This is a genomic window from Bacillus sp. RCC_6_1, assembly GCF_041360755.1.
GTDB lineage: Bacteria > Bacillota > Bacilli > Bacillales > Bacillaceae_G > Bacillus_A > Bacillus_A cereus.
Window position 1 is genome coordinate 290,652 of record NZ_JBFUPV010000002.1, and the last position, 115,343, is coordinate 405,994.

Sequence of the window (115,343 nt, forward strand, 5' to 3'; positions counted from 1 at the left end):
AGTTAGAATGAGTTATATAATATTGTATATATATTTTAGGTGAAGTGAGTAGAGAAAAATAAAGAGTATAGTGTAAAGGAGTGAATGTATTGCGTTGTCCATCCTGTTCTCATAATGGTACAAGAGTGTTAGATTCGCGTCCGGTAGACGAGGGGCGCTCTATTCGAAGAAGGAGAGAGTGTGAAAGCTGCTTAAGTCGCTTTACGACCTTTGAAAGGGTAGAAGAGTCACCTCTTATCGTTGTAAAAAAAGAAGGCACACGAGAAGAGTTTAATAAAGAAAAGATTTTACGTGGTTTAATTAAAGCGTGTGAAAAAAGACCAGTATCTTTAAGACAATTAGAAGAAGTAACACAAAGCGTGGAACGTGAACTGCGTAATTTAGGTATATCAGAAGTGAAAAGTGATATGATTGGTGAAATTGTCATGGAAGAACTTCGCGATATTGATGATGTTGCTTACGTACGTTTTGCTTCTGTATATCGTCAATTTAAAGATTTAAATGTATTTATTGAAGAATTAAAAGATATACTGCAAAAAGAAAGAGAGTAGAAGTTGTATTTTATTCTCTTTACATACCGTAAGTAATAGGATAAGAGAGCTAGAAGCGCAAGCTAATAGCTCTTTTTCACTAAGAATTTATATAATGAAGATAGAACGAATGAAGTAGAGGATAGATTGGATGAGAGAAAGGAAAAGCAAGAATGGAAAAACAGTCATGGATGGAGCTATTGCCGATTGATCGTTATAAAGTAAGTGCGAAAGGGCTACTGCACAATTACGACCGAAAAGTGTTAACGATGTTGTATCAGCCGTTAATAGGTAGTAGAGCTTTTAGCTTATACATGACACTATGGGGAGAGCTAGAGCAAGATCGTGTATTTGGAAAAGAGAATACGCATCATTCCCTTATGGTGACTATGCAAATGCAACTTCCTGAAATATATGAGGAACGAGTAAAGTTAGAGGCAATTGGGCTATTGAAGGTATATATTAAGAAAGAAAAAGATATTCGAATGTTCATATATGAGTTGCAACCACCTTTATCTCCGAAGCAGTTTTTTGATGATATTGTTTTAAGTATCTTTTTATACAATCGATTGAGCCGGACAAAATATAATCAAGTAAAGCAATATTTCTTAGAAGAAGAATTTGATTTTGCTTCTTATGAAAATGTTACGCGTTCTTTCAATGATGTGTTTGGTTCGTTTAATCCAGGACAGCTTGAGCATGCGCAAGAAGACCTTCGTATTCCAAAAACGACAACTATGCCAAGTAACGAGAAGGGAGACGCTCCGAAAGTTTGGAATGATTTCTTTGATTTCTCTTTATTTGTAGATGGATTGTCCGCTCTTGTTCCTAAAAAGGCGATTACAGATCAAGTGAGAGACTGCGTTATAACACTTGCTTACGTGTATGGTGTAGATGTGTTATCGATGCAAAATATCGTTCTTGGTGCAGTGACAGAGATGCAAACAATTGATACGGAAAGGCTTAGAAAAGGAGCGCGCGATTGGTATCAATTTGAAAATGGTCAAGCATTACCGGTATTAAGTGAAAGAGTACAGCCTCATGCTGCACGTACGATGAAAGAGAAAGAGCCTTCATCGCAAGAGGAGATGTTAATAAAGCAGCTAGAGGAAATCTCGCCAAAACAACTATTGAAAGAGATTTCTGGTGGTGCAGAGGCAACGAAAGCGGACTTGCAGATCGTTGAAGATGTCATGATTAATCAAAAATTGACACCAGGAGTTGTGAATGTACTTATTTATTACGTTATGCTACGCTCAGATATGAAACTTGCGAAAACGTATGTCGAGAAGATTGCTGGGCATTGGGCACGTAAAAAGGTCGGTACAGTAGCGGACGCGATGGCGTTAGCGAAAGAAGAGAACCGGCAATATCAAGAGTGGGCTGAGACGAAGAAAAAAGGCCGTACGGCGAAGAAAACGGTGCGGAAAGAAATGGTGCCAGATTGGCTTAAGGAAGAAGAGCCGAAAGAACAAGAGAAAGAAACAGAGAAGAAAGATACAAGTGTAGAAAAAGATGCAAGTACGCTAGAAGATGAAAGAAAACGACTAGAAGAAGTGTTAAAAAAATATAAGCGTGATTAATAGAAGAGAATGAACGCTCTTTGAGGTGAGAAAATGGAGCATATTCAAAATTCATTTGCAAAATTAATGGAAAATGAAAACTTTAAAAATAGATATGAAGTACTAAAGGCAGAAGTAATGGCGCATCCGCGTGTGAAAGAATTTATAGACGAACATAAGGGTGAAGTAACGACTTCTATGATTGAGCGCAGTCTTGTGAAGTTATATGAATATATTGGACAAAGTGTAGGTTGCGTGGATTGTCCGGATTTAGGTTCATGTAAAAATATGCTACAAGGTTATGAGCCAAAGCTTGTTATTCAAGGGAAGATGATTGATATTCAATACGATCGCTGCGTTAGAAAAGTAGCGCATGACGAGAGAAAGAAATATGAAAAACTCGTTCAAAGTGTATATATGCCAACGGATATTTTGCAGGCAACTATGGAAAACTTAGACCCTTCTGATTTAAATGCACGTATCGATGCAATTGGTGCAGCGAATGAATTTTTAAGTACATATGAACCAGGTAAAAAAGCACAAGGTTTATATTTGTACGGTAAATTTGGTGTAGGAAAAACGTACCTTTTAGGAGCAATAGCGAACGAGCTTGCTCGAAAGAAAATAAGTTCGATGCTCGTATACTTCCCGGAATTTTTACGTGAAATTAAAAGTTCAATTCAAGATAATTCGATTGGTGAAAAGATTGATGCGGTTAAACGCGTACAAGTTTTAATGTTAGACGATATCGGGGCAGAAGCGATGTCAAGCTTTGTGCGTGACGATGTGCTTGGTGCAATCTTGCAATTCCGTATGTTAGAAAACTTACCGACGTTCTTTACGTCTAATTTTGATTTTAAACAACTGGAACACCATTTAACGTATACGCAGCGTGGTGAGGCTGAAGAAATGAAAGCAGCACGTATTATGGAAAGAATTAAATATTTAGCGAAACCAATTCCAATTGGTGGGAAAAACCGTCGTCATAAGTAAAAGAGTAAGCTTCTCAGCTTGCTCTTTTTTTGTATTATAGTGATATTTTCTTTTCGAATATGAGATCGAAATATTCAGGTTGTCCAGAACTGCCAAACGTAGGGGCAACAATCTGTACGAACCTCCAGCCATCTCTAGCATGTTCTTGAATAATTTCTTGGTAGTCTTCAGCTGGTTTTGAGCGAGTGAACCCCCAATGTAATTCGACTTTTACGAATTTATATTCAAACATTCAGATACCCCCTTTTATTGATAAGTAAAGTATACAATAAAAATTCATAGTAGCTTGTATCATTTTTTTCTCCCTCCCTTAATATATATAAAATTAGCAAGCCATATTGAGTGGATTTTCTAACGATAGGAAATGTGATTCTACTAAGAGTGAAATTCACGCGGGACGGACTCTTATAGGATTTGTAACGTATAGATACAGTCCTTTAGAGCGGGGATAAAAGGGGGGACAAAAGTGATTGAAATTTGCTTCGAAGAAAAAAATGATGCTATGCACGTATATAGACAATTGCTGAAAAGAGCGGAAGTGTTATATAAGGAAACGAGTGTGTATTTACAGGAACAAAAAGTGGTGATTCACATACCAGTACGTGAATCGAATTATATTGAAAAAATCTTATTGCCAGTAATGGTGTATTTCATTGTGAATGTGAAACAAAATGAGTGGATTTATACGATTTTAAAAGAAAAGTTTTTTTATGAAGAACAAGAAGAGTGTCATCAAATATTGCACATGGCACATGAGATTTTAAAGGGAAGAAGAAAAGGTGTAGCTCAGGATTTAACGCGTAACGCATTTGAGTCATATATTAAGTCTTCTTTAAATAATTGGCTTTGTGATCCGCTCTCATTCTCGTTTTCATCATATATCCGTTTTCGTCTTCGTACATATAGGGAAATGGTGGCTAAACTTGCGGAAGTGGCAATTGATGAATATAAGATGGAGCAAGAATACCAAATGTTCATTGAGACGCTTCGGCAACAAGTAAGTAGCCGTAAATCACGTTTGTCTTGCGTGCATCTTATTTTTGATGAAAGCTTTATCTTTTATGATGATAAAGGTAGACGTTTAAAACAGGAGAAGTTGGTCCAATATATAGATGAGGAATTATTAAAGCAAAATGATGTATATATTGATACGAAAGTAATTGCGCCGCTTCTTTCTATTTCGCCTAAAAAGATTTATTTATATACGAAAGAACAAGACCATAATATGATTATTACTTTGCGAAATGTGTTCCAAGAACGGGTCCAATTACATGGATTACATGATTTTGAGCGCAATGTGAAAAATTTAAAAAATAAAGGTAACGCCCTTGATTTTCTAAGTTTTTGAGCATATAATTACCTACATAAATGAAATATATTGAAATGTCATGATGAGGACATGAGTAGTTTTCTACGATTTTCAGAGAGGGAAGCCTTAGGGTGTGAGCTTCCTAGTACGGGATTATTACTTACCACCTCTAAACTTTAGCAGTGAACGGTTTTTCTAGTAATTGCTAACGGACAACACCGTTATGTTGAACTTGAGCAATTAACAATTATGTTAATTGGAACAAGGGTGGAACCACGAATTCAACACTCGTCCCTTTTTACGGGATGAGTGTTTTTTATTTTGAGAAAAAGAGGAGTGACCAGTGATGGCAGATGTAGTTAAAATTACTTTCCCTGATGGAGCTGTGAAGGAGTTTCCAAAAGGCGTAACAACTGAAGAAATCGCAGCTTCTATTAGCCCAGGCTTAAAGAAAAAAGCTGTAGCTGGAAAATTAAACGATGAGATGATCGATCTTGTTACACCAATCGAAGAAGATGGTGCAGTTTCTATCATTACATTAGATTCTGAAGATGGCCTATATATTTTACGCCATTCAACAGCCCACCTTTTAGCACAAGCGTTAAAACGTTTATATAAAGATGTTAAGGTTGAGCTTGGCATTGGTCCAGTAATTGAAAATGGCTTCTACTACGATATTGATATGGAAGAAGCAATTACAGTTGAAGACTTCAAGAAAATCGAAAAAGAAATGCAAAAAATCGTGAACGAGAACTTAGAAATCGTTCGTCATGAAGTACCACGTGCAGAAGCAATTCGTCGCTTTGAAGAAATCGGCGATGAGTTAAAATTAGATTTAATTAACGATCTTCCAGAAGATGCAGTTATTTCAATCTATGAGCAAGGCGAATTCTTCGACCTTTGTCGTGGTGTTCACCTTCCATCTACAGGGAAAATTAAAGTGTTTAAATTATTAAGCGTTGCAGGTGCTTACTGGCGCGGCGATAGCAATAATAAAATGCTACAACGTATTTACGGTACTGCATTCGTTAAGAAAGCAGAATTAGATGAGCACTTACGTATGCTTGAAGAAGCGAAAGAGCGCGATCACCGTAAATTAGGTAAAGAATTAAAACTATTTACTAATAGCCAAAAAGTAGGACAAGGTTTACCACTTTGGTTACCAAAAGGTGCAACAATCCGCCGCATTATCGAGCGTTACATCGTTGATAAAGAAGCAAGCTTAGGCTATGATCACGTATATACTCCAGTACTAGGGAGCAGAGAGCTTTATGAAACTTCTGGTCACTGGAACCACTACCGTGATGGCATGTTCCCATCAATGGAAATGGATAACGAAGAATTAGTTCTTCGTCCAATGAACTGTCCTCATCATATGATGGTTTATAAAAATGATATTCACAGCTACCGTGAATTACCAATCCGTATTGCAGAACTTGGAACAATGCACCGTTATGAAATGTCAGGTGCGTTATCTGGATTACAACGTGTACGCGGAATGACTTTAAACGATGCGCACATTTTCGTTCGTCCAGATCAAATTAAAGAAGAGTTAAAACGTGTTGTAAACTTAACTCTAGAAGTGTACAAAGATTTCGGTTTAGAGAACTACTCATTCCGTCTATCTTACCGCGACCCAGCAGATACTAAAAAGTATTATGCGGATGATGAGATGTGGGAAAAAGCACAAGGTATGTTAAAAGAAGCTATGGATGAAATGGGTCTTGATTACTATGAAGCTGAAGGTGAAGCGGCATTCTACGGTCCAAAACTTGATGTTCAAGTTCGTACTGCTCTTGGAAAAGACGAAACACTTTCAACTGTACAATTAGACTTCTTACTTCCAGAACGCTTTGAATTATCATACGTTGGTGAAGACGGTAAACAACATCGTCCAGTTGTAATTCACCGTGGTGTTGTATCAACTATGGAACGTTTTGTTGCCTTCTTAATTGAAGAATACAAAGGTGCATTCCCAACATGGTTAGCTCCAGTTCAAGTACAAGTAATTCCAGTTTCTCCGCAAGTACATTTAGACTATGCGAAGAAAGTACAAGACGAATTGCGTCGTGCTGGTATCCGTGTTGAATTAGACACTCGTGAAGAGAAGATCGGTTACAAAATCCGTGAAGCACAAATGCAAAAAATTCCGTACATGCTTGTAGTAGGTGACAATGAAGTAACTGAAAACGGCGTAAACGTACGTAAATATGGTGAACAAAAATCAGAAACAATCGCATTAGATGCTTTTGTTGACATGATTAAAGTAGAAGGAAAACGATAAGAAAAAGCCGCGGTATACCGCGGCTTTTTTATGTAATATACTCGAGAGAAATTAGAAAAAATAACCATGTAACACTTATCATAAAAAAGTATTGCAAGTATGTTAGTTGTTTGTTACAATATTTCTTGTTGTTAGTAAAACACATCGCGTCTTCTTGACAGACGTCATGTCCTATGATAAACTCATCAAGGATAATAGAATATTGTTTTGTGGAACAAGTAGAAGCACCCGCTTCTCACCTGATGGACGCATTCGCAGTTAACAGGTAAATGTATTTCTTACTTAAGATTTTACAAGTGTGGGTGTCGTATGCCCGCACTTTTTTTGTTCGGGTTCTATGACTACAAAATATGTTCTGAGAAAACCTTGGAGGTGGCTTACTATTAGCAAGGATATGATGATTAACGAGCAAATTCGTGCACGTGAAGTACGTTTAGTTGGCGCAAATGGCGATCAACTTGGAATCAAGTCTCGTAATGACGCTTTAGACTTAGCTGCAAATCTTAATCTTGATTTAGTATTAGTTGCTCCAAATGCGAAACCGCCAGTATGCCGCATTATGGACTACGGTAAATTCCGCTTTGAGCAACAGAAGAAAGAAAAAGAGCAGCGCAAAAATCAAAAAGTAATTAGCATGAAAGAAGTTCGTTTAAGTCCAACAATTGATGAACACGACTTTAACACAAAACTTCGTAATGCTATCAAGTTTTTAGAGAAAGGCGACAAGGTTAAAGCGTCAATTCGCTTTAAAGGACGTGCCATTACTCATAAAGAAATCGGTCAACGTGTTTTAGATCGCTTCTCAGAAGCTTGTGCTGAAGTTAGTACAGTTGAATCTAAGCCTAAAATGGAAGGACGCAGTATGTTCTTAGTTTTAGCACCGAAAAACGATAAGTAATAGATAGAGGAGGAAATACCTATGCCTAAACAAAAAACTCATCGCGGCGCTGCAAAGCGTTTCAAAAAGACTGGATCAGGTAAACTGAAACGTTCTCACGCTTACACAAGCCATTTATTCGCTAACAAATCTACAAAAGCTAAACGTAAACTACGTAAAGCTGGTGTAGTAAGCGCTGGTGACTTCAAACGCATTCGTCAAATGCTTGACAACTTAAAATAAGTTCGGCTGATATATAGAACAATTAGGAGGTAATATTATGCCAAGAGTAAAAGGTGGTACAGTTACTCGTCAACGTCGTAAAAAAGTAATTAAATTAGCAAAAGGTTACTACGGTTCAAAAAATACATTATTCAAGGTTGCTAACCAACAGGTTATGAAATCTCTAATGTATGCATTCCGTGACCGCCGTCAAAAGAAACGTGACTTCCGTAAATTATGGATTACACGTATCAACGCAGCAGCTCGTATGAATGGTCTTTCTTACAGCCGCTTAATGCACGGTCTTAAAAATGCTGGCATCGAAGTTAACCGCAAGATGCTTGCTGACTTAGCTGTTCATGACGAAAAAGCTTTCGCTGAATTAGCAACAGTTGCAAAAAACAACATTAACTAATTAATTAGTTGAAACCTTAGAAGAATTTTCTTCTAAGGTTTTTTATTTGTATTCAAATAGAAGTTAGAAGTGAAAGAAATTCTAAAGATTAACGACTATGTCGTTATCAATATGACAAAATCAATATAAAAGTTATAGCAGTATAGAAGAATATACATATGAAGTCAGGAGAATACTCCTGGCTTTTTTTAATTCTGCTCTTTTGGAAAGAAGAGTATCTTTCCTAGCCGAAACGACACTGCTATAATGGAAAGATGATATGGAACTTTCATCAGATGAACAATTTAAGAGCGATGACTGAAACGTATTTGTAAATTAAGGACAAGCTATTTTATAAAGAGGTAGATAGCTGACTTATTCATAAGAACTGAAACATAATAATGAACTTTGAGATGAAACAACATTGTTGCGTAAAATGCGATGTTGGAGGAGGACAATAGAATGGACTTACTACAACTATTTAAATTACAAAAAGAATTAGATGACCGTATTGCAAAAGAACATGACTTACAACCGAAAAAATTGTTAAAAGAAAAAATGTTAGCTCTTCTTGTAGAAATTGGAGAACTTGCAAATGAAACACGTTGTTTTAAATATTGGAGCAACAAACCAGCTTCGGAGCGTGAAGTGATATTAGAAGAGTACGTAGATGGTTTGCATTTTATTTTATCAATCGGAATTGATTTAGGTATTGATAAAAACTTCCTATTCTATAAATGTGCACAAACGAATAAAACACAAGTGGAAATTTTCTTAGACACATATGCGAAAGTAATTCGTTTTACAGATCAACCATCTATTACAAACTATATTGAATTATTTACGAGCTATCTTCGACTTGGACAAGCACTTGAATTTGAGCAAGAAGAGATTGAAAAAGCATATTTAGATAAAAATGAAGTAAATCATCAGCGTCAAACACAAGGATACTAATTTAATTTTTGAATATTTCAATTTAATTATTGTATAATGAATTGACTGAAGAAAAAGGAGGGTGTTGGCAATGACAAAATTAGACGCGACATTGACAATGCTAAAAGAATTAACGGATGCACGTGGTATTGCTGGTAATGAACGTGAACCACGTGAAGTAATGAAGAAATATATCGAGCCGTTTGCGGACGAACTTTCTACTGATAACTTAGGGAGTTTAGTTGCAAAAAAAGTAGGGGAAGAAAACGGCCCGAAAATTATGGTTGCAGGTCATTTGGATGAAGTTGGATTTATGATTACACAAATCGATGACAAAGGTTTCCTTCGCTTCCAAACGGTTGGTGGCTGGTGGTCACAAGTTATGCTTGCGCAACGCGTGACGATTGTAACGCGTAAAGGAGATGTAACAGGTGTAATTGGTTCAAAACCACCGCACATTTTACCTCCAGAAGCTCGTAAAAAGCCAGTTGAAATTAAAGACATGTTCATCGATATCGGTGCTTCTAGCCAAGAAGAAGCAATGGAGTGGGGCGTACGACCAGGAGATCAAGTTGTACCTTACTTTGAATTCCAAGTGATGAAGAATGAAAAAATGTTACTTGCAAAAGCATGGGATAACCGAATCGGTTGTGCAATTGCAATTGACGTATTAAAACAATTAAAAGATGAAAAGCATCCAAATGTTGTATACGGCGTTGGAACTGTACAAGAAGAAGTTGGTCTTCGTGGCGCAAAAACATCTGCGAATTATATTAAACCAGATATCGCGTTCGCAGTAGATGTTGGTATCGCTGGAGATACACCGGGTGTAACGTCAAAAGAAGCGCAAAGTAAAATGGGCGATGGACCACAAATCATTTTATATGATGCTTCTGTTATTGGACATACAGGTTTACGTGATTTCGTAGTTGATGTTGCTGATGAATTACAAATCCCGTATCAATATGATTCAGTAGCGGGCGGAGGAACGGATGCGGGTGCGATTCACATTGCTGTAAATGGTATTCCTTCTATGGCAATTACAATTGCAACGCGCTATATCCATTCTCATGCGGCAATGTTACACCGTGATGATTATGAAAATGCAGTAAAGTTAATTGTAGAAGTTATTAAACGTCTTGATAAAGAGGCTGTACATAACATTACATTTAATTAATAGAAAAAGCGAAGGAGATTCTCCTTCGCTTTTTTATGTTTAAAAAGGCCGTTCTAATCCTGCTGCAGTATGAGCGCCTAAAATAATTAAACGAGTTAATTGCATCGCCATAAAATGCGGAGTATATATCATTCCTCTTTTTAACCATGACATAATCATTCCGATGTGAGCCCCTGTCACATAACTAATCAAAATATCACGAGGAACCATAAGATCTTCATCATCTGGTTGTGAAATAGACAAGCTTAATGTTAAATGCACTTGTATTGTTTTCATCATTTTATAAGAGTAGTTTCCGGCAGCTTTATCCCCAAGCATAACGTTATAAAAGTTTACATTTTCTGCGATATGTTCGAATAAAGCCAAAAATGTAGGGTGAGGTGAATCAAATGTAAGTTGAAAATCTTCTTTATTTCTATTTTTCGGTTTAATTACTTCTGCTAGCTTCTCTAACATTTCTTCAATACTTTTGTCTAATAGGTCATATTTATCATGGTAATGGCTATAAAATGTAGCGCGATTTACAGGAGCGCGTTCTGCGATATGTTGCACAGTTACATTTTCAAAGCCTTTTTCGCCTACTAAAGCGACAAAAGCATCCTGAATGAGTTGTCTCGTTCGCTTTACACGTGGATCATTTGTATTTTTAATAGACATTTTTCTTCTCCTCGTTTAATTTTCTATACTTAAACAACATATTGGTATTATATTGTTGTTTAAGCAACATTTCATACGTAAATTGTCGGTTGTAGATTCAAAATAATTATTTATAATTATAAACGATAGTCCTTCAGAAATCAGCACCGCTCGCAGGTAGATAAATTTCGATTTACGCTGCAGATGGTGTGATTTTTTTGTTAAAAGGTTAATATAATTAACAATTAAACAATCTAAACAATAAGGACATAAATAGTTTAGAAAAAAATTATATGCGATATAAGGAGAGGAATGCAATGAATCAGTTTCGAAGAATGGTAATTATCAACATTATCACATTAATTGTACTAGTTGGCGGCGGTATTGGCGGTTATTACTATTACAACCAAACGGAAAATTACTTAAAAACAGACAATGCAAAGATTGATGGGAAGGTAATTCCGGTTGCTTCACCAGTAGCAGGTAAACTAACTGACTGGAAAGCTGAAGTAGGAAAAAATTATAATGAGAACGATAAACTAGGTACTGTTACTGTAGCGGCAGCTAATGGAGAACAAACAGTAGATGTAACAATTCCACAAAATGCAACGGTTGTACAATCAAACGCAACAACAAATGCTTTCGTTGGAGCTGGTAGCCCGATTGCTTACGCATTCGATATGAACAATTTATGGGTAACAGCAAACATTGAAGAAACAGATGTTGATGATGTTCAAAAAGGTCAAGATGTAGATGTGTATGTAGATGCATACCCAGATACAACGTTAACAGGAAAAGTAGAACAAGTTGGCTTAACAACAGCGAATACATTCTCTATGTTGCCATCAAGCAACGCAACAGCGAACTATACGAAAGTAACACAAGTAGTACCAGTTAAAATTTCTTTAGATCATAGCAAATCAGTAAATATTGTTCCTGGCATGAATGTGACAGTTCGTATTCATAAGTAAGGGGGAGATGAGATGTCCTCAATTGTAATTGCAGGATATGCACTATTTTGTATAATCGTCTTCTTCCTTGTAAATCGTCTTTTACGAAAGAAAAAAACGAAAATGGGAGAAGAACAAGTCCCAGCCGTAAGTAAAATAGAAATAAGTAAAGTTGAAACAGAAGAGAAAGAAATTGAACGAAAGCAAGAATCGGAAATTTCTAATGTAGTTGAGTTAGAAACAGGAAAGCAAGAAGAAGTAAAACAAGAAAAAGAAGTGCAGAAAAAACAAATTTCTACGCCTGTAGAGAATGTGAACGTAAAAGCAGTTGTAGCTGTATTAATTCTCGGCATGTTCGTTTCTATTTTAAACCAAACAATTATTAACGTTGCATTACCTCCGTTAATGAATGAATTTAACGTATCAACTTCAACAGCACAATGGTTAATTACAGGCTTCATGCTTGTAAATGGTATTTTAGTACCGATTAGTGCCTTTTTAGTTTCACGATTTACGTATCGTAAATTATTCGTAGCAGCAATGTTATTCTTCACGGTAGGATCTATCATTTGTGCTACTTCCGGAAACTTTACGATGATGATGACGGGCCGCGTAATTCAAGCAGTTGGTGCGGGTATTTTAATGCCGGTTGGTATGAATATCTTTATGACATTGTTCCCGCCTCATAAGCGCGGAGCAGCGATGGGGTTACTAGGTGTAGCGATGATTTTAGCTCCAGCTATCGGACCGACTGTAACAGGTTGGGTAATTGAAAATTACAGCTGGAACTTAATGTTCTATGCGATGTTTATTATCGGTTTAATTATTACGTTCCTATCTTTAAAATTCTTTACACTAGCTCAGCCAGTGTCTAAAACAAAATTAGATGTATTTGGTGTTGTTAGTTCAAGTATTGGGCTAGGAAGCTTGCTGTACGGATTTAGTGAGGCTGGAAATAATAGTTGGACTAGTGCAGAAGTTGTTATTTCACTTATCATTGGTGTAATTGGTTTAGCGTTATTTATTTGGAGAGAGTTAACAACGGACAATAAAATGCTTGATTTACAAGTATTTAAATATCCAGTATTTACTTTCACTTTAGTAATTAACGCAATCGTTACGATGGCATTATTCGGAGGTATGTTATTGCTTCCAGTATATCTGCAAAATATTCGTGGCTTTACGCCAATTGAATCTGGTTTACTACTTCTTCCAGGATCATTAATTATGGGGATCATGGGACCAGTAGCGGGTAAATTATTCGATAAATATGGCATTCGTCCATTAGCGATAATTGGATTGGCAATTACGACGTATGCGACATATGAATTTACAAAATTATCGATGGATACACCGTATAGCGTTATTATGACGGATTATATTATACGTTCAATTGGTATGTCATTCATTATGATGCCAATTATGACGGCTGGTATGAACGCGCTGCCGATGAAATTAATTTCTCACGGTACAGCAACGCAAAATACGTCAAGACAAGTAGCGGGTTCAATCGGAACAGCGATTTTAATTACACTTATGACGCAACAAACGACTGCTCACGTAGCAGATTACGGCAACATGTTAACAACATCAAACCCAATTTTAGTTGATAAAATACATGGCATGGGGCAAAGTTTAGCGGCCTTAGCTGGATCAGCTCAAGCAGGAGACGCGATGAGCACACAACTATTATATGGACAAATTTCAAAGCTATCTGCAATTAACGGTATTAACGATGCCTTCTTAATCGCAACGATACTAGCAGGTATCGCTTGGGTGTTATCGTTCTTCTTACCATCAGGCAATAAACCAAATAGAAAAGCAGGGAATTAATTTCCCTGCTTTTTTTGTCTTTTTAAAGAGTAAGATATAAAAGGTAATAACCACTTACAGAGCATAATCCTGTTATAAATAAAATCGTCCCCATAGAACGAATACTCGATATGTGTCTTCCGTTTACTATAGCTAATAGTCCAGCTAAAGAGAAGAGACCCCAATATAAAGTTCCTGAAATTGGAATCATCCCCTCTAAGTCTATTCCATAACCTATACAAATGATAGGAACAACGATAAGAGATATGCTAATTAAACCAGCTATAATAGTAAATGATTTACGACATTTCATACCAGCAATAATTAAAAAAATGCCGACGATGAATTCGCATAACATTAAAGTAAAAGCTAAAATCATCCAAATTAATATTCCGAACATTTCTGTATTACCTCCGATTTGTGGGTTTCGAAAAAAGTTATATAGAATCAATCACCTACAGACATGAGTACCCAGAAGATAACCCCTAATATTCCAATGGTAAAAATAATGAACCCCATATTACGTATACTTTTAATTTTTGCTTGGAATCCACTTATCCCTGCTAATAATCCAGTTAAAGAAAATAGGGTCCAGTAAAGAGCAGTTGGAATGGGGAAGATTGTATCCATATTAATTCCTATACTTAAAAAAACAAAAGGTAGTGTGACAAAGGATAGGCTAAGTAGCCCCATTAAACCAACGAGTAATTTCCGATATTTAATTCCTGTTACTATTAAAAAAATACCACCAGCAATCCCGCATAGTAAGAGAAGTGGCGTGAAAAGCATCCAAATAACACTAAACATATGTAAACTCCTTTATATGAATTAAGTTATATTTTACTACATGAAGTTTATTTTGGATAATATTAATAAATATGTATAAATTGATGGAAATGAGAAGTGATCATACGAATTAATAAAAGAGGTATCGTGAGGGTACCTCTTTCTAATTCAAGAATGCCAACATATTATTCATAATATGAAATAACATAGCTGGAATAATGGATTTTGTTTTTTTACATAAAATAGCCATTAATAATCCCATGAAGAAAGTAATGACCATTACGCCAAGTGAGTATGTATGAGCGATACCGAAGAAGAAGCTTGTTATAATCGCTGCAATCCAAAATGGAAAGCGTTCTGAGAAAAAGCGAAGTATAAAGCCACGGAAAATAAGCTCTTCAAAAATTGGTGTGAGTATTGCAAAGCCCAGAAGTAATAATATTTGATACTGCTTAAAGACATCTAAGTTTAGTGCGGAAGATTGCTGCTTTGTTGCGTCTTGGAACACATAATTTAACAAGATGTAATTGAGTAAAATGTTTATAGCGAAGAAAAGAAGTAAGTATACGTATGTACGCCATTCTCTCAGTGCTTTAAAGTTAAATGATTGTAGTAGTAATTTTTTTGCGGGTTCGAATTTAAAAATGAAGAATAACAACACGGCTAGCTGTAATACAATACTTGCAGTATTTACGATAGATTCATACAGGGCAATTTGTTTTTTATCTGTAAGACCGGCTGTATAAATTGTTAAGGGCATTGCGAGGAACACAGTAATAAGTCCGGTTCCGAAAAAAGCGAATACAACGGAGCTAATAAATTGTCCCCATGACATAGAGTATTTCTGTTCATTAGAAAGTTGTGTAGCGGGTTGCATATGTAGAATCACCTCTTTATATTTGTATATTTAATTATAAGGCGTTTTGTTTTCAGGCGTAATATTTAAATATTACATATAAAGGTGTATTTTCTATAAAATAATAAAAGAGGTATCACCCTGTAGTGATGCCTCTTTCTCATTGATAACTATGTTCTGTCTTGTTATTCAATTTTGCTTGCTCTATTTGCAATTCACGCTCTACCAATCGATCTAATTGCTGAATTGCTTTAAGTGCTTTTTCATAAGAAATTGTTCGATAATGATGCGCTCCGCCCGGTTCTTCATCTGCTTCGTCTGCCCATTTAATAATATTTTGAAGAGATGTTCTTTCAATTTCTTGTTCCACTAAGAAAGAATCTGTATGAAGAAGAATTGCAATAGAAATTTCTTTTGCTAGTTTTGGATGTTCTCCTAATCTAATAAGTAATTTATGTGCTCTTTCAGCACCTTTAATTGCATGGATATCATTCTTTTTATATAAGTCATAATCCCATTCGCCGCCTGTGTACCACGTATGATGTCCGATATCATGAAGGAAGCCAGCTTTTGTGGCAGCATCGACTGAGGCGTGATGCTTTTTGGCTAGGTGAAACGCATGGTAAGCGACAGCAATCGCGTGGACCATTCCAGAACGGTTTACGTATTTTTGTGTAATGTGGTGTTTAAAAATTTGTTCAAGCGTAATACGGTGCATAAAACATTCACTCCTTTTATCTTATGGTGTATATGAAGAAAAATCGATCGGTTTAAATGTATTTTGAACATTGTACTCCATCATAGTTCGTTAGTAAAGTAGAAATGTTTAGGAGAAGAAAAAATTTTCCCGAAAAAAAATCACCTTAGCTTATGCAAAGGTGATTTTCAAATTGCTTATTTTTTTAATCCTTGCTCTAGTGTTTCTAACATTTCGTGCTTTTCATTTTCATCAGCGTTTTTCCAAATGACTTCAAATAAAACGCCAAGACCTGGAAGCATTTTTTCTTCACCGCTTTGAATTGCATCGACGATTGTTTCTTGTAATTGATCTTGTGAATTTCCAGATACATTCGCTAATACAGCACCGCGTAAATTAAAACTCATTGCTTTCACCTCTTCTTCAGAATTGAAACTGACGTTAGTTTTTGTTCTTTTTTATGTAAATATGTATGAAAAATAGGCTATAATGATAAGACAAGAAGAGAGGGAAATACATATTATGAAAAACATTGATTCAGTACAAAATCCGCGTGTAAAGCAGTGGAAAAAGCTGCAAACGAAAAAAGAACGCGATAAAAAAGGTTTATTTTTTGTAGAAGGATTCCACTTAGTCGAGGAAGCTTTGAAGGCAGGAATTGTAACAGAACTTATCGTTTCAGATCAGACAGACCTTCCGAAAGATTGGACAGTTAATGATGTGGAAATGTATATCGTACCTGAGGTGATTGTCAAAATACTTCGTGAAACAGAAACGACACAAGGTGTATTTGCTGTTTGTGAGAAGCATGAGAAAGAAGTAGCTCTTACTGATGGGAAATTCCTTTTATTAGATGGCCTGCAAGACCCAGGTAATTTAGGAACAATTATTCGTACAGCTGATGCAGCTGGTATTCACGCTGTTGTGCTTGGAGAAGGTTGTGTTGATGTTTACAATAGTAAAGTACTCCGCTCTACACAAGGCTCTATTTTCCACTTACCAATTGTAAAAGGGAACTTAGAAGAATGGGTAGACAAGTTAAAAGAAAACAACGTTCCTGTATATGGAACAGCTCTTGAAAATGGAGTTCCGTATGGTGAAGTAACGCCGGCTGGCAGTTTTGCATTAATTGTAGGAAATGAAGGAAATGGCGTACGCCAAGAAATTCTTGCAAAAACGGATCAAAACTTGTATATTCCGATTTACGGCGGGGCAGAATCATTAAATGTTGCGGTTGCAGCAGGGATTTTAACGTATTATTTGCAAAGCCCGGTTGCGAACAAATAAAAAACTTCTTATAATAAGTTGAAGTACATTATATTAAAAGTTAAATAACGAAAAACGTTGATAGAGAAGAGTAACTTACAAAATCGCCATATAGGGAGAGAGTGCCGTAGACTGAAAGCATTCTTATGGTAGACGGAAGTGAATTCACCTCTGGAGTTGACGCCAGGACCATGTATATGTAAAGGCGTTCCGGTCAGAATTGATCGTTATAACTAATGAGTGGGCAGACTTGTTCTGTCAATTTAGGGTGGTACCGCGAATTTACCTCGTCCCTTTTTGGGAGCGAGGTTTTTTTATTTTTAAAATTAGGAGGGTTCCAAAATGGAAGCACGTTTAAAAGAGCTAAAGCAAAAAGCGTTAGAGCTTATTGAAGAAGCGAAAGAGCTAAAGGGCTTAAACGACGTACGCGTAGCGTATTTAGGAAAAAAAGGCCCAATTACAGAAGTATTACGCGGCATGGGAAAATTGTCAGCAGAAGAGCGTCCACGTATGGGAGCATTAGTAAATGAAGTGCGTGAAGCGATTCAAACGCGTTTAGATGACAAAATTAGTAACTTAGAAAAAGCAGTAATCGAAGCGAAATTAGCTACTGAAACAATCGATGTTACACTGCCAGGTCGTCCTGTTGAAACAGGTTGTCACCATCCGTTAACAGCTGTTGTTGAGCAAATTGAAGATGTATTCATCGGTATGGGTTATGAAGTAGCTGAAGGAACAGAAGTAGAAAAAGACTACTACAACTTCGAAGCACTAAACTTACCGAAAGATCACCCAGCGCGTGATATGCAAGATACATTCTACATTACAGAAGAAACGTTACTACGTACACATACATCTTCTGTGCAAGCACGTACGATGGAAAATAATAAAGAAAAAGGCCCAATCAAAATTATTTGTCCTGGTAAAGTGTATCGCCGTGATGACGACGATGCGACGCATTCACATCAGTTCATGCAAATTGAAGGTCTTGTAATTGATAAAAACATTCGTATGAGTGACTTAAAAGGTACACTGCAAGTATTTGTGAAAAAGATGTTCGGTGAAGATCGTGAAATCCGTCTTCGTCCAAGTTTCTTCCCATTCACAGAGCCATCTGTAGAGATGGATATTTCTTGTATGATGTGTCATGGCAAAGGTTGCGGCACTTGTAAAGGAACTGGCTGGATTGAAATTCTAGGCGCAGGTATGGTTCACCCGAACGTACTTGAAATGGCTGGTTATGATTCAAAAGAATATCAAGGTTTCGCATTCGGTATGGGCGCAGAGCGTATCGCAATGTTGAAATACGGAGTAGATGACATTCGTCATTTCTATACAAATGATGTACGTTTCTTACAACAATTCAAACGAGCGTAAGGGAAGGAGAGGATAAATATGTTCGTATCATATCGTTGGTTACAAGAGTATGTAGATATTAAAGATGTAACAGCACAAGAACTAGCAGACAAAATCACGAAAAGTGGTATTGAAGTAGAAGGCGTTGAAGTATTAAATAAAGGTGTAAAAGGTGTTGTAGTTGGTCACGTATTAGAATGTGAAAAACACCCAGAAGCTGATAAATTAAGCAAATGCTTAATCGATATCGGTGAAGAAGAGCCAGTTCAAATTATTTGTGGAGCTGCTAACATTGCAAAAGGTTTAAAAGTACCAGTTGCAAAAGTTGGTGCTGTACTTCCTGGTAACTTCAAAATTAAAAAAGCAAAACTACGTGGTGAAGCTTCTCACGGTATGGTTTGTGCTCTTCAAGAGCTTGGCATTGATGGAAAGTTAGTTTCAAAAGAATATGCAGATGGTATCTTCATCTTCCCAAGTGACGCTGAAGTTGGTGCAGATGCACTTGAAATTTTAAACTTACACGATGAAGTACTTGAGCTTGGTTTAACACCAAACCGTGCAGATTGCCTAAACATGTTAGGTGTTGCATATGAAGTAGCTGCTATTTATGGCCGCGAAGTAAAACTTCCAGCTATCGACTTACAAGAAACAGCAGAAAAAACTTCTGATTATATTTCTGTAAGTGTAGAAGCGAAAGAAGAAAACCCGTTATACATTGCAAAAATGGTTAAAAACGTAAAGATTGGTCCATCACCAATGTGGATGCAAACTCGTCTTATGGCAGCTGGCATTCGTCCAATTAGCAACGTAGTTGATATTACAAACTACATTTTAATGGAATACGGTCAACCGTTACATGCATTCGATTACGATAAATTAGGTTCAAAAGAAATCGTTGTTCGTCTTGCAAAAGAAGGCGAAAAAATTGAAACGTTAGATGATCAAGAGCGTACATTACAAAGCCACCATCTTGTAATTACAAACGGCACGAAAGCTTTAGCTGTTGCTGGTGTAATGGGCGGGGCGGATTCTGAAGTTACAAATGAGACAGTAAACGTTCTAATTGAGTCTGCATACTTTGCAGGTCAAACAGTACGTCGTACATCAAAAGACTTAGGTCTTCGTAGTGAATCAAGTGCACGTTTCGAAAAAGGAATCGATCCAACACGTACATTTGAAGCAATTCAACACGCAGCTGCTTTAATGGCGAAATATGCTGGCGGTGAAGCACTTGAAGGTGTAGTAGAAGCTGACAACTTACAAGTACAAGAGCGTACAGTATCTGTTACTGCTGAAAAAGTAAACCGTGTATTAGGTACAAATATTTCTGCGAGTGAAATGGGTACAATGTTCACAAACTTGAAATTCCCATTTACAGAAGTAGAAGGAACATTCCATGTAAATGTACCAGCACGTCGTCCTGATATTACAATTTCAGAAGACTTAGTAGAAGAAGTGGGCCGTCTATACGGTTATGACCACATTCCAGTTACATTACCTTCTGGAACGATGACTCGTGGTAAATTAACATCAGCACAAACGAAACGTCGTAAAGTACGCCGCTTCTTAGAGGGTGCTGGTTTATATGAAGCAATTACGTATTCATTAACAAGCGCTGACAAAGCGAAACAATATATGGTTGAGCCAAACGAAAAGGCGCCTGTAGGTCTTGCACTTCCAATGAGTGAAGAACGTAGCCAACTTCGTTTAAGCTTAGTACCGCAATTACTAGAAGCAGTTTCATACAATGTCGCTCGTAAAAACGACAGCGTTGCTTTATACGAAGTAGGTTCTATCTTCTTACCGACAGAAGAAGGAGAACTTCCGAAAGAAGAACAACATCTTGCAGGTGTTATGACAGGTCTTGCTCTTCACCATGCATGGCAAGGTGAGAAGAAAGTAGTAGACTTCTTCGTTGTGAAAGGTGTACTAGAAGGACTATTCGACGTGCTTGGCGTTTCAAATCAAATCACATATGCACCAGCAAAACGTGAAGGTATGCACCCAGGCCGTACAGCTGACATCGTATTAGATGGCGAAGTAATTGGTTTCATCGGTCAATTGCACCCAGAAGCAGAAAAACAATTAGATGTGAAAAATACATTCGTATTTGAATTATCTCTTGTAAAAGTATTCGGTGCAGACGCTGAGGAAACTTACTACTCAGCAATTCCACGTTTCCCATCTATGACACGTGACATGGCTGTTGTAGTAACAAAAGAAACAAAAGCTGGTGAAATGAAGCAAGTCATTGCTGAAGCTGGCGGAGAACTTCTGAAAGACGTAACACTATTCGACTTATACGAAGGTGAAAAAATGGAAGAAGGCAAGAAATCACTTGCATTCTCTATGACTTACTTCGATGCAGAACGTACATTAACAGACGAAGAAGTAACAGAAGCACATAACCGTGTACTAACAACGGTAGAAGAGAAATTCGGTGCGGAGTTACGTAAGTAATTAGAAAATTGCCGGATTCATTCCGGCAATTTTTTTATTGGATTGGTTGTCGGACACTGTCGGTAAGTCGATATATTACAAAAATCGCTCATATATTTTCCGACACCTTGCATCTTTCTCTCGAATGTAGTACATTAATTTTAGTTTAACAAAATGAAAGACGATGATAAGGAAAAGTAGTATATACTATAATCCAAAGCGAGTCAGGGACGGTGAGAGCCTGATGAGGCGGTATATGTGAAGAACACCTTGGAGTTGCTAACCGAAATTGAATTTTGTATTCAAGAGTAGACTTAGACGGGAATCCGGCCTGTTACAAACCGGGAAGTATGTATTACATACGAGTTAAAGTTGGTCTTTATGACAAATTGGGTGGTACCGCGAAGTTTAACCTTTCGTCCCTTTATGGATGAAAGGTTTTTTTGTATTTAAATATATGAGCAAAGGAGAATTTCACTATGGAAAACACATTAGTAAAAAGTCTGTATAGAGATACAGAAAAGTATGCAGATCAAACAGTACAAGTATCAGGGTGGATTCGTAACTTACGTGATTCAAAAGCATTTGGTTTCATCGAATTAAACGACGGTAGCTTCTTCAAAAGCGTTCAAATCGTTTTCGATACAGAATTAGAGAACTTCAAAGAAATTGCAAAACTTCCACTTAGCTCTTCAGTTAAAGTAGAAGGTAAAGTAATTGCAACGCCGGGAGCGAAGCAACCATTTGAAATTAAAGCAGAAAAAATTGATATCGAGGGCTTATCAGATTCTGATTACCCACTTCAAAAGAAGCGTCATACGTTTGAATACTTACGTACAATCGCTCACTTACGTCCAAGAACAAATGCATTCTCTGCAACGTTCCGCGTACGTTCTATCGCAGCATTTGCGATTCACCAATTCTTCCAAGAGCGTGGATTCGTACATGTCCACACACCAATCATCACTGGTAGTGATACAGAAGGTGCTGGCGAAATGTTCCGCGTAACAACGCAAGATTTAAATAACCTACCAAAAGGTGAAGACGGAAAAGTTGATGAGTCAAAAGACTTCTTCGGTAAAGAAACAAACTTAACAGTAAGTGGACAGCTGAACGCTGAAGCTTATGCATTAGCATTCCGTGATGTATACACATTCGGACCTACATTCCGTGCAGAAAACTCAAACACAACTCGTCACGCTGCTGAGTTCTGGATGGTTGAGCCTGAGATTGCATTCGCTGAACTAGGTGACGTAATGAACCTTACAGAAGATATGCTGAAATATGCAATGAAATACGTATTAGAGCATGCACCAGAAGAAATGGAATTCTTCAACAGCTTCGTTGATAAAACAGTTCTAGAGCGCATGAACAACGTAATCAACTCTGACTTCGGTCGCATCACATATACAGAAGCAATTAAAGTGCTTCAAGAATCAGGTGCTGACTTCAAATACCCAGTAGAATGGGGAATCGACTTACAAACAGAGCACGAAAGATACTTATCAGAAGAAATCTTCAAACGCCCTGTATTCGTAACGGACTATCCGAAAGACATTAAAGCATTCTACATGCGTTTAAATGAAGACGGTAAAACAGTAGCTGCTACGGACCTTCTAGTTCCTGGCATCGGCGAATTAATCGGCGGAAGCCAACGTGAAGAAAGAATGGACGTTTTAGTAGACAGAATTAAAGAATTAAGTATGAACGAAGAGGACTACTGGTGGTACTTAGAACTTAGAAAATACGGCGGTACAAAACACGCTGGATTCGGTCTAGGTTTCGAGCGCTTCCTAATGTACATCACTGGTATGGCTAACATCCGTGACGTAATTCCATTCCCAAGAACTCCAGGTTCTTCTGAATTCTAAAATATGAAAAAAGGCGAGAGGATTTCCTCTCGCTTTTTATTTTACATATTGTATAGTTTATTCCCTCGTAGCAAAAAGTAACGCGAAGGGGTGAATATAAATGAGTAAAAAAGTGAAAAAAGATCATTCAAGATCGGGCCTAGGTTCTCCAGAAGTTGAAGGACAAGGAACGACGACACATGAAACAGGTTCTCATAAAGTATCTTCATCAAATAAGAAGCAGAAACGAAGCTAACATAACAAAGGAGAGTCTTAAGGGCTCTCCTTTGTTATGTGTTACATCTTATTATCGTTAATTTCTTTTGTAATCTTATTTATGTCTTTGTCTAATCGATCTAAATAGAAAAACCACAGTAAACTTATGAACACGTAATAGATGGCCATCACGCCAAGATTATCATATATATTTTCGAATGTGGATTTAGTAGTGAAAAAAGCTCCCCAAATGATAGAAATAGTGAGGTAAGAAAGTGGGCCTACGAGGTGTACGAAAGCATATAGTACCTTTTTAACTTTTACAGCGTTCATATGAAAAACCTCCTTTTTCTAATCATACATTCAAGTTCTTCACAGAAGTGTTGTAGTTTTGCTGGATTATGTATTAACAAGCGTGCATCGTGTTTCCCGATAAATCTTCGAATCCGAAAGTTTAATAAGAAAGATCGACCATAACGCTCTATTAAATCGTTGAACGCTGGTTGTTCACTTAGTAGCTGAATGTTTTCTCTAATTTCGAACTGTCTTTCGTGTGGATCGCCTAGTAAAATATTTAGAATCATTTGTAGAAGTAGCAATGTAGATCTCCTCCTATGTTAGAATAATCTGTATATTATAATTATAACAAAACTATAAGGACAATAGTAGGATGAAACAAAAAACAGGAGTTTGTAGGCTCCTGTTTTTGTCGATACTATTTTAATAAGCGAAGCGCCTTCTCCGTATTAGCGAAATGCAGTTTCACAAACTCGGGTAATCGTTCTTTACCAAGCTTTTGAATTAATTTAGCAGCAGCGATATCAACTTGTTTACCAGCACCTTTCGGAAGTGGCATACCAGCTTTTTTACTTAGTTCGTCAAACTGTTTTACGAATGAGTAGCGAGCTAAAATAGAAGCAGCGGCTACTGCTAAATGGACGCTTTCACCTTTCGTAGCGAAATAAACATTTTCACGCTGTACCTGTTTTTGTTTTGCTAAATATTTGTAGTATGTATCAGGTTGTGTGAATTGGTCGATTAAGACGCCTTCAGGTTTTGTAGGTGCCATTTTAGCTAATAAGTTTGTAATAGCTTTATTATGTAGTAAAGCTTTTAGCTTACCTTGGTTGTTTCCTTTATCAAATAGCTCGTTATATTTTTCGTTATGAAGGACAAGAGAGCTATAAGGAACAACGTGTAGAAGTTGTTTCGCAATGGCAGTAATTTGATCGTCATTTAAGTTTTTAGAGTCTTTTACACCAAGTTCTTTTAGTAGTGGAATTTGCTTCGCATCCACATATACAGCAACGACTGTCATTGGTCCGAAGAAATCACCAGTACCAACTTCATCAGACCCTACAATAGACATTGTACTGATGGAAGCAGGCGGCGCATAACGGTGTGAATCGACAGATTTTTTTACAGCTGTTTTTGGTGTTTGAGAGACAGTTTGCCAACGAGAAGCTTCTGCTTCAGCGCGGCCTCCTTGGAACATTACTTTTCCAGATTTATACGCTGTAATCGTGCAAGATGGCACCTTTGCCATGAAGATTCCGCCTTGTGGAATTTTCGGGCTAAGTGAATGTTTATATTGTTGTTTCATGTCTTCAATTACTGTAGAATTTGTTTGAATTACGATAGAATTTGACATAATGGTCGCCCCTTTTTTTATATTGTTATTTTTATCATATCGGATTGTTCTTTCTGTTTCCATATTATGAAGGTTCATGGTATGATAAACTTTAGGATTCTGTACGTGATTGGAGGCCGGTGAGTTGTCACAACAAAAGGGAAAGAAAAGTCGAATTAATGTAGAAATCTATGGTCAGCAATATTCAGTTGTTGGCGATGAAAGTACAAGTCATATCCGCATGGTAGCAGCGATTGTGGATGATAAAATGCGCGAACTCAATGCCAAGAATCCTTCGCTTGACACGAGTAGACTAGCGGTATTGACGGCGGTAAACGTCATACACGATTACATAAAATTAAAAGAAGAACATGAGAAATTGAAAGAAAGTATGACAAAAAAAGGAATGGAATAACATGATTGATATTATTATCATTTTACTGCTTGTTATGGGATTTTTCCTCGGCTTACGCAGAGGGTTTATTCTGCAACTTGTAAAGTTAACAAGCTTTATTATCGCATACCTTGTTGCATACTGGTACTGTAAAGATTTAGCGCCAGCACTTGCGAAATTTATTCCGTATCCATTTGATAAAAACGTATCTGTTCCAGAATGGATTGATGCAAATAATATTGAGACAGTATTTTATCAAGCGCTTGCGTTTATCATATTGTTTATTATTACAAAAATAGCACTTTCATTACTTGGTAATTTGTTAAATATGTTTGCAGAAATACCGGTTTTAAAGCAAGTAAATGCGTTTGCGGGGGCAATCCTCGGATTTTTAGAAGTATATATTGTTTTGTTTGTCTTAATTATCATTGGAAACATTCTTCCGATTGAACAAGTACAAACACCATTACAAAAATCATCAATTAGCAAAATAATTGTAGACGATACACCGATTCTATCTGAAAAGGTGAAGGAACTATGGCAGACAGGTAGCAGAGTATAACTTCTCTTTTTTCGGAAAGAGAAGTTTTTTTCTATGAAAGAAAGGCGGGGTAATGATGAAAGTAAATAAAAAACAAGTTATCAAATTATTAGAGACAATCGGGCTTTTTATGGAACTAAAGGGTGCGAATCCATTTAAAATATCTGCATTTCGTAAAGCGGCAGCAGCATTAGAAAGTGACGATCGTAGTCTTTCTGAGATTGAAGATTTCACAAAGATTCCGGGCATCGGAAAAGGAACAGCAGCCGTTATTCAAGAATATATAGAATCGGGAACATCTGAAGTATTACAAGAACTTGAAAAAGAAGTACCGAGTAGCTTATTGCCGTTATTAAAACTACCAGGTCTTGGTGGTAAAAAGGTGGCTAAGTTATATAAAGAGCTAGGCGTTATTGATATGGAGACGTTAAAAGCTGCTTGTGAGGAAAATAAAGTACAAGCTTTAGCTGGTTTCGGTAAGAAGACAGAAGAGAAAATATTAGAAGCAATCGATCAAGTAGGCTCTCGTCCAGAGCGTTTACCAATTGCGATGGTATTGCCTATTGCCGGGGAAATAGAGGAGAAATTGTCGAATATTGCTGAAGTAATTCGTTTCTCTCGCGCTGGTAGTTTGCGCCGTGTTCGTGAAACAGTGAAAGATTTAGATTTTATCATTGCAACGACAGAACCAGCAGCGGTACGTGAGCATTTACTACAATTCGATAATATGATTGAGGTAATCGCAAGTGGGGATACGAAAGTTTCTGTTCGTCTTCAATATGAATATGATATTTCAATCGATTTCCGCTTAGTAAAACCAGAAGAGTTTATTACAACACTTCACCATTTCACAGGATCAAAAGACCATAACGTAAAAATGCGTCAAATCGCAAAAGATAAAGGCGAGAAAATTAGTGAGTACGGTGTAGAGAACTTAGAAACAGGTGAAGTGAAAACATTTGAGACTGAAGAAGACTTCTTTGCTCATTTCGGTCTACCATTTATTCCGCCAGAAGTGCGTGAAGATGGAAAAGAAATTGAATTAATTAAAGAGTATCCGAACTTAATTCAGTTTTCCGATATACAAGGTGATTTACATATGCATACAACTTGGAGTGACGGTGCTTTTTCTATTGAAGAAATGGTACAAGCGTGCCGTGCTCGTGGATATAAGTTTATGGCGATTACTGATCACTCGCAATACTTAAAAGTAGCGAATGGTTTAACGAAAGAGCGTCTTCGTGAGCAAGCGAAAGAAATTGAACGTATGAATGAAAAGTATCCAGACATTACAATTTTACGCGGAATTGAAATGGACATTTTACCAGATGCCTCGCTTGATTTTGATGATGAAGTATTAGAAGAATTAGACTATGTCATTGGAGCGATTCACTCTAGCTTCTCACAAGACCGTGAAACGATCATGAAGCGTCTGCGTACTGCACTTGAGAATAAACATGTCACAATGATTGCTCATCCGACAGGACGTCTTCTCGGGCGCCGTGAGGGTTATGATGTAGATACAGATTTATTAATTGAACTCGCAAAAGAGACAAATACAGTTTTAGAATTAAATGCGAATCCGAACCGTCTAGATTTAAGCGCGAAATTATTAAAACAAGCACAAGATGCTGGTGTAAAAGTAGCGATTAATACAGATGCTCATACACTTGAAATGTTAGAAGATATGGAAACAGGTGTAGCAGCAGCACGTAAAGGTTGGATTCAAAAAGATAACGTGATTAACACATGGGATATTGAACGTTTATTAGACTATATTAAACGTAATAAGTAACGCAAGGGGGACCTGCAACATGTTAGAAAGAACGTTGCGTGTATTAGAATACAATAAAGTAAAAGAACAATTACTTGAACATACAGCCTCTTCACTTGGCCGTGACAAAGTGAAGCATTTAGTGCCGAGCACTGATTTTGAAGAAATTGTAGAAATGCAAGATACAACGGATGAAGCAGCGAAAGTTATTCGTTTAAAAGGTAGTGCACCATTAGGTGGTATTACGGATATTCGCTCAAATGTGAAGCGTGCAAAAATTGGGAGTATGTTAAGTCCAAATGAATTACTTGATATTGCGAATACGATGTATGGTAGTCGTAATATGAAACGTTTCATTGAAGATATGGCTGATAACGGTGTCGAGCTTCCGATTTTAGAAACTCACGTCGCTCAAATTGTATCTTTATATGATTTAGAAAAGAAAATTACAAATTGTATCGGTGACGGCGGTGAAGTAGTCGATAGCGCAAGTGATAAACTGCGTGGTATTCGTACTCAAATTCGTACTGCGGAAAGCCGTATTCGTGAAAAATTAGAAAATATGACGCGCTCTTCAAATGCGCAAAAGATGCTGTCTGACTCGATTGTAACGATTCGTAACGAACGTTACGTAATCCCAGTAAAACAAGAATACCGCGGCGTATATGGTGGTATTGTTCACGATCAATCAGCTTCTGGACAAACGTTATTTATTGAACCGCAAGTCATTGTAGAATTAAATAACGCACTGCAAGAAGCTCGTGTGAAAGAGAAACAAGAAGTCGAACGCATCTTATTGATGTTAACAGAAGAAGTGGCAGTAGAAGCCGATATCGTTTTATCAAACGTAGAAGTAGTTGCGAATCTTGATTTCATTTTTGCGAAAGCTTTTTATGCAAAGCGAATTAAAGCAACGAAACCAATCGTAAATAACGAGCGTTATATGGATTTAAGACAAGCTCGCCATCCGCTAATCGATCCAGAAATTATTGTGCCAAATAACATTATGTTAGGTAAAGATTTCACGACAATTGTTATTACAGGACCGAATACAGGTGGTAAAACAGTTACGCTGAAAACAGTTGGTATTTGTGTTTTAATGGCGCAATCTGGTCTTCACATTCCAGTAATGGATGAGTCAGAGATTTGTGTGTTTAAAAATATATTTGCTGATATCGGTGATGAGCAATCGATTGAACAAAGTTTAAGTACGTTCTCCTCACATATGGTGAACATCGTTGATATTTTAGAAAAAGCTGATTTTGAAAGCTTAGTTTTATTCGATGAATTAGGTGCTGGAACAGACCCACAAGAAGGGGCTGCACTAGCAATTTCGATTTTAGATGAAGTATGTAATCGCGGTGCTCGCGTTGTTGCAACGACGCATTATCCAGAATTAAAAGCATACGGATATAACCGTGAGCAAGTTATTAATGCGAGTGTTGAGTTTGATGTAAATACATTAAGTCCAACTTATAAATTATTAATCGGTGTACCAGGACGTAGTAATGCCTTTGAAATTTCGAAACGTCTTGGATTATCTGATCGCGTTATTGACCAAGCACGCAACCACATTAGTACAGATACGAATAAAATTGAAAATATGATTGCGAAGTTAGAAGAAAGCCAGAAGAACGCAGAGCGTGACTGGAACGAAGCAGAAGCACTTCGCAAACAATCTGAAAAACTTCATCGTGAATTACAACGTCAAATCATTGAATTTAACGAAGATCGCGATGAACGATTATTAAAAGCGCAAAAAGAAGGGGAAGAAAAAGTCGAAGCTGCAAAGAAAGAAGCAGAAGGCATTATTCAAGAACTTCGTCAATTGCGTAAAGCACAGCTTGCAAACGTGAAAGATCACGAGTTAATTGAAGCGAAGAGCCGTCTAGAAGGCGCAGCACCAGAGCTTGTTAAGAAACAAAAAGTAAACGTGAAAAACACTGCGCCGAAGCAACAGTTACGTGCAGGTGATGAAGTAAAAGTATTAACGTTCGGTCAAAAAGGTCAATTACTTGAAAAAGTAAGCGATACTGAGTGGAGCGTACAAATCGGTATTCTGAAGATGAAAGTAAAAGAATCTAACATGGAATACATTAACACACCGAAGCAAACAGAGAAAAAAGCAGTTGCAACGGTAAAAGGTAGAGACTATCACGTTTCATTAGAACTTGACCTTCGTGGTGAACGATTTGAAAATGCAATGGCGCGCGTTGAGAAATACTTAGACGATGCCCAGCTTGCAAGCTATCCTCGCGTATCAATTATTCACGGTAAGGGGACAGGAGCACTTCGCCAAGGTGTACAAGATTACTTGAAGAAGCATCGCGGTGTAAAAACCTTCCGTTACGGCGACATGGGCGAGGGAGGCCTAGGCGTAACAGTTGTCGAATTAAAATAGAAAACAACGAAACAAAGGGGAAACCATTATATGTTTATGGACAAACTTGCAAAAGTATTGTTAGCTTGTTGCGGAATATTTTTGGTGATTGGGGTTATTTATTTAGTTGTTTTTGCGAAGTGAAAAAGCGTCAATCGTGGCAGAATTATATTGCCATAGATTGACGCTTTTAATATATGTGAAAAGGAATAGAACATGAAAATCAACCAATACATAAGCGAAGCAAAATCATGCTCCAGACGTGAAACAGATCGCCTCATTAAAGCTGGACGCGTGGCTATTAATGGTGAAATATGTACGCACGGTGAACTTGTGAGCGATGGTGATGTTGTAACGATTGATGGGCAAGTTATTGTAAAAGAAGAGAAAGAAAAGGTGTACATAGCCTTTCATAAACCAGTCGGAATTACTTGTACAGCAGCTGATCATATTGAAGATAATATTATTGATTATATCAATTATCCAGAGCGAATCTTTCCAGTTGGACGATTAGATAAAGCATCGGAAGGACTTATCTTATTAACGAATGACGGCGGCATTGCGAATCGAATTTTACATGGTAATCATGAGCACGAGAAGGAATATGTTGTCACAGTCGATAAACCTTTTACGGACTGGTTTATTAATGAGATGTCCAGCGGTGTAAAGATTAAAGATGGAATGACGAAGCCGTGCAAAGTGACAAGAGTCGATCAATCAACATTTCGTATCGTTTTAACGCAAGGAATGAACAGGCAAATTCGTAGAATGAGTCGTGCTTTCGGATTTACTGTAATAAAGCTAAAGCGAGTACGCATTATGAATATAGAGCTAAATGAGCTTGAAGTTGGAAAGTGGCGGAGCGTTACAGCTGAAGAGTTAGAAATTTTAATAGGGCAGTTATAGGGAGGAAAAATTTTCTCCCTATATTTTTTTGTCAGAAAAAATAAAACTATTGATTTTTTAAAAAATAGCCCATATAATAAAAAACAACAAGTTTCGACAAGATATTTTATAAAAGTAATGATGAGGACATGAGTTGTATTTTACGATTCTCAGAGAGGGAAGCCTTAGGCTGTGAGCTTCCTAATACGAAAAGACAAGCTTACCACCTCTAAACTTCAAGAGTGAACTGCATACATGATGCATTGTAATTCTTGGCGGATAAAACCGTTATCAATTTACACGAGCTATAAAATGAGCTTATTTCGTTATGAATTCATTTTATTAGAATAAGGGTGGAACCACGATTTCAACACTCGTCCCTTTGTTAGGGACGGGTGTTTTTTGCGTTCTTTTACGGGGAAGTATGCTTGAAAGAGGATATGTGACGGATTTTAATTCAGAATATTTTGTTAATTTATTATTTTAGGAGGTTAGTAGAAATGAAATCATCTTTAAAGTTTTCGGAGATGTTTGCAATAAGTTTAATGTTATTTGCACTGTTTTTTGGTGCAGGTAATATGATTTTTCCACCAGCGTTAGGGCAAGGTGCTGGAACGGACGTATGGATCGCGCTGTTTGGTTTTATCGTAACAGGCGTTGGACTACCTTTATTAGGAGTAATTGTTATAGCTTTAAAGGGAGATATTAATGAGCTAGCAGGACGTGTACATCCTATATTCGCACTTGTTTTTATCACTGCAATTTATTTATGTTTAGGCGTATTCGTAAGTGTGCCGCGTACAGGAACAGTAGCTTATGAGATGAGTGTTGCACCGTTTTTACCAAGTGAGATAGCTGGTCAGTCATATCCACTTGTTATCTTTACACTTATTTTCTTTGCAGTCACTTTCTATTTAGCTTTAAATCCTTCGAAATTAGTGGGTCGTATTGGTAAGGTGCTAACTCCAATATTATTAGCTGTTATTGCAATTATCGTAGGTAAAGCACTTATTACACCAATTGGAGAATTTGGTGCACCGACAGAAGCGTATAGTGCTCCTCTCTTTAAAGGATTTATTGATGGATATTTAACTTTAGATGGACTTGCAGCACTGGTATTCGGAAATGTTGTAATTCATGCGTTAAAAGAAAAAGGAATTACAAATAAAAACAGTATTGCAAAAGTAACAATCTTTGCAGGATTTATTGCAGCGCTTGGTCTACTACTTGTGTATTTAGCACTTGCTTATCTTGGAGCTTCTAGTGTGTCACTTGGAATGGGCGCAAACGGAGGAATTATTTTAACAAATGTCGTGAATCATTTATTTGGTAGCTACGGAACTTTATTACTAGGGATCGCAATTACAGCAGCATGTTTAACAACTTCTGTAGGTATTGTTGCAGCTTGTGGTGATTACTTCTCTTCCTTATTACCAAAGCTTTCTTATCAAAAAGTCGTTTTCATTTTCTGTGTATTAGCATTTATGGTAGCAAACCTTGGGTTAACTCAGTTAAATGCATTAGCGTTACCAATCTTAATCGCAATTTATCCAATTGGAATCGTACTTATCGTATTATCACTTGTTGAAAACTATGTTCGTCTTCCATTAGCGATGTATGTGGGCGGGATTGTAGGAGCATTTGCAATAAGTTTCTTTGATGGATTACACAATGCAAACCTTCAAATTGCAGCGCTAGCACCTATTTTAGATAAGATTCCATTATATAGTGTAGGAATTGGTTGGTTAGTTCCAGGCATAATCGGTATAGGATTTGGTTATATAGTTTCTAAGTTTCAAAAGCAGGAAATTGCTGTAGAAAAATAGAGAAAAGAGGCTTTCTATAATAGAAAGTCTCTTTTTTTGTAAAAAAAGCCGCATATAGAGAAATTTAGATATTAAAAATTTTATACGTAATATAGTTGACAAAAAATTTATGAGTAGGCTAAGATTGACTTAGTTGTGGAAATATTGGAAGGGAAGTGAGGGAAAAGGGGTTTCTATAACTATAGTGTTGTTATGGGAAGAGGTGAAAGAAGAGGAGAAGAGATAGTTTATTTTTTTGATTTGCATTGAGAATGATAATCAATAAATACGTTGTATCATTTTTTCTCAGTTTCTATGCCTTCGTATAAGGAATAGGGTGAGATATTATTTTTAATATTAAATGAGAATGATAATCAATAATACTTATGTTACATAAAAGAATGCTAATTAAATAATAGGTAGAAGAGATTATTTTTTTTCTTATAAATTGAGAATAATTATCATTTTCAAAAAGTGAAATGAAAGATAACCAAGGAGGAAACAAGAAAAATGAAAAAGGTTTCTGTATTACCCGCTTTTATTATAACGTTCGTATGTATGTTAGCTTTTCTTGTAATGCCATACGGGAATGCATCAGCAAAACTAGCTGATGGTACTTACGATATTAATTACGTAATTCAAAAAGCGGAAAATGATTCAGCTTCAATGGCAAATGACTATTTTGAAAAGCCAGCAAAATTAATAGTGAAAAACGGTGAGATGAGAGTACAAGTTCCGATGAATCATAGTGCTTGGATTACAGAATTTAAAGCACCAGAGAACGGGAATTTTGTTGATGCGAAAGTTGTTAGTAAAGATGAATCGGCAGATAAAAGAACAGTAGAGTTTAAAGTAGATGATTTATCCAAACCGGCAGCTGTAAAAATTCATGTTGTTGTACCAAATGCAAACTATGACCACCACTACACAATTCGTTTTGCATTTGATGCAAATGTAAAAGCTGTAGGTGGCGATAACGGCGTAGCTGCTACAACAAAAAATAATGATCAAGCGAAAACAGATACACAAGTAAAAGAAGAGAAAACAAAAGTAGAGAGTAAGGAAACAGCTAAAGAAGTGAACAAAGAAACAAAAAATGAAAATGGAAAAGCTGAAAAAACAGATAACCCAAAAACAGGCGATGAAGCACGTATTGGATTATTTGTAGCGTTAATTCTTATTTCAGGTGCTTTCTTAATTCGTAAAGTGAAGTTGAGTAAATAAATCTTTTGAAGGGTGATGAATATATGTTTAAACAATTTAAAATGATTATTGCCGTATTTGCTGTTTTATTTACGTTTATCGCAACACTAGGTTTACAAGATGCAAAGGCTGCTACAAAACTAGCTGATGGAAAATATAATATTGCTTTTACTGTATGGAAAGGCGATAAAGATGAATCGTCTAGAATGAATAGTTATTTTGAAAGCCCAGCAACATTAACAGTTAAAAATGGAAAACAATATGTTTCATTTAAAGTGAAAGATAGTGCTTCTATTAAAAGTTTCCAAGTAGAAAAAGATGGTCAATTTGTAGAAACAAACGTGTTAAGTGAAAACAAAAAAGATAATACTAGAGTAGTAGAATTTGAAGTTGCTGACTTGTCAAAAAAACTAAATGGAAAGGTGAAAATTAATATTCCAATTATTAATTATAATGCTTCATATGATATTCGCTTTGTATTTGATGGGAGCAGTATTAAATAATTTTCAAAAGGGAGAGTCGTTCCATTGAACAGGTATACAAAAATTATTGTTGCTATGTTTTTAATGATATTTACATTCGTATCAACATTACAACCACTTGCAGTTCAAGCAGCTACCAAGTTGGCTGACGGTGAATATTCAATTGGGTTCAAAGTTTTAAAAGATACATCAGATGAAGAATCGATGATGAATCAATATTCAGTAAGCCCAGGGACTTTAAAAGTGAAGGATGGGAAAAAGAAAGTATCCTTTACATTAACGAATAGTTCATGGATTACGAAGTTTGAAACAGAAAAAGCAGGTAAGCTAGTTGCGACAAATGTAATTAGTGAAGATAAAGAAAAAGATACAAGAGTAGTAGAATTTGATGTAGAAGATGTAGAGAAGGTATTAAATGCAAAAGTAAAAGTAGATATTGATTTTTTAAATTATCATCATGAGTACGACGTTCGTATTGCATTTGATCAAAATAGTATTACACCAATTCATGTGGAACAACCAAATGAAAAAGAGGACCCAGCTAATAAGCCAGATCCAAATGAAAAACCGGATCCAAGTCAGAAGCCCGACCAAAAGCCTGACCCAGATCAACAACCAAATTCTAACACAATTACAGATGGTGCGTACAGCATTCCATTTAAAGTGTTAAAAGATCAAACAGATGAAGAATCTAAGATGAATACTTACATGGTAAATCCAGGAGTATTAAAAGTAGAAAACGGTAAGAAAAAAGCAATTGTAACATTAAAAAGTAGCTCATTAATTAAAAATTTTCAAACGGAAAAAGATGGCACATTTGTTGATGCAAAAGTAGTAAGTGAGGATACGGAAAAAGATACAAGAGTAGTAGAGTTTGAAGTAAACGATTTATCTAAAAAACTAAATACAAAAGTATTTATCGAAATGGCATCAAGAAATTATAAGCAAACGCATGATGTACAACTTTTATTTGAACAAGATAAACTTGAACAAATTAAAAATGAAGAGAAACAACCAGAAGTAGAAAAACCAGAAGCAGAAAAACCAGAAGTAGAAAAACCAGAAGCAGAAAAACCAGAAGTAGAAAAACCAGAAGCAGAAAAACCAGAAGCAGAAAAACCGGAAGTAGAAAAACCGGAAGTAGAAAAACCAGAAGCAGAAAAACCGGAAGTAGAAAAACCAGAAGTAGAAAAACCAGATGAAAATAAAAAACCAGATGCTGAAACAATTAAAGATGGTGAATACAGCATCAATTTCAAAGCATTAAAAGATCAAACAGACGAAATTTCAATGATGAACACATATACAAAAAGTCCAGGTGTGCTAAAAGTAAAAGATGGTAAGAAGTATGTATCATTTACGTTAACGAACAGTTCTTGGATTACAAAATTTGAATTTGAGAAAAATGGTTCGTTTGTTGATGCACATGTAATAAGTGAAGATAAAAAAGCTGATACACGCGTAGTGGAAGTAGAAGTACCAGATTTATCAAAAAAGTTAAATGCAAAAGTAAAAGTAGATATCGATTCAATGAATTATCACCATTTTTACGATATTCAATTTGCATTTGATAAAGGTAGCATTAAGCCGTTAGATAGCCAAGGCGGAAACAACAACCAAGGCGGAAACAACAACCAAGGCGGAAACGACAACCAAGGCGGAAACGACAACCAAGGCGGAAACGACAACCAAGGCGGAAACGACAACCAAGGCGGAAACGACAACCAAGGTGGAAACAACAACCAAGATGAAAATAATAAACCGAGAGTAATAGTTGATCCGGAAAATTTAGTAGATGGCCAATATGATATTACATTTAAAGTATTAAAAGATAAAACAGATGAGATTTCAAAGATGAATGACTATGTTGTAAATCCAGCGAAATTAATCGTAAAAGATGGTAAAAAATATATTGAGATGACGCTGAAAAATAGTGCTTGGATTACGAAATTCCAAGCGGAAAACAATGAACTATTCGCTGATGCGAAAGTAGTAAGCGAAGATAAAAATGCAAATACGCGAGTAGTACAGTTTGAAGTAGAAGATCTATTTAAAAAATTAAACGCAAAAGTAAAGGTAGACATCGATGAGATGAACTACCATCATTTCTACGATGTACAAATTCAATTTGATACAAATAATATCGGCGCGTTAGGAACTATTAAAGAGGAACCGAAAAATGAACCGAAAAATCCAGTGACTACACCGAAAGTAGATAATGTAAAAACAGTAGGTACTCCTGATTTTAACCGAAATGCAGATGGTCAGAAGAAAAAAGAAGATACAAAAAATGATTCAAAAAAAGAGAAAAACTCAAAAACTGCAGATACAGCACAACTTGGTTTATACATGGTGTTACTGCTAGGTTCACTTGCTTTACTAGTTCGTAAATATAGAGCAGGTAGATTGTAATTTTTGGAGTCTTGATGCATGTTCGCGTGCATCAAGACTTGTTTCATATTGTATGGAAAGGAGTGGTGATTGAGAGTGAAGAAAATTGCAAGTGTACTAATGGCTATCATTTTGTTAATGGGTATAGCCGGGTGCTCATCACCAAAAAAAGAATCAGCAAAGCAGGTAAAGAGTGAAAGTAAAGAGCACGTTGTTGCAACAACAGTGGCTGTTACTGAAATTATGGATGCGTTAGAAGTAGATTTAGTCGGCGTTCCAACAAGTTCTAAAACTTTACCGAAGCGATATAAAGGTTTACCTGAAGTTGGGAATCCAATGAGTCCAGATATGGAAAAGGTAAAGTCATTAAAGCCTTCAGAAGTGTTATCTGTGACAACACTTGAATATGAATTAAAGCCAGTTTTTGATGGTGTGGGTATGAAAGCAAACTTTTTAGATTTAACGAGTTTGAAAAATATGCAAAGTTCTATTAGCGATTTAGGTAAGAAATATGGGCGTGAAAAACAGGCCGAAGCAGTAGTAACTAAATTAGATAAAAAGGTTGCTAGCATTCAAAAAGAAGTAAAAGGAAAGAAAGAACCGACAGTGCTTATTTTATTAGGTGTGCCGGGAAGTTATTTAGTAGCAACAGAGCATTCTTATATTGGAGATTTAGTGAAACAACTAGGTGGTAAAAATATTGTGCAAGGTGAACAAGTAGAATATTTAGCTTCTAATACAGAGTATTTAAAGAAAGCTGATCCAGATATTATTTTACGAGCAGCTCATGGTATGCCTGATGAAGTTGTAAAAATGTTTGATAAAGAATTTAAAACAAATGATATTTGGAAACACTTTGCTGCGGTTAAAAATAACCGTGTTTACGATTTAGAAGAGCGTTTATTTGGAACGACAGGTAATTTAGCAGCAATTGAAGCATTAGATGAATTGAAAAAAATGATGTATCCGTGATGCATTTTAATATAAAGGAAGAGTAGAATGAATAAAAAAACTTGGAGTTTCCTCATTGTTACTGCATTGCTTATTGTTATGACATCATTGTCAGCGATGAAAGGTAGTTTAGAAGTAGGTATTGTTGAACTTGTACAAGGGATATTTACAGGTGGAAATGAAGATGTTGAAGTCATTAAAGATTTACGTTTTCCGCGTATTATTATTGCGTTGTTCACTGGAGCGGCTCTCGCTGTTTCAGGTGTGCTTTTTCAAGCTGTTATGAAAAATCCACTCGCTGATGCTGGGGTAATCGGTATATCTTCAGGAGCAAGTTTTATGACACTCGTTATTATTACGTTGTTCCCGCAATTCTTTTTCTGGACACCCGTATTCGCCTTTTTAGGTGGTGCGCTTGCATGTTATCTCGTTTATTCGTTTTCATGGAAATCAGGATTAAGCCCGCTTCGCATTATTTTAATTGGTATTGCCATTAATGCAATGTTTACTGGATTAAATGAATCATTCGTTACGATTTGTGGATATTTTATTAAGAGTATTAAGCAAACGACGACTTCTAACATAACAATGAAGACGTGGGGCGATGTAGAAATAATGGTGACTTATGGAACGATTGGTCTTATTCTTGCTCTGTTCGTAGGAGCTTGGTGTAACTTATTATCGCTACAAGATAAGACTGCGAAAAACTTAGGCTTGCACGTGACGAGAGTTCGTCTTATTATTTCTGCCATTGCAGTACTCTTAGCGGCAGTATCAACAGCGATTGCAGGTGTTATTGCTTTTGTAGGATTACTAGTTCCGCATATTTCAAGACAATTAGTCGGTTCAGACCATAAAGTATTAATTCCATTTTCTGCTCTTGCAGGGGCGTTATTAATTTTGACGGCAGATACGATTGGAAGGTTAATTGTGCCACCTAACGAAATTCCAGCAGCAACAATTATGGCGGTTATTGGTGGTCCATTCTTAATATTCTTGCTTGGAAAGAGTGATAAAGTTCATGGAAATTAAAAATGTAACCTTTTCATACGATAACGTAACAAATCGATTAAAGTATGTTAGTAGTGAAATAGAAATTGGGAAAATTACAACAATCATTGGACCGAATGGATGTGGGAAATCAACATTACTTAGTGTCATGTCTAGAAACCACGCTCCTAGCAGTGGAGAAGTAATACTTGATGGGAAAGCGATTAGTGAATATAAACCGAAAGAGTTTGCTAGAAAACTAGCGGTTGTCCATCAACAAAATGAGGCTCCAGCAGATATTACAGTGGAAAAGCTAATAAGCTTCGGGCGTATGCCATATAAAAATATATTCTCTCCGCAAACAGATGAAGATAGAGAAGCGATTGAGCGTGCGCTAGTATGTACGAATTTACAAAGTAAGCGTGATAAGCCAATTTATGCTTTATCTGGTGGAGAGAGGCAGCGAGTTTGGATCGCAATGACATTAGCTCAAAATACACCAATGCTCTTCTTAGATGAGCCGACCACATATTTAGATATTTACTATCAGCTAGAAATATTAGAGTTAGTGAAAGAGTTAAATGAAGTGCATGGACTAACGATTGTAATGGTATTACATGATATTAATCAAGCCATTCGTTATAGCGACCATATTATCGTTATGAAAGATGGAGAAATCATTACGAAAGGTAATCCTAATGATGTAATAACAGAAGAAATGATTAAAGCAATATATGGTGTAGATGTCATTGTAAAGCAGGATGAAGATACCGGATTGTACATGGTACCTATGGGAATCTAAAGGCTGAGCATAATCCGTTTTGAGGTGATAATTTGAATAGTAAGAAAGGACGGAAAAAGAATTCTTTTTTTCAACGCATACTTACAATTGTGTTTTTAGGAATCTTTTTCTATTCAATGTATGAGTTGGGCGGGATTTTCATGGATTATTATGAAAATCGTAAAGTAATGGCTGAGGCACAACATATTTATAAAAGAAGTCCAATGGAAGAAAAATCAGAAGATGGAGAGGTACGTAAACAGTTTCAGGATCTCCAGAAAATTAATCCAGAGATAGTCGGATGGATTACGATGGATGATACACAAATTAATTATCCAATCGTTCAAGCAAAAGATAATGATTACTATTTATTTCGTAATTATAAAGGTGAAGATATGAGAGCGGGAAGCATTTTTATGGACCATCGTAATGATGTGAAATCTCAAAATCGAAATACGATTTTATATGGCCATCGTATGAAAGACGGTTCTATGTTTGGTAGTTTAAAAAAGATGTTGGATGAAGACTTTTTTATGTCTCATCGTAAATTATATTACGATACATTATTTGAAGGATACGACGTGGAAGTTTTTTCAGTATACACGACAACAACGGACTTTTATTACATTGAAACGGATTTTGAAAATGATGCAGCATATACATCGTTCTTAAAGGAGATTCAAGGAAAATCACTGTACAAAACGGATACGGAATTGACGGCTAATGATGAAATCGTAACACTTTCTACTTGTGACTATGCGCTTGATCCAGAGGCTGGAAGGCTAGTTGTACACGCAAAATTAATAAAAAGAAATTAAAGAAAAAAGTATAGAATATGAGAAGTGATAGATAACGCTTCTCATATTCTATACTTTAAAAAAGGACTGTTTTTACTGTGCTGCAGCCATTGGCATACGTACAACTTGTACATCATAGTAAGCAATTTTATTATCAAGAATATATTCTGGCATTCCGCCTTGGTGTGAGTGAGCATCTTTAAATGCAGCGCTCTTTGTCCAACCTTGGAAATCTTCTTTTGCATTCCAGCGAGTGCTAATTGTTACTTCATCATAATCAACTGTATTTTGCGTTAAAAGAACTTCTAGACCTAAAAAGCCTGGCATCGTTTCAACTTTACCTACTTTATTAAAACGCTCAATTAATTTATGTCCATTTCCCTTTGTAATTTTAGCTGTATTTGTAACGATAATCATGTTTATTCCTCCTATAAATATAGCCTTTATTTTCGAGAACTCATATACATTAAATGATAATGAAAATCATTATCATTGTCAATGCTAAATGTGAAATATAAAAGTTTTTTATATTATATTGGACAGTAAGATTTCCAGTTCAAAATGTAGTAAATATGTGGCAGTTAAGCGAGAGAATGAGCGAGTTGTACTAGCAAAGCAATAATATGGTATAGTGAAACGAGGCTGTTTTTTCAGTCTCGTTTTTTAAATGCTTCCTGTAGAGAAAGCATGCAAATGGAAAGGAAGTTATTATATGCGATCAGAAGTAACTGTAAAAATAAAACCGAAATTTATAAAAGAAATTAAAAGTGGATATCCGCTTATTTTAAAAGATGCGATTCAAAATTTAAATGATGTTCGTGAAGAAGGAACAATCATTAAAGTAGTAGATGAGAAGAACCAATTTATCGGAAAAGGCTATTATGGAAAACAAAATAAAGGGTACGGCTGGATTTTAACGAGAAAAGAGAGTGAACAAATTAATCAATCTTTCTTTGAAAGTAAAATCAAATCTGCCTTACATAAACGAAAGCAATTTTACAAATCAAGTGATACGACAGCATTCCGTGTGGTGAATGGTGAAGGTGATGGTCTTGGAGGACTAATTATCGATTATTATGATGGCTATTATGTAGTAAGTTGGTATAGTGAAGGGATTTATACTTTCAGAGATGAGATTATAGCCGCTCTTCAAAAAGTAGCAAACTTTAAAGGTATTTATGAGAAAAAGCGTTTTGATACGAAAGGGAAATATATTGAGGGGGATGATTTCGTAGCAGGAGAGCGCGGCGAGTTCCCACTTATCGTAAAAGAGAACGGTGTAAACTTTGCGGTTTATTTAAATGATGGGGCAATGGTTGGGGTATTTTTAGATCAACGTAACGTTCGAAAACAAATTCGTGATAAATATGCAAAAGGAAGAACAGTGTTAAATATGTTCTCTTATACAGGTGCTTTCTCTGTATTTGCAGCTCTTGGCGGAGCGAGTAAAACGACGAGTGTTGACCTTGCAAATCGTAGTTTAAGTAAAACGATTGAGCAGTTTAGTGTAAATGAAGTTGATTATGAAGCGCAAGATATTATTGTAGAAGATGTATTTCTTTACTTCAAATATGCAGCGAAGAAAAAAATGAAATTTGATATGGTCGTACTTGATCCTCCAAGCTTTGCACGCTCAAAAAAATATACATTTAGTGCAGCAAAAGATTATAAAAATTTATTAAAAGAAACAATTGCTATTACAGAAAATAACGGTATTATCGTTGCTTCTACAAACTGTAGCGCATTCGATATGAAAAAGTTTAAAGGCTTTATCGATACAGCCTTTAAAGAAATGAATGGCAAATATAAAATATTAGAAGAACATTCTTTACCAGAAGATTTCCGTACCATTGATCAATTTAAAGAAGGAGACTACTTAAAAGTAGTTTTCATCGAGAAAATTAAAGGTTAATAAAGAAAAGGAGCTCGAGTTTACTTGAGCTCCTTTTCTTATTGAACGATATTTTGTACTCTACCGACTTGCCCGTCCTGCAATCGCACTTTAATGCCATGCGGATGGGAAGGGGAGTTTGTTAAAATATCTTTTACAATTCCACGTGTTAATTTGCCTGTTCGTTGATCTTGTTTTAATACAATATCAACTTCAAGACCGGGGGCGATATTAGAACGTTTTTGTCCGTTCATTTATACACCTGTACGTCTACGTTGGTTGTTTGTTTTTTTTGTTTGTTGGTTTTGTAATTTTTTTGTTTCTTGGCTTTGATTTTTTGCATTTTGACCATTTCCATTTCCTTGCTTTTTCTTAGCAAGTTGTTCACGCATTAAATCAGCTAAGCTTACTTTTTTGTTTTCTGACATGATAAGTCTCCTTTATATAAAGTTAATTATGAACAATCGTAGTGAATTTCATCATATCATTGTTAAGGAAGGAAGGGAAGTTGGTTTGAAAATTCATATAATTGTTTCCAGTCTGTAGTAGTTACGATACAATTGGATTGTTAACGTTTGTAAAAAGGGGATAGACATATGTCACATCATATTTTATTAGTTGAAGATGATATCTCAATTCAAGAGATGGTGGAAAAGTATTTAATAAAGGAAGGCTTTCAAGTTACGATTGCGTCTGATGGAGAAGAAGGCGTGAACACATATTTAAAAGGTTCATTTGATTTGATTATCCTTGACATTATGATGCCAAAGCTAGATGGCTTAGAGGTTGTACGAATCATTCGAGAAAAAAGTGCAGTTCCGATTTTAATGATGTCGGCAAAAGATACAGATGTTGATAAAGCTGTTGGATTAGGACTTGGAGCAGATGATTACATTTGTAAGCCGTTTTCTATGATTGAATTGGCTGCACGTGTAAAAGCAGGTATTCGGAGGTCTACGAAATACTCGGCTACAGAAACAATAGAAAAAATGATTCAAATTGGTGATTTAACAATTGATCCAATTAATTTTACTGTAGAAAAAAACGGGAAGCCTCTCAAACTTACTTTAAAAGAATTTGAGATTTTAAAGCTATTCGTAAAGAACCAAAATCGTGTATTTACGAAAGCGCAAATATATACGTTAGTTTGGAATGAAGAGTATTACGGTGACGATAACGTTATTAATGTTCATATGAGAAGATTGCGTGAGAAAATCGAAAGTGATCCATCTAATCCAGAATATATTAAAACGCTATGGGGCATCGGCTATAAGCTGGAAGTGATGTAATATGATCAATTTGTTAATAGGTATTATTTTTATATTGTTATGTGTTATTTATATGCAATATAAAATGAGAAAAAATAGTAGTAAAAATTTACGATACACATATGAAAAGTTAGAAAGTATTGTAAATGAAAAAACAGGTGAGACGTTACTCGTTATGACAGATGATCTAGAATTGCAAAAATTATTAGTGGCGATTAATCAATTATTAGATGCAAAACAGAAAACGAATGCAGATCATGCAAAAGTAGAAATTTCGATGAGAAAAATGCTTTCAAATATTTCGCATGACTTGAAAACACCACTAACAGTTATTCTTGGATATACAGAAATGTTAAATAAGGATAAAACGATAAATAAAGAAGAACAACAAATATTACTTGAGAAAGTGCATACGAAAACACTAGAAGTGATGGAATTAATTCATAAGTTTTTTGATTTAGCGAAATTAGAATCTGGTGACAAAGCAATTGAAATGACAAAAATAAATATGAATGAAGTTTGCCGCGAGAAGATTTTATCATTTTATGATTTAGTGACGTCGAAAGGTTTTCAAGTTCATATTGATATACCAGAAAGAAATATATATGCACTTGGAAATGTAGAAGTATTAGGTAGGGTATTGAATAATTTAATATCAAATGCAATTACATATGGAGACGATGGAAAGGCACTCGGTATGACGTTAAGAGATGATGACACGGGCGTGTATATAGATGTATGGGATAAAGGAAAAGGGATTGATGAATCTCATATTGATAAAGTGTTTGAGCGTATGTACACACTTGAAGATTCAAGAAATAGATTGTACCAAGGAAGCGGTCTAGGATTAACGATTACGAAACGGCTTGTGGAAGCGATGGACGGAAAAATTCATCTTTCTAGTAAACCGTATGAAAAAACAATTTTTACAATTGCATTAACAAAGATACAGTTTTAGCTTGTAGAGCAGTAGATTCTACAAGCTTTTTTTCAGCGTAAGGAATTTGTAAGAAACGGGTAAGAAAAAAGAGATTTCCGTTGTCTATTATAGAAATATAGAGTATTGCGAAAGGGGAAAGTAACATGACATATATATTAAAAATAAACCAGTTAACGAAAGTGTTTAAAGGGAAAGAAGTTATTTCCGGTGTTAACATGCATGTGAAAAAAGGAGAAATTTACGGTTTTTTAGGACCAAACGGTGCTGGTAAAACAACGATTATGAAAATGATTACAAATTTAATAAAACCGACGAGTGGTGATATTGAAATCTTCGGTGAGAAATTAACAGATACATCTTATGAAGTATTAAAAAGAATGGGGACAATTATTGAATACCCAATCTTTTATGATAAATTAACGGCGAAAGAAAACTTAGACCTACATTGTGAATACATGGGCTACTACGATAAAAATGCAATTGACCATGCTTTACATTTAGTGAAACTACAAGGGGTAGATAATAAAAAAGTAAAAGATTTTTCATTAGGAATGAAACAACGACTCGGTATTGCAAGAGCAATCGTGACAAAGCCAGAATTGCTCATTTTAGATGAACCAATTAACGGTTTAGATCCAATTGGTATTAAAGAGTTACGAGACTTATTTAAAATGCTCTGCAAAGAATATGGCATTACATTATTAGTTTCTAGTCATATTTTAGGTGAAATGGAACTAATGGCCGATACAATTGGTGTGATTCAAAATGGAAAACTAATAAAAGAAGTTTCAATGAAGAGTATTAACGGAAAACAAACAGAGTACATTGAAATCACTGTTCCTGATGTGAAACGTGCAGCTTATATTTTAGAAGATAAACTTGGTATAAAAAACTACAAAATAATGAGTGGAACCATGATTCGTGTGTATGATACGTTAGCGTCTCAGCAGGCCATTTCAAAAGCACTTATTATGAACGATGTGGAAATTGAAAGTATTAATAAGAAACATAGTTCCTTAGAAGAATATTTCTTAAATGTAATGGATGGAGAGGGTATTCATGCTTAATGGGTTGTGGCTGAACCTGGTAAGTGGATTGATCGTAATGTTCATAAGTGGGATTTTATATTATAGAAAACCGGAGCGGAAATGGTTATTAATTCTACTAGTGATAGGAATGTTAAGCTTTGTTACTGCTGGAATTAGAATGTTAGCAGCGTAGAGACAGTTATATAAAGAATGGAGGCGTGGTTTATATGTTTAAATTAATGAAGCTCGAATGGAAGAAACATAAATTATCTAGTTACTTTAAAAGTGTAGCAATTTGTATTATAGCAATTTTTGCTGTAGTAAGCCTTATGGCATTGGGAATGAAAGCCGAGGAAGATGTGCTCTTCTCTGATTTCACACAGAACATGGCTTTAGTAAATATTTTTATTAGGATAACATTTATTATTTTTAGTTCGGTCATTTTATCACGTTTAGTAATTGATGAGTATAAGAACAAAACGATACAACTATCATTTATGTATCCGCTGCAAAGGAAAATGCTAATGAGTGCGAAATTAACAATTGTTTTTTGTTTTTGTTTTGTGAGCACGATTATCGCGACTTTTATTATTAGTTTGCTCGTATATTTTGTGAGCCCAATAATGGGACTGATTGAAACACCTGCTACGATAGGTGAAATAATAGCTATCGTTCCAGGTACTATTATAAGTGCATTTATGATATCTGGTATAAGTTTAATTCCTTTATTTTTTGGAATGAGAAAGAAATCGACACCGACAACGATTACTTCGGCAGTAATAATTGGTATGCTGATTAGTGGTAACTTTGGTCCTGGAAACGGTCAAGTAAGTATGTTTGATTTTATAGCTATCCCAATCGTGCTCTGTTTATTAGGAATTTTCATTAGTTATCTATCGTTTCGTAAAATCGACAAGATCGATGTGGCGTGAAGCAAGCTTAAAACAAAAACGAACTGGGGTATGAATGGTGAAAAAAATAATAGTAATTGCAATATTAGTAATTACAATTGCTAGTGCGGTTTTTGGTTTTAAGGTATTTCAGGGGAAAGATTTTAAGAAAGAAAAGTCTTTTGATATAAATAATATAAAAGAAATAGAAGTAGACAATGAAAATTGGAATATTGAATTTAAAAGTACAGACGCTAATAAAATAGTAATTTCCGCTCAAGGTGAACAAGTAGATAAAGAGATAGATCCCGTCAAAATAGAAAATGACGAAAATAAAATTGTGATTAAGCAAAAACAAAAGGTGAACAAATTTTTTAATGGTTTTACGTTTAGGAAGAAAAATAGTATATGTATAGCTATTCCGAAGAAAGAAATAGATAAAATTGTAGTAAATAATAATTCGGGTGATGTGAAAATAAGCGATATAGTAGTAAAAAGTATTGTGACAAAGGGCAAATCTGGAGATGAAATGATTACAGGATTATCGGCAGAGAAGGGTGAATTCACATCCGAAAGTGGAGATTTAATGTTAAAAGGTAGTTCATTACAAGAAGTAAATATAACTTCCACTACTGGTGATAATTATGTGAAAAATGTAAAAAACGAAAACATGAACATCACTTCAACATCTGGGGAAGTATTACTAAAAGATATGACAGAAGGAAAATCATTATTTATAGAAACAAAATCAGGGGATATTGGCGTACGGTATAAAGGTGTCCCGGCATCATTGAAGCTTACGGCTAAAAGTAATTCGGCTGACGTAATAGTGGATTTAAAAGGACTTAAGAAAGATAAAAATACAGAAAAAATAAAAGTAGGAACGATTGGTGATGCAAAAAATGAAGCGAAGATTTTAAGTGAAACAGGAGTCATTTATATTGATTAAATCTTAGGAGGAAGGAGGACACTATCATGCTACATTTAATGAAGCTAGAATTGAAAAAGTTTAAGCTTGGTTGGTACGTGAAGAGAGCAATTATTGCAAATATTGTTATACTGGCATTAATGATCTTTGTGAGCATCATCGCTCAAGTAGAAGGTGATGCAGAAATAAGGAATCCAGAGACGATATTGTTAATGGCTAGCACAATAGTAAGAGCAACGTTTATTGTTTTTGGTAGTGTATTAATCGCAAGGCTAATAATTGGTGAATATAAAAATAAAACAATACTACTTATGTTTTCTTATCCTATTAATCGGAAGAAAATGATGGCTAGTAAGTTGGCTATTGCAGCAATAGTAACATTTATAACAGTTATTGTATCTAACATTTTAGTAGTAGGAGTTTTCTTTGGTATAGATAGCTATTTTTCAATTCTTCCTAATTCATTTACAGTAGATCAATTGATGCAAGAAGGAATAAAACTAGTTCCTTTAGCCATTGCAACTGCGGGGATGAGTTTAATCCCATTATATTTCGGAATGCGTAAACGTTCCGTGCCAACTACAATTGTTTCATCTCTTATCGTTGTCACAATTGCAATGAATGGCAACCCAGAGTTTTCTACAGCAACTTTTCTTCCCCTTCAACTAGCACTCGCAGCAATTGGAGTTGTGATTGCGTATTACGGAATAAAAAATATAGAGAAGGAAGATATAACTGTATGATAAGAATATGTGAAAAAGAGTTGGCTTTACACCAACTCTTTTTTGTATATGTATGTTTCGTTACTACTCTGTAAATTTAGAGTGTGTGCTTAAATACTCTTGCACTCCTGGAGAAATGTTAAAGTTATTAGGACTTTTATATTCGATAGTAAACTCTCCGTCTCCACTTGTTTCAAAGGCGATTGCATAGCTATTCATTTTAGCATCGTAAGAAGTGTTTTTGACTTCTGCATCTAGATTAAAATATTTTGTAATATATTCTTTTGATTCCGTAATTGCTGCTTGTTTTCCCCAAGGGGTACCATAATAGGTGAAATAAAGAGATACACTAATAACTCCAATAATAGAAGTTAATAAAATAGTGCCCATAGCTATTTTTTTATTCTTTGTATTCAATTTGGTTACTCCTCTTCATAGTATGTATTCATTTTAACCTATCTTTTCCATAAAACAACTATTAAGAAAAAATAGTTTCACATGAAACAAGTTACAGAAAAAGACAAGATATGTAAACATCTTGTCTTTTTTGTCGTTACATTTTAGGAGCTTCCATTCCAGCCGCAGCCCATTCTTCTTTTGCGGGGCCATATACGCCGGGAACTGTTAAGCCAGCTTGTCGCATTAAAACCGTCATTTGTCCGCGGTGGTGATTTTGATGATTAATGAGTGTCATTAAAAATATAGAATTCGGCATAGGGCGACCAAAGAAGTCATTAATAGTAGCTAAGTCTTTATCAGTCCATTTACTTTGAAGTGTTTCAACAAAAGCCGCGTTTACTTTACGGTATTCATCTGCAATTGTTTTTGCAGAAGTTGGAACAGGATAATCTTTCGTTTCTCCTTCAAACTTTAGCCCTGTGCCAGATAGTATCACAGGAACTGCCGTCACGATGTGCCAAGCAATTCTTCCTAACGTCCAGTGCCCAGGTGCAATTTCCTGTGATAAAGATGCATCGGTTAATGAATCAAGCATTTTCTGAGTAGACTCAGCCTCGTATGTCCATGATTGTAAAAAGCCTTCAATTGTTTGGTACATAGTTATCCCTCCTATTTTTGTTCATAGATTAAATTCGTGAGAGATAATATAATCCCTGTTCCACAAGAAATAATTAATTAAGCATTGCTACAATATGAAAACAATATTAGACCGTAAAGGTGGAAGCGAGTTTCTGCATATAAAGTATAAAAATGATAAGGAATACGTATTATTGGGAAATGCTGATGATTACAGAGAGTTATTTCAAATAGTAGGTAGGTTGAAAATAGCAAATGGAATAGAATTGAGATTACAAGATAAGAAATTAAAGAGAAAGTTAACTTTAAAACGAAGTGTATTCAATGTAATCATGTATTCACTTGTTATATATATTATGTACAAAGCCTATATTAATTTTCTGCCATAATAGGAAAAGACGGCTTCACATATATGAAGTCGTCTTTTAATTAACTTTCTTCCCACTTTTCCTCATCAACCATAAGAAATAAGGTGTTCCAAGTATAGCAACTTTTTTCGCCGGTTTATCTAATTTTGTTTCCCCTTCAGTATGTTTAATTGTTATAGTTTGCTTTTTATCTTCTATCGTTGTTACCTTTTTCTCCTCTTTTTTGCTGTCCGCATTCAACAGCGAATAGAAGAACAACCATGAAAATACTAAGAATTTTCTTCATCTTCTTTCCCAAAATAAGTTTTTTATTCGTAATTATATTTTTAAAATTTTGCTGAAAAATAACGAATTATACGAATATCGTTATGTAAGATTAAAATCCATATGTGTATGAAGAATTTAGAAAAGGAATTTCATTTAACTAGAGAGGCGAAAGTACAAGCAAAAGGAGATAGTATCGCATGTAATAATTATTAGAATGTACGGGATAAATCTATATTTATCTCCACTGAATAAAGCTTTCGGTCTGATTTGATAAATGTTTTTTAATTTCTTACTTGTACTTATAAGATTGAATTTGAAGGAAGGAATCAACATGTCTTCATGGCTCAATAATACAAATGGATATTGTAGTTGTAATAATCAAAATGGTGTACATGTTGATTCGTGTTGTTTTAGTTGTGATGGGACAGTCCCTAAGCTTGGTCCAACAGGTCCAATGGGTTCAACAGGTCCAACGGGAGCAACCGGTTCAACAGGATCAACGGGTTCAACAGGTCCAACCGGAGCGACAGGTTCAACCGGAGCGACAGGTTCAACAGGTCCGACGGGAGCAACAGGTCCAACGGGATCAACGGGTTCAACAGGAGCAACAGGTCCGACGGGTTCAACCGGTCCGACGGGAGCAACCGGAGCAACAGGTCCAACCGGAGCAACAGGAGCAACAGGTTCAACAGGATCAACGGGAGCAACAGGCCCAACGGGAGCGACAGGAATAACGGGAGTAACAGGTCCAACGGGAGCAACCGGTCCGACGGGTTCAACCGGTCCGACGGGAGCAACCGGAGCAACCGGAGCAACAGGAGCAACAGGTCCAACGGGTTCAACCGGTCCGACGGGTTCAACCGGTTCAACAGGTCCAACAGGAGCGACAGGTTCAACAGGAGCAACCGGTTCAACCGGTCCGACGGGAGCGACAGGTTCAACAGGAGTGACAGGTTCAACAGGATCAACGGGTTCAACCGGTCCGACGGGAGCGACAGGTTCAACAGGAGTGACAGGTTCAACAGGAGCAACAGGTCCAACGGGAGCAACGGGTTCAACCGGTTCAACAGGTCCAACGGGAGCAACAGGTCCAACAGGATCAACGGGAGCAACAGGTCCAACGGGATCAACAGGTCCGACGGGAGCAACGGGAGCAACAGGAGTGACAGGTTCAACAGGAGCAACAGGTCCGACGGGTTCAACCGGTCCGACGGGAGCAACAGGAGCAACAGGTCCAACCGGAGCAACAGGAGCAACAGGAGCAACAGGATCAACAGGTTCAACAGGAGTGACAGGTTCAACAGGAGCAACAGGTCCAACGGGAGCAACGGGTTCAACCGGTTCAACAGGTCCAACGGGAGCAACAGGTCCAACAGGATCAACGGGAGCAACAGGTCCAACGGGTTCAACAGGTCCGACGGGTTCAACAGGTCCGACGGGTTCAACAGGTCCAACGGGTTCAACAGGATCAACAGGTCCGACGGGAGCAACAGGTCCAACAGGATCGACAGGATCAACAGGTCCGACGGGAGCAACAGGTCCAACAGGAGCGACGGGAGCAACAGGTACAAGTATCACGGCGACATATGCATTTGCAAATAATACGTCGGGAACAGCGATATCTGTAGTTCTTGGTGGAACGAATGTCCCGCTTCCAAATAATCAAAACATCGGTCCAGGAATTACTGTTTCTGGTGGAAACACAGTATTTACGGTTGCAAATGCTGGTAATTATTATATTTCATATACAATTAATATAACGGCTTCATTATTAGTCAGTTCACGGATTACAATTAATGGAGGGGCACTTGCTGGGACGATTAATGCTCCTGCGGTAGCAACCACATCATTTAGTGCAACAATCATTACAACTCTCGCAGCAGGAGATGCTATTAGCTTGCAATTATTTGGTTTGTTAGCTGTCGCAACATTATCAACAACTACTCCAGGAGCAGTGTTAACGATAATAAGATTAAGTTAAACTATAACTCTCTTACTCTTTTAAGATTAAGAGAGTTTCTACATATAATAAGAAGTTAATGAAGTAAAGCATAGTTATACAAAAGTCAGAATATTATGATTGTAACGCTATGGTGACTATAATATAATGAAAATAACCATCATGAATGAACATTCATTTATTTTTATGTATTTGAAGGGGGAATGAAGGTGGAAAAACCATGGTTGAAAAGTTATCCAGAGGAAATTCCGAGTACGATTTCTTATGATATTCAGCCGCTTCATAGATATGTAGAACAGATGGCTTCTCGCTACCCAGAAAAGAAAGCGCTTCACTTTTTAGGGAAGGATATTACGTTTTCGGACTTCCATGATAAGGTGAAGAGGTTTGCAAATTATCTTCAAAAGCTCGGTGTGGAAAAGGGTGATCGAGTTGCTATTATGTTGCCGAATTGTCCGCAAGCTGTAATTGGTTATTACGGCACATTACTTGCGGGAGGTATCGTAGTACAAACAAATCCACTGTATACAGAGAGAGAATTAGAATATCAGCTTCATGACTCGGGAGCAAAAGTAATTCTTTGTCTCGATTTAGTGTTTCCAAGAGTAACGAATGTTCAATCTGCTACAAAAATTGAGCATATTATCGTAACTCGTATTGCGGACTTTTTACCATTCCCTAAAAATCTATTGTATCCATTTGTGCAGAAAAAACAGTCAAATTTAGTTGTGAAAGTATCAGAGAGTGAAACGATTCATCTTTGGAATTCAGTAGAAAAAGAAGTGAATACGGATGTTGAGGAGCCTTGTGATCCTGAAAATGATCTAGCTCTTTTACAGTACACAGGAGGAACAACCGGATTTCCGAAAGGCGTTATGTTAACGCATAAAAACCTCGTCTCTAACACGTTAATGGGAGTTCAATGGTTATATAATTGCAAAGAAGGAGAAGAAGTCGTTCTTGGGGTTCTTCCATTTTTCCACGTGTACGGCATGACGGCTGTTATGAATTTGAGTGTTATGCAAGGATACAAAATGGTCCTTATTCCAAAGTTTGATATGAAAATGGTTTTTGAAGCGATTAAGAAGCATAAAGTGACACTATTTCCAGGGGCACCAACTATTTATATCGCTCTTTTAAATAGCCCACTTTTAAAAGAATACGATATTTCTTCTATTCGTGCTTGTATTAGTGGATCAGCACCACTGCCAGTAGAAGTACAGGAAAAGTTCGAAACAGTTACAGGTGGTAAACTAGTAGAGGGATATGGTTTAACAGAATCCTCTCCAGTTACACATAGTAATTTTTTATGGGAAAAGCGAGTGCCAGGTAGCATTGGAGTTCCGTGGCCAGATACAGAAGCAATCATTATGTCACTTGAGACTGGTGAGGCATTACCGCCAGGAGAAATAGGGGAAATTGTAGTGAAAGGTCCTCAAATTATGAAAGGATACTGGAATAAGCCAGAGGAAACAGCGGCTGTATTGCAAGATGGCTGGCTCCATACAGGTGATGTTGGCTACATGGATGAAGATGGATTTTTCTATGTAAAAGATCGCAAGAAAGATATGATTGTCGCGAGTGGATTTAATGTGTATCCTCGTGAAGTTGAAGAAGTATTATATGAGCATGAAAAAGTGCAAGAAGTAGTGACAATTGGAGTTCCAGATCCGTACCGAGGAGAGACAGTTAAAGCATTTGTTGTGTTAAAAGAAGGTACGGAGTGCTCTGAGGAAGAATTAAATCAGTTTGCACGTAAATATTTAGCGGCTTATAAAGTGCCGAAAGTATATGAGTTTAGAGATGAATTGCCGAAAACGACAGTAGGGAAAATTTTGCGCCGTGTTCTAATAGATGAAGAGAAGAGAAAGAATGAGGATGAGCAAACGGGCTAAGGCCCTTTCTTTTTGAAAAAATAGGATTGACACTTTTCTAAATAGTCAGTATTATAAGAATATGAATGACTATTCATTCAGTCATCTTCTTGAAGGGGACAGTAAAGTGAAGAAAAATAGACCGAAATACAATCAAATTATTGATGCGGCAGTCATTGTGATTGCGGAGAATGGGTACCACCAAGCGCAAGTTTCTAAAATCGCAAAGCAAGCTGGGGTAGCTGATGGCACGATTTATTTATATTTTAAAAATAAAGAAGATATATTAATATCCTTATTCCAAGAGAAGATGGGAGAATTTGTCGAAACAATTCGTCAAAAAACAGCAGGAATTGAAAGCGCTGTATCGAAGTTATTCATGTTGGTAGAAACGCACTTCTTGCTGTTGTCGCAAAATGATCCTCTTGCTATCGTTACGCAATTAGAGCTGAGGCAGTCCAATCAAGACTTGCGCCTTAAAATAAATGAAGTATTAAAAGGCTACTTACAAGTTATGGATGAGATTTTAGAGACTGGTATAAAACAAGGTGAATTTCAAGCAGATTTAAATGTTCGCGTGGCAAGACAAATGATCTTTGGAACAGTGGATGAAGTTGTGACCAATTGGGTAATGAGCGATCATAAGTATGATCTGGTCGCACTTTCAAAAACGGTACACGGGCTACTTATTGCAGCTTGTGGTTATCGTCAATAATGGGAGGGATCATGTTGAAATTCCTATCTGTAAGAGTTGAAGATCATATCGCGGTGGCGACGTTAAATCACGCACCAGCGAATGCGATGTCTTCACAAGTTATGCATGACGTTACTGAATTAATTGATCAAGTGGAAAAGGATGATAACATTCGTGTTGTTGTTATTCATGGTGAAGGACGTTTCTTCTCAGCGGGAGCAGATATTAAAGAATTTACATCTGTTACTGAAGCGAAGCAAGCAACAGAATTAGCACAGCTTGGACAAGTTACGTTTGAGCGTGTTGAAAAATGTTCAAAACCAGTTATTGCGGCAATTCATGGAGCGGCACTGGGCGGCGGCCTTGAGTTTGCTATGTCTTGCCACATGCGCTTTGCAACTGAAAGTGCAAAACTTGGTTTACCTGAATTAACACTTGGGTTAATTCCTGGCTTTGCAGGTACACAGCGCTTACCACGTTATGTTGGGAAAGCGAAAGCTTGTGAAATGATGTTAACAAGTACACCAATTACTGGTGCAGAAGCATTAAAGTGGGGACTTGTTAACGGATTGTTCTCTGAAGAATCTCTTTTAGATGATACGCTTAAAGTTGCGAAACAAATTGCTGGAAAAAGTCCAGCAACAACTCGTGCTGTACTAGAGTTATTGCAAACGACAAAATCGTCTCATTACTATGAAGGTGTACAACGTGAATCACAGATTTTTGGTGAAGTATTTACGAGTGAAGATGGAAGAGAAGGTGTAGCTGCATTTTTAGAAAAGCGTAAACCTTCATTTAGTGGCAGGTAGTTCAATTATTTTTTTAATATAAATTAACAGAAAATTAAAATTGATAGAATCTTTCTGAAAAACAAGGGGGTAAATGGAATGAACATCTACGTACTCATGAAACGAACATTTGATACAGAAGAAAAAATCGTAATTAAAAACGGTGCAATTTACGATGGCGAAGCGGAATTCATCATCAACCCTTACGATGAATATGCAATTGAAGAAGCAATTCAAGTAAGAGACGCACAAGGTGGAGAAGTTACAGTTGTAACAGTCGGTGGCGAAGATAGTGAGAAAGAACTTCGTACTGCATTAGCAATGGGCTGTGATAAAGCTGTATTAATTAATATTGAAGATGACGTAGAAAATGGTGACCAGTTCACGACAGCAAAAGTGCTTGCTGAATATTTAAAAGATAAAGATGCAGATTTAATTTTAGGCGGAAACGTTGCAATTGATGGTGCATCTGGACAAGTAGGACCACGCGTAGCTGAAGCGTTAAATATTCCGTATGTAACGACAATTACAAAACTTGAAATTGACGGTACAAATGTGAAGATTGAGCGTGATGTTGAAGGTGATACAGAAGTGATTGCAACTTCATTACCAGTTTTAGTAACAGCACAGCAAGGTTTAAATGAACCGCGTTACCCATCGCTTCCAGGTATTATGAAAGCGAAGAAAAAGCCGCTAGAAGAATTAGAATTAGATGATTTAGATTTAGAAGAAGATGATGTGGAAGCAAAGACAAAAACAATTGAAATCTATTTGCCTCCTAAGAAAGATGCAGGAAAAGTGTTACAAGGCGAGCTGCAAGATCAAGTAAAAGAACTTGTATCGTTGCTCCATACAGAAGCGAAAGTAATCTAATAAAATACGAAATTATATATGCAGGAGGGAAAATCTATGGCTCGTAAAGTATTAGTAATGGGTGAAGTTCGTGATGGATCGCTACGTAACGTTTCTTTTGAAGCGGTAGCAGCAGCAAAAACAATTGCAGAAGGCGGTGAAGTAGTAGGTCTTCTAATTGGAGACAGCGTTGCCTCTTTTGCAAATGAATTGATTCATTACGGTGCAGATCGCGTTGTGACAGTTGAAAATGATAAATTAAAATCATATACATCTGATGGTTATGCACAAGCGTTTTTAGCTGTACATGCTGAAGAAAATCCAGAAGGTATTGTCTTTGGACATACAGCACTTGGCAAAGATTTATCACCAAAATTAGCAGCGAAGCTTGAAGCTGGTTTAATTTCTGACGTAACTGCTTTAGAGGTTGAAGGTGGAAATGTTATCTTCACTCGTCCAATTTACTCTGGTAAAGCATTCGAGAAGAAGATTGTAACAGACGGCATCTTATTTGCGACAGTGCGTCCAAATAACATTGCAACTCTGGAAAAAGATGAGTCTCGCAGCGGTGACGTATCTTCTATTACAGTTGATGTGAAAGATTTACGTACAATCATTCAAGATGTTGTCCGTAAAACGGCAGAAGGTGTGGATCTTTCTGAAGCGAAAGTTATTATCGCTGGTGGACGCGGTGTGAAGAGTGAAGAAGGCTTTAAACCATTAAAAGAGTTAGCTGACGTACTAGGCGGCGCTGTTGGGGCATCTCGTGGTGCTTGTGACGCTGAATACTGTGATTACTCATTACAAATTGGTCAAACTGGTAAAGTTGTTACCCCAGACTTATACATTGCATGTGGTATTTCTGGTGCGATTCAGCATTTAGCAGGTATGTCTAACTCAAAAATAATCGTTGCGATTAATAAAGATCCAGAAGCAAGTATCTTTAAAGTAGCTGACTACGGTATTGTCGGTGACTTATTCGAAGTTGTACCTCTTTTAACAGAAGAGTTTAAAAAGTTAAAAGTACATTCATGATTTTAGTACCCTTGAGTTCCAAGTGAAGTACCCCTATATATAGAAAAAGGTGAGAGATCCCCTGTCTCTCATCTTTTTAGTATTTAATCCGTATTTTTATATAGTATAAAGGAACATTTTTTTGTTACAATACATAACGATACATATTATTCGCCACGTATATAAGTTAATGATATACTCTTGGTAGAATATACTTGAAGGAGGAAATAAAATGGCAATTGTAAACGCAAATGACCAAAGCTTCGCAGCAGAAACTAGCGAAGGTGTTGTATTATTAGATTTCTGGGCACCTTGGTGTGGACCTTGTAAAATGATCGCTCCTGTATTAGAGGAAATTGATGCAGAACTAGGCGAAAAAGTAAAAGTAGTAAAAGTAGACGTTGATGAAAACCAAGAAACTGCTCGTCAATTCGAAGTAATGAGCATTCCAGCTCTTTTCGTATTAAAAGACGGTAAAGTAGTTGATCAAGCGTTAGGTTACAAACCGAAAGAAGCGTTAGTAGAATTAGTTTCTAAACACTTCTAAAATAAAAAAGCTACCATTTGGTAGCTTTTTTTATTTTCTTTTTTACAGTCTTTCCGTTACAATAAAAGAACGTATGTTGGGTGTTTGGGCATAGTATGTTTTCAAGGGAAAATAAAAATGCTAAGTATGTAGAAATGGAGGGAGACGAGTGCACGAACATTTGAAAGAGAAGTTGGCTATTTTACCAGATCAACCTGGTTGTTATTTGATGAAAGATAAGCAAGGAACGGTTATATATGTCGGAAAGGCAAAAGTGCTTAAAAATCGTGTGCGCTCGTACTTTACTGGTTCACATGATGGGAAAACACTGCGGCTTGTAGGAGAAATTGTTGATTTTGAATATATTGTAACCTCTTCGAATTTAGAAGCACTTATTTTAGAGTTAAATCTAATTAAAAAATATGATCCGAAATATAATATTCAATTAAAAGATGATAAAACATATCCTTTTATTAAAATTACGGCGGAGAAGCAACCGCGCTTACTCATTACTCGAAACGTAAAAAAGGATAAAGGGAAATATTTTGGTCCTTATCCAAATGCACAATCTGCTCATGAAACGAAAAAACTGCTAGATCGTATGTATCCACTTCGGAAATGCACGAATATGCCAGATAAAGTTTGTTTGTATTATCATATGGGTCAATGTTTAGCACCTTGTGTGAAAGAAGTGACGGAAGAACAAAATAAAGAAATTGTAGATGAAATTATTAAGTTTTTAAATGGTGGACATAAAGAAGTTCGTTCAGAACTAGAAATAAAAATGTATGAGGCTTCAGAGAAACTAGAGTTTGAACGTGCAAAAGAGTTGCGTGATCAAATTGCTCATATTGATGCGATTATGGAAAAACAAAAGATGATTATGAGTGACTTAGTGGATCGTGATGTGTTTGGATATGCAGTGGATAAAGGATGGATGTGTGTTCAAGTTTTCTTCGTTCGAAAAGGAAAGCTAATTGAACGTGATGTTTCTATGTTTCCAATTTACGATGAACCAGAAGAGGGTTTTTTAACGTTTATCGGCCAATTTTATGAAAACAGTAGTCATTTTAAGCCGAAGGAAATTGTCGTTCCAGGAAGTATAGACTCGGAATTAGTAGAGCGCTTTTTAGAAGTGGAAGCGACGCAGCCGAAACGTGGTAAGAAAAAAGACCTTGTAGAATTGGCAAATAAAAATGCGAAGATTGCTCTTGAAGAGAAGTTTTACTTAATTGAACGTGATGAAGAACGAACGATTAAAGCGGTAGATCATTTAGGGAAGCAGCTTGGGATTGAAACGCCATATCGTATTGAAGCGTTTGATAACTCAAATATTCAAGGAACAAATCCCGTTTCTGCAATGATTGCTTTTATCGATGGGAAACCGGCGAAGAAAGAGTATCGAAAATATAAAATTAAAACGGTTCAAGGACCAGATGATTATGAGTCTATGAGAGAAGTTGTGAGGCGCCGTTATACAAGGGCGCTTAAAGAAAATTCACCTTTACCTGATTTGATTATTATTGATGGAGGAAAAGGCCATCTAGCGGCTGCAAGTGATATTTTAGAGAATGAGCTCGGATTATATATTCCGATGGCAGGTCTTGTAAAAGATGATAAACATAAAACCTCCCATTTAATTATTAGGGATCCACCGGAACCTGTGATGCTTGAGAGAAATAGCCAAGAATTTTATTTATTGCAGCGTATTCAAGATGAGGTGCATCGATTTGCGATTACATTCCATCGTCAATTACATGGGAAATCTGTCATTCAATCAGCATTGGATGATATTCCAGGAATCGGTGATAAACGGAAAAAGGTATTGTTAAAACATTTTGGTTCATTAAAGAAGATGAAAGAAGCTTCTATAGAGGAATTTGTCGAAGCGGGTATGCCGAAAAATGTCGCGGAGACGATTTATACGTATTTAACAGATAAGAAGACGTTGTAGTTTACAACGTCTTCTGTTTTTTGGTATAATTTCTGAAGATTTAAAATAAATGAATCTGAATGAAAATACAAAAAAGTCAACTAAACTGATATGTCTAGTTGACTGTAGGTAATGCTTACACTTCAATGAGATCTTTTATATCCCATTTTACAAGAAATGTAATAGAGTCAGAACGTTTTTTCTTTTCTTCGTATGACTCTGCAACGACGTTCCGTTGCTTTTGGATTTGTTCAGCGATGAATCCGGCTTCTAGTTGATAAGAAGAATGTCGTTTTTGTTTTTGACGTTCTGCGATGAGTGTGCCTTTAAGTTGGAACTGCATTTCACGACGCTTATGTTCAACAATGCTTAAAGTGCCCCAGCCAGCTTTTTCAAAGAACTGAATGACTTCTTCAATTGTTTCTAGCGGATATTTTCTTGCAAGGTTTCTACCAGACCAGTATAAAATACCATCTAAATCGTTGCCGATTAAATCAGGTAGTAATTCTTCACGTAGCAATTCATAAGCGAAGGCGTTCAATGAAACATCTTCTAAAGATGTTGTATCGATTGTATTTTTACTCACAATATTCCCCTCTTTCTATAGGGATTATTATATAACATTTCACATTTATAAAAACAGATTTTTCTTTAGGGAAATCTGAATATATAAGAAGAAAAAAAGAATTGGCAAATTATATGCAAATTATGTATACGTTTTCTTGACGCTTCGACAAAAATAGGAGTAAAATGAACTTGGTATCAAATTATGCTGAAATATTTCGAATAATTTTTTCAGTTTTTCTTATGCCAATAGTGAAAAAACATTATTGTCATAAACTAATCTGAAAACAGCAGTCAAACATTCAAGGGGGGTAATGGGGACATGAAAGGCCGCGAGTATACGTTTCGTAAGTGGCACTCATTAATGGGGGTCATCCCGGTTGGTGTCTTTTTGACGCAACATTTAATTGTAAACAACTTTGCAACACGAGGAGCAGAGGCTTTTAACAAAGCTGCAGGCTTTATGGAGCTCCTTCCATTCCGGTATGCGCTAGAAATTTTCATCATCTTTTTACCGATACTGTACCATGCTATATATGGCTTATATATTGCATTTACAGCTAAGAACAATGCGGTTTCTTACGGTTATTTCCGTAACTGGATGTTCGTTTTCCAAAGAATTTCAGGTATCGTTACGCTGATCTTCATTTCTTGGCACGTCTGGGAAACTCGTATTCAAGCAATGTTAGGTAAAGAGGTAAACTATGATATGATGGCAGATATTTTAAACAATCCAGCTATGTTTGCATTCTACTTAGTTGGTGTTGTTTCAACAATTTTCCACTTTGCAAATGGACTATGGACATTCTGCATCAGCTGGGGAATTACAGTATCTCCACGTTCACAAAGAATCTCTACTTATGTAACATTAGCTATTTTCTTAGGTTTATCTTATGTAGGTGTGAGTGCATTATTAGCGTTCATCGATCCACAGCTAGCAAACCAGTAAGGAGTGGGAGAGCATGAAAGGGAAACTTATAGTAGTCGGCGGTGGCTTGGCTGGCTTAATGGCAACGATTAAAGCGGCAGAAGCAGGAGTAAATGTTGAACTGTTTTCTTTAGTACCAGTAAAACGTTCACATTCTGTATGTGCTCAGGGCGGAATTAACGGTGCCGTAAATACAAAAGGTGAAGGGGATTCTCCATGGATCCACTTTGATGATACAATTTATGGTGGGGACTTCTTAGCGAACCAACCACCAGTTAAAGCAATGTGTGAAGCAGCACCTGGTATCATTCATTTAATGGACCGTATGGGTGTTATGTTCAACCGTACGGAAGAAGGACTTCTTGATTTCCGTCGATTTGGTGGAACGCAACATCACCGTACAGCATTTGCTGGTGCAACAACTGGACAGCAATTACTTTACGCATTAGATGAGCAAGTACGTCGTCACGAAGTAGCAGGACTTGTAACGAAATATGAAGGTTGGGATTTCTTACGAGCTGTTGTTGATGATGAAGGTGTGTGCCGAGGAATCGTTGCACAAGACTTACAAACTATGGAGATTAGAAGTTTCGGAGCAGATGCCGTGATTATGGCAACAGGGGGCCCTGGTATCATTTTCGGAAAATCAACAAACTCCATTATCAATACAGGTACAGCAGCTTCTGCTGTATATCAACAAGGCGCATATTATGCAAACGGTGAGTTCATTCAAATTCACCCAACGGCAATTCCTGGAGACGATAAATTACGTCTTATGAGTGAATCTGCACGTGGTGAAGGTGGACGTGTTTGGACATATAAAGATGGTAAACCATGGTACTTCTTAGAAGAAAAATATCCGGCTTACGGAAACCTTGTACCTCGTGACATCGCGACGCGTGAAATCTTTGATGTTTGCGTAGAGCAAAAACTAGGTATTAACGGTGAAAACATGGTGTACTTAGATCTTTCTCATAAAGATCCAAAAGAACTAGATATTAAACTAGGTGGAATTATTGAAATCTATGAGAAATTTACAGGGGATGATCCTCGTAAACTACCGATGAAAATCTTCCCAGCTGTTCACTATTCAATGGGCGGACTATGGGTTGATTATAAACAGATGACAAATATTCCAGGTTTATTTGCAGCAGGTGAGTGTGATTATTCTATGCACGGTGGTAACCGTCTTGGTGCAAACTCACTATTATCAGCAATTTATGGTGGTATGGTAGCAGGACCAAACGCAATTGAGTATATGAAAGGTCTTTCTAAATCATCTGATGCTGTTTCATCTACTGTATATGAGCAAAATGAATTAATCGAAACAGAGAAATTTAACAATATTTTAACGATGGATGGTAACGAAAATGCGTATGTTCTTCATAAAGAGCTTGGAGAATGGATGACAGATAACGTTACAGTAGTTCGTGAAAATAAAAAATTATTAGAAACAGATGCGAAAATTGAAGAATTAATGGCTCGTTACAAACGTATTAACATTAACGATACAGCAAGATGGAGTAACCAAGGTGCTTCATTTACACGCCAACTTGCAAATATGTTTGAGTTAGCACGTGTTATTACAATTGGCGCATATAACCGTAATGAGAGCCGTGGGGCGCATTACAAACCTGAATTCCCAAATCGTGATGATGCAAACTTCTTAAAAACTACGATGGCAAAATTTGAGGGAGAAGGAAATGCACCAGCATTCCATTACGAGGACGTTGATATTTCGTTAATTAAACCACGTAAACGTGATTATTCTTCAAAACACGATGTAGCTGCTAAGGGTGAAGAGAAGGGGGATAAACAACATGTCTGAGAAAACAATCCGCCTCATCATTACGAGACAAGACGGGCCAGATGCGCAAGCGTTTGACCAAGAGTTTGAAATTCCATATCGTCCGAATATGAATATTATCTCAGCACTTATGGAAATCCGTCGTAATCCTGTTGATTCAAAAGGGAACCAAACAACTCCGATTGCATGGGATATGAACTGCTTAGAGGAAGTATGTGGTGCATGTTCGATGGTGATTAACGGAAAACCACGTCAATCATGTACGGCACTTATCGATCAATTAGAGCAACCAATTCGCTTAAAACCGATGAAGACATTCCCGGTTGTACGTGACTTGCAAGTTGATCGTAGTCGCATGTTTAATGCTCTAAAACGCGTTAAAGCGTGGATTCCAATTGATGGTACGTATGACCTAGGTCCAGGACCAAGAATGCCTGAGAAAAAGCGTCAATGGGCTTATGAGCTTTCAAAATGCATGACATGTGGTGTTTGCTTAGAATCATGTCCAAACGTAAACAGTAAGTCTGACTTTATTGGACCAGCACCGTTATCACAAGCTCGCTTATTCAACTCACATCCAACGGGTGAAATGCATAAAGCAGATCGCTTACGTGCAATTATGGGAGATGGAGGACTAGCAAACTGTGGTAACTCTCAAAACTGTGTGCAATCATGTCCGAAGGGTATTCCTTTAACAACTTCAATTGCGGCATTAAACCGTGATACAACAATTCAATCGTTCAAAGATTTCTTTGGTAGCGATAATAACTATTAATAAATATTGCCTCTTCATATCGAAGAGGCAATATTTATAACTTTATTTTTCTGTTTATTCTGTTTATTTAAAGGTGAAAAGGGGAGATAACAATGAAGAGGATTTCTTATATTGAAGACTTTGAGCAATGGGAAAGTGGTTTTTCGTTTTACAACCCTGTAAAGGTTCGTTTTGGTGAAGTAGATATGTTTGGACATGTAAATAATGTCGTTGCTTTTACTTATTTTGAAGAAGCTCGTATTGCGTTGTTTAAAGAACTTGGATTTATGCAAGAGTGGACACATGCATCATCAGAAACGATGATCGTTGTTGCGGATTTACAATGTAATTTTATTAAGCAAATATATTTTGATGAACAGCTGAAGGTGTATGTAAAGGCAGGATCGGTCGGGAATTCTTCTTTAGATTTACATTATATGGTGAAGAATGCAGCAGGAGAGGTTTGTTTAGTAGGTCGTGGAATGATGGTTCAAGCGTCGAAAAAAACAGGAAGAGGCGAACCATGGCCTGAAGAATGGAAGAAGAAATTACTACAATAATAGAGTGAAAGAAAAATAAGAGAGCAATTTGCTCTCTTATTTTTTGTCTTCCATCGCTTCTTCTAATGTTAAGTGATGTTTATATAGGTATGTAGCGTATGGATTACCAACGTAGCGTAAGTGCCATGGTTCATATGCATATTCTGTTGTATCTGTTTTATCTTCTAAGTAACGAATGACAAAGCCGAATTCATGAGCGTGTTCTGCGACCCATTTTCCTTCTGCTGTCTCCCCGAAGATAGGCTCTAATTGAAATTTAGCTGATTTTGAACTAATATCCATTGCTAAACCCGTTTGGTGTTCACTTGTACCAGGAATTGCGCTTACCGAATTAGCTTCGGCTTTTCCTTGGCGTCTAACGTATGTATCATGCAACGATTTTTGGCGTTTGTATGAACGATAACCAGATACAGCTGTAAGATCAAGCCCTTCTTTTTTCGCAGCTTTAAACATGTTTTCAAGTGCCTCTGCAGCATCTTTTCGCAGCAATGTTTTTTCTTTATCTTTTGGACTAATAAATGGTACATTTGGTCTCGTTAAGTCTTCAGGAATGTATCCATCTGGTAGTTTTCGATGTTTATTAATTAAGACAAGATTAGATTTGGGATTTGTTACCACTGAAAAGTCATTGTCTATTTTCTTTGCATTATGATCAGCTTTTGGAAAAGCAGGAATCTCTTCTTTTTTATGGTTATTATGCTTTTGACTTTCGACAGCTTTTGCTTCATTATGTAGTGGTGTTTTAGAACCAAAGTAAGCGAAAGATGTGATCCCGATTACAATAGTAGTGGCAGAAATAATTATTATCTTTTTCATGATGCCTTGTAATCACAGTCCCTTCTTAATAAAATGTGTAATGTTTTTTTTATTATAAATCTAGTTTGTTGGAAAAGGAATATAAGAGTCATAACGTAATAGAAATGCAAAGAAAATGTCAGAAAATGTGTGAATTTGTAGTATTTTTTTATATAATTCATTTCTTATCTTTCATGAAATGCATTTTTTATGTAATATATATACATAAGAAGATGTAGCGATTATCGAGAATAGAGAACTTCTTGTATAGACTGGGAGTGAATGGGAATGGATTTTGCAACAATTATTGGACTTATTTTAGGATTTGTAGCAGTGGTAGTAGGGATGGTCGTCAAGGGCGCTGACATAACAGCCTTATTAAATCCTGCCGCAGCATTAATTATTTTTATCGGTACATTTGCTGCAGTATGTATTGCATTTCCGATGAATCAACTAAAAAGGGTTCCAAAACTATTTAAAGTTCTTTTTGGTTCAAATAAAAAGGATTTAAGTTATGAACAGTTGCTAGAATTATTTGTTCATTGGACATCTGAAAGTAGAAAATACGGTATTTTGTCTTTAGAGCAACAATTAGACAAAATTCAAGATGAATTTCTTTTGCGCGGTATGAAATTTGTGATTGATGGCGTATCCGCAGAAGATTTGGAGCAGATTTTGGAATCTGAATTAGAGGCAATTGAAGAAAGACATGCAAAGGGAGCTGCTATTTTTTCACAAGCTGGTACGTATGCACCGACATTAGGAGTTTTAGGTGCTGTTATCGGTCTTGTAGCTGCGCTTGGTAACTTAACTGATATTGAAAAGTTAGGTCATGCTATTTCGGGTGCGTTTATTGCAACGATTTTTGGTATTTTTTCAGGTTATGTATTATGGCATCCATTTGCAAATAAGTTAAAGCAAAAATCTTCAGCTGAAATTGAGAAAAAACGTTTAATCATTGATTGTTTATTAATGTTACAAGAAGGTACATATCCGTTTATTATGAAGAACCGCATTTTAGGTGCACTTTCTGCAACTGAGCGTAAAAAGCTAGAAAAAGGAGCAGAAAAAAATGCGGAGTAAGAAAAATAGAAGAGGCAAAAAGAAAAAACATGATGAGCATATCGATGAAACATGGTTAATCCCATATTCTGATATGTTAACGTTGTTATTTGCATTGTTTATCGTTTTATTCGCAATGAGTAGTATAGATGCTGCGAAGTTTAAACAGATGGCAGTTGCTTTTCGAAGTGAATTAGCTGGGGGAACAGGTAACAAAGAATTTTTAAGTGATCAAAAGCCAAATGATGAAAAAGAATTATCAGCAAGTAGCCTTGAGGCAGAACAAACAAAAAAACAAGAAGAAGCTAGAGCTAAAGAAAAAAAAGAGATGGATGAATTGAAAGCATTACAAAAAAAGATTGATCAATATATTAATGAAAAACAATTATCCTCTTCTTTTCAAACTAAATTAACTGAAAAGGGATTAATGGTGACAATATTAGAAAATATACTGTTTGATTCGGGGAAAGCAGATGTGAAATTAGAATCTTTAGGGATTGCAAAAGAGATGTCTAGCTTACTTGTTTCAGCGTCACCTCGTGAAATTACAGTATCGGGTCATACGGATAATGTCCCTATTGCCAATGCGCAGTTTGCGTCGAATTGGGAATTAAGTACGCAGCGGGCAGTTAATTTTATGCAAGTATTACTGCAAAATAAAGAATTACAACCAGAAAAATTTAGTGCGATTGGATACGGAGAATACCGTTCAATTGCTCCAAACGATACACAAGAAGGAAAGGCAAAGAATAGACGTGTGGAAGTATTTATCTTGCCTTTAACAGAGAAAGTAAAATAAAAGAGGATGGCATTCGCCATCCTCTTTTATTTTACTTCAAATGATTTTAAGTTGTCGCGACGGATTTTATCTTTTTCTGCATCTGATTTTTTGAAATCATAATCATATAAAGCGCCTTCCCAATCGCCATACATTGGATTCGGGAAAATAATGAATTTCTCACCAAATTGTGCTTTTGAATCTGCTACTGTTTGGTTACGATCTTTTACAGATTTTCCATCAAAACCTGTGAAATCAGATAAGTTATCACCGAAGAATAAGACAATATCATGAGTTTGAGAAACGAGTTCACGGCGTTTTTCTTTTCCTTTTTCTTTCGGATCTTGTAGTAATATATGTTCTTTCGTTGCTTGAGGAGCACCTACACGCTCAAGATTTTTAATTGTCGCATCTAGTTGATTCGTTTTACGATTTGAGATGTAGTAAATATCTACACCTTTAGACTCTGTATATTTTAAGAAATCAATTGCGCCTGGAAGGGCTTCAGCCTCAGCTTTGTTAATCCAATCATCCCATTTGTAAGGATAGCCTTTGCCTGTTTTTACGCTCATTGCTTGATGAGGACTGTTATCTAAAACAGTTTCGTCTAAATCAAGCACGATAGCAGGTTTTTTCTCTGTCCCTTTTGCAAGAATTGCATCAAGCTTTAATTGACCAATGTTGTACCCTTGGTAGTAAAGTGCTTTCGTTTCACCGGCTGTTTGATACCATAAATCAGCCATTAATTGTTGTTCTGTTAATTTTACTTTCTCTTCTTTTGCCACTGTTTTCTCTGGTGTTCCTGAACATGCTACAAGTGATGTAGATAGAACCGCTACAGATAATAAAGTGGTAATGCCCCTCTTCATCTTCATATGTATCCTCCTTGATGTTAGAAAATCATTTTATATTATATATTAAAATATAATATTTTTATATGAACATTTGCATATTGTCTTTTGTATATATAGTAGTATGTCCTATATTAGAAAGATGAGCAAAATAATAATAGTTGTTTTGACAATTTTTATTGTCGTAATGACAATTATAATTGACAAAAAGAACTTTGTTATTTACAATTTTAACTAAATAGAACAAATGATGGATTAATGACGATGTTTACATATAAGAGGATGAAGCGTGGGGCTATATTTTGTCTTGAATAAACATAGTCTTTGAAAGAGAGTACGAATGATACTAAAGGGGAGGCTTTATACTTGAGTTTACAAATTCAAAACTTAACGAAACAATTTGGGGAATCAAAAGCAGTTAACGGTTTGCAAATTTTGTTACCAAAAGGTGAAGTACTAGGGTTACTTGGACGAAATGGTGCAGGGAAAACAACAACAATCAAAATGCTTCTCGGATTATTAACGCCTAATGAAGGTTCGATTACATGGGATGGAAAAGCATTTGGAAATAGTGGTGTAACAATTGGGTATTTACCAGAAGAAAGAGGTTTATATACAAAAAGTAGAGTAATAGATCAGCTGCGATATTTTGGTAGATTAGAAGGAATGTCGAAGAAAGAAGTAGATCATGCTATTGATCACTGGTTAGAGCGTTTAGCGATACCAGAATATAAATTTAAAACGGCTGGAGAGCTTTCAAAAGGGAATCAGCAAAAAATCCAATTAATTGCTGCTCTTCTTCATAATCCGGAACTTCTCATTTTAGATGAACCATTCAGCGGTCTTGATCCAGTTAATGCTGGGATGTTAGCTAGTATTATTGAAGAACAAGTACAGAGCGGAAAGACGATTATTTTATCAAGTCATCGTATGGAACAAGTAGAGGCTTTTTGCCAACATGTATGTATTTTGAAAAAAGGTGAAGCAGTCGTAAAAGGACAGCTAAGTGATATTAAGAAAGAATACGGTTTCCGTAATTTAACGATTGAAGATACAGTAGAGAATGAAAAGGGATTAGAAGCTATACATGTATCGTATGAAAAACAACAAGGCCTTCTTTATGTGAAAGTACAAGACGATGCGGAAGCTCTCAAGATTTTGCAACAGTTGCAAGAGCAAGGTGTTAGCTTACGACAATTCAAAATGTTAGAGCCGACGTTAAACGAAATCTTTGTAGAGAGGGCGAAATAACGATGCGTAAATTTTCTCACGTATTTTCATTTTATTTTAGGGAAGCATTTTTATCTAAAAAATCATTAATTACGAGTGCGATTTTATTTTTAGTTGTGTTTGGGATTTTTGCATTTAATCATTTTACTTCAGGCGATGATAAAAATAAGGATAAAGATAAAATTGCAGTTGTAGTAGAGAGTTCCACATATAAAGTACAAAAAGATGAGCTAAATAAGCTATTGCCATCAGCAAAAATAACAATTGGTTCAAAGGATGATTTTGATAAACTGCATAAGCAAGTAGAAGAAGGCGATTTAGATGGTCTATTCCATGTGACGGAAAAGGATGGGGCTCCATCGATTACATATATGTATAATGGATTTCCAAGCCAAGCAACTTCTGCAATTATGGCAGGATATTTAAAGCAACAATATACGATGGTGACGATTGCCAAAAATAATGTTTCACCAGAAATTGCACAGCAATTACAAACAGAAATTCAAGTAAAGCAAGAAGCGATAAAAGATCGTACATCTTCTTTCGGAATTGCCTATTTCTTTACATTTGCTTTATATATGTTTATTGTAGCGTTCGGAAATACAATCGCAATGAATATTGCATCTGAAAAGGCGTCACGTGTAATGGAAGTAATGCTTCCGAAAGTGAAGCCTCTTACGATGATGTATGCGAAAATTTTAGCGGTTGTTTCAACGGCGTTATTGCAACTTGTCATATTGGCGTGTGGTTATCTTATTCCATATTTGTTAGGTTGGGTCGATTTAGAAAGTGCCTCACTACTTGGTATTCCAATTGACTTTACGAAATTAGATGCAAAGGTTATCAGCATGTTTCTTGTTTATTTCATTACGGGATATTTACTTTATGCGATGATGTATGCTGCTGCTGGAGCTGTCGTGTCTAAGACGGAGGATTTACAAGCTGTATCTTTCCCGGTAATGATTTTAATTATGGCTGCATTCTTTATTAGTATTAAATCATTAAGTGATCCGAATAGTACTATCGTCGTTGTAAGTTCTTACATTCCATTCTTTACACCGATGGTTACCTTCTCACGTATTGTAGCTGGTGAAGCAGGTATGCTAGAAATTACGATAACATTAGCAGTCTTATTGGCGACAATTGCGGTATTAAATGCTGTTACAAGCCGCATTTACGTAAACGGCGTAATGAATTACTCAGATAAAGTAAAATTTAAAGATTTAGCGAAATTTATAAAGCGTCAATAATGAGAGAAAAGCGTGATTTCTTATTGAAATCATGCTTTTTCTTTATGTATAAATTAAAAATAGTATATAATGATAAGAGTCGTCTTTTAATAGAATGAATAAAAAGGAGGGTGTGCAGATGGGGATTAGTAGTCGTTTTACAGTAGGTGTTCATATGCTGACATTACTTGCGATAGATCGAAACTCTCGCTGTACCTCTGAATGGATTGCCGGTAGTGTGAATACAAATCCAGTTGTGATTCGTCGCATTACAGGAATGTTGAAGAGAGCAGGACTTGTTGATGTACAAGCTGGTAAAGGTGGTACGACACTTGCTCGAGATTTAGAAGAAATTACATTACTTGATGTATATAAAGCAGTGGAAGTTGTAGAAGAAGGACAGCTATTTTCCTTCCATGAAAATCCCAACATTGAATGTCCAGTAGGAGCTAATATTCAATCAGTATTAGAAATTATTTTAATGCAAGCGCAAGAAGCGATGGAAAACGTACTTGCAAATGTAACGGTAGATCAATTAGTTACAAATTTAAAGTCTAAAATGAAAGAATAAAAAAAGCGAGCTTCCTCATAATGAGGGCTCGCCTTTTTTTATTCAGAAATATTGAAAATTCTATTTTTCAGTATTTAAAATGAATTTACCTACGATAGCTGCGAAGATACCACCAAGAATTGGTGCTACGATGAATACCCATAGTTGAGAAAGTGCTTCTCCACCAACAAATAAAGCTGGTGCGATACTACGAGCTGGGTTAACAGATGTTCCAGTTAACGGAATTCCTAATAAGTGAATTAAAACTAATGTGAAACCAATTACTAGTCCAGCTAAAGAAGAACTTCCTTTTTTACCTGTTACAGCAACGATAACTAAAATAAATACGAAAGTTAAAATGAACTCAACTAAAAATGCTCCAGATAAACCAAGAGTTCCGAAACCATTTTGTCCTAAATTATCTAAAGGTGTTTTAGCAGATTTTAAAATTGTTACTAACGTTGCAGTTCCTAATAAACCACCTAAAATTTGAGCTAATACATAATAACAAAGTTCCATAGCGTTCATTCGTTTGTTGATGAACATAGCTACTGATACTGCTGGGTTAATGTGACATCCAGAAATTGTTCCGATGCTATATGCCATAGCTACAATAGATAGACCGAAAGCCATAGCGATTCCTAATGTTCCAATTCCTTCAATTCCGCCGCCAGTGACAGCTACTCCAGTTCCGAATAATACAAGTACAAATGTACCAATAAATTCAGCGATTGCTTTTTTTAACATAATTTACCTCCTATTAATGCGCATGAAACGTATTATAACATAAGTTTTAGTATAAAGAGCCAATGAAATACTATTCTGATAAGGCGAAATAGGGGGACAATAAAAAAGAGTATGGTTCATCTCTATAGAACCATACCCTTTTTTTATGCTGATTTTTTCTGTTTAACGACTGGAACAGAACGGTTTAAAATACTATTTGCAACCATTCCTAATATGATAATAATCATTCCGATGAGAGAAAGTCCTCCAGGGAGTGAACCATTTAAGAAAATGATTTCTCCAAGTACGGTAAAGACCATCGTTCCAGCTTGTGTTGCTTCAACAGCTCCAAGTAGAGCGAGGTTATCTTTTGCTAAGTCAGTAGCAAAGAAAAATGTCATCGTTGCAATAACGCCGGAACATAATGCTAACAAAAATCCTTGAAGTATTTGGTTGGATGTTGGAATGCCAGTAGTAGAAAATCCGTATATACCAAGCAAGATTGTTATAGGAAGACTTCCAATTGCCATTCCTAATACACGTTGGAACGTATCAAGGCGTCCACCAACAAGCTCCATCATTTTTCGGTTACCGAACGGATATAAGAAAGCGGCTAATACGACAGGTAAAAAACCTGAAATGAACTGAGTCATTGTAATATGGCCTGCGGCAGTTGCTTGCATACAAATTACACCAAGTAAAATAAATAATGCAACATATAAGCTACGAAGTGGAATTTTTCCACGTACAAGTTTCGTACCTGATTTTGTTTCTATTTTCACGAAAAATAGTGGTGATAGTAGTAAACCAGCTAAAATCGTAACTTGCCAAGTTCCAGCAACGAGCCAAGCTGGAGAAAAGACAGCTGCGAAACTTAATAAAGAATAAAAACCAATACCGGCAACAGAACCCCATCCGATCCATGCCAATGGATGTTTTTTTAACTCTTCCCATAATCCCCTAAAGTTTTTGCGAAATAAAACGATAAGGAATAAAATAGGAAGAGCAAATAAAAAACGGAAGGAAGCTGTCCAAGCCCAGCTCGTTCCAGATACATTCATTGCTCTATTAATAATAAAGGTTGCAGAAAAAAAGGCCGATGATAAAAGACCTAATAAAATTGCGCGCATGAAGTATAACACTCCTTTCGAAAATAAATAATTATGTATAGTATGATATACTTTTAATTATTAAAAGTAAACTATTTTATACTTTAAGGTGGTTTTATATATGAAAGAAAATGAAGATATGCAAACGAAAGAAGTCATTCAACAAGTTGGACAGTTATTGAGACAAATTCGAAATGAACAGAAATTAAGTTTAGAAGAATTAGCTCATAAAACAGGAGTTAGTAAATTAACATTAGGAAAGATCGAAAGAGGGGAAACAAATCCGACACTAGCTGTCATTTGGAAAATAACGAAAGGGTTATCAATTCCTTTATCCAGATTAATGGTTGTTGGAGAACCTGTAGCTGTTGCGCGCTGTGGAGAAGGATTTGCAGTAGATGAAGGACAAGCGTGGCATTTAGAAACGATGTTCCGTTATACGAAAGAAATAGGGATGGAAATGCACCGTGCTTGTTTACGATCAAATAGTATATATGAGCCAGAAGCTCATCATGAAGGTGCGATTGAGCTTGTAACGGTAATGAAAGGGAAAGTGTCTATTCAAGTGGAGAATGATGTATACGAATTAAATGAGTTTGATTCCATTCAATTTGAAGCGAATAAGAAGCATATTTATAAAAATGAAGAAGAAGAAGTAGCGGTATTACATTTAACGATGAAATATTCTTCATGAAAAAATCACCTATAGGATTCTATAGGTGATTTGCTCTTCTTAAGTATGTGAAATGATGCCGTTAGTACGAACGTGGCATAAGTAATAAACAAATGAAATAAACTAAAAATCCTGTCCCAAAACATAAAACAGCAATAACCCAAATGATACGAATAAGAGTAGAGCTAATATCAAAATATTCTCCTAAACCACCACATATACCAAATAGCATTTTATCAGTTTCGGATTTACATAACTTTTTTGACATATTCCAATCAACTCCTTTTTATATCAAACTGCATACTTTTATTCTATATGGAAATTTATGAGAAGACTATGGGGTTGTATTACATTTTTTTGTGAGAAGTGATCGTATTAATTGTCTTAATTTTCAGTGGATATTAAACTTGTAGTTATGAGGTGATTTTTAATAAAGGGTGGGGAAATAGAGATGACAGTATATTGGTTGACTAACGTAATGCTTGAATCAGGATATACATATGAAGAAGAGAGAATTTCACAAACAGAAACAGAATTATGCAGTTTACTTATTGAAGATGGTCGAATTAAAAAAATTATAAAAGGGATTGTTCAAGAGGAAGATATAGTAACTTTTGATGCTAAGCACTTATTAATGTTGCCAGCTTTCAAAGAGATGCACATTCACATTGATAAAACATATTATAGTGGCCCATGGAAAGCTTGTATGCCAGCAGAAAGTATTTTTACACGTTTTAATGAAGAAGAAAAAATTTTACCAAAGCAATTAGCGACTGCCAAAAATAGAGCGGAAAATATGCTAGAGTTACTACTGCAAAATGGTGCAACGAATATTAGAACGCATTGTAATGTTGATCCAATTATTGGGCTTGGTAATTTGGAGGCGACGTTAGCGGCATTAGAAACATATAAAAATCGAGTATCTAGTAGAATTGTTGCGTTTCCGCAACATGGATTATTGCGCAGTAATTCTGTACAACTCGTGAAAGATGCGATGCGTATGGGTGCTCATCTAGTCGGAGGAGTAGATCCAGCTACAGTGGATAATGACATCGAAAAGTCATTACATACAATTATGGATATCGCAGTAGAATTTAATGCGGATGTTGATATTCATTTGCACGATGCGAATAATCTTGGAACGTTTACGATGAAGAGATTGGCAAGTTTAACAGAAGAAGCAGGATGGCAAGGCCGTGTAACGATTAGTCATGCACTTGGACTTGGTGGTGTTACTGATAAAGAGGCTGAAGAAGTGTCAGAAAGACTCGCAAATGTAAATATTGATATTACTTCAACAGTGCCAATTGGTAAACAAGTAATCCCAATTCCGTTATTAGATAAAAAAGGTGTTAAGGTTTCATTAGGCAATGATAGCATTACAGATCATTGGTCACCGTTTGGAACAGGTGATATGCTTCAAAAGGTGAATCGATTAGCAGAGCGTTTTGGGTGGAGTGACGAAAGGTCTTTAGGAAAAGCACTCCGCTTTATTACAGGAGGAAAAGAAACGTTAAATAATGAAGGGAAGCGAGTATGGCCGAATATAGGGGATGAAGCGAACTTTGTTTTGACGAATGCGACATGCGCTGCTGAAGCAGTAGCGCGTCAAACAGAAAAACGTTTAGTCGTGTATAAAGGAAATATTGTTGTTGGAAGTTTAAATGAGGTGGAATTAAATAATCTTGTGTAGAAGAATCGTTTAAATATTTTGAGGAGGGTTCTAATGGTGAGTATAGAACTCTTCTTTTTTATTCTTACAATATATTTTTATAGGAAAGCTAGAAGGGATGAAAAAATTGGACAATCAACATAACCAAAATCATATTATGGGAACTTTGCAATGGTTTATATTTTTATTAGCAAATTCAATAGCACTACCAATTGTCGTTGGCGGATTATTTCATCTTACGACGGAAGAAATATTTTATTTAATGCAGCGTACGTTTTTTGTAGTTGGTATATCTTCTTTTTTACAAGGATGGCTTGGGCATAGACTGCCAATTGCGGATGGGCCGGCTGGATCTTGGGTTGGTGTATTTACCGTACTTGCTTATGCAACGGCCGGACAAGATCAATTACATAGTACACTGCAAATTTTAGAATTAGGAATGATAATCTCCGGTGTTATTTTAATAGGATTAGGAGTAACTGGTTTTATAGGACGTATTTTATTTTTATTTACGCCGCTTGTGACAGGGACGTTTTTACTTTTATTATGTTTACAATTAAGTGGTGTATTTTTAAAAGGAATGTTAGGAATTACAGCTACTATTTCTCAAATCGACGGATTTACAGCAATGATTGCGTTTAGTATATTTCTGTTCGTTATTATACTATCTAATTTTGGAAAAGGCTTTGTCAAAAGTTATGCAGTTTTAATAGGATTAATTAGTGGGTGGATTATTTTTCTCATTGCAGGAAAAGTGACAATCCCATCTCAAGTAACTCATTTTGTGCAACTTCCACATATATTTGCTTGGGGACTTCCAAAATGGAATACAGGTATGGCTGTATCAAGTTTCGTTATGGTATGTATTTTAGTTTCGAATACGGTGGCAGCTATTATAGCAATTAATCAAGCAACTATTCATAAAGCGACTATTGAACAAAAACAGTTGAAAGATGGAACATGGGTTGGGGGGATTTCACATCTCATCTCTTCTGTATTTTCAACTGTAGGTGTCGTTCCGTTACCAGCAACGGCAGGATTTATACGTTTAACAAAACAAAAGTATATACGATCGTTCTTAATGGCATGTGCGTTACTAGTCGTAATGTCTCTTTTTCCAAGTATTATTCGTTACTTAGCATCTTTACCATCAGCTGTCGCATCGGCTGTTTTAATGGCTTCGTTCGTACAGTTAATTGGAATTGGATTTAATAATATAAAACAAGTGCCGATGAGTGAAAGGAATGTAACGATTTTAGGCGTTGCAGTATTATTTGGCAGCGGCGTTATGTTTTTACCGTCTGGAGCACTCCAATCCTTGCCGTCTGTTATGCAATATATATTCGGTAATGGTTTATTTGTAGGTACGGTTGTAAGTATATTGCTAGAACAAATATGGCGCGTTGGAAAGTAAGTGGATAAAAAGAGTGTACGCACTGTATAAAAGTCTAAAATAACATAGGAAATAAAGCCCATTTTCATTCACCACCTGCACATTTCGTTCATACAATATCTTGACTAAATAAACACCCAACTTACACATACACAGCTCTGGCTTAAGCAAGGAGGGTTATACCAGTTGAAGGAAAAAGCGTATCAATCTAAACCTTTACTCACAAAGAGAGAGAGAGAAGTATTTGAATTGCTGGTTCAAGATAAAACAACGAAGGAAATTGCAGGTGAACTTTTTATAAGTGAAAAGACAGTTCGCAACCATATCTCAAACGCAATGCAAAAGCTAGGGGTTAAAGGACGTTCACAAGCAGTTGTGGAGCTTCTTCGTATGGGAGAGCTCGAATTATAAGAAAGCAGCCGACTTTTATATAAAAGTCGGCTATTTTTTGTTTGCTTCACTTGCTATATGAATGATAAGAACACTCCATACATAAATAGGTAATAAGGAGGGGATATGTTGAAAAGGATACTGTTAGTTTCAACAAGTGCTCATGATATGAATGGACACCCGACTGGTTTGTGGCTGGAAGAGCTCGCAGCTCCTTATCATGTATTTAAAAAGGCTAAGTTTGAAGTTGATATTGTGTCAATAAAAGGTGGGAGAGTACCTATAGATAGAGTGTCTATTCCGAATGGTATACCTCGCGAATTCAAGCATGTAGCTTCTTTATTGCAAAATACGAGGCCGATTTCAAATGTTCATTTTTCGGATTATGATGCGGTTTTATTTGGTGGTGGGCACGGGGCGATTGTAGATTTTCCAGGTAATCCATATGTAGTAAATTTGATTGAGAATATGTATAACAATAACCGGATTGTAGCGGCTGTTTGTCACGGAGTAAGCTCCTTAGTCGGTGTGAAAAATCAGGATGGCTCGTTTTTTGTTGCGGGTAAGCGTATAACAGGTTATACAAACGATGAAGAAAGAGCTGTACATTTAGAAAAGCGCGTTCCGTTTTTGCTAGAAAGTAAGTTGAAAGAAGAAGGAGCTTTGTTTTATGTAGCCCCCAATTTTACGCCGCATGTAGTAGTAGATGGTCATTTAATTACAGGACAAAATCCACAGTCTAGCGTGGAAATAGGTAAGGCTATAAAAAGGGCTGTAAATAAATTATCGTCATTTTAATTTCTGCTCATTTCTTCTTATTAATGGGAATGTCTTCTTTTCAAAAAAAGATGGAGCAATGAATATGCACTTTATATAGAAGAAACCGACTTTCTTATAGAAGGTCGGTTATTTTTCTATCTTGCAAATTACGAAAAAAAGGAGCAAAATAAAAAAGGTCCTAGTCTATACATGGGCAAATGAAAATTTTCATACAGAAGCATTTGAAGTGAGCGAACTTAAAGTGTGTAAAATATAATGATAAACATAAAAGATGATGAATGAGAAAACGGGTGATGAAGTTGAATAGAGCAATCGGTGTTATCGATTCAGGAGTTGGCGGTTTAACAGTAGCGAAGGAATTAATTCGTCAGTTGCCGAAAGAGCGTATCATATATTTAGGAGATACAGCACGTTGTCCTTATGGTCCACGTTCTCGAGAAGAAGTACGTCAATTTACGTGGGAAATGACGGAGCATTTACTAGATTTAAATATTAAAATGTTAGTTATTGCGTGTAATACAGCAACTGCAGTTGTATTAGAAGAGATGCAAAAACAATTACCAATTCCAGTAGTAGGAGTTATTCACCCAGGATCACGTACAGCTTTAAAAGTGACAAACACGTATCACGTTGGGATTATTGGAACGATTGGAACGGTGAAAAGTGGTGCATACGAAGAGGCGTTAAAGTCTATTAATAACCGTGTTATGGTAGAAAGTTTAGCTTGTCCACCTTTCGTTGAACTTGTAGAGAGTGGGAATTTCGAAAGTGAAATGGCGTATGAAGTTGTAAGAGAAACGCTGCAACCACTGAAAAGTACCGATATTGATACACTTATATTAGGGTGTACACATTATCCGATTTTAGGACCTGTTATTAAAAAAGTAATGGGAGATAAAGTGCAACTAATTAGTTCTGGTGATGAAACAGCACGTGAAGTCAGTACAATCTTATACCATAGTAAAATGTTGAATGAAGGAGAAGAACAAAGCGATCATCTCTTCTTAACAACAGGAAAAATAGGCTTGTTTAAAGAAATTGCATCCAAATGGTTCGGTCAACCGATTGAAAATGTGAAGCATATTCATTTAGAAAAAGAATAATAGTAGAATTTATATAAGTGAGCTCCTGAGAAATCAGGAGTTTTTGTTTTATCTTGCTATTTGCTGGGTAGTAAGACCCCTGCTGATTAAAGTTTCAATTTATAAGAGGCACAGCTTGTTCTAAAACGTGAAACAGCTCGTATACATAATAGTACAAACTTAGATTTTAGGGGGGAATGGCATGCCTAAATCCACTTTTAAATGGGTTGTTGGTGCTACTGTGAGCGCTGTTTTACTAACAGGGTGTGGCTTTATAAATCAAGAGAAAGCAACTGAACAAATTGATCCGCCAAAACAAGTTACGTATACAGAGGGTGGGAAGAAAGAAGTAGCTAAAAAAGATAAGCAAGGGCAAATGGTAAATAGAGAACTATACCTTGTTGATAAAAATGGTTATGTTGTACCACAAACGTTAGCTATACCTACTCCGAAAGCAAATGAGACTGTGAAGCAAACGTTAGAATACCTTGTGAAAGATGGACCGGTAACGAATTTATTACCGAATGGGTTTCGTGCAGTCATTCCGGCGAATACAACGATGACCTTAGATTTGAAAAAGGACGGAACGGCAGTTATTGATTTCTCTAAAGAAATGAAAAACTATGCGAAAGAAGAAGAGCGTCAAATCGTTGAATCTATAGCTTGGACGTTGACGCAATTTACAGAGATAAAACAAGTGCAGTTCCAAATAAATGGTGAGAAATTGGCAAAGATGCCGGTTGGTGGTACACCGCTTGGTGAAGGAGTGAGCCGTGCAAATGGTATTAACTTCGATGATGAACAAGTAGCAGATGTAACAAATACAAAACCAGTCACACTGTATTTTATGGCGCAAAATAATAATAAACAGCAATACTACGTACCAGTCACACGCCGCGTTGCAGAAGGTAAAGAAAATGACTATGCAGCAATTATAGATGAACTTGTAAAAGGTCCGATCCATCAATCGCTCCTGAATGATTTTAATCCAGGCGTTAAGCTTATTACGAATCCGAAATTACAAGACGGAAACCTTACATTAAACTTTAATGAAAATATATTTGTAAACCCAGATAAAAATATGATTTCAAATTACGTATTGAAGTCGTTAGTTTTATCTTTAACAGAAAAGAAAGGTGTGAAAAATATTTCTATTGAAGTAAATGGAAAAGCAAATCTTATAGATGAAAAGGGCGGAAAGTTAATAAAACCTGTAGATCGTCCAGAAAACGTGAATACAGGTAGTTTTTAATCGTCAATAATTTGATATACTTAAGTAAGAAAGAGGAATTGCTTTTTGGGTTCCTCTTCTTTTATTGTATACATATCATACATTTAAATTTGGCTATACTAACAAGTAGTTATGAGGAGGTTATTTTTATGCGAGTAGATGGTAGAGAGAAAACAGAATTACGCCATATACATATTCATACGAATTATTTAAAACATCCAGAAGGATCAGTATTAATTGAGGTTGGGGATACAAAGGTGATTTGCTCAGCGACAATTGAAGAGCGTGTCCCGCCATTTATGCGTGGAGAAGGAAAGGGCTGGGTAACAGCTGAATATGCGATGATTCCACGTGCGACAGAACAACGTACAATTAGGGAGTCAAGTAAAGGGAAAGTAACAGGACGTACAATGGAAATCCAGCGCTTAATTGGACGAGCATTACGTGCGGTAGTTGACTTAGAAGCGCTTGGCGAGAGAACGGTTTGGATTGATTGTGATGTTATTCAAGCGGATGGTGGAACGAGAACAGCTTCTATTACAGGTGCATATGTAGCGATGGTATTAGCGTTTGAGAAGTTATTACAAGCAGAAAAAGTATCTAAAATTCCAGTAAAAGATTATTTAGCAGCAACGTCAGTAGGGATTGTTGAAGAACAAGGTGTTGTTTTAGATTTAAACTATGCAGAAGATTCTAAAGCAGACGTTGATATGAACGTGATTATGACTGGAAAAGGCCAGTTTGTTGAAGTGCAAGGAACTGGAGAAGAAGCGACGTTTAGTAGAGCGCAGTTAAATGAACTACTTGATGCAGCAGAACAAGGCATTTTCCAACTGATTGATATGCAAAAAGAAGCGTTAGGTGACATCGTATCTCATATAGAGTAGAGGTGAAAAAAATGAAACAAGTTGTTGTAGCGACAAAAAATATGGGGAAAGTACGTGAATTTGCTGAGTTATTTGAGCGATTTGATTTAGAAGTGAAATCATTACACGATTTTCCTCATATTGAAGAAGTCGAAGAAACTGGTGAAACATTTGAAGAAAATGCGATCTTAAAAGCGGATAGTTTGAGTAGACAGTTGAATGCAATTGTAATTGCGGATGATTCAGGTCTTATTGTAGATGCGTTAAACGGGAAACCAGGCGTGTATTCAGCTCGTTTTGCTGGAGAGCCGAAAGATGATCAAGCGAATATTGATAAAGTGTTACAAGAATTAAATGAAGTAGCGTTTGAAAAGCGTAAAGCTCGTTTCTATTGTGCATTAGCAGTTGCTTTCCCTGAAGGTGATAAAAAGCCTGTCATTGTAAACGGGACATGTGAAGGATTTATTTTAGAACAACGCCGCGGGGAAAACGGCTTTGGATATGATCCGATTTTTTATGTGGAAGAATATAAAAAAGCGATGGCGGAACTAAGTTCAGATGAGAAAAATGCTATTAGCCATCGTGGCCGTGCTCTTCGTAAATTAGAAGAAAAAATCCCGGAATGGTTTTTAGGAGAATAAGGGAGAGAGAATGATGAAAGCTTTAATCGTAAGTGATAGTCATAGCTCTGTGAAGGAATTACAGCAGTTGAAAGAGAAATATGAAGGGAAAGTAGATATCATGATTCATTGCGGTGATTCAGAGCTAACGCCTGCTCATGAAGAACTGCAAGGTTTCCGTGTTGTAAAAGGAAACTGTGATTATGCTAACTTTCAAGATGAAATTGTAACTGATGTAGATGGAATTCGCTTCTTAGTTGTGCATGGACATCGCCATAATGTGAAAATGACATTACAAACGCTAGCGTACCATGCTGAAGAAGTGGGAGCGCAAGTTGCATGCTTTGGACATTCTCACGTATTAGGTGCGGAATTAATCGAGGGCGTTTTATTTATTAATCCAGGCAGTATTTTATTACCACGTCAGCGTGTAGAAAAGACATTTGCTTTATTAGAAATGGATGAAAATCAAATGGAAGTTCGTTTTGAAATGTTAGACGGACAACTAGTTGAACAAGCAGTTTTTAAAAGAGGATAAGAAAATTTATCCTCTTTTAAAAAAGGTGTTGACTTTATGTGTGGTTATACATATAATAAATATTGTCGATAGGGCAACGGCGCTAACGAAGAAAAGAAAATAACATATGCGGGTGTAGTTTAGTGGTAAAACAAGAGCCTTCCAAGCTCTGGTCGAGAGTTCGATTCTCTTCACCCGCTCCATGTCCCAGTAGCTCAGCCGGATAGAGCATACGCCTTCTAAGCGTACGGTCGGGAGTTCGAATCTCTCCTGGGACGCTAAAAAAACCTTGTTATCTTTTGATAACAAGGTTTTTTGTTTGTCTAAAATTTGATGTTTGGGTTATAGGTGTAGTTCATTCTTGATATTTGCGACCTTTCCTTTGATATTAAGTAGTTGCATATGTACTTCTTTTTCTTAAATAAAAAGAGCGCCATTTATGCGCCCTATTCCTCTTATTTAATTTAAAGAATCAATAGGTTTATGATGGAACTCAAATCCATATCCAGATTCTCTTAATTGTTTACTTACAATATTATAAAACTCTTTACCATTCTAGTACAATTCAGCAGCAGTTATCGGAACTTATTCCCGGTAGTGTGTTACAATTAATAGAAGCGGAAAACGAGAATCTCCAATTGACTGGACCTGTGATTGGTTAGATGGTTTAAGAAGGTCGTATAAAAAAGGGAGATGGCGCAAAGATGGCGAGATCAAATGAGAATGATTTAACGGAGAAATTGGCGGAAGGTCACCGGAAATATGGTGATGGCAATTTTACAGTACAGAACATCGGTGATGAAACTAACCCGAATTGGACTGTCGTAAAAAATGTGAGGAAAGGATCGGCAGGCATTCGCGAAGGAGAAGATATATTAAGACTGCGATCAAAATATATAAAATAGTACGGAAATGGGCGGAGTGGGAGTTCGAATCTCTCCTGGGACGCTAAGAAAACCTTGTTATCTTTTGATAACAAGGTTTTTTGTTTGTTTTAAATTAGTTGTTAATAAACTTGTCAAAGACAAAACCATAATCTTTCACATTATATTGTTTCTTCGTATCAACGAGCCAGTTAAAAGCGATTTCGTTTATTTCTTTAAACTGTTCTGCTAAATTTACTTGTGCGTTTGAAATACGGCTGAAAGCGTTAGATGCCATATCTAAACTTTTATGTGCATACTGCAATGTAATATCGTTGTCGTATGAGATTTCTTCTATTTTAAGTAAAGCTTTATATAAATCTTTTAATTCTTCAATATGTTTTTTATGGACATCAATTGAATAGTGTTCATCGCCCATTTGGAACTTAATTTCTACATCTAAATCAATCGTTCCCGCAGTTTCAAGCGCTACGTTTTTAATTTGATATTTACTATAGCTAAAGCGGCGTAGTGTACGTTTTTTACTTGTTGCGCTTGTACCGTCTAAGTGAATTAACCCTTTGTTTGTGAAGCAATATTCATCTGATTTCGATTTAATTAGAAAGTAAATTTTCTCCCCATCTTCATGCATTACATAATCATCGGCATCGACCTTATCATAGTCTTTAGGTGTAATAACAGAACCTACATCGCTTAGTCCTAATACATCTGCGGCCATTTTTTTAAACATATATAATCCCCCTTGTAAATTAAAGTCTTAATTGTACAAAAATATATTAACATGATCTTCATCCTTTGTTTTCTTGTAATACGAAAATATCTGAAGGTAAGTTAAGAAAAGTAATGAATAATTATTTTGATCCTAAATTATTTAGTAAATCTATTAGTTTAAGAGTGGATTCTCCGAAAAATAACCAAGAGAAAAAAGTTAATTTTGCAAGTGATTATAAATAAATTCCGTGAAAGCACCTCAAGCGATATGAGGTGTTTTTCAATCTCTTTTTGAAATCTTACAATTCTGTAAGGTAACTGTAAGGTAGTTCGATGGTAAGAAATTGCTAATCTTTTATAATGAAGATAACAACGATAAAACGAGGAGGCAGAAATGATGAAAGGATTAGTTGTAACGGGCTTGACGGTTGCTTTTGGATTTGTAGCGTATGAGAAATTAACGTATGTAGTTGATGTTGTGAAACATTTGATTGCTTAGAGAAAACAGCCATGAGAGGGAAAGGGAATGAGTGAATGAATGGAATGGTTATTTGGAATTATAGGTACTTGTAGTGTAGTGTTATTGTTCTTTGTCCCAAGTGGTATACTTAGTTCGACAACAAGTTTGTTCTTCTTAAGTTTGTTTGCTTGTACGATGCTTATTATTATGTTTTTAATGAAGCGAAGTAAACCAATCTTCTATTTTAGCATGATTGTTATGGCAATTATTGTTCTCCAAATTATTACCCTTGTAATATACCCCACAATTATAAAAGCTTTCCATTAATGATGAATCCTCTGCGTTTGTTGCTGGGGATTTTTATTTGTACAATTTTAATTTTTAGTAGAGATTTATTTGTATTGGAATGTAAAAATTAAATATTTTCATATTTCAAACAAATAATTTGGGGATGTTGTGTTCTCATTACGCATTTGATATATTTACTTTGAACATAATTAAAATCAAGAAAAAGAGGCGGACGTATGGATAAAAAAGAAAATACGGTCGTATTGTTTCCGCAGCTATCAGAGCGCTATATTGATGAAGGTTTTTTAGCGTTGAAAGAGCGGAAGTTCGAAGATGCATTGCGCTGCTTTGAAATATTACGTCAGTATAATGCGGAAACGGAACAAACGGAATTAGCTTCAGTTATTTGTTTACTCGAATTAAAACGTATGGAAGAAGCGAAAGACAAATGTGAACAGTTGCTTAAAACAGGAGTTGTCTTATTTGGTGATATTCTTGAAACGTACGTGACTATTTTAGTTCAAACAAATGATTATGAAGGTGTTATTGAAACTGTTGAAAAGGTTTTACAAACGAAAGATATAATGCCTGATCAAAAGGAAAAATTAGCGCAGCTTGCTTTATTTGCAGAAGGTATGCTAAATGAGGGAGACGCATCGCTAGTGGATTCAAATTTTGAGTTGGATGAGTTTACTAAAGAAATTTTTGGAGAAAACTTTGGACAGAAGCTAAGAGCGATTCAGCGACTTTCATTAAAAGACTTAGATCTTGCATTACCTGTTTTAAAGAAATTTTTAATAGACGAAGAGCAACACCCCTATTTGAAAACTTCTATTTTGTATAAAATGATAGAAAGTCAGGTAGAAGAGGAAATAGAGGTAGAAAAGTTTGGGAATACGATTAAGGTAATTCCAGCATTTACAGGTCATAATGAGGAGCAATCCAATAACATTATACATAAATTATCAAGTCGATTAGAGCAAAAATATCCCGATATATTTGAAGCGATGGTTACATATTGGAAAGAATTGCAAATTAGCGTTTTCCCATTCGCTCTATTAATGGATAAAGAAGAGATTTGGTCAGCTGTTTTAGAGAGAATTGGAAGAAAGCGTTTCGGATTGGCTATTGATGAAGAAGAGCTTATGGCAGCATACAATATCGAATTGGAAGAGTTTCATATTGCCTATCAATGGTTATTACGTGTTGAAAGAGAAGGATATTTGCCCGTATAATTATGAAAAAGAATCGTTCAGTTCTTGAAACGAGCATATTCTATGTTATAATGTAAGGGTTGCAAAAGGCAGAAAACTGCCTGTTTGTAAGAGAAGAGAAGTGTAATTCTCTTACTTAATATGTTTCATATTATTCTCGAACAAAATATACCGTAGTTGTCTTCTGGGCAATTAGTAGATTGGAACATTATATCTGAAAGCTTTTGCTAGAGGATTATTTGTGTATTTGTTATTTCAAAAAAGAGATAATGAAGATCTTAATCTATAGAGGTATGTGCATACATTATTATAGTTGGAGGGAAAGAATAAATGTCTACAAAATGGGAAAAATTAGAAGGTAACGTTGGCGTTTTAACAATCGAAGTTGATGCTAAAGAAGTAAACAACTCTATCGACGCTGCGTTCAAAAAAGTAGTAAAAACAATTAACGTACCAGGTTTCCGTAAAGGAAAAATGCCTCGTCCATTATTCGAACAACGCTTTGGTATTGAATCTTTATACCAAGATGCTTTAGATATCATTTTACCAAAAGCATACGGTGAAGCGATTGAAGAAGCTGGTATCTTCCCAGTTGATCATCCTGAAATCGACATCGAGAAGTTCGAAAAAAATGCTAACCTTATCTTCACTGCAAAAGTTACAGTAAAACCTGAAGTTAAATTAGGTGAGTACAAAGGTTTAGCAGTAGAAAAAGTTGAAACAACTGTAACTGACGAAGATGTAGAGAACGAATTAAAATCTTTACAAGAGCGTCAAGCTGAACTAGTTGTTAAAGAAGAAGGAACTGTTGAAAACGGTGATACAGCTGTAATCGACTTCGAAGGTTTCGTTGATGGCGAAGCATTTGAAGGTGGAAAAGGCGAAAACTACTCTCTAGCAATCGGTTCAGGTACATTCATCCCAGGTTTCGAAGAGCAAGTAATCGGTCTTAAATCTGGTGAGTCTAAAGACGTTGAAGTATCATTCCCAGAAGAGTACCATGCTGCTGAATTAGCTGGCAAACCAGCAACATTCAAAGTAACAATTCACGAAATCAAAACAAAAGAACTTCCTGAGTTAAACGACGAGTTCGCTAAAGAAGCAGACGAAGCGGTTGCAACTCTTGATGAATTAAAAGCAAAACTTCGCACAAACTTAGAAGAAGGCAAAAAGCACGAAGCTGAGCACAAAGTACGTGACGAAGTAGTAGAATTAGCTGCTGCTAACGCTGAAATCGAAATTCCAGAAGCTATGATCAACACTGAGTTAGATCGTATGGTTCGTGAATTCGAGCAACGTTTAAGCCAACAAGGTATGAACCTTGAGCTTTACTACCAATTCACAGGTACTGATGCTGACAAATTAAAAGAGCAAATGAAAGAAGATGCACAAAAACGTGTAAGAATCAATCTTGTTCTTGAAGCTATCATTGAAGCTGAAAACATCGAAGTTACTGAAGAAGAAGTAACTGCAGAAGTTGAAAAAATGGCTGAAATGTACGGTATGCCAGTAGACGCTATCAAGCAAGCTCTTGGAAGCGTAGACGCTTTAGCTGAAGATCTTAAAGTGCGTAAAGCTGTAGACTTCTTAGTAGAAAACGCTGCATAATAAAATAACAAGGCACGATTAAAATCGTGCCTTGTTTTATAAATATAGAAATATATTTATAAAACTTTTCGATGGAGAAGGAAAAGTTCCTTTACAAGTCGAATATACATATTTCAAAAGTTTTAAAAATTTTTTATTTGTACATAACTAGTCATATTATTTGTATTTCTCGCCACGTAGTGACATAATATGTATTTACATACGATACATTTATCGTGTACATACGAAGGCAAGAGGTTAGCACTTTGTAAGGGGTGTGAAAATATGTTTAAATTTAATGATGAAAAAGGGCAATTAAAATGTTCTTTCTGTGGTAAAACACAAACGCAAGTTCGAAAGTTAGTGGCAGGTCCAGGTGTTTACATTTGTGACGAGTGTATCGAACTTTGTACTGAAATTGTACAAGAGGAGCTTGCGAAGGACGAAGAAGTAGAATTCAAAGATGTACCGAAACCGGTAGAAATTCGTGAAATCTTAGATGAGTATGTCATCGGGCAAGATAGCGCGAAAAAAGCACTAGCGGTAGCGGTATATAACCATTACAAACGCATTAATTCTAACAGCAAAATTGATGATGTAGAATTAGCGAAGAGTAATATCGCACTTATCGGGCCAACAGGTAGTGGTAAAACATTACTTGCACAAACGTTAGCGCGTATTCTAAATGTTCCATTTGCAATCGCGGACGCAACATCTTTAACAGAAGCTGGATATGTTGGAGAAGATGTAGAAAATATCTTACTAAAATTAATTCAAGCAGCTGATTATGATGTAGAGAAAGCGGAAAAAGGAATCATTTATATTGATGAGATTGATAAAGTGGCACGTAAGTCCGAAAATCCATCAATTACACGTGATGTATCTGGTGAAGGTGTGCAGCAAGCACTTCTGAAAATTTTAGAAGGTACTGTAGCAAGCGTTCCACCTCAAGGTGGTCGTAAGCATCCGCACCAAGAGTTTATTCAAATTGATACAACGAACATCTTATTCATTTGTGGTGGAGCGTTTGATGGCATTGAGCCGATTATTAAACGTCGCCTTGGTGAAAAAGTAATTGGATTTGGTTCTGAGAAGAAAAATGCTGATGTAAATGAGAAGCATGTTTTATCTCACGTATTACCAGAGGATCTTTTAAGATTTGGTTTAATTCCAGAGTTTATCGGTCGTCTTCCAGTTATTGCGAACCTAGAGCCACTTGATGAAGATGCTCTTGTTGATATTTTAACGAAACCGAAAAATGCACTTGTTAAGCAATTCCAAAAACTATTGGAGCTTGACGATGTTGAGTTAGAGTTTGAAGAAGGTGCACTAATCGAAATTGCGAAAAAAGCAATTGAACGTAAAACGGGTGCTCGTGGACTTCGTTCTATTATTGAAGGCTTAATGCTTGATGTAATGTTCGAACTTCCATCTCGTAAAGATATCGAGAAGTGTATTCTTACAAAAGAAACAGTAGCTGATAATGAGCCGCCAAAATTGGTGTTACAAGACGGTACTGTACTTGATACAAAAACATCTGCATAATGCGAAAGGGAAACAGCAATTTTTATAATTGCTGTTTTTCTTTATGTTTAGCTACGTTCCTCCGCGGAAATACTAAGAGATAAAATATTGCGGGAGGAAATAAATAATGAGCTGGACAAATATATTTTTAGTTGTTCAACTTGTTTTTGGTGTAATTGTCGGATTGTATTTCTGGCATTTACTTCGAAATCAACGAACACAAAAAGTTTCAATTGATCGAGAATCGAAAAAAGAATTAGAACAACTTCGTAAAATGCGTGAGATTTCTTTAACAGAGCCGCTAGCAGAAAAGGTGCGTCCTACAACCTTTTTAGATATTGTAGGGCAAGAGGACGGGATTAAGTCGTTAAAAGCGGCTCTTTGTGGTCCGAATCCGCAACATGTAATCATATATGGCCCACCAGGTGTTGGGAAAACAGCGGCAGCACGTCTTGTATTAGAAGAAGCGAAACGAAATCCTAAATCTCCATTTCGTACGAATGCAACATTTATTGAACTTGATGCGACAACAGCTCGGTTTGATGAACGTGGTATCGCAGACCCTTTAATTGGTTCGGTGCATGATCCGATTTATCAAGGTGCTGGGGCGATGGGGCAAGCAGGTATTCCGCAACCGAAAAAAGGTGCTGTAACAGATGCACATGGTGGTATTTTGTTTATTGATGAGATTGGCGAGCTCCATCCGATTCAAATGAACAAAATGTTAAAGGTGTTAGAAGATCGAAAAGTATTTTTAGAAAGTGCGTACTATAGTGAAGAAAATACAATGATCCCAACATATATACATGATATTTTCCAAAAAGGCTTACCGGCAGATTTTCGCTTAGTTGGAGCAACGACACGTTCGCCAGAGGAAATTCCTCCTGCTATTCGGTCACGTTGCTTAGAAGTATTTTTCCGTGAATTAGATACGGAAGAAATTCAAAAAGTAGCGAAAAATGCCGCGGAAAAAGTGGAAATGCAAATAGGTGAAAATGGTATTGAGATGATTGGGATGTATGCAAGGAATGGACGAGAAGCGATTAATCTCGTGCAAATCTCTGCGGGTATGGCGATAAATGAAGAACGTTCTTTCATTAAGGATGAAGATATAGAGTGGGTTGTTCACTCAAGTCAGCTTACACCGAAATATGAAAAGCGCATTTATCCGATTCCAAGGATTGGTCTTGTAAATGGTCTTGCTGTATACGGACCAAATACAGGTGCGTTATTAGAAATTGAAGTAACAGCAATTCCGGCGAAAGATAAAGGATCGGTAAATGTTACCGGAATTGTGGAAGAAGAAAGTATTGGTAGTCAAACGAAATCTATTCGTCGTAAAAGTATGGCGAAAGGCTCTGTTGATAATGTATTAACAGTACTTCGTTCTTTAGATGTGTTGCCAGAAGGATACGATATACATATTAATTTTCCAGGGGGTATCCCAATTGATGGCCCTTCTGCAGGAATCGCTATGGCAACAGGTGTATATTCTGCGGTGCATCGCACGTATGTAAATAATGAAGTAGCGATGACAGGTGAAATAAGTATACACGGAGAAGTAAAGCCTATTGGTGGTGTATACGCAAAAATAAAAGCTGCGAAAAAAGCGGGAGCTAAGAAAGTCATTATTCCTGCTGAAAATATGCAACCATTTTTGTATACGATCAAGGGAATTGAAATTATTCCTGTCCGTAAGTTAAAAGAAGTATTTGAGTTAACGTTTATGCAAGGAAATATGCATAGAGAGCTAGATGTACATACTAACGTAGACGAAACAGATGCACAATCTATGTAAAAATAAACAATAATAAAATTTGCCAGACTTCGTTTAAGTTTGTATGCTTAATCGGAGTCTTTTTCTTTTCGTGAGGTAGAAAAACAAGCTATTTACAATTGCGCGGAATCTCAGCAATTGCATCTAGGTGTATTGTAATATAAAATAGTTGAACAGGAGTTTAATTTATTATGGAGGTGCTATGTCTAGTATGAATACGAACGAAAGAATCGTGCCCCTCCTACCATTAAGAGGCGTTCTCGTATATCCAACGATGGTTTTGCATCTTGATGTAGGACGTGATAAATCGATACAAGCACTAGAGCAGGCGGCAATGGATGAAAATATCATCTTTTTAGCAATGCAAAAAGAAATGAATATCGATGATCCGAAAGAAGATGACATATATAGTGTAGGTACAGTGGCGAAAGTGAAGCAAATGTTAAAATTGCCGAACGGTACGCTTCGTGTCCTTGTGGAAGGTTTACATAGAGCAGAAGTAATAGAGTTTATCGAAGAAGAAAATGTAGTACAAGTGTCTATTAAAACGGTAACTGAAGAAGTAGAAGATGATTTAGAAGAGAAAGCTTTTATGCGTACGTTACTGGAGCATTTCGAACAATATATTAAAGTTTCGAAAAAAGTTTCAAATGAAACTTTTGCAACGGTAGCTGATGTGGAAGAACCAGGGAGATTAGCTGATTTAATTGCTTCTCACTTGCCGATTAAAACGAAGCAGAAACAAGAGATTTTAGAGATTGTATCTGTAAAAGAACGATTACAAACACTTATTTCAATTATTCAAGATGAACAAGAGTTACTTAGCCTAGAAAAGAAAATTGGGCAAAAAGTGAAACGTTCCATGGAGCGCACGCAAAAAGAATATTTCTTACGTGAGCAAATGAAGGCGATTCAAACTGAACTTGGCGACAAAGAAGGCAAGGGCGGAGAAGTAGAAGAACTTCGTGAGAAAATTGAACAGTCAGGAATGCCGGAAGAAACAATGAAGGCTGCCCTGAAAGAATTAGATCGTTATGAAAAGTTACCAGCAAGTTCTGCGGAGAGTGGTGTTATTCGCAATTATATTGATTGGTTATTAGCGCTTCCGTGGACAGAGGCAACAGAAGATATAATTGATCTTGCTCATTCGGAAGAGATTTTAAATAACGATCATTACGGTCTTGAAAAAGTGAAAGAGCGTGTACTTGAATATTTAGCTGTACAGAAGTTAACGAATTCATTAAAAGGACCTATCCTTTGTTTAGTAGGCCCTCCTGGGGTCGGCAAAACTTCATTAGCGCGTTCAATTGCAACATCATTGAATCGTAACTTCGTCCGTGTATCTCTTGGTGGTGTGCGTGATGAATCTGAAATTCGTGGTCACCGTCGTACATATGTTGGAGCAATGCCAGGACGCATTATTCAAGGTATGAAAAAGGCGAAAACAGTTAATCCAGTCTTCTTATTAGATGAGATTGATAAAATGTCTAACGATTTCCGTGGAGATCCATCAGCGGCATTACTTGAAGTATTAGATCCAGAACAAAACCATAACTTCAGTGATCATTACATTGAAGAACCATATGATCTATCAAAAGTTATGTTTGTAGCAACTGCTAATACACTTTCAAGTATTCCAGGTCCATTACTTGACCGCATGGAAATCATTTCGATTGCTGGCTATACAGAACTTGAAAAAGTACACATTGCTCGTGAGCATTTATTGCCGAAACAATTAAAAGAACATGGCTTACGAAAAGGTAATTTACAAGTGCGTGATGAAGCGCTGCTTGAGATTATTCGTTATTATACACGTGAGGCTGGTGTTCGTACGCTAGAGCGCCAAATTGCAAAAGTTTGCCGTAAAGTAGCGAAGATTATCGTTACAGCAGAACGTAAACGTATCGTTGTGACAGAGAAAAAGATTGTTGATTTACTTGGTAAACACATATTCCGTTATGGGCAAGCTGAAAAAACAGACCAAGTTGGTATGGCAACAGGTCTAGCTTACACAGCAGCAGGCGGCGATACACTTGCCATTGAAGTTTCTGTAGCGCCAGGAAAAGGGAAACTAATTTTAACAGGGAAACTTGGGGATGTTATGAAAGAATCAGCACAAGCTGCGTTTAGTTATATACGTTCTCGTGCAGAAGAGCTTCAGATCGATCCGAATTTCCATGAGAAAAATGATATTCATATTCACGTTCCAGAAGGAGCAGTTCCAAAAGACGGACCGTCAGCAGGTATTACGATGGCAACGGCACTTATTTCTGCGCTAACAGGTATTCCTGTAAGTAAAGAAGTGGGTATGACAGGTGAAATTACACTTCGTGGTCGTGTATTACCAATTGGTGGTTTAAAAGAAAAAACATTAAGTGCTCACCGCGCAGGCTTAACAAAAATTATTTTGCCAGCAGAAAACGAGAAAGATTTAGATGATATTCCAGAGAGCGTAAAAGAAAACCTTACGTTTGTGCTTGCATCTCATTTAGATGAAGTATTGGAGCACGCATTAGTAGGAGTGAAACAATGAAAGTAACAAAAGCAGATATTGTAATTAGTGCTGTTAAACCCGAACAATATCCAGACAGTGATTTACCAGAAATTGCATTAGCAGGTCGTTCAAATGTGGGGAAGTCTTCCTTTATTAATAAAATTTTAAATCGTAAAAAGTTAGTGCGTATTTCTTCTAAACCAGGAAAAACGCAAACGCTGAACTTTTTCTTAATCAATGAGATGATGCACTTTGTTGACGTTCCAGGTTATGGATATGCAAAAGTATCTAAATCGGAGCGCGCTGCATGGGGGAAAATGATTGAAACGTACTTTACAACTCGTGAGCAATTAGACGCAGCTGTATTAGTAGTTGATTTACGTCACCAACCAACAAGTGATGACGTGATGATGTATGATTTCTTAAAGCATTATGAAATCCCAACAATTATTATTGCGACGAAAGCCGATAAAATTCCGAAAGGGAAATGGCAAAAGCATTTAAAAGTTGTAAAAGAAACGCTTGCTGTTGAAATTGGCGATGAAATTGTTCTATTCTCTTCTGAAACAGGACTTGGAAAAGAAGAAGCGTGGAAAGCAATTCATAAATTTACAAAAACAAAAAACGCGTGACGAATGTCGCGCGTTTTTGTTTTGCTAAATTTTTTAGCGTACGTTTAATGTAACTTCAATATTTCCTCGTGTTGCTTTCGAGTAAGGACATACACCGTGAGCCGCTTCTACAAGTTCTTGTGCTTCGCTATGTGAAACGCCAGCCACATGTACATCAAGTACAGCAGATAGACCGAAACCACCATCTGTATCTTTTCCGATAGAAACGTGAGCAGTTACTTCTGTACTTTCTACTTTCACACGTTTTGTACGAATGACAAGTTGTAATGCACTATCGAAACAAGCTGCATAACCAGCTGCAAATAGTTGTTCTGGATTTGTTGCTTCTCCGCCTGCACCACCTAGTGCTTTCGGCATTTTTACATCAAGATTTAATATGCCATCATCTGAAACTACTTTCCCATTTCTTCCACCTGTTGCTGTTACTGAAGCAGTATATAATTTATCCATATTTATTCCCCTTTTCCATCATTAATTGTTTTCATTGTGTCAATTAGTTTATTTAGTTGAATTAATAAAGAGCGATATTCTTGCTCTGTAATTCCTAAGTTTGTAGCCATCGTTGTCGGTAATGAACAAGCCTTTTCCTTTAAATCTTTGCCTTGTTCTGTTAATTCAATACAAACTTTTCGCTCGTCTTCTTTGGAACGAACACGTTTTACAAGTTTTAATGATTCCATGCGTTTTAACATAGGTGTTAACGTACCAGAATCTAAAAATAGACGTTCTCCAATTTCTTTTACTGTTAGTCCATCTTGCTCCCATAGTACGAGTAAAGTAATGTACTGGGGATACGTAATACCCATTTCTTCTAAATAAGGTCGATAAAAACGAGTAACCTCTCTAGAGCAGGCGTAAATAGAAAAACAAAGTTGGTTATCTAGATGCAAAGAGTCCTCTGTCATAAATAACTCCCTTCTAATTAAGTTGTGCACAATTTAATTTTGTAAAACCAATATAACGAAAAAGAAATACAATGTCAAATACATTGTATTGAGAAAGTCTTTGTTGCATTTTGGAACAATCATACATATTTTCCTTCATGATGAAAGAAGATAGGGAAGATGATGTTATAATTTATATGGAATAGTTTCCATCACTTGATTATGAGGGCTTTTTTTGGTAACGTACAAATAGAGTTATTAATTTATAATCATTATAAAGTAGAAGTTTTTTTTATTAGTGTTACTGAATCTCCTTTATTACATACGGAGAATAATTAAAAAATAATCGGTTGTTCACACGATTGTCAGATTCATAAGAGGAAAGTTGTATTATGATAGTAGATAAAGTGATAAAACGGGTGAAGGGGGACATGCTGCGTGCATATTCTTGTTGTTAGTGTAAATTATCGAACAGCCCCTGTAGAATTTCGTGAGAAACTCACATTTCAGGCAGCAGAACTAGAGCGAGCGATGACTACATTACAAAATCAAAAGAGCGTGTTAGAGAATGTCATTGTATCAACTTGTAATCGCACTGAGATTTATGCTGTTGTCGATCAATTACACACGGGACGGTATTATATTAAGAAGTTTTTAGCTGATTGGTTTCAGCTTGAAATAGAAGAAGTCGCGCCATATTTAACTATTTTTGAACAAGATGGTGCAATAGATCATTTATTCCGCGTAACGTGCGGTTTAGATTCTATGGTAGTCGGAGAAACGCAGATTTTAGGTCAAATAAAAGATAGCTTTTTAGAAGCGCAACAAGTTAAAGCAACAGGCACAATTTTTAATGAATTGTTTAAGCAAGTCATTACATTAGCAAAACGTGCCCACTCAGAAACAACAATCGGGGAAAGTGCGATGTCTGTTAGTTATGCTGCTGTTGAGCTTGGAAAGAAAATATTTGGCGAGTTAACAGATTGTCATGTGCTTATTCTTGGTGCTGGTAAAATGGGCGAACTTGCACTGCAAAACTTATATGGAAGTGGTGCTCGTAAAGTAACAGTTATGAATAGGACGCTTTCGAAAGCAGAAGTAATGGCTGAGAAATATATGGGACATGCAAAATCGTTAAGCGAATTACAATGTGCATTATTAGAAGCAGATATTTTAATTAGTTCAACTGGTGCATCGGAGTATGTCATTACGAAAGAGATGATGACGAAGGTAGAGAAAATGCGCTCTGGTCGCCCTTTGTTTATGGTTGACATTGCAGTGCCACGTGATATTGATCCAGCGATTGATGAGCTAGAAGGTTCTTTCTTGTATGATATTGATGATTTACAAGGAGTAGTGGAGGCAAACCGTGCTGAGCGTTTGAAAGAAGCAGAGAAAATTCAATTTATGATTGAAGAGGAAATTGTTCTATTTAAAACGTGGTTAAGTACACTTGGTGTTGTTCCATTAATATCAGCTCTTCGTGATAAGGCACTTGCAATCCAAAGTGAAACGATGGTAAGCCTAGAGCGAAAAATACCAAACCTTAGTGATCGTGAGAAAAAAGTCATTAGTAAGCATACGAAAAGTATTATTAATCAATTATTAAAAGACCCAATTTTAGTAGCGAAAGAAATAGCTGCTGAAGAGGGAGCGAGCGAAAAATTAGCGTTATTTGCGAAGATTTTCGATTTAGAAACGGAAGACGTAGAGAGTTGTGCGGAAGAAGTAGAACATAAAAAAGTGTGGACACCATCCGTTCCATCTTTATAATTTGGAAGGATGATCGGATGAGTTTTTTAAATAACAGTATTATTTATCATATTGCAATTATTTTATATGCTTGTAGCATTAGTTTATATTTTATAGATTATTTCCAAAGTAACCGAAAGGCGAACCGATTTGCTTTTTGGTTACTTGCGATTGTATGGGTCCTGCAGTCTATTTTTATGTTGCTTAGGGCTACAGATTCAGAAACGAATCCTATTTTAACTTTATTATCAGGGATTTATTTTTATGTTTGGTTATTGATTACGATGTCGTTAGTCATTAATCGATTTATGAGAATCGACTTTTTAGTCTTTTTTACAAATGTTGTTGCATTTGGCGTAAGCGCTTTTTCTATTTTTACACCGCTCGGAAAGATGTCGCCAGTACTTGCGGAACAATTAGTTTCAGAACTTGTATACGTGCATGTCGGTATGGCAATTATTTCTTACGCAACGTTTACTGTATCGTTCATTTTTTCTATTATGTACTTATTACAATATCGCCTATTAAAAAAGAAAAAATGGAATGCGAGATTAAGAAGGTTAGGGAATTTACCGAAGCTAGAATCTATGTCTTACGGATTAAATTTATTTTCTGTTCCATTTTTCTTACTAGCAATTTTATTAGGATGTATATGGGGATATACAAAATTGGATAATTTCCATTGGTATGATACGAAAGTAATCGGATCTTTTGTCGTTCTATTTGTGTATTGCACAGGTTTATATTTACGAGCGGCAGATGTGTTGCAAGGTAAGAAAATTGTACAGTGGAATATCGGATCGTTTCTCGTAATGCTAGTAAACATTTTTCTATTAAGCAGTTTATCCAATTTCCACTTTTGGTATTTATAATGAGGAGAGAGAATTATGCGCAAAATTATTGTAGGATCACGAAAGAGTAAACTAGCATTAACGCAAACAAACTGGTTTATTGATCAGTTAAAAGCCCTAGGTCTACCATATGAATTTGAAGTGAAAGAAATTGTCACAAAAGGTGATGTTATTTTAGATGTTACTCTTTCAAAAGTAGGCGGCAAAGGCTTGTTTGTAAAAGAGATTGAACACGCGCTACTTACGAAAGAAATCGATATGGCTGTACATAGTATGAAAGATATGCCAGCCGTACTTCCAGAAGGTTTAATGATTGGCTGTACACCAAAGCGTGTTGACCCTCGTGATGCTTTTATCTCAAAAAATGGAGCATCGTTTAAAGAGTTAGCGGAAGGTGCTATTTTAGGTACGAGTAGTTTAAGACGTAGTGCACAGCTACTCGCTGCGAGACCAGATTTACAAGTTAAGTGGATTCGCGGGAATATCGATACACGTTTACGTAAATTAAAAGAAGAAGATTACGATGCGATTATTTTAGCGACAGCTGGATTACAAAGAATGGGCTGGGATGATGAAGTTATTACAGAACATTTAGATGAAGCGTTATGTGTACCTGCTGTAGGACAAGGTGCATTAGCGATTGAGTGTCGTGAGGATGATAAGGATTTATTGCAATTGTTAGCGCATATTAATGATACGATAACAGAAAGAACAGTGGCAGCGGAGCGAGTATTTCTTCATAAACTTGAAGGTGGATGCCAAGTTCCAATTGCTGGATATGCAACCCTTACAGAAAACGATGCAATCGAATTAACAGCTCTTGTCGGCTCTATGGATGGCTCTGTTTTATTAAAAGAGACAGTAGTGGGTACTAATCCTGAGGAAGTAGGATTAGAGGCCGCGGACCGTTTAATTAAGCAAGGCGCCAAAGAACTCATTCTTGCTGCAAATAAGGAGCAACAATAAATATGAACGCTCTCGCTGGAAAAACGGTATTGATTACACGTGCCCAGCATCAAGCGAAACAAATGAGTGTAGCAGTGAAAGAAAAGAGCGGAATTCCATTGGAAATTCCGCTTTTGCGTATGGAAGGTATGTCTCATAGGCAAATTCAACATATTGAAGAGCAGCTACATTCATACGACTGGGTTATTTTTACGAGCAGAAATGGTGTAGCTTTTTTTCTGGATAGTTTAAAAAAGAAACTACCACTAACCATTAAAATCGCTGCGGTAGGTGTGAAAACAAAATTAGAGTTAGAAAAAAGGGGCTATCAAGTTCATTTTGTTCCGACTTTATTTGTTGCAGAAGCATTTGCAGAAGAGTTTCTAAAAGAATTAAGTGGAAATGAACGTATTTTATTTCCGAAAGGGAATTTAGCAAGAGAGGTAATTCCGGTTGCACTTCGGGAAATTGGTATTTCTCTAGATGAGCTAACCGTATACGGTACGAAAGTGAATATAGAAAAAAAGCAAGAGCTTATAGCGGCATTGAAGTTAGGGAAAGTAGACATTATTACATTTACGAGCCCTTCAACTGTTACTAGTTTTGTTCGTTTACTTGAGGGTACAAACTGGAGAGAATGGACAAAAAAATGTACAATTGCTTGTATAGGACCTATTACGGAAAAAGAGGCAAGTCTTTATTTTCCGTCTGTTATTGTGCCGAAAGAGTACACTGTAGAAGCATTACTACAATGTGTTTGTGAATCTATAAAATGAAAGAATGGGGATAGAAATCTATGAACTCTTTACAATTTAATCGTCATCGTCGTTTAAGACAAAGCGGGGGCATGCGTGCGCTTGTGCGTGAAACGTTTTTACATACGGAAGATTTTATTTACCCTATTTTTGTATTAGAAGGTGAAAATGTTCGTAATGAAGTTCCTTCTATGCCAGGCGTATATCAAATGTCTTTAGATTTATTGCAAGCTGAAATGCAAGAAGTTGTTGATTTAGGTATTCGTTCTGTTATTGTATTTGGTTTACCTGCTGAAAAGGATGAAGTTGGATCATCAGCATATTGTGATCATGGAATTGTACAACGTGCTATTCAGCAAATTAAAGGTGATTTCCCTGAGCTAGTAGTAGTTGCAGACACATGTTTATGTCAATTTACAAGCCATGGTCATTGCGGTGTAATTGAAGATGGTATTATTTTAAATGACGAGTCTCTTGCAGTTCTTGCGAAAACAGCTGTAAGTCAAGCGAAAGCAGGAGCGGACATTATTGCGCCATCAAACATGATGGATGGCTTCGTAACAGCAATTCGCCATGCATTAGACGAAAATGGTTTTGGACACGTGCCAGTTATGTCGTACGCTGTGAAATATTCATCAGCATTTTATGGACCATTCCGTGATGCTGCGCACGGTGCACCGCAATTTGGTGACCGTAAAACATATCAAATGGATCCGGCAAACCGTATGGAAGCATTCCGTGAAGCAGAATCGGATGTAATGGAAGGTGCAGATTTCTTAATCGTAAAACCAGCTCTTTCTTACTTAGATATCGTTCGTGATGTGAAAAATAACTTTAATTTACCAGTTGTCGCTTATAATGTAAGTGGTGAATATTCGATGATTAAAGCGGCAGCGCAAAATGGTTGGATTAATGAAAAAGAAGTTGTTCTTGAAAAATTAATTAGTATGAAACGTGCAGGAGCAGATTTAATTATTACGTATCATGCAAAAGATGCAGCAAGATGGTTACAAGAAGGAGGCGCTAAATAATGAAAAAGTTTGATAAGTCAATTGCAGCGTTTGAAGAGGCGCAAGACTTAATGCCTGGTGGCGTAAATAGCCCGGTTCGTGCCTTTAAGTCTGTTGGGATGAATCCGTTGTTTATGGAGCGTGGAAAAGGCTCTAAAGTATATGATATCGATGGGAATGAATATATCGACTACGTATTATCATGGGGTCCTTTAATTCATGGTCATGCAAATGATCGTGTTGTAGAAGCGTTAAAATCTGTTGCTGAAAGAGGTACAAGCTTCGGTGCACCAACAGAAATTGAAAATAAATTAGCAAAACTTGTTATTGAGCGCGTGCCATCAATTGAGATTGTGCGTATGGTTAACTCTGGAACGGAAGCAACAATGAGTGCACTACGTTTAGCTCGTGGTTATACAGGTCGTAATAAAATCTTGAAATTTATCGGTTGTTACCACGGTCATGGTGATTCGCTATTAATTAAAGCTGGTTCTGGTGTGGCGACTTTAGGTTTACCAGATAGTCCTGGTGTACCAGAAGGTGTAGCGAAAAATACGATTACAGTAGCTTATAACGATTTAGAAAGCGTAAAATACGCGTTTGAACAATTCGGTGATGATATTGCTTGTGTAATTGTAGAACCAGTAGCAGGAAATATGGGGGTTGTTCCTCCACAGCCTGGATTTTTAGAAGGTCTTCGTGAAGTAACAGAACAAAACGGTGCATTGCTTATTTTTGATGAAGTAATGACAGGGTTCCGAGTAGCTTATAATTGTGGCCAAGGTTATTATGGCGTAACGCCTGATTTAACATGCTTAGGTAAAGTAATCGGTGGTGGTTTACCAGTAGGAGCATACGGTGGTAAAGCGGAAATTATGCGCCAAGTTGCGCCAAGCGGACCGATTTACCAAGCTGGTACTTTATCAGGTAACCCACTTGCAATGGCGGCAGGTTATGAAACGTTAGTACAGTTAACGCCAGAATCATATGTAGAATTTGAGCGTAAAGCTGAAATGTTAGAAGCTGGATTACGTAAAGCAGCTGAAAAACATGGCATTCCTCACCATATTAACCGTGCAGGCTCTATGATTGGTATTTTCTTTACAGATGAACCCGTTATTAATTACGATACAGCAAAATCTTCAAACTTAGAATTCTTTGCGGCTTACTATCGTGAAATGGTAGAACAAGGTGTATTCTTACCGCCATCTCAATTCGAAGGTTTATTCTTATCGACAGCACATAGTGATGCAGATATTGAAGCGACGATTGCAGCAGCTGAAATTGCAATGTCAAAAATAAAAGCGTAATGTATTAGAGAAAATCGCTCTCCGTAAGGGGAGCGATTTTTTTTATTCATAAAGTAAGCTTTCCGCACATAAATCTGTAATGACATATAGTTTGGGAGGGGGAAAAGAAGTGGCTGCAGATCATTCATTACGATTTTCATTAAAAGAATCTGTGTGGTTCCAAAAAGGACAGGAAGTCGAAGAACTTTTGTCAATTTCGTTAGATCCAGACGTTGAGATAGAAGAGCTTGATCATGAAGTAATCGTGAGAGGACAATTAGATTTAACGGGAGAGTATGTTGCACGAAAAGATGATTCGGCGTATTCATTAAGAGAACTATCGCCAGCAAAGTCAATTGATTATGTAGAAACAAGAGAAGATGGGGTTAATGAACTTGTTCATTCCTTTCCACTTGAAATATCAATTCCGAGAAATCGAGTGAAAGTAATTGAAGAGCTATATGTATCAATCGAGGAATTTGATTATGAATTAAAGGAAAATGGTTGCTTACAATTATTAGCGGATATATCTATTACCGGTTTGTGTGATGAAGAGAGAAGCGAGGATGAAGTTGAAGAGGAAGAGGAAGAAACGGTGTATGCTGAGTTAGAAGAAGATTCAGCGCAAGAGGATGAAAATAGACCGGCGCCGCATGTAGAAGAACCAGCATATAAGGAATCAGATGAGTGGGAAGATTACGCATTTGAACCGTTCCAATTAGAGGAAAGAAAAGAGCAGGAATTAGAAGAAGAGAAAATAGAAGAACATGAATTTGTGGAACGTGAAGAGGAGCAAGAAACAACGCCACAATTTGAACTGTTCGGACGAAAAGATTTCAAGAAAGAAAAAGCGAAAAAGCAGGAAGAACAAGAAGAAGAGTACTCACAGCGAGATGAAAATGCGCTTTATTTAACAAAACTATTTACGAAAGAACCGGAAGAAGAATTTACAAAGTTAAGAATGTATTTCGTGCAAGAAGGGGATACAATTGAATCTATTGCAGACCGTTATGAAACGTCTGTACAAAATTTACACCGTGTCAATCAAACAGAAGATATATTTTTAAATACGGGGCAAATTATTTATATTCCCGTTTCAAGGGTAAAGACGAAATAAGGAAGTGAGTGTTTTCACTCACTTCCTTTCTTAGAGGCTATGTTTTGAATAGAAAGGGTTATTCGTATGGATATTGAGTTGCGAAATCACTATGAACCTATTGTGAGGCAATATAGATTGGATACGCAGCATATGGAAGAGCACGGAAATGTAATGAAAATTTATACGAATCAAGGTCCATATGCACTCAAGAAAATAGAAGGCAGAAAGTTAGAGCGGAATAACTTTCTGCATCATATTCAATATTTGAAGGAGAAAGGTTTTTCAAATTATGTACCTATATATCATGCGACGGATGGAAGTTATATTTTAAGTGACGGGACGTATAATTATTATTTAATGCCTTGGTTAGAACGTGCAGAAGGAAACGATGAGGACAATGATCAATACCATAAAATGTTTCAGACACTTGGAACGTTGCATCAAAAAACTGTGAAGGAAGAAACGTATACGGAAGAAGATTTAGAAAAACATTATACAAGTATATCCGATCGTTGGGAAAATGATGGTGAGATGTTAGAAGAGTTTCTCGTAGAATCTGAATCAAAATGGTATATGTCCCCGTTTGAATTGCAATATTGTACGTACTATCATCATGTAATGAGAGCGCGTGAATTTGCAACGAAGCAATTAAATGAGTGGAACGATGCGATGAAAGAAAAAGAGAAAACGCGTATTACTTTTGTGCATGGTAATGTGTCACTTAATCATTTTTTATTTGACTATGAGCGGAATGGCTATTTTATTAGTTTAGAAAAATCGAAGTTTGCAACGCCTGTGCAAGATATAGTAGGTTTTTATTCACGTTCTTTAAACACATATCCAATCGCAAGAAGTGATCGGTTTGAATGGTTTCAAATGTATCAAAAAAATTTCCCTTTTACGAAAGAAGAGCAACTACTTATGTTTGCGTATATGACGTATCCATCGCAATTTATTCGGCAAATCCAGTCTTATAAGAAAAGAAGAGATAATCGCAACGAGGAAAATGAACTGCGCGGAGTAAAGAGTTTGCAACAATCGCATTGGCTCGTTAGCAATATAGAATATTTCCTGTCGCAATTACAAGCTGCCCAGCAAGGGAACGGATAAAGTAAAGGCATTCTCCGCTGATGATTAGCCTTCACCAATTGGGCGTTTACGGGCAGCAGGGCTCCCATCTAACTTCTTTGCTTCAGCTGAGTTTTGAGGTGGAGGTCTTACTGCCCGCAAATAGCGGGGGAAAGAAGATAAGTAGAGGATTCTACTTATCTTCTTTTTTTTGCACGAAAAGCTGTAGTTTTAAATTTATCTTGACGAATAAGGTTTCGTTTTTTACACTATTGTATATAATAATTAACAATCATATAAATGCCTTGAAGGGGAAGAGTATAACATGAAACGTCTTCAGAGAGGAGAATCATTAGCTGAGAGATTCTCTAGATAGTTATGTTAGAAGGTAGCCCTGGAGCATCTTTTCTGAACGGAATAGTTCTTATTAGGAAAAGACGGATTTGTCCGTTATCAAATTAAGAGTATAAGCAAATTATGAATTTGTTTGTAAATAAAGGTGGTACCGCGATGTCCCTCGTCCTTTTTGGATGAGGGACATTTTTTATTTTAAGGAGGGAAAATAATGTCAAACACGGAAAAGAATTTACCAACTAAATATGATCATATGTCCGTTGAAGAAGGCCTTTATCAATGGTGGCTTGAAGGCAAATATTTTGAAGCAACAGGAGACGAGAAGAAACAACCGTATACAATTGTAATTCCACCTCCGAACGTAACTGGTAAGTTACACCTAGGTCATGCTTGGGATACAACTCTTCAAGATATTTTAACTCGTACGAAGCGTATGCAAGGATACGATGTACTATGGCTTCCAGGAATGGACCATGCTGGTATCGCAACACAAGCGAAAGTAGAAGGAAAACTTCGTGAAGAAGGTATTTCACGTTACGATCTTGGCCGTGAAAAATTCCTTGAAAAAGCTTGGGAGTGGAAAGAAGAGTACGCTTCTCACATTCGTCAACAATGGGGGAAAGTTGGTTTAGGACTAGACTATTCTCGTGAACGCTTCACATTAGACAAAGGTTTATCAGATGCGGTTAATAAAGTATTCGTTCAATTATACGAAAAAGGCTTAATTTACCGTGGTGAATATATCATCAACTGGGATCCAGCAACACGTACAGCTCTTTCTGATATTGAAGTAATTCATAAAGAAGTTCAAGGTGCATTCTATCATATGAACTATCCGTTAACAGATGGTTCTGGTCACATTCGTCTTGCGACAACTCGTCCAGAAACGATGCTTGGTGATACAGCAGTAGCAGTTCATCCAGAAGACGATCGTTACAAACATTTAATCGGAAAAACAGTTACACTTCCAATCGTAGGCCGTGAGATTCCGATTATTGCTGATGAGTACGTAGAAAAAGATTTCGGAACGGGCGTTGTAAAAATTACACCAGCTCATGACCCGAATGACTTTGAAGTAGGTAACCGTCATGACTTACCACGCATATTAGTAATGAACGAAGATGGAACAATGAACGAAAAAGCTGGTAAGTATAACGGTATGGATCGTTTCGAATGCCGTAAAGAATTAGTAAAAGACTTACAAGAAGCTGGCGTATTAGTAGAAATCGAGCCACATATGCATTCAGTAGGTCATAGTGAGCGTAGCGGTGCAGTTGTTGAGCCTTATTTATCAACACAGTGGTTCGTAAAAATGGCTCCACTTGCTGAAAAAGCAGTAGCGCTTCAACAAAAAGAAGAAGAAAAAGTAACGTTCGTACCAGAGCGTTTTGAAAACACATATTTACGTTGGATGGAAAATATTCATGACTGGTGTATTTCTCGTCAATTATGGTGGGGACACCGTATTCCAGCTTGGTACCATAAAGAAACTGGTGAAGTATACGTAGGTACAGAAGCACCAGCAGATATTGAAAACTGGAATCAAGATAACGACGTACTTGATACATGGTTCAGTTCAGCGTTATGGCCATTCTCAACACTTGGTTGGCCAAATGAAGATTCAGCAGATTTCAAACGTTACTATTCAACAGATGCACTAGTAACGGGTTATGATATCATCTTCTTCTGGGTATCTCGTATGATTTTCCAAGGTTTAGAGTTTACAGGAGAGCGTCCATTTAAAGATGTATTAATTCACGGTTTAGTTCGTGACGAGCAAGGTCGTAAGATGAGTAAATCTCTTGGTAACGGTATTGACCCAATGGATGTTATCGAGAAGTACGGTGCAGATGCAATGCGTTTCTTCTTATCAACAGGAAGTGCACCAGGTCAAGATTTACGTTTCAGCATGGAAAAAGTAGAATCTACTTGGAACTTCATTAATAAAATTTGGAACGCATCACGTTTCGTATTAATGAACATGGATGATATGAAGTATGAAGAAATCGATTTAACTGGTGAAAAATCAGTAGCAGATAAGTGGATCTTAACGCGCTTAAACGAAACAATCGAAAGCGTAACACGTAACATGGATAAATATGAGTTCGGTGAAGCTGGTCGTTCATTATACAACTTCATTTGGGACGATTTCTGTGATTGGTATATTGAAATGGCGAAACTTCCACTATACGGTGAAGATGAAGCAGCTAAGAAAACAACTCGTTCTATTTTAGCTTACGTATTAGATCAAACAATGCGTCTATTACACCCATTCATGCCATTCGTAACAGAGAAAATTTGGCAACATTTACCGCATGAAGGCGAGTCTATTACAGTAGCTGCGTGGCCAACAGTTCGCGAAGATTTACAAGATACGGAAGCTGCGGCAGAAATGCACCTTCTAGTTGATATCATTCGCTCTGTTCGTAACATCCGTGCAGAAGTAAATACGCCAATGAGCAAAAAAGTTCAAATGCAAATTAAAGCAAAAGATGAGGCTGTACTTGCTCAACTTACGAAAAACAGCTCTTACATTGAGCGTTTCTGTAACCCAAGCGAATTAACAATTCAAACAGACTTACAAGCGCCAGAAAAGGCAATGACTGCAATCGTATCAGGTGCAGAGTTATTCTTACCGTTAGCTGATCTTATCAATCTTGATGAAGAGAGAGCTCGTCTTGAGAAAGAACTTGAGAAGTTCGATAAAGAAGTAGAACGTGTACAGAAGAAACTTTCTAACCAAGGTTTCGTAGCGAAAGCTCCTGCAGCGGTTATTGAAGGAGAGCGTGCGAAAGAGCAAGATTACCTAGAAAAACGCGAAGCAGTTCGTCAACGTCTAGCAGATCTTGAAAAGTAAAAATGTTTTTAGAGACTCACTATATTGGTGAGTCTCTTTTCTTTGCGTATAATAGAACTATGAAAGTTGTCTATTGAAAGGGGAAAAACATACGTGATACATACATACGAAGAAGCGATAGGGTGGATCCATAGCCGATTGAAATTTGGAATTAAACCAGGATTAGAAAGAATGAGATGGATGTTAGAAGAACTTGGAAATCCAGAGCGTCATATAAAATGTGTTCATCTTGCTGGTACAAATGGAAAAGGTTCAACGTTAACATATATGCGTTACATGTTAGAAGGCGCGAAATATAAGGTAGGAACGTTTACCTCTCCTTACATCGAATCATTTAATGAACGCATTAGTGTGAATGGAACACCAATTGCAGACGAAGAGATTACTGAACTTGTAAAGATGGTAAAACCAGTCGTTGAAAAACTAGATGAAACGGATTTAGGGGAAGCGACAGAGTTTGAAATTATTACTGTTATGGCGATTTGCTATTTCGGTAAAGTCAATTTCTGTGATGTTGTTTTATTTGAAACAGGGCTTGGTGGACGTTTTGACTCTACCAATGTTATACACCCTGTCCTCACGATTATTACGAATATCGGTCACGATCATATGCATATTTTAGGAAATACACTAGGGGAAATTGCATATGAAAAGGCGGGGATTATTAAGTCTGGCGTGCCGGTAATTACTGGTGTACAAGATGAAGAAGCTTTGCAAGTCATTCAAAATGTTGCAAAGGAAAACCATGCAAACTTATACGAACTTAGCAAGCATTTTACAGCGTTACATAAACAGTCTAATGAAGATGGGGAACAGTTTGATTTTACTTGTCCTTTTTCCGCATTTGAAGATTTGCAAATCTCAATGAAAGGCATTCATCAAGTAGGAAATGCAGCGTTAGCACTTATGGCAGTAATGTATGTAAAAACATATTTATCATTTTTAATTGAGGAAGAGGAAATAAGAACGGGATTACTGGAAGCATATTGGATTGGGCGCTTTGAAAAGCTGCAAAGTAACCCGGATATTATTATAGATGGTGCTCATAATCCAGAAGGTATCGAAAGCCTTGTGAAAACAGTAGAAGCGCATTACAAAGATAAAAATGTAATAGTGTTATTTACTGCCCTTGGTGATAAACAATTACATAACATGGTAGGCCAATTAGAAACCATTGCAGATGAAATTATTTTTACAACATTCGCCTTTGATCGTGCTATTTCTGCTGACAAGCTTGCATCATATTCACAGAAAGAATCAAAATTAGTTTTTGAAAATTGGAAAGAGGCAATTGATACAAAAGTTGAAAAGATAGCAGAAAATGATGTTTTTATCATAACGGGTTCTCTTTATTTCATTTCTGAAGTACGAAAATATATTCGCGAGAAAAACTAGATAGTCTTTGCTATCTAGTTTTTTTGTTCTACAAATGAAGTCAAATGCATACATATAAGATAAATATATAGGGTTATTTGGCGAATTCCTCTGACAAATATCTCGTTTTTTTATGAAATGAATATGATATGATGCGGACAACGATAAGAGGTGAGGTGTGAGTGTATGGACAAGCAATCACGAACGATCTCAGTGAAAGTGAATGGAACAGAAGCGAAGTATGAGGAAAAAAAGAAAGATGAATTTGAATGGATGGTAGTAGAAAGTGAACGACCGAAAAATGTTGTTCCGTTTCAAAAAGCGAAATCAATGTCTGTGGAAAAATACCGAAAGAAGTGGAGTAATACATTAATTGTAATCGTTGCAACTGCAATCATTATCGGTACGGCGTTTGGAATGGGGATGCTTCATTTACTTACTGGACAAGGAACGACAGGAGGAAGTGAAGTGACAGCTTCAAGGCCGACTGGAAATGGAGAATCAAGGGTGGGTGGAACGGCAGAACAAACACCAGCACCGAAAGAAGAAAAACAAAAAGCACAGGCAGGAACGTCATTGGATCCGATGAAATTATTTTTTGTTCAAGGGGGGCTTTATTCTTCTGAAGAAAAGGGACAGGCAGCTCTTGAAGAATGGAAAGGCAATGGGGGCATTGGTGCTTTGAGACCGAGCGGTGATAAGTATGCAATAGTTGTTGGTATTGCTAGCGATGAACAGTCTATAAATCAATTAATGACTAAGTATAAAAATGATGGTGTCTCCGTTTTAAAAAAGAGCTGGGATATAACAGATAAAGCATTGCTGAAAGATGATAAAGAAGTAGGGACATTTTTAACAAAAGTGCAGCCATTATACACTCATTTAGCAAAATATGCTTCTAGCGTACAAGTTGGTGGAAAAAGCAGCCCAAAAGATATAGAAGCAATTGAAAAAGAATGGAAAAAGGTTGAAAAAGAAGGGGGAAGTATGAAACGAGAAGAAGCAAAGAAACTGTATATGTATACGTCGGTAGCTGTACAAACAGTAAAAGATGGGAAGATGGATAAGGAATCTTTGGCGAAATTAAATCAAGTTATTATTGATGGTTTACTCTCGTATGAAAAAATTGTTTCGTAGAAAGTGAAATGATAGGATAATAAAATGAGTAAGAAAGAAGTACATGTACTTCTTTCTTTTCTTTTGAATTTAGAGCAAAGTGCTTTCTCTATGATGGGAATATAATCGTATGCAATAAAGAAGTTTTATTTTAGTTAGAGAAATTAATATTTCTTTCATTTGTGGGCAAACTATTCCTTTGATACGATTAATATAAATTGTTCTGCTTCATGTGAGAAAGGAAGGAGAAAATATGAGAAAAATAATTTTAGCTTCAGGATCACCTCGGAGGAAGGAATTGCTTGAGTTAGCTAGTGTGCCATTTGAAATCGTTGTAAGTGAAGTAGAGGAAACAATTGGTGCATATTCATCGCCTTCTGATATTGTAATGTCGCTTGCCTTGCAAAAAGCATCAGCGGTGGCAGAAAATAATAGTGATCACATTGTGTTAGGTGCAGATACAATTGTTACATATGAGTCGCGTATTCTTGGTAAGCCTTCTAATGAGGATGAGGCGAAAGAGATGTTACAATTACTATCAGGGAAAACACATGAAGTGTATACAGGTGTTGCGATTATAGCAAAAGAAAAAACGGTTACTTTTTATGAGCGTACAGAAGTTACATTTTGGGAGTTAACAAAAGAGGAAATTGATACATACGTCGCGTCGAAAGAACCTCTTGATAAAGCCGGTAGTTATGGGATTCAAGGTAAAGGATCTATTTTCGTTCAAAATATTCAAGGGGACTACTATAGTGTAGTTGGCTTACCAATCGCACGCCTCGTTCGGGAATTAAAACAATTTGATATTGATGTAACCCATGCGTAAAATTGCATGGGGTTTTCTTTGAGAGAACAAATAAAGGGGTGGAGAGATGAACGGTATTCGTGATGTTGTAAGAGAAGAACAGCCACGGGAGCGTTTATTGTTAGAAGGTGCTGGAAGTTTATCAAATCGAGAGCTTCTCGCAGTGTTACTCAGAACAGGTTCTAAAGAAGAAACAGTTTTAAAGTTGTCAGATAAAATTTTACACCAATTTGATGGCTTACGTATGTTGAAAGATGCAACATTAGAGGAGCTAATTAGTATACATGGTATTGGGATTTCAAAGGCATCGCAACTTATGGCAGCCTTTGAACTAGGCAGAAGAATGGTACGTTTAGAATATCAAAATAGATATAGTATTCGAAGTCCAGAAGATTGTGCGAAATACATGATGGAAGAAATGCGTTTTTTACAACAAGAGCATTTTGTTTGTTTATATTTAAATACAAAAAATCAAGTTATACATAGGCAAACGATCTTTATTGGAAGTTTAAACACGTCAATTGTACACCCGAGGGAGGTTTTTAAAGAAGCCTTCCGTCGTGCAGCAGCCTCTATCATATGTCTTCATAACCATCCCTCAGGAGATCCCACGCCGAGCCGTGAAGATATTGAAGTAACAAAACGCTTAGTAGAATGCGGCCAGATTATCGGAATTGAAGTGCTTGATCATATTATAATAGGTGACCATAAATTCGTGAGTTTAAAGGAAAAAGGTCATATTTAAGACTATGCTTTTTACTTATTTTGTTTTATAATGTGATTTATGAGTTTTTTGTAGAAATTTATCTACAAAAAGGATAAAGATATAAAAAACGTACTGTTTTTATAATATAAATTAAGAAAAAATGAGTCCGTGAAAACAAGAAAGGAAGATAAATAATATGTTTGGATTTGGTGGATTTACTCGCGATCTTGGAATAGACTTAGGAACTGCGAACACGCTTGTATATGTAAAAGGAAAAGGTGTAGTTTTACGTGAACCTTCAGTAGTGGCGTTACAAACTGATACGAAACAAATCGTTGCTGTAGGTAGCGACGCAAAACAAATGATTGGTCGTACACCAGGGAACGTTGTGGCACTTCGCCCGATGAAAGACGGTGTAATTGCTGATTACGAAACAACTGCAACAATGATGAAATATTACATTCAACAAGCTCAAAAATCAAACGGTTTCTTCTCACGTAAGCCGTATGTAATGGTATGTGTACCATCTGGTATTACAGCTGTAGAAAGACGTGCAGTAATCGATGCGACTCGTCAAGCGGGTGCTCGTGATGCTTATCCTATCGAAGAGCCATTTGCAGCAGCAATTGGTGCAAACTTACCTGTTTGGGAACCAACTGGTAGTATGGTTGTTGATATCGGTGGTGGTACAACAGAAGTTGCAATTATTTCTCTAGGTGGTATTGTAACAAGCCAGTCAGTCCGTGTTGCTGGTGATGATATGGACGATTCAATCATTCAGTACATTAAGAAAAGCTATAACTTAATGATCGGTGAAAGAACAGCTGAAGCATTAAAATTAGAAATTGGTTCTGCAGGCGAGCCAGAAGGTATCGAGCCTATGGAAATTCGCGGTCGTGATTTAGTAAGTGGTTTACCAAAAACAGTACTAATTCAGCCAGAAGAAATTGCAGATGCATTAAAAGATACAGTAGATGCGATTGTAGAATCAGTTAAAAATACGTTAGAAAAAACTCCACCTGAATTAGCGGCTGATATTATGGACCGCGGTATCGTATTAACAGGTGGCGGGGCATTACTACGTAATTTAGATAAAGTAATTAGTGAAGAAACGAAAATGCCAGTTCTTGTTGCAGAAGATCCATTAGATTGCGTAGCAATTGGAACAGGTAAAGCATTAGACAATATCGATCTTTTCAAAACTGCTGCTCGATAATATTGCAAAATAAAAATCAGTGAAATTAAGAGGGTGTGAACGTGCCACAGTTTTTCTTAAACAAAAGATTAATTGTTTTGTTGGTTAGTATTATTCTTCTCGTGGCATTGATTGGAATCTCATTGAAAGAACGGAACAGTTTAACATGGCCAGAGCAGTTTGTTAAAGATACTGTCGGTGTTGTAGAACGTGTATTCCAAAAGCCAGCGAAATACGTAGCTGGATTCTTCGAAAATGTAGAGGATGTAAAGCGCACGTATGAAGAGAATAAAGAATTAAAAGCAAAATTAGATAATTATGCAGGTCTATCAGGGAAAGTAAAACAATTAGAAGATGATAACAAGAAGCTACAAGAGCTAACTGGTAAAAAAGAGTTAAATAGCGGGTATACTGAAATTCCAGCTACTGTTGTTTCTCGTAATCCAGATAAATGGTACGATTTAATTGGAATTGATAAAGGGGCACAGCAAGGAATTAAAAAAGATATGGCTGTAGTAACTTCACAAGGGTTAGTTGGAAGAGTGAAAAGTGTATCTCAGTTTACATCATCAGTAGAATTACTAAGTTCTATGAGCCGAACAAATCGCGTTTCTGCTATTGTACAAGGGCAAGAGAAAATCTTTGGATTGATTGAAGGTTATGACAAAGAAAAGCAATTACTTCTTTTCACAAAGATTGGCTCTGATGCACCGGTAGAGAAAGATCAACTAGTTGTAACATCTGGACTGGGTGATATTTTCCCGAAAGGTCTTGTAATTGGAAAAATCGTTGAAGTTCAGCCAGATGCATATGGCTTAACAAAAACAGCTTATGTAAAACCTGCCGCTGATTTAAATGACGTAGAGCATATTACGGTTGCTAAACGTGCAACACCTTCAGCGCCATTAGAATAGGAGGAGAAGAAGAGATGATGAAGATATTAAAAAGAGCAGCTCTTCCTCTTTTGCTCCTTTTTGTGTTTCTATTTGAAAATATGTTTGCTACTGTTGTTCCAACGGATGTGTTTTGGAAAGACAGCATAGCAGCACCGCATTTCTTTATAATCGTCTTATGTTTTATTACAGTGTATTATAGTCCGGTCCAAGGGATTTATTACGGACTATTATTTGGCTTCTTATTTGATACCGTATACACAGAACTTGTCGGGATATATATTTTTGCTTATCCGATTTTAGCTTATTTAGTATATAGTGTGATGAAAGTACTACAATTGAATTTATTTATTGTTGTTTCTATCATATTAGCTAGCATTGTAGCACTAGAGTATTATGTGTATGGATTCTTAACTTTATTAGGACGTACTCATATGCCAGCGTATGTCTTTTTCACAGATCGTCTCCTTTCTACTTTATTGTTAAATGCTATTTTCTTATTGATAGTTTGTTTCCCACTGAGACGATATATAGTGCGTCTTTCAAAAGCGATGGAAGAAAAAGAAAAAAGGATTTTCTAATTTTATGTCGAATTGAATCGGTGGGGTGAACTTTAGTGGAAGAAAAAAAGCAACAAAATGTAACGATAAAAGGGACAAAAGATGGGATAACGCTTCATTTAGATGATTGTTGTTCATTCTCAGAATTATTGGTGGAATTAGACGAAAAACTTTCTACACATTACTACGATGGTGATGGGCGCTCTTTAATTGAAGTGCATGTGAAAGTAGGAAATCGTTATTTAACAGAAGTCCAACAAGAAGAGATTCGTACGTTAATTCGTAATAAAAAGAATCTTGTTGTGGATTCAATTGAAAGTGATGTTATCACTAAAGCAGAAGCAATAGCTTGGAAAGAAGAAACAGAAATTGTCCCTATTTCCAAAATTGTTCGCTCTGGACAAGTTTTACATGTAAAAGGAAATTTGTTGTTAATTGGAGATGTTAATCCAGGCGGAACGGTTATCGCTGGGGGGAATATTTTTGTCGTAGGATCATTAAGAGGAATTGCACATGCTGGGTATTATGGGGATTCGGATGCTGTAATCGCTGCATCTGTTATGAACCCGATGCAACTTCGAATTAGTGATGTGGCAATGCGGGCTCCGGAAGAGAAAGAAGACGGAGCGGAGGCGGCAGAATGTGCGTATATTAATGAGAACAATCACATTGTTGTCGATCGCCTGCAACTTCTCACTCATCTTAGACCTAATTTAACAAAGTTAGAAAGGGGAATTGTATAGCTGTGGGAGAGGCAATAGTAATTACATCTGGAAAAGGCGGAGTAGGTAAAACTACTACATCTGCGAACATTGGTACGGCCCTAGCGTTATCTGGAAAGAAAGTGTGCTTAATTGACACAGATATCGGTCTTCGAAATTTAGACGTAGTAATGGGGCTGGAAAATCGTATTGTATTTGATCTTGTTGATGTCGTTGAAGGGCGTTGCCGTTTACCTCAGGCTCTTATTAAAGACAAACGTTTTGATGATCTTTATTTATTACCTGCAGCACAAACGAGTGATAAATCAGCGGTAACACCTGAACAAATGGATGAATTAATACAAGTATTACGTCAAGATTATGATTACATATTAATCGATTGTCCTGCGGGGATTGAGCAGGGATTTAAAAATGCGGTAGCTGGTGCGGATAAAGCAATCGTTGTTACGACTCCAGAAGTATCCTCAATGCGCGATGCGGATCGTATTATTGGGCTTTTAGAAAAAGAGGATATTGAACCACCGAAACTTGTTATTAACCGTGTACGTAGTCATATGCTTCATGAACAGGATATGTTAGATGTTGATGAAATTGTACGTACATTGTCAATCGAGCTTCTTGGTGTTGTCGAAGATGACGATGAAGTTATTCGAGCTACAAATACAGGTGAACCTGTGGCGTTGCAACCAAGCGGAAAAGCAGCGTTGGCTTATCGTAATATTGCAAGACGCTTGTTAGGTGAGAATGTACCATTACAAGCATTTGAACAAGAAAAGGTATCGGTATTTGCAAAGGTGAAAAACTTCTTTGGAATCCGTTAAGAGCACTTCGCACATATGCGAGGTGCTTTCTTTTTTCTTCACACGAATATCTTTCTTTCTTAGCTCATACATATGTACAAACTGTATACAACTGTTTCTAATGAAATTAGCTTAACGAAAGAAAGGAGACAGTATGAAGAATAGACGCGTAGAAGAAATTAAAAAGCGGATTGCAAAAAGGAAGGCCGAGCAAGAAAGGATGGAGGAAGAGCAGTATTTTAACGGAGGGAATTTCGATAGTGAAGCGGTATTTATTGAAGATGGAGAAAAGGAAATGCATCCTTTATTTCGAAAGGAAGTCTTTTTCTTCAAAGTTTTATTATCAGCAATATTAGTTCTTTCGGTTGCTATTTTATATAAGAATGCTCCTTCTTCATTCAATGGAGCTAAAGCTGTTACAGAAAAAGTGATGAAAGAGGAATTTCAGTTTGCTACTGTAGCGAAATGGTATGAAAAGCAATTTGGAAAACCGCTCGTATTCTATTCGCCGAACGAGAAAAAAGAAGGAAGTATTCAGCAAAAGGATTATGCAATTCCTGCTTCTGGAAAGGTAATGCAAGGGTTTCAAAAAAATGGCCAAGGTGTATTTGTCCAAACAGCTACAAATGCAAAAGTGGAGTCAGTAAATGAAGGGTTAGTTGTTTTTGCAGGCAAGAAAGAGGAACTTGGAAATACAGTTCAAATTCAACATGCAGATGGTACGGAGTCATGGTATGCAAACTTAAACGATATGTCAGTGAAATTATATGATTACGTTTCAAAGAAACAAAAAATTGGAACGGTGAGTAATGATACAAATGATAAAAATGGAAAGTTTTATTTCGCGATAAAAAAGAATGAAAAATTTATTGATCCGATCCAGGTGATATCATTTGATTAAATATAGGGACGTTTTAACGAAAATTTCCGTGCATCCATTATTTTGGGTTATTATTGTCATTGGTATTTTTACTGCGCGTTTTAAAGAGTTACTACTGTTATTTTGTATTGTTCTTATTCATGAACTTGGGCATGCTTTTGCAGCAGCACACTATAATTGGCGTATAAAAAGAATTCAACTTTTGCCGTTTGGTGGCGTGGCCGAGCTTGAGGAACATGGTAATAAGTCATTGAAAGAGGAACTTGTTGTCGTAATTGCAGGACCGATTCAACATGTTTGGATGATGCTGGTAGGTTATATGTTGTTCGAAGTCGGTTGGCTGAATACAGATTTATATTATTTCTTTATGTGGAATAATATAATTATTTTAGCATTTAATTTACTCCCTATTTGGCCGTTAGATGGCGGGAAAGTATTGTTTAATGTATTATCATATCGTTTCCCTTATTTACAAGCACATGAAAAGATGATGCAATTGTCATGTGTTTTTTTTGGTGTAATATTAGGATGGCAGTTACTCTGGAATAGTAACAATATTA

Annotated in this window: 117 protein-coding genes, 2 tRNA genes, 3 pseudogenes and 6 other annotated features (1 of these 128 only partly in view); of the genes and pseudogenes, 96 read left to right on the forward strand and 26 right to left on the reverse strand. The window is 36.5% G+C overall.

Annotated features, from left to right (window positions below; translation table 11 throughout):
- Positions 1–89: 89 nt before the first annotated feature.
- The 3 genes from nrdR to dnaI all read left to right on the forward strand — a co-directional run bounded on the left by nrdR (position 90) and on the right by dnaI (position 3,085).
- Complete coding sequence (gene nrdR, locus AB6801_RS07580) at positions 90–551, forward strand: transcriptional regulator NrdR (RefSeq protein WP_001203687.1); 462 nt, start codon at positions 90–92, stop codon at positions 549–551.
- A gap of 152 nt (positions 552–703) precedes the next feature.
- Positions 704–2,113, forward strand: a complete 1,410-nt coding sequence (locus AB6801_RS07585) for a replication initiation and membrane attachment family protein (RefSeq protein WP_000415029.1) — start codon at positions 704–706, stop codon at positions 2,111–2,113.
- 33 nt (positions 2,114–2,146) lie between these two features.
- Positions 2,147–3,085 (forward strand): primosomal protein DnaI, encoded by a 939-nt coding sequence (gene dnaI, locus AB6801_RS07590; protein WP_000400104.1) that lies wholly within the window; start codon positions 2,147–2,149, stop codon positions 3,083–3,085.
- Positions 3,086–3,119: 34 nt separating this feature from the next.
- Here dnaI and AB6801_RS07595 read toward each other — a convergent pair whose 3' ends face one another.
- Positions 3,120–3,317 (reverse strand): DUF4177 domain-containing protein, encoded by a 198-nt coding sequence (locus tag AB6801_RS07595; RefSeq protein WP_000464456.1) that lies wholly within the window; start codon positions 3,315–3,317, stop codon positions 3,120–3,122.
- A 234-nt stretch (positions 3,318–3,551) separates the two neighbouring features.
- Here AB6801_RS07595 and ytxC point away from each other — a divergent pair, with 234 nt between their 5' ends.
- From ytxC to AB6801_RS07630, 7 genes are all read left to right on the forward strand, one after another.
- Positions 3,552–4,433, forward strand: a complete 882-nt coding sequence (ytxC, locus tag AB6801_RS07600) for a putative sporulation protein YtxC (protein ID WP_000569629.1) — start codon at positions 3,552–3,554, stop codon at positions 4,431–4,433.
- A gap of 31 nt (positions 4,434–4,464) precedes the next feature.
- Positions 4,465–4,693, forward strand: a binding site (T-box leader).
- 47 nt (positions 4,694–4,740) lie between these two features.
- The gene (gene thrS / locus AB6801_RS07605; RefSeq protein WP_000786083.1) at positions 4,741–6,678 is read left to right on the forward strand and encodes a threonine--tRNA ligase; all 1,938 of its coding nucleotides are present in this window, start codon (positions 4,741–4,743) and stop codon (positions 6,676–6,678) included.
- Positions 6,679–6,888: 210 nt separating this feature from the next.
- Positions 6,889–7,009, forward strand: a sequence feature (ribosomal protein L20 leader region).
- A gap of 63 nt (positions 7,010–7,072) precedes the next feature.
- The gene (infC, locus tag AB6801_RS07610; RefSeq protein ID WP_000973215.1) at positions 7,073–7,576 is read left to right on the forward strand and encodes a translation initiation factor IF-3; all 504 of its coding nucleotides are present in this window, start codon (positions 7,073–7,075) and stop codon (positions 7,574–7,576) included.
- A 21-nt stretch (positions 7,577–7,597) separates the two neighbouring features.
- Complete coding sequence (gene rpmI, locus AB6801_RS07615) at positions 7,598–7,798, forward strand: 50S ribosomal protein L35 (RefSeq protein WP_001125945.1); 201 nt, start codon at positions 7,598–7,600, stop codon at positions 7,796–7,798.
- A 37-nt stretch (positions 7,799–7,835) separates the two neighbouring features.
- Positions 7,836–8,192, forward strand: a complete 357-nt coding sequence (gene rplT / locus AB6801_RS07620) for a 50S ribosomal protein L20 (RefSeq protein ID WP_001138362.1) — start codon at positions 7,836–7,838, stop codon at positions 8,190–8,192.
- Positions 8,193–8,633: 441 nt separating this feature from the next.
- A complete protein-coding gene (locus AB6801_RS07625) occupies positions 8,634–9,125 on the forward strand; it encodes a dUTP diphosphatase (RefSeq protein WP_000365050.1) in 492 nt (163 codons plus the stop codon).
- Between the two features lie 70 nt (positions 9,126–9,195).
- Positions 9,196–10,281 (forward strand): M42 family metallopeptidase, encoded by a 1,086-nt coding sequence (locus AB6801_RS07630; protein WP_000163555.1) that lies wholly within the window; start codon positions 9,196–9,198, stop codon positions 10,279–10,281.
- 39 nt (positions 10,282–10,320) lie between these two features.
- On the opposite strand, the gene AB6801_RS07635 is transcribed toward AB6801_RS07630, so the two are convergent.
- Positions 10,321–10,938, reverse strand: a complete 618-nt coding sequence (locus tag AB6801_RS07635; protein WP_000023661.1) for a TetR/AcrR family transcriptional regulator — start codon at positions 10,936–10,938, stop codon at positions 10,321–10,323.
- Positions 10,939–11,234: 296 nt separating this feature from the next.
- On the opposite strand from AB6801_RS07635, the gene AB6801_RS07640 reads away from it, so the two are divergent.
- Together AB6801_RS07640 and AB6801_RS07645 are read left to right on the forward strand one after the other, a co-directional pair.
- On the forward strand, positions 11,235–11,888 hold the full coding sequence (locus AB6801_RS07640) for an HlyD family secretion protein (RefSeq protein ID WP_001071419.1): 654 nt from the start codon (positions 11,235–11,237) through the stop codon (positions 11,886–11,888).
- Positions 11,889–11,900: 12 nt separating this feature from the next.
- On the forward strand, positions 11,901–13,700 hold the full coding sequence (locus AB6801_RS07645; protein WP_000095274.1) for a DHA2 family efflux MFS transporter permease subunit: 1,800 nt from the start codon (positions 11,901–11,903) through the stop codon (positions 13,698–13,700).
- Between the two features lie 22 nt (positions 13,701–13,722).
- On the opposite strand, the gene AB6801_RS07650 is transcribed toward AB6801_RS07645, so the two are convergent.
- The 5 genes from AB6801_RS07650 to sspI form a co-directional block, all read right to left on the reverse strand.
- The gene (locus tag AB6801_RS07650; RefSeq protein WP_002062504.1) at positions 13,723–14,079 is read right to left on the reverse strand and encodes a hypothetical protein; all 357 of its coding nucleotides are present in this window, start codon (positions 14,077–14,079) and stop codon (positions 13,723–13,725) included.
- A gap of 47 nt (positions 14,080–14,126) precedes the next feature.
- Positions 14,127–14,486 (reverse strand): hypothetical protein, encoded by a 360-nt coding sequence (locus AB6801_RS07655; protein ID WP_000493175.1) that lies wholly within the window; start codon positions 14,484–14,486, stop codon positions 14,127–14,129.
- Between the two features lie 142 nt (positions 14,487–14,628).
- Complete coding sequence (locus AB6801_RS07660) at positions 14,629–15,342, reverse strand: CPBP family intramembrane glutamic endopeptidase (protein ID WP_001182123.1); 714 nt, start codon at positions 15,340–15,342, stop codon at positions 14,629–14,631.
- Between the two features lie 139 nt (positions 15,343–15,481).
- Positions 15,482–16,039, reverse strand: coding sequence for an HD domain-containing protein (locus AB6801_RS07665; RefSeq protein ID WP_000554786.1), 558 nt, complete (start codon positions 16,037–16,039; stop codon positions 15,482–15,484).
- A gap of 176 nt (positions 16,040–16,215) precedes the next feature.
- Positions 16,216–16,425, reverse strand: a complete 210-nt coding sequence (gene sspI, locus AB6801_RS07670; protein ID WP_000009509.1) for a small acid-soluble spore protein SspI — start codon at positions 16,423–16,425, stop codon at positions 16,216–16,218.
- Positions 16,426–16,507: 82 nt separating this feature from the next.
- On the opposite strand from sspI, the gene AB6801_RS07675 reads away from it, so the two are divergent.
- From AB6801_RS07675 to AB6801_RS07695, 5 genes are all read left to right on the forward strand, one after another.
- Positions 16,508–17,305 (forward strand): TrmH family RNA methyltransferase, encoded by a 798-nt coding sequence (locus AB6801_RS07675; protein WP_002103672.1) that lies wholly within the window; start codon positions 16,508–16,510, stop codon positions 17,303–17,305.
- Between the two features lie 48 nt (positions 17,306–17,353).
- Positions 17,354–17,582 (forward strand) — a binding site (T-box leader).
- Between the two features lie 44 nt (positions 17,583–17,626).
- Positions 17,627–18,661, forward strand: coding sequence for a phenylalanine--tRNA ligase subunit alpha (pheS, locus tag AB6801_RS07680; RefSeq protein WP_000388219.1), 1,035 nt, complete (start codon positions 17,627–17,629; stop codon positions 18,659–18,661).
- Between the two features lie 18 nt (positions 18,662–18,679).
- On the forward strand, positions 18,680–21,100 hold the full coding sequence (gene pheT / locus AB6801_RS07685; RefSeq protein ID WP_000498191.1) for a phenylalanine--tRNA ligase subunit beta: 2,421 nt from the start codon (positions 18,680–18,682) through the stop codon (positions 21,098–21,100).
- 154 nt (positions 21,101–21,254) lie between these two features.
- Positions 21,255–21,506: a binding site (T-box leader), on the forward strand.
- 52 nt (positions 21,507–21,558) lie between these two features.
- Positions 21,559–22,950 carry an asparagine--tRNA ligase gene (gene asnS, locus AB6801_RS07690; RefSeq protein WP_000432178.1) on the forward strand — a complete coding sequence of 464 codons (1,392 nt, stop codon included), beginning with the start codon at positions 21,559–21,561 and terminating at the stop codon, positions 22,948–22,950.
- A gap of 100 nt (positions 22,951–23,050) precedes the next feature.
- A complete protein-coding gene (locus tag AB6801_RS07695; RefSeq protein WP_000039590.1) occupies positions 23,051–23,185 on the forward strand; it encodes a YuzL family protein in 135 nt (44 codons plus the stop codon).
- Positions 23,186–23,226: 41 nt separating this feature from the next.
- Here AB6801_RS07695 and AB6801_RS07700 read toward each other — a convergent pair whose 3' ends face one another.
- The 3 genes from AB6801_RS07700 to rnhC all read right to left on the reverse strand — a co-directional run bounded on the left by AB6801_RS07700 (position 23,227) and on the right by rnhC (position 24,796).
- Positions 23,227–23,478: a hypothetical protein gene (locus AB6801_RS07700; protein ID WP_097999523.1), complete on the reverse strand. Its 252-nt coding sequence runs from the start codon at positions 23,476–23,478 to the stop codon at positions 23,227–23,229.
- On the reverse strand, positions 23,475–23,744 hold the full coding sequence (locus AB6801_RS07705) for a hypothetical protein (RefSeq protein WP_000925537.1): 270 nt from the start codon (positions 23,742–23,744) through the stop codon (positions 23,475–23,477). The genes AB6801_RS07700 and AB6801_RS07705 overlap by 4 nt, the downstream gene beginning before the upstream one ends.
- Before the next feature lie 116 nt (positions 23,745–23,860).
- Positions 23,861–24,796: a ribonuclease HIII gene (gene rnhC / locus AB6801_RS07710; RefSeq protein WP_000071574.1), complete on the reverse strand. Its 936-nt coding sequence runs from the start codon at positions 24,794–24,796 to the stop codon at positions 23,861–23,863.
- 124 nt (positions 24,797–24,920) lie between these two features.
- On the opposite strand from rnhC, the gene zapA reads away from it, so the two are divergent.
- From zapA to srtB, 13 genes are all read left to right on the forward strand, one after another.
- Complete coding sequence (zapA, locus tag AB6801_RS07715) at positions 24,921–25,190, forward strand: cell division protein ZapA (RefSeq protein WP_000082701.1); 270 nt, start codon at positions 24,921–24,923, stop codon at positions 25,188–25,190.
- Between the two features lies 1 nt (position 25,191).
- Complete coding sequence (locus tag AB6801_RS07720) at positions 25,192–25,731, forward strand: CvpA family protein (RefSeq protein ID WP_000565412.1); 540 nt, start codon at positions 25,192–25,194, stop codon at positions 25,729–25,731.
- Positions 25,732–25,786: 55 nt separating this feature from the next.
- Positions 25,787–27,505, forward strand: coding sequence for a DNA polymerase/3'-5' exonuclease PolX (gene polX, locus AB6801_RS07725; protein WP_000867517.1), 1,719 nt, complete (start codon positions 25,787–25,789; stop codon positions 27,503–27,505).
- Positions 27,506–27,524: 19 nt separating this feature from the next.
- Positions 27,525–29,885, forward strand: coding sequence for an endonuclease MutS2 (locus tag AB6801_RS07730; protein ID WP_000893716.1), 2,361 nt, complete (start codon positions 27,525–27,527; stop codon positions 29,883–29,885).
- Between the two features lie 195 nt (positions 29,886–30,080).
- Positions 30,081–30,770, forward strand: a complete 690-nt coding sequence (locus AB6801_RS07735; protein ID WP_097999522.1) for a 23S rRNA pseudouridine(2604) synthase RluF — start codon at positions 30,081–30,083, stop codon at positions 30,768–30,770.
- Positions 30,771–30,878: 108 nt separating this feature from the next.
- Positions 30,879–31,134: a binding site (T-box leader), on the forward strand.
- A 115-nt stretch (positions 31,135–31,249) separates the two neighbouring features.
- Positions 31,250–32,575, forward strand: a complete 1,326-nt coding sequence (gene brnQ6, locus AB6801_RS07740) for a branched-chain amino acid transport system II carrier protein BrnQ6 (protein ID WP_000842650.1) — start codon at positions 31,250–31,252, stop codon at positions 32,573–32,575.
- Positions 32,576–33,064: 489 nt separating this feature from the next.
- Positions 33,065–33,778 (forward strand): heme uptake protein IsdC, encoded by a 714-nt coding sequence (isdC, locus tag AB6801_RS07745; RefSeq protein ID WP_000757952.1) that lies wholly within the window; start codon positions 33,065–33,067, stop codon positions 33,776–33,778.
- A 23-nt stretch (positions 33,779–33,801) separates the two neighbouring features.
- Positions 33,802–34,260: an NEAT domain-containing protein gene (locus AB6801_RS07750; RefSeq protein ID WP_000476163.1), complete on the forward strand. Its 459-nt coding sequence runs from the start codon at positions 33,802–33,804 to the stop codon at positions 34,258–34,260.
- Positions 34,261–34,284: 24 nt separating this feature from the next.
- Complete coding sequence (locus AB6801_RS07755; RefSeq protein ID WP_370941048.1) at positions 34,285–36,651, forward strand: NEAT domain-containing protein; 2,367 nt, start codon at positions 34,285–34,287, stop codon at positions 36,649–36,651.
- Positions 36,652–36,720: 69 nt separating this feature from the next.
- A complete protein-coding gene (gene isdE / locus AB6801_RS07760; RefSeq protein WP_002101379.1) occupies positions 36,721–37,602 on the forward strand; it encodes a heme ABC transporter substrate-binding protein IsdE in 882 nt (293 codons plus the stop codon).
- A gap of 27 nt (positions 37,603–37,629) precedes the next feature.
- A complete protein-coding gene (locus AB6801_RS07765; RefSeq protein ID WP_001036847.1) occupies positions 37,630–38,613 on the forward strand; it encodes a FecCD family ABC transporter permease in 984 nt (327 codons plus the stop codon).
- Entirely contained in the window at positions 38,603–39,373 is a 771-nt protein-coding gene (locus AB6801_RS07770; RefSeq protein WP_098340794.1) for an ABC transporter ATP-binding protein, read from the forward strand. Before AB6801_RS07765 ends, AB6801_RS07770 begins: the two co-directional genes overlap by 11 nt.
- A gap of 32 nt (positions 39,374–39,405) precedes the next feature.
- Positions 39,406–40,170 carry a class B sortase gene (srtB, locus tag AB6801_RS07775; RefSeq protein ID WP_001086123.1) on the forward strand — a complete coding sequence of 255 codons (765 nt, stop codon included), beginning with the start codon at positions 39,406–39,408 and terminating at the stop codon, positions 40,168–40,170.
- 72 nt (positions 40,171–40,242) lie between these two features.
- Here the strand turns inward: srtB and isdG are convergent, their stop codons facing one another.
- Positions 40,243–40,566, reverse strand: coding sequence for a heme oxygenase (gene isdG / locus AB6801_RS07780; protein WP_000587819.1), 324 nt, complete (start codon positions 40,564–40,566; stop codon positions 40,243–40,245).
- Between the two features lie 295 nt (positions 40,567–40,861).
- Between isdG and AB6801_RS07785 the strand changes: the two genes are divergently transcribed.
- Positions 40,862–42,061, forward strand: a complete 1,200-nt coding sequence (locus tag AB6801_RS07785) for a class I SAM-dependent rRNA methyltransferase (RefSeq protein ID WP_001255971.1) — start codon at positions 40,862–40,864, stop codon at positions 42,059–42,061.
- Positions 42,062–42,099: 38 nt separating this feature from the next.
- On the opposite strand, the gene AB6801_RS07790 is transcribed toward AB6801_RS07785, so the two are convergent.
- Both AB6801_RS07790 and AB6801_RS07795 read right to left on the reverse strand, forming a co-directional pair.
- Positions 42,100–42,294, reverse strand: coding sequence for a YwbE family protein (locus AB6801_RS07790; protein WP_001014310.1), 195 nt, complete (start codon positions 42,292–42,294; stop codon positions 42,100–42,102).
- A complete protein-coding gene (locus AB6801_RS07795) occupies positions 42,295–42,468 on the reverse strand; it encodes a hypothetical protein (protein WP_001293578.1) in 174 nt (57 codons plus the stop codon).
- A gap of 168 nt (positions 42,469–42,636) precedes the next feature.
- Here AB6801_RS07795 and AB6801_RS07800 point away from each other — a divergent pair, with 168 nt between their 5' ends.
- The 7 genes from AB6801_RS07800 to AB6801_RS07830 all read left to right on the forward strand — a co-directional run bounded on the left by AB6801_RS07800 (position 42,637) and on the right by AB6801_RS07830 (position 47,837).
- On the forward strand, positions 42,637–43,329 hold the full coding sequence (locus tag AB6801_RS07800) for a response regulator transcription factor (protein WP_000018029.1): 693 nt from the start codon (positions 42,637–42,639) through the stop codon (positions 43,327–43,329).
- A gap of 1 nt (position 43,330) precedes the next feature.
- On the forward strand, positions 43,331–44,266 hold the full coding sequence (locus AB6801_RS07805) for a HAMP domain-containing histidine kinase (RefSeq protein ID WP_000609139.1): 936 nt from the start codon (positions 43,331–43,333) through the stop codon (positions 44,264–44,266).
- A gap of 125 nt (positions 44,267–44,391) precedes the next feature.
- Positions 44,392–45,315: an ABC transporter ATP-binding protein gene (locus AB6801_RS07810; RefSeq protein WP_000221057.1), complete on the forward strand. Its 924-nt coding sequence runs from the start codon at positions 44,392–44,394 to the stop codon at positions 45,313–45,315.
- The gene (locus tag AB6801_RS07815) at positions 45,308–45,469 is read left to right on the forward strand and encodes a hypothetical protein (RefSeq protein ID WP_000931819.1); all 162 of its coding nucleotides are present in this window, start codon (positions 45,308–45,310) and stop codon (positions 45,467–45,469) included. Before AB6801_RS07810 ends, AB6801_RS07815 begins: the two co-directional genes overlap by 8 nt.
- Before the next feature lie 34 nt (positions 45,470–45,503).
- Entirely contained in the window at positions 45,504–46,208 is a 705-nt protein-coding gene (locus tag AB6801_RS07820; protein ID WP_097998800.1) for an ABC transporter permease, read from the forward strand.
- A gap of 34 nt (positions 46,209–46,242) precedes the next feature.
- Entirely contained in the window at positions 46,243–47,115 is an 873-nt protein-coding gene (locus tag AB6801_RS07825; protein ID WP_000239301.1) for a DUF4097 family beta strand repeat-containing protein, read from the forward strand.
- Positions 47,116–47,141: 26 nt separating this feature from the next.
- Complete coding sequence (locus AB6801_RS07830; RefSeq protein WP_000902924.1) at positions 47,142–47,837, forward strand: ABC transporter permease; 696 nt, start codon at positions 47,142–47,144, stop codon at positions 47,835–47,837.
- 63 nt (positions 47,838–47,900) lie between these two features.
- Here the strand turns inward: AB6801_RS07830 and AB6801_RS07835 are convergent, their stop codons facing one another.
- Positions 47,901–48,233: a YfjL-like protein gene (locus tag AB6801_RS07835; protein WP_097998801.1), complete on the reverse strand. Its 333-nt coding sequence runs from the start codon at positions 48,231–48,233 to the stop codon at positions 47,901–47,903.
- 136 nt (positions 48,234–48,369) lie between these two features.
- Positions 48,370–48,873, reverse strand: a complete 504-nt coding sequence (locus AB6801_RS07840; RefSeq protein WP_000284977.1) for a DinB family protein — start codon at positions 48,871–48,873, stop codon at positions 48,370–48,372.
- A gap of 94 nt (positions 48,874–48,967) precedes the next feature.
- Between AB6801_RS07840 and AB6801_RS07845 the strand changes: the two are divergent.
- Positions 48,968–49,240: pseudogene (locus AB6801_RS07845) on the forward strand (septation ring formation regulator EzrA); the annotation flags it as partial.
- Between the two features lie 78 nt (positions 49,241–49,318).
- On the opposite strand, the pseudogene AB6801_RS07850 reads toward AB6801_RS07845, so the two are convergent.
- Positions 49,319–49,505 (reverse strand): annotated as a pseudogene (locus AB6801_RS07850) (ABC transporter substrate-binding protein); the annotation flags it as partial.
- Positions 49,506–49,817: 312 nt separating this feature from the next.
- Here AB6801_RS07850 and AB6801_RS31250 point away from each other — a divergent pair.
- The 8 genes from AB6801_RS31250 to uvrC all read left to right on the forward strand — a co-directional run bounded on the left by AB6801_RS31250 (position 49,818) and on the right by uvrC (position 59,148).
- On the forward strand, positions 49,818–51,467 hold the full coding sequence (locus AB6801_RS31250; protein WP_098340795.1) for a BclA C-terminal domain-containing protein: 1,650 nt from the start codon (positions 49,818–49,820) through the stop codon (positions 51,465–51,467).
- A gap of 188 nt (positions 51,468–51,655) precedes the next feature.
- Positions 51,656–53,341: a long-chain-fatty-acid--CoA ligase gene (locus tag AB6801_RS07865; RefSeq protein WP_000414742.1), complete on the forward strand. Its 1,686-nt coding sequence runs from the start codon at positions 51,656–51,658 to the stop codon at positions 53,339–53,341.
- Between the two features lie 106 nt (positions 53,342–53,447).
- Positions 53,448–54,035, forward strand: a complete 588-nt coding sequence (locus AB6801_RS07870; protein WP_000742223.1) for a fatty acid metabolism transcriptional regulator FadR — start codon at positions 53,448–53,450, stop codon at positions 54,033–54,035.
- Between the two features lie 11 nt (positions 54,036–54,046).
- On the forward strand, positions 54,047–54,823 hold the full coding sequence (locus tag AB6801_RS07875) for an enoyl-CoA hydratase (RefSeq protein WP_000911292.1): 777 nt from the start codon (positions 54,047–54,049) through the stop codon (positions 54,821–54,823).
- A 78-nt stretch (positions 54,824–54,901) separates the two neighbouring features.
- The gene (gene etfB / locus AB6801_RS07880; RefSeq protein WP_001029028.1) at positions 54,902–55,675 is read left to right on the forward strand and encodes an electron transfer flavoprotein subunit beta; all 774 of its coding nucleotides are present in this window, start codon (positions 54,902–54,904) and stop codon (positions 55,673–55,675) included.
- A gap of 36 nt (positions 55,676–55,711) precedes the next feature.
- A complete protein-coding gene (gene etfA, locus AB6801_RS07885; RefSeq protein WP_000101943.1) occupies positions 55,712–56,689 on the forward strand; it encodes an electron transfer flavoprotein subunit alpha in 978 nt (325 codons plus the stop codon).
- A gap of 211 nt (positions 56,690–56,900) precedes the next feature.
- Complete coding sequence (gene trxA / locus AB6801_RS07890) at positions 56,901–57,215, forward strand: thioredoxin (RefSeq protein ID WP_001018943.1); 315 nt, start codon at positions 56,901–56,903, stop codon at positions 57,213–57,215.
- A gap of 148 nt (positions 57,216–57,363) precedes the next feature.
- Complete coding sequence (gene uvrC, locus AB6801_RS07895) at positions 57,364–59,148, forward strand: excinuclease ABC subunit C (protein WP_370941049.1); 1,785 nt, start codon at positions 57,364–57,366, stop codon at positions 59,146–59,148.
- A gap of 115 nt (positions 59,149–59,263) precedes the next feature.
- Here the strand turns inward: uvrC and AB6801_RS07900 are convergent, their stop codons facing one another.
- Positions 59,264–59,713: a YslB family protein gene (locus AB6801_RS07900; RefSeq protein WP_000042226.1), complete on the reverse strand. Its 450-nt coding sequence runs from the start codon at positions 59,711–59,713 to the stop codon at positions 59,264–59,266.
- A gap of 300 nt (positions 59,714–60,013) precedes the next feature.
- Here AB6801_RS07900 and sdhC point away from each other — a divergent pair, with 300 nt between their 5' ends.
- The 4 genes from sdhC (at position 60,014) to AB6801_RS07920 (ending at position 63,740) form a co-directional block, all read left to right on the forward strand.
- Complete coding sequence (gene sdhC, locus AB6801_RS07905) at positions 60,014–60,640, forward strand: succinate dehydrogenase cytochrome B558 (RefSeq protein ID WP_000678354.1); 627 nt, start codon at positions 60,014–60,016, stop codon at positions 60,638–60,640.
- Positions 60,641–60,653: 13 nt separating this feature from the next.
- Positions 60,654–62,447, forward strand: a complete 1,794-nt coding sequence (sdhA, locus tag AB6801_RS07910; protein WP_000676750.1) for a succinate dehydrogenase flavoprotein subunit — start codon at positions 60,654–60,656, stop codon at positions 62,445–62,447.
- A complete protein-coding gene (gene sdhB, locus AB6801_RS07915) occupies positions 62,440–63,201 on the forward strand; it encodes a succinate dehydrogenase iron-sulfur subunit (protein ID WP_001291827.1) in 762 nt (253 codons plus the stop codon). Before sdhA ends, sdhB begins: the two co-directional genes overlap by 8 nt.
- 92 nt (positions 63,202–63,293) lie before the next feature.
- Positions 63,294–63,740 (forward strand): acyl-CoA thioesterase, encoded by a 447-nt coding sequence (locus AB6801_RS07920; RefSeq protein ID WP_000822734.1) that lies wholly within the window; start codon positions 63,294–63,296, stop codon positions 63,738–63,740.
- Between the two features lie 36 nt (positions 63,741–63,776).
- Here the strand turns inward: AB6801_RS07920 and AB6801_RS07925 are convergent, their stop codons facing one another.
- Positions 63,777–64,556 carry a M15 family metallopeptidase gene (locus AB6801_RS07925; protein WP_000720201.1) on the reverse strand — a complete coding sequence of 260 codons (780 nt, stop codon included), beginning with the start codon at positions 64,554–64,556 and terminating at the stop codon, positions 63,777–63,779.
- A 267-nt stretch (positions 64,557–64,823) separates the two neighbouring features.
- Between AB6801_RS07925 and motA the strand changes: the two genes are divergently transcribed.
- Together motA and motB are read left to right on the forward strand one after the other, a co-directional pair.
- Positions 64,824–65,618: a flagellar motor stator protein MotA gene (motA, locus tag AB6801_RS07930; RefSeq protein WP_000344853.1), complete on the forward strand. Its 795-nt coding sequence runs from the start codon at positions 64,824–64,826 to the stop codon at positions 65,616–65,618.
- Positions 65,608–66,396, forward strand: coding sequence for a flagellar motor protein MotB (gene motB, locus AB6801_RS07935; protein ID WP_001256735.1), 789 nt, complete (start codon positions 65,608–65,610; stop codon positions 66,394–66,396). Before motA ends, motB begins: the two co-directional genes overlap by 11 nt.
- Positions 66,397–66,422: 26 nt before the next feature.
- Here the strand turns inward: motB and AB6801_RS07940 are convergent, their stop codons facing one another.
- Complete coding sequence (locus AB6801_RS07940) at positions 66,423–67,250, reverse strand: 5'-nucleotidase, lipoprotein e(P4) family (RefSeq protein WP_000782768.1); 828 nt, start codon at positions 67,248–67,250, stop codon at positions 66,423–66,425.
- A 342-nt stretch (positions 67,251–67,592) separates the two neighbouring features.
- Between AB6801_RS07940 and AB6801_RS07945 the strand changes: the two genes are divergently transcribed.
- The 3 genes from AB6801_RS07945 (at position 67,593) to AB6801_RS07955 (ending at position 70,256) form a co-directional block, all read left to right on the forward strand.
- Entirely contained in the window at positions 67,593–68,477 is an 885-nt protein-coding gene (locus AB6801_RS07945) for an ABC transporter ATP-binding protein (protein WP_053514512.1), read from the forward strand.
- Positions 68,478–68,479: 2 nt separating this feature from the next.
- The gene (locus AB6801_RS07950; RefSeq protein ID WP_065703106.1) at positions 68,480–69,706 is read left to right on the forward strand and encodes an ABC transporter permease; all 1,227 of its coding nucleotides are present in this window, start codon (positions 68,480–68,482) and stop codon (positions 69,704–69,706) included.
- Between the two features lie 118 nt (positions 69,707–69,824).
- A complete protein-coding gene (locus tag AB6801_RS07955; RefSeq protein ID WP_000512998.1) occupies positions 69,825–70,256 on the forward strand; it encodes an Rrf2 family transcriptional regulator in 432 nt (143 codons plus the stop codon).
- A gap of 60 nt (positions 70,257–70,316) precedes the next feature.
- Here AB6801_RS07955 and AB6801_RS07960 read toward each other — a convergent pair whose 3' ends face one another.
- Both AB6801_RS07960 and AB6801_RS07965 read right to left on the reverse strand, forming a co-directional pair.
- Entirely contained in the window at positions 70,317–70,982 is a 666-nt protein-coding gene (locus AB6801_RS07960) for an aquaporin (RefSeq protein ID WP_000913213.1), read from the reverse strand.
- 143 nt (positions 70,983–71,125) lie between these two features.
- The gene (locus AB6801_RS07965; protein ID WP_001201627.1) at positions 71,126–72,091 is read right to left on the reverse strand and encodes a DMT family transporter; all 966 of its coding nucleotides are present in this window, start codon (positions 72,089–72,091) and stop codon (positions 71,126–71,128) included.
- Between the two features lie 100 nt (positions 72,092–72,191).
- On the opposite strand from AB6801_RS07965, the gene AB6801_RS07970 reads away from it, so the two are divergent.
- Complete coding sequence (locus tag AB6801_RS07970) at positions 72,192–72,764, forward strand: helix-turn-helix domain-containing protein (protein WP_098340796.1); 573 nt, start codon at positions 72,192–72,194, stop codon at positions 72,762–72,764.
- Between the two features lie 61 nt (positions 72,765–72,825).
- Here AB6801_RS07970 and AB6801_RS07975 read toward each other — a convergent pair whose 3' ends face one another.
- On the reverse strand, positions 72,826–73,011 hold the full coding sequence (locus tag AB6801_RS07975) for a PspC domain-containing protein (RefSeq protein WP_000038411.1): 186 nt from the start codon (positions 73,009–73,011) through the stop codon (positions 72,826–72,828).
- A gap of 183 nt (positions 73,012–73,194) precedes the next feature.
- On the opposite strand from AB6801_RS07975, the gene AB6801_RS07980 reads away from it, so the two are divergent.
- From AB6801_RS07980 to AB6801_RS08030, 11 genes are all read left to right on the forward strand, one after another.
- Positions 73,195–74,436: an amidohydrolase family protein gene (locus AB6801_RS07980; protein ID WP_098340797.1), complete on the forward strand. Its 1,242-nt coding sequence runs from the start codon at positions 73,195–73,197 to the stop codon at positions 74,434–74,436.
- 97 nt (positions 74,437–74,533) lie between these two features.
- A complete protein-coding gene (locus AB6801_RS07985) occupies positions 74,534–75,829 on the forward strand; it encodes a purine/pyrimidine permease (protein ID WP_000732141.1) in 1,296 nt (431 codons plus the stop codon).
- 165 nt (positions 75,830–75,994) lie between these two features.
- A complete protein-coding gene (gene gerE / locus AB6801_RS07990) occupies positions 75,995–76,219 on the forward strand; it encodes a spore germination transcription factor GerE (RefSeq protein WP_000659484.1) in 225 nt (74 codons plus the stop codon).
- Between the two features lie 105 nt (positions 76,220–76,324).
- A complete protein-coding gene (locus tag AB6801_RS07995) occupies positions 76,325–76,996 on the forward strand; it encodes a type 1 glutamine amidotransferase domain-containing protein (protein WP_370941050.1) in 672 nt (223 codons plus the stop codon).
- Positions 76,997–77,271: 275 nt separating this feature from the next.
- A complete protein-coding gene (gene racE, locus AB6801_RS08000; RefSeq protein ID WP_000774005.1) occupies positions 77,272–78,081 on the forward strand; it encodes a glutamate racemase in 810 nt (269 codons plus the stop codon).
- 181 nt (positions 78,082–78,262) lie between these two features.
- Positions 78,263–79,312: a spore germination protein GerM gene (gene gerM, locus AB6801_RS08005; RefSeq protein ID WP_001126746.1), complete on the forward strand. Its 1,050-nt coding sequence runs from the start codon at positions 78,263–78,265 to the stop codon at positions 79,310–79,312.
- A gap of 128 nt (positions 79,313–79,440) precedes the next feature.
- Positions 79,441–80,178 (forward strand): ribonuclease PH, encoded by a 738-nt coding sequence (gene rph, locus AB6801_RS08010; RefSeq protein ID WP_001261765.1) that lies wholly within the window; start codon positions 79,441–79,443, stop codon positions 80,176–80,178.
- An 11-nt stretch (positions 80,179–80,189) separates the two neighbouring features.
- Positions 80,190–80,798 carry an XTP/dITP diphosphatase gene (locus AB6801_RS08015; RefSeq protein WP_000815943.1) on the forward strand — a complete coding sequence of 203 codons (609 nt, stop codon included), beginning with the start codon at positions 80,190–80,192 and terminating at the stop codon, positions 80,796–80,798.
- A 13-nt stretch (positions 80,799–80,811) separates the two neighbouring features.
- Entirely contained in the window at positions 80,812–81,315 is a 504-nt protein-coding gene (locus AB6801_RS08020) for a metallophosphoesterase (RefSeq protein WP_000645504.1), read from the forward strand.
- 108 nt (positions 81,316–81,423) lie between these two features.
- Positions 81,424–81,497 (forward strand) — tRNA-Gly (locus AB6801_RS08025).
- Position 81,498: 1 nt separating this feature from the next.
- Positions 81,499–81,572 (forward strand) — tRNA-Arg (locus AB6801_RS08030).
- 181 nt (positions 81,573–81,753) lie between these two features.
- Here the strand turns inward: AB6801_RS08030 and AB6801_RS31255 are convergent.
- A pseudogene (locus AB6801_RS31255) lies at positions 81,754–81,846 on the reverse strand (DUF6572 domain-containing protein); the annotation flags it as partial.
- A 152-nt stretch (positions 81,847–81,998) separates the two neighbouring features.
- Here AB6801_RS31255 and AB6801_RS08035 point away from each other — a divergent pair.
- The gene (locus tag AB6801_RS08035; RefSeq protein ID WP_000124460.1) at positions 81,999–82,199 is read left to right on the forward strand and encodes a hypothetical protein; all 201 of its coding nucleotides are present in this window, start codon (positions 81,999–82,001) and stop codon (positions 82,197–82,199) included.
- Positions 82,200–82,293: 94 nt separating this feature from the next.
- Here AB6801_RS08035 and AB6801_RS08040 read toward each other — a convergent pair whose 3' ends face one another.
- Positions 82,294–82,908: a PH domain-containing protein gene (locus AB6801_RS08040; protein WP_000473866.1), complete on the reverse strand. Its 615-nt coding sequence runs from the start codon at positions 82,906–82,908 to the stop codon at positions 82,294–82,296.
- Between the two features lie 519 nt (positions 82,909–83,427).
- Between AB6801_RS08040 and AB6801_RS08045 the strand changes: the two genes are divergently transcribed.
- The 7 genes from AB6801_RS08045 (at position 83,428) to ysxC (ending at position 92,865) form a co-directional block, all read left to right on the forward strand.
- Entirely contained in the window at positions 83,428–83,676 is a 249-nt protein-coding gene (locus AB6801_RS08045) for a hypothetical protein (RefSeq protein WP_001983650.1), read from the forward strand.
- A gap of 197 nt (positions 83,677–83,873) precedes the next feature.
- A complete protein-coding gene (locus AB6801_RS08050; protein ID WP_000358271.1) occupies positions 83,874–84,872 on the forward strand; it encodes a hypothetical protein in 999 nt (332 codons plus the stop codon).
- Positions 84,873–85,181: 309 nt separating this feature from the next.
- Positions 85,182–86,459, forward strand: a complete 1,278-nt coding sequence (tig, locus tag AB6801_RS08055; RefSeq protein ID WP_000105215.1) for a trigger factor — start codon at positions 85,182–85,184, stop codon at positions 86,457–86,459.
- Between the two features lie 264 nt (positions 86,460–86,723).
- Positions 86,724–87,983, forward strand: a complete 1,260-nt coding sequence (gene clpX / locus AB6801_RS08060) for an ATP-dependent protease ATP-binding subunit ClpX (protein WP_000472289.1) — start codon at positions 86,724–86,726, stop codon at positions 87,981–87,983.
- A 106-nt stretch (positions 87,984–88,089) separates the two neighbouring features.
- The gene (lonB, locus tag AB6801_RS08065; protein ID WP_000119180.1) at positions 88,090–89,760 is read left to right on the forward strand and encodes an ATP-dependent protease LonB; all 1,671 of its coding nucleotides are present in this window, start codon (positions 88,090–88,092) and stop codon (positions 89,758–89,760) included.
- Between the two features lie 181 nt (positions 89,761–89,941).
- Positions 89,942–92,272 (forward strand): endopeptidase La, encoded by a 2,331-nt coding sequence (gene lon, locus AB6801_RS08070; RefSeq protein ID WP_000097285.1) that lies wholly within the window; start codon positions 89,942–89,944, stop codon positions 92,270–92,272.
- Positions 92,269–92,865 carry a ribosome biogenesis GTP-binding protein YsxC gene (ysxC, locus tag AB6801_RS08075; protein WP_000869116.1) on the forward strand — a complete coding sequence of 199 codons (597 nt, stop codon included), beginning with the start codon at positions 92,269–92,271 and terminating at the stop codon, positions 92,863–92,865. The genes lon and ysxC overlap by 4 nt, the downstream gene beginning before the upstream one ends.
- Before the next feature lie 33 nt (positions 92,866–92,898).
- On the opposite strand, the gene AB6801_RS08080 is transcribed toward ysxC, so the two are convergent.
- Together AB6801_RS08080 and AB6801_RS08085 are read right to left on the reverse strand one after the other, a co-directional pair.
- A complete protein-coding gene (locus AB6801_RS08080) occupies positions 92,899–93,315 on the reverse strand; it encodes an organic hydroperoxide resistance protein (protein WP_000359781.1) in 417 nt (138 codons plus the stop codon).
- Positions 93,316–93,317: 2 nt separating this feature from the next.
- Positions 93,318–93,770 carry a MarR family winged helix-turn-helix transcriptional regulator gene (locus tag AB6801_RS08085; RefSeq protein ID WP_000133916.1) on the reverse strand — a complete coding sequence of 151 codons (453 nt, stop codon included), beginning with the start codon at positions 93,768–93,770 and terminating at the stop codon, positions 93,318–93,320.
- A gap of 417 nt (positions 93,771–94,187) precedes the next feature.
- Between AB6801_RS08085 and hemA the strand changes: the two genes are divergently transcribed.
- From hemA to spoIVFB, 20 genes are all read left to right on the forward strand, one after another.
- The gene (hemA, locus tag AB6801_RS08090) at positions 94,188–95,522 is read left to right on the forward strand and encodes a glutamyl-tRNA reductase (protein WP_000547867.1); all 1,335 of its coding nucleotides are present in this window, start codon (positions 94,188–94,190) and stop codon (positions 95,520–95,522) included.
- Positions 95,523–95,539: 17 nt separating this feature from the next.
- Positions 95,540–96,373, forward strand: coding sequence for a cytochrome c biogenesis protein (locus AB6801_RS08095; protein ID WP_000008991.1), 834 nt, complete (start codon positions 95,540–95,542; stop codon positions 96,371–96,373).
- A 15-nt stretch (positions 96,374–96,388) separates the two neighbouring features.
- Positions 96,389–97,318: a hydroxymethylbilane synthase gene (hemC, locus tag AB6801_RS08100; protein WP_001226396.1), complete on the forward strand. Its 930-nt coding sequence runs from the start codon at positions 96,389–96,391 to the stop codon at positions 97,316–97,318.
- A 2-nt stretch (positions 97,319–97,320) separates the two neighbouring features.
- A complete protein-coding gene (hemD, locus tag AB6801_RS08105) occupies positions 97,321–98,073 on the forward strand; it encodes a uroporphyrinogen-III synthase (protein ID WP_000992342.1) in 753 nt (250 codons plus the stop codon).
- Between the two features lie 20 nt (positions 98,074–98,093).
- The gene (gene hemB, locus AB6801_RS08110) at positions 98,094–99,083 is read left to right on the forward strand and encodes a porphobilinogen synthase (protein WP_001087065.1); all 990 of its coding nucleotides are present in this window, start codon (positions 98,094–98,096) and stop codon (positions 99,081–99,083) included.
- A complete protein-coding gene (gene hemL / locus AB6801_RS08115) occupies positions 99,083–100,372 on the forward strand; it encodes a glutamate-1-semialdehyde 2,1-aminomutase (protein ID WP_370941051.1) in 1,290 nt (429 codons plus the stop codon). Before hemB ends, hemL begins: the two co-directional genes overlap by 1 nt.
- A gap of 79 nt (positions 100,373–100,451) precedes the next feature.
- Positions 100,452–101,468, forward strand: a complete 1,017-nt coding sequence (gene spoVID, locus AB6801_RS08120; RefSeq protein WP_002062448.1) for a stage VI sporulation protein D — start codon at positions 100,452–100,454, stop codon at positions 101,466–101,468.
- A 66-nt stretch (positions 101,469–101,534) separates the two neighbouring features.
- Positions 101,535–102,560: a spore coat protein YsxE gene (gene ysxE / locus AB6801_RS08125; RefSeq protein WP_098326815.1), complete on the forward strand. Its 1,026-nt coding sequence runs from the start codon at positions 101,535–101,537 to the stop codon at positions 102,558–102,560.
- Positions 102,561–102,814: 254 nt separating this feature from the next.
- Positions 102,815–103,046 (forward strand) — a binding site (T-box leader).
- A gap of 37 nt (positions 103,047–103,083) precedes the next feature.
- Complete coding sequence (locus tag AB6801_RS08130; RefSeq protein WP_000072250.1) at positions 103,084–105,729, forward strand: valine--tRNA ligase; 2,646 nt, start codon at positions 103,084–103,086, stop codon at positions 105,727–105,729.
- 93 nt (positions 105,730–105,822) lie between these two features.
- Positions 105,823–107,124, forward strand: a complete 1,302-nt coding sequence (locus AB6801_RS08135) for a bifunctional folylpolyglutamate synthase/dihydrofolate synthase (protein ID WP_000582067.1) — start codon at positions 105,823–105,825, stop codon at positions 107,122–107,124.
- A 165-nt stretch (positions 107,125–107,289) separates the two neighbouring features.
- Positions 107,290–108,240 (forward strand): stage II sporulation protein B, encoded by a 951-nt coding sequence (locus AB6801_RS08140; protein WP_370941052.1) that lies wholly within the window; start codon positions 107,290–107,292, stop codon positions 108,238–108,240.
- A 232-nt stretch (positions 108,241–108,472) separates the two neighbouring features.
- Positions 108,473–109,048, forward strand: coding sequence for a Maf family protein (locus AB6801_RS08145; RefSeq protein ID WP_061654504.1), 576 nt, complete (start codon positions 108,473–108,475; stop codon positions 109,046–109,048).
- Between the two features lie 46 nt (positions 109,049–109,094).
- Entirely contained in the window at positions 109,095–109,772 is a 678-nt protein-coding gene (gene radC, locus AB6801_RS08150) for a DNA repair protein RadC (RefSeq protein WP_001013391.1), read from the forward strand.
- A gap of 157 nt (positions 109,773–109,929) precedes the next feature.
- Entirely contained in the window at positions 109,930–110,949 is a 1,020-nt protein-coding gene (gene mreB / locus AB6801_RS08155; protein WP_000466736.1) for a cell shape-determining protein MreB, read from the forward strand.
- Positions 110,950–110,990: 41 nt separating this feature from the next.
- Positions 110,991–111,842 (forward strand): rod shape-determining protein MreC, encoded by an 852-nt coding sequence (gene mreC / locus AB6801_RS08160; protein WP_001135488.1) that lies wholly within the window; start codon positions 110,991–110,993, stop codon positions 111,840–111,842.
- Between the two features lie 14 nt (positions 111,843–111,856).
- Positions 111,857–112,402, forward strand: a complete 546-nt coding sequence (gene mreD / locus AB6801_RS08165) for a rod shape-determining protein MreD (protein ID WP_065703119.1) — start codon at positions 111,857–111,859, stop codon at positions 112,400–112,402.
- A gap of 35 nt (positions 112,403–112,437) precedes the next feature.
- Positions 112,438–113,124 (forward strand): septum site-determining protein MinC, encoded by a 687-nt coding sequence (gene minC / locus AB6801_RS08170; RefSeq protein ID WP_000391525.1) that lies wholly within the window; start codon positions 112,438–112,440, stop codon positions 113,122–113,124.
- 2 nt (positions 113,125–113,126) lie between these two features.
- Positions 113,127–113,924 (forward strand): septum site-determining protein MinD, encoded by a 798-nt coding sequence (gene minD / locus AB6801_RS08175; RefSeq protein ID WP_000503309.1) that lies wholly within the window; start codon positions 113,127–113,129, stop codon positions 113,922–113,924.
- A 133-nt stretch (positions 113,925–114,057) separates the two neighbouring features.
- Positions 114,058–114,804 carry a stage IV sporulation protein SpoIVFA gene (gene spoIVFA / locus AB6801_RS08180; protein WP_000797471.1) on the forward strand — a complete coding sequence of 249 codons (747 nt, stop codon included), beginning with the start codon at positions 114,058–114,060 and terminating at the stop codon, positions 114,802–114,804.
- Positions 114,797–115,343: the 5' portion of a stage IV sporulation intramembrane metalloprotease SpoIVFB gene (gene spoIVFB / locus AB6801_RS08185; protein WP_000599055.1), read on the forward strand. The gene runs 314 nt beyond the window's last position; 547 of the gene's 861 nt are visible here — the first part of the coding sequence; its start codon is at positions 114,797–114,799; its stop codon lies beyond the right edge, outside the window. The genes spoIVFA and spoIVFB overlap by 8 nt, the downstream gene beginning before the upstream one ends.

Excerpts from the sequence above, each read along its gene's own strand:
- AB6801_RS07585 (WP_000415029.1), top strand. The coding sequence starts at position 704 with ATGGAAAAACAGTCATGGATGGAGCTATTGCCGATTGATCGTTATAAA.
- dnaI (WP_000400104.1), top strand. The coding sequence starts at position 2,147 with ATGGAGCATATTCAAAATTCATTTGCAAAATTAATGGAAAATGAAAAC.
- AB6801_RS07595 (WP_000464456.1), bottom strand. The coding sequence starts at position 3,317 with ATGTTTGAATATAAATTCGTAAAAGTCGAATTACATTGGGGGTTCACT.
- thrS (WP_000786083.1), top strand. The coding sequence starts at position 4,741 with ATGGCAGATGTAGTTAAAATTACTTTCCCTGATGGAGCTGTGAAGGAG.
- infC (WP_000973215.1), top strand. The coding sequence starts at position 7,073 with ATGATGATTAACGAGCAAATTCGTGCACGTGAAGTACGTTTAGTTGGC.
- rpmI (WP_001125945.1), top strand. The coding sequence starts at position 7,598 with ATGCCTAAACAAAAAACTCATCGCGGCGCTGCAAAGCGTTTCAAAAAG.
- rplT (WP_001138362.1), top strand. The coding sequence starts at position 7,836 with ATGCCAAGAGTAAAAGGTGGTACAGTTACTCGTCAACGTCGTAAAAAA.
- AB6801_RS07625 (WP_000365050.1), top strand. The coding sequence starts at position 8,634 with ATGGACTTACTACAACTATTTAAATTACAAAAAGAATTAGATGACCGT.
- AB6801_RS07630 (WP_000163555.1), top strand. The coding sequence starts at position 9,196 with ATGACAAAATTAGACGCGACATTGACAATGCTAAAAGAATTAACGGAT.
- AB6801_RS07635 (WP_000023661.1), bottom strand. The coding sequence starts at position 10,938 with ATGTCTATTAAAAATACAAATGATCCACGTGTAAAGCGAACGAGACAA.
- AB6801_RS07640 (WP_001071419.1), top strand. The coding sequence starts at position 11,235 with ATGAATCAGTTTCGAAGAATGGTAATTATCAACATTATCACATTAATT.
- AB6801_RS07645 (WP_000095274.1), top strand. The coding sequence starts at position 11,901 with ATGTCCTCAATTGTAATTGCAGGATATGCACTATTTTGTATAATCGTC.
- AB6801_RS07650 (WP_002062504.1), bottom strand. The coding sequence starts at position 14,079 with ATGTTCGGAATATTAATTTGGATGATTTTAGCTTTTACTTTAATGTTA.
- AB6801_RS07655 (WP_000493175.1), bottom strand. The coding sequence starts at position 14,486 with ATGTTTAGTGTTATTTGGATGCTTTTCACGCCACTTCTCTTACTATGC.
- AB6801_RS07660 (WP_001182123.1), bottom strand. The coding sequence starts at position 15,342 with ATGCAACCCGCTACACAACTTTCTAATGAACAGAAATACTCTATGTCA.
- AB6801_RS07665 (WP_000554786.1), bottom strand. The coding sequence starts at position 16,039 with ATGCACCGTATTACGCTTGAACAAATTTTTAAACACCACATTACACAA.
- sspI (WP_000009509.1), bottom strand. The coding sequence starts at position 16,425 with ATGAGTTTTAATTTACGCGGTGCTGTATTAGCGAATGTATCTGGAAAT.
- AB6801_RS07675 (WP_002103672.1), top strand. The coding sequence starts at position 16,508 with ATGATAAGACAAGAAGAGAGGGAAATACATATTATGAAAAACATTGAT.
- pheS (WP_000388219.1), top strand. The coding sequence starts at position 17,627 with ATGGAAGCACGTTTAAAAGAGCTAAAGCAAAAAGCGTTAGAGCTTATT.
- pheT (WP_000498191.1), top strand. The coding sequence starts at position 18,680 with ATGTTCGTATCATATCGTTGGTTACAAGAGTATGTAGATATTAAAGAT.
- asnS (WP_000432178.1), top strand. The coding sequence starts at position 21,559 with ATGGAAAACACATTAGTAAAAAGTCTGTATAGAGATACAGAAAAGTAT.
- AB6801_RS07695 (WP_000039590.1), top strand. The coding sequence starts at position 23,051 with ATGAGTAAAAAAGTGAAAAAAGATCATTCAAGATCGGGCCTAGGTTCT.
- AB6801_RS07700 (WP_097999523.1), bottom strand. The coding sequence starts at position 23,478 with ATGAACGCTGTAAAAGTTAAAAAGGTACTATATGCTTTCGTACACCTC.
- rnhC (WP_000071574.1), bottom strand. The coding sequence starts at position 24,796 with ATGTCAAATTCTATCGTAATTCAAACAAATTCTACAGTAATTGAAGAC.
- AB6801_RS07720 (WP_000565412.1), top strand. The coding sequence starts at position 25,192 with ATGATTGATATTATTATCATTTTACTGCTTGTTATGGGATTTTTCCTC.
- polX (WP_000867517.1), top strand. The coding sequence starts at position 25,787 with ATGAAAGTAAATAAAAAACAAGTTATCAAATTATTAGAGACAATCGGG.
- AB6801_RS07730 (WP_000893716.1), top strand. The coding sequence starts at position 27,525 with ATGTTAGAAAGAACGTTGCGTGTATTAGAATACAATAAAGTAAAAGAA.
- AB6801_RS07735 (WP_097999522.1), top strand. The coding sequence starts at position 30,081 with ATGAAAATCAACCAATACATAAGCGAAGCAAAATCATGCTCCAGACGT.
- brnQ6 (WP_000842650.1), top strand. The coding sequence starts at position 31,250 with ATGAAATCATCTTTAAAGTTTTCGGAGATGTTTGCAATAAGTTTAATG.
- isdC (WP_000757952.1), top strand. The coding sequence starts at position 33,065 with ATGAAAAAGGTTTCTGTATTACCCGCTTTTATTATAACGTTCGTATGT.
- AB6801_RS07750 (WP_000476163.1), top strand. The coding sequence starts at position 33,802 with ATGTTTAAACAATTTAAAATGATTATTGCCGTATTTGCTGTTTTATTT.
- AB6801_RS07765 (WP_001036847.1), top strand. The coding sequence starts at position 37,630 with ATGAATAAAAAAACTTGGAGTTTCCTCATTGTTACTGCATTGCTTATT.
- AB6801_RS07770 (WP_098340794.1), top strand. The coding sequence starts at position 38,603 with ATGGAAATTAAAAATGTAACCTTTTCATACGATAACGTAACAAATCGA.
- isdG (WP_000587819.1), bottom strand. The coding sequence starts at position 40,566 with ATGATTATCGTTACAAATACAGCTAAAATTACAAAGGGAAATGGACAT.
- AB6801_RS07785 (WP_001255971.1), top strand. The coding sequence starts at position 40,862 with ATGCGATCAGAAGTAACTGTAAAAATAAAACCGAAATTTATAAAAGAA.
- AB6801_RS07790 (WP_001014310.1), bottom strand. The coding sequence starts at position 42,294 with ATGAACGGACAAAAACGTTCTAATATCGCCCCCGGTCTTGAAGTTGAT.
- AB6801_RS07795 (WP_001293578.1), bottom strand. The coding sequence starts at position 42,468 with ATGTCAGAAAACAAAAAAGTAAGCTTAGCTGATTTAATGCGTGAACAA.
- AB6801_RS07800 (WP_000018029.1), top strand. The coding sequence starts at position 42,637 with ATGTCACATCATATTTTATTAGTTGAAGATGATATCTCAATTCAAGAG.
- AB6801_RS07805 (WP_000609139.1), top strand. The coding sequence starts at position 43,331 with ATGATCAATTTGTTAATAGGTATTATTTTTATATTGTTATGTGTTATT.
- AB6801_RS07810 (WP_000221057.1), top strand. The coding sequence starts at position 44,392 with ATGACATATATATTAAAAATAAACCAGTTAACGAAAGTGTTTAAAGGG.
- AB6801_RS07815 (WP_000931819.1), top strand. The coding sequence starts at position 45,308 with ATGCTTAATGGGTTGTGGCTGAACCTGGTAAGTGGATTGATCGTAATG.
- AB6801_RS07820 (WP_097998800.1), top strand. The coding sequence starts at position 45,504 with ATGTTTAAATTAATGAAGCTCGAATGGAAGAAACATAAATTATCTAGT.
- AB6801_RS07825 (WP_000239301.1), top strand. The coding sequence starts at position 46,243 with ATGGTGAAAAAAATAATAGTAATTGCAATATTAGTAATTACAATTGCT.
- AB6801_RS07830 (WP_000902924.1), top strand. The coding sequence starts at position 47,142 with ATGCTACATTTAATGAAGCTAGAATTGAAAAAGTTTAAGCTTGGTTGG.
- AB6801_RS07840 (WP_000284977.1), bottom strand. The coding sequence starts at position 48,873 with ATGTACCAAACAATTGAAGGCTTTTTACAATCATGGACATACGAGGCT.
- AB6801_RS31250 (WP_098340795.1), top strand. The coding sequence starts at position 49,818 with ATGTCTTCATGGCTCAATAATACAAATGGATATTGTAGTTGTAATAAT.
- AB6801_RS07875 (WP_000911292.1), top strand. The coding sequence starts at position 54,047 with ATGTTGAAATTCCTATCTGTAAGAGTTGAAGATCATATCGCGGTGGCG.
- etfB (WP_001029028.1), top strand. The coding sequence starts at position 54,902 with ATGAACATCTACGTACTCATGAAACGAACATTTGATACAGAAGAAAAA.
- etfA (WP_000101943.1), top strand. The coding sequence starts at position 55,712 with ATGGCTCGTAAAGTATTAGTAATGGGTGAAGTTCGTGATGGATCGCTA.
- trxA (WP_001018943.1), top strand. The coding sequence starts at position 56,901 with ATGGCAATTGTAAACGCAAATGACCAAAGCTTCGCAGCAGAAACTAGC.
- sdhC (WP_000678354.1), top strand. The coding sequence starts at position 60,014 with ATGAAAGGCCGCGAGTATACGTTTCGTAAGTGGCACTCATTAATGGGG.
- sdhA (WP_000676750.1), top strand. The coding sequence starts at position 60,654 with ATGAAAGGGAAACTTATAGTAGTCGGCGGTGGCTTGGCTGGCTTAATG.
- sdhB (WP_001291827.1), top strand. The coding sequence starts at position 62,440 with ATGTCTGAGAAAACAATCCGCCTCATCATTACGAGACAAGACGGGCCA.
- AB6801_RS07920 (WP_000822734.1), top strand. The coding sequence starts at position 63,294 with ATGAAGAGGATTTCTTATATTGAAGACTTTGAGCAATGGGAAAGTGGT.
- AB6801_RS07925 (WP_000720201.1), bottom strand. The coding sequence starts at position 64,556 with ATGAAAAAGATAATAATTATTTCTGCCACTACTATTGTAATCGGGATC.
- motA (WP_000344853.1), top strand. The coding sequence starts at position 64,824 with ATGGATTTTGCAACAATTATTGGACTTATTTTAGGATTTGTAGCAGTG.
- motB (WP_001256735.1), top strand. The coding sequence starts at position 65,608 with ATGCGGAGTAAGAAAAATAGAAGAGGCAAAAAGAAAAAACATGATGAG.
- AB6801_RS07940 (WP_000782768.1), bottom strand. The coding sequence starts at position 67,250 with ATGAAGATGAAGAGGGGCATTACCACTTTATTATCTGTAGCGGTTCTA.
- AB6801_RS07950 (WP_065703106.1), top strand. The coding sequence starts at position 68,480 with ATGCGTAAATTTTCTCACGTATTTTCATTTTATTTTAGGGAAGCATTT.
- AB6801_RS07955 (WP_000512998.1), top strand. The coding sequence starts at position 69,825 with ATGGGGATTAGTAGTCGTTTTACAGTAGGTGTTCATATGCTGACATTA.
- AB6801_RS07960 (WP_000913213.1), bottom strand. The coding sequence starts at position 70,982 with ATGTTAAAAAAAGCAATCGCTGAATTTATTGGTACATTTGTACTTGTA.
- AB6801_RS07965 (WP_001201627.1), bottom strand. The coding sequence starts at position 72,091 with ATGCGCGCAATTTTATTAGGTCTTTTATCATCGGCCTTTTTTTCTGCA.
- AB6801_RS07970 (WP_098340796.1), top strand. The coding sequence starts at position 72,192 with ATGAAAGAAAATGAAGATATGCAAACGAAAGAAGTCATTCAACAAGTT.
- AB6801_RS07975 (WP_000038411.1), bottom strand. The coding sequence starts at position 73,011 with ATGTCAAAAAAGTTATGTAAATCCGAAACTGATAAAATGCTATTTGGT.
- AB6801_RS07980 (WP_098340797.1), top strand. The coding sequence starts at position 73,195 with ATGACAGTATATTGGTTGACTAACGTAATGCTTGAATCAGGATATACA.
- AB6801_RS07985 (WP_000732141.1), top strand. The coding sequence starts at position 74,534 with ATGAAAAAATTGGACAATCAACATAACCAAAATCATATTATGGGAACT.
- AB6801_RS07995 (WP_370941050.1), top strand. The coding sequence starts at position 76,325 with ATGTTGAAAAGGATACTGTTAGTTTCAACAAGTGCTCATGATATGAAT.
- racE (WP_000774005.1), top strand. The coding sequence starts at position 77,272 with ATGAAGTTGAATAGAGCAATCGGTGTTATCGATTCAGGAGTTGGCGGT.
- gerM (WP_001126746.1), top strand. The coding sequence starts at position 78,263 with ATGCCTAAATCCACTTTTAAATGGGTTGTTGGTGCTACTGTGAGCGCT.
- rph (WP_001261765.1), top strand. The coding sequence starts at position 79,441 with ATGCGAGTAGATGGTAGAGAGAAAACAGAATTACGCCATATACATATT.
- AB6801_RS08015 (WP_000815943.1), top strand. The coding sequence starts at position 80,190 with ATGAAACAAGTTGTTGTAGCGACAAAAAATATGGGGAAAGTACGTGAA.
- AB6801_RS08020 (WP_000645504.1), top strand. The coding sequence starts at position 80,812 with ATGAAAGCTTTAATCGTAAGTGATAGTCATAGCTCTGTGAAGGAATTA.
- AB6801_RS08035 (WP_000124460.1), top strand. The coding sequence starts at position 81,999 with ATGGCGAGATCAAATGAGAATGATTTAACGGAGAAATTGGCGGAAGGT.
- AB6801_RS08040 (WP_000473866.1), bottom strand. The coding sequence starts at position 82,908 with ATGTTTAAAAAAATGGCCGCAGATGTATTAGGACTAAGCGATGTAGGT.
- AB6801_RS08045 (WP_001983650.1), top strand. The coding sequence starts at position 83,428 with ATGGAATGGTTATTTGGAATTATAGGTACTTGTAGTGTAGTGTTATTG.
- AB6801_RS08050 (WP_000358271.1), top strand. The coding sequence starts at position 83,874 with ATGGATAAAAAAGAAAATACGGTCGTATTGTTTCCGCAGCTATCAGAG.
- tig (WP_000105215.1), top strand. The coding sequence starts at position 85,182 with ATGTCTACAAAATGGGAAAAATTAGAAGGTAACGTTGGCGTTTTAACA.
- clpX (WP_000472289.1), top strand. The coding sequence starts at position 86,724 with ATGTTTAAATTTAATGATGAAAAAGGGCAATTAAAATGTTCTTTCTGT.
- lonB (WP_000119180.1), top strand. The coding sequence starts at position 88,090 with ATGAGCTGGACAAATATATTTTTAGTTGTTCAACTTGTTTTTGGTGTA.
- lon (WP_000097285.1), top strand. The coding sequence starts at position 89,942 with ATGTCTAGTATGAATACGAACGAAAGAATCGTGCCCCTCCTACCATTA.
- ysxC (WP_000869116.1), top strand. The coding sequence starts at position 92,269 with ATGAAAGTAACAAAAGCAGATATTGTAATTAGTGCTGTTAAACCCGAA.
- AB6801_RS08080 (WP_000359781.1), bottom strand. The coding sequence starts at position 93,315 with ATGGATAAATTATATACTGCTTCAGTAACAGCAACAGGTGGAAGAAAT.
- AB6801_RS08085 (WP_000133916.1), bottom strand. The coding sequence starts at position 93,770 with ATGACAGAGGACTCTTTGCATCTAGATAACCAACTTTGTTTTTCTATT.
- AB6801_RS08095 (WP_000008991.1), top strand. The coding sequence starts at position 95,540 with ATGAGTTTTTTAAATAACAGTATTATTTATCATATTGCAATTATTTTA.
- hemC (WP_001226396.1), top strand. The coding sequence starts at position 96,389 with ATGCGCAAAATTATTGTAGGATCACGAAAGAGTAAACTAGCATTAACG.
- hemD (WP_000992342.1), top strand. The coding sequence starts at position 97,321 with ATGAACGCTCTCGCTGGAAAAACGGTATTGATTACACGTGCCCAGCAT.
- hemB (WP_001087065.1), top strand. The coding sequence starts at position 98,094 with ATGAACTCTTTACAATTTAATCGTCATCGTCGTTTAAGACAAAGCGGG.
- hemL (WP_370941051.1), top strand. The coding sequence starts at position 99,083 with ATGAAAAAGTTTGATAAGTCAATTGCAGCGTTTGAAGAGGCGCAAGAC.
- spoVID (WP_002062448.1), top strand. The coding sequence starts at position 100,452 with ATGACATATAGTTTGGGAGGGGGAAAAGAAGTGGCTGCAGATCATTCA.
- ysxE (WP_098326815.1), top strand. The coding sequence starts at position 101,535 with ATGGATATTGAGTTGCGAAATCACTATGAACCTATTGTGAGGCAATAT.
- AB6801_RS08130 (WP_000072250.1), top strand. The coding sequence starts at position 103,084 with ATGTCAAACACGGAAAAGAATTTACCAACTAAATATGATCATATGTCC.
- AB6801_RS08140 (WP_370941052.1), top strand. The coding sequence starts at position 107,290 with ATGGACAAGCAATCACGAACGATCTCAGTGAAAGTGAATGGAACAGAA.
- AB6801_RS08145 (WP_061654504.1), top strand. The coding sequence starts at position 108,473 with ATGAGAAAAATAATTTTAGCTTCAGGATCACCTCGGAGGAAGGAATTG.
- radC (WP_001013391.1), top strand. The coding sequence starts at position 109,095 with ATGAACGGTATTCGTGATGTTGTAAGAGAAGAACAGCCACGGGAGCGT.
- mreB (WP_000466736.1), top strand. The coding sequence starts at position 109,930 with ATGTTTGGATTTGGTGGATTTACTCGCGATCTTGGAATAGACTTAGGA.
- mreD (WP_065703119.1), top strand. The coding sequence starts at position 111,857 with ATGATGAAGATATTAAAAAGAGCAGCTCTTCCTCTTTTGCTCCTTTTT.
- spoIVFA (WP_000797471.1), top strand. The coding sequence starts at position 114,058 with ATGAAGAATAGACGCGTAGAAGAAATTAAAAAGCGGATTGCAAAAAGG.